At 71.8% G+C, this 82,384-nt stretch carries 70 protein-coding genes (1 of these 70 cut by a window edge); 43 read left to right on the top strand and 27 right to left on the bottom strand.

The annotated features are described in order from the left end of the window. Nucleotides 1-145: 145 nt before the first annotated feature. On the bottom strand, nt 146-394 hold the full coding sequence (locus AB0A90_RS18280) for a DUF2630 family protein (protein ID WP_357069883.1): 249 nt from the start codon (nt 392-394) through the stop codon (nt 146-148). Nucleotides 395-830: 436 nt separating this feature from the next. On the opposite strand from AB0A90_RS18280, the gene AB0A90_RS18275 reads away from it, so the two are divergent. The 9 genes from AB0A90_RS18275 to AB0A90_RS18235 all read left to right on the top strand — a co-directional run bounded on the left by AB0A90_RS18275 (nt 831) and on the right by AB0A90_RS18235 (nt 10,471). After that, a complete protein-coding gene (locus tag AB0A90_RS18275) occupies nt 831-2,144 on the top strand; it encodes a cytochrome P450 (RefSeq protein WP_357248762.1) in 1,314 nt (437 codons plus the stop codon). A gap of 18 nt (nt 2,145-2,162) precedes the next feature. Next, nucleotides 2,163-3,050: a terpene synthase gene (locus AB0A90_RS18270; RefSeq protein WP_357248759.1), complete on the top strand. Its 888-nt coding sequence runs from the start codon at nt 2,163-2,165 to the stop codon at nt 3,048-3,050. Then, nucleotides 3,047-4,678, top strand: coding sequence for a prenyltransferase/squalene oxidase repeat-containing protein (locus AB0A90_RS18265; RefSeq protein WP_357248756.1), 1,632 nt, complete (start codon nt 3,047-3,049; stop codon nt 4,676-4,678). Before AB0A90_RS18270 ends, AB0A90_RS18265 begins: the two co-directional genes overlap by 4 nt. 61 nt (nt 4,679-4,739) lie before the next feature. Next, nucleotides 4,740-7,301 carry a nitrate- and nitrite sensing domain-containing protein gene (locus AB0A90_RS18260; protein WP_357248753.1) on the top strand — a complete coding sequence of 854 codons (2,562 nt, stop codon included), beginning with the start codon at nt 4,740-4,742 and terminating at the stop codon, nt 7,299-7,301. An 81-nt stretch (nt 7,302-7,382) separates the two neighbouring features. Further along, nucleotides 7,383-7,802, top strand: a complete 420-nt coding sequence (locus AB0A90_RS18255; protein WP_357248750.1) for a roadblock/LC7 domain-containing protein — start codon at nt 7,383-7,385, stop codon at nt 7,800-7,802. 5 nt (nt 7,803-7,807) lie between these two features. Then, nucleotides 7,808-8,194 carry a DUF742 domain-containing protein gene (locus AB0A90_RS18250; RefSeq protein WP_357248747.1) on the top strand — a complete coding sequence of 129 codons (387 nt, stop codon included), beginning with the start codon at nt 7,808-7,810 and terminating at the stop codon, nt 8,192-8,194. After that, complete coding sequence (locus AB0A90_RS18245) at nt 8,175-8,786, top strand: ATP/GTP-binding protein (protein WP_357248744.1); 612 nt, start codon at nt 8,175-8,177, stop codon at nt 8,784-8,786. Before AB0A90_RS18250 ends, AB0A90_RS18245 begins: the two co-directional genes overlap by 20 nt. An 84-nt stretch (nt 8,787-8,870) precedes the next feature. Next, a complete protein-coding gene (locus tag AB0A90_RS18240) occupies nt 8,871-9,206 on the top strand; it encodes a YciI family protein (protein ID WP_357248742.1) in 336 nt (111 codons plus the stop codon). A gap of 29 nt (nt 9,207-9,235) precedes the next feature. Next, on the top strand, nt 9,236-10,471 hold the full coding sequence (locus tag AB0A90_RS18235; protein WP_357248738.1) for a sigma-70 family RNA polymerase sigma factor: 1,236 nt from the start codon (nt 9,236-9,238) through the stop codon (nt 10,469-10,471). Nucleotides 10,472-10,729: 258 nt separating this feature from the next. Here AB0A90_RS18235 and AB0A90_RS18230 read toward each other — a convergent pair whose 3' ends face one another. Together AB0A90_RS18230 and AB0A90_RS18225 are read right to left on the bottom strand one after the other, a co-directional pair. Beyond that, nucleotides 10,730-10,918, bottom strand: a complete 189-nt coding sequence (locus AB0A90_RS18230) for a DUF397 domain-containing protein (protein WP_357248735.1) — start codon at nt 10,916-10,918, stop codon at nt 10,730-10,732. After that, nucleotides 10,909-11,676: a DUF5753 domain-containing protein gene (locus AB0A90_RS18225; RefSeq protein WP_357248732.1), complete on the bottom strand. Its 768-nt coding sequence runs from the start codon at nt 11,674-11,676 to the stop codon at nt 10,909-10,911. The genes AB0A90_RS18230 and AB0A90_RS18225 overlap by 10 nt, the downstream gene beginning before the upstream one ends. Before the next feature lie 360 nt (nt 11,677-12,036). Between AB0A90_RS18225 and AB0A90_RS18220 the strand changes: the two genes are divergently transcribed. Together AB0A90_RS18220 and AB0A90_RS18215 are read left to right on the top strand one after the other, a co-directional pair. Next, nucleotides 12,037-12,234, top strand: coding sequence for a hypothetical protein (locus AB0A90_RS18220; protein WP_238688189.1), 198 nt, complete (start codon nt 12,037-12,039; stop codon nt 12,232-12,234). A 57-nt stretch (nt 12,235-12,291) separates the two neighbouring features. Then, the gene (locus tag AB0A90_RS18215) at nt 12,292-12,765 is read left to right on the top strand and encodes a hypothetical protein (protein ID WP_357248729.1); all 474 of its coding nucleotides are present in this window, start codon (nt 12,292-12,294) and stop codon (nt 12,763-12,765) included. A gap of 79 nt (nt 12,766-12,844) precedes the next feature. Here the strand turns inward: AB0A90_RS18215 and AB0A90_RS18210 are convergent, their stop codons facing one another. Next, nucleotides 12,845-15,697 (bottom strand): aconitate hydratase, encoded by a 2,853-nt coding sequence (locus tag AB0A90_RS18210; protein WP_357248726.1) that lies wholly within the window; start codon nt 15,695-15,697, stop codon nt 12,845-12,847. 251 nt (nt 15,698-15,948) lie between these two features. On the opposite strand from AB0A90_RS18210, the gene AB0A90_RS18205 reads away from it, so the two are divergent. Beyond that, nucleotides 15,949-16,683, top strand: coding sequence for a DedA family protein (locus AB0A90_RS18205; RefSeq protein WP_357248723.1), 735 nt, complete (start codon nt 15,949-15,951; stop codon nt 16,681-16,683). A 131-nt stretch (nt 16,684-16,814) separates the two neighbouring features. On the opposite strand, the gene AB0A90_RS18200 is transcribed toward AB0A90_RS18205, so the two are convergent. After that, on the bottom strand, nt 16,815-17,477 hold the full coding sequence (locus AB0A90_RS18200) for a C39 family peptidase (RefSeq protein WP_357248720.1): 663 nt from the start codon (nt 17,475-17,477) through the stop codon (nt 16,815-16,817). Nucleotides 17,478-18,255: 778 nt separating this feature from the next. Then, entirely contained in the window at nt 18,256-18,444 is a 189-nt protein-coding gene (locus AB0A90_RS18195) for a hypothetical protein (RefSeq protein ID WP_357248815.1), read from the bottom strand. Nucleotides 18,445-18,463: 19 nt separating this feature from the next. Here AB0A90_RS18195 and AB0A90_RS18190 point away from each other — a divergent pair, with 19 nt between their 5' ends. From AB0A90_RS18190 to pulA, 4 genes are all read left to right on the top strand, one after another. Then, on the top strand, nt 18,464-19,240 hold the full coding sequence (locus AB0A90_RS18190; RefSeq protein ID WP_357248717.1) for a hypothetical protein: 777 nt from the start codon (nt 18,464-18,466) through the stop codon (nt 19,238-19,240). A 225-nt stretch (nt 19,241-19,465) separates the two neighbouring features. Then, the gene (locus tag AB0A90_RS18185; RefSeq protein WP_357248714.1) at nt 19,466-20,101 is read left to right on the top strand and encodes a hypothetical protein; all 636 of its coding nucleotides are present in this window, start codon (nt 19,466-19,468) and stop codon (nt 20,099-20,101) included. A gap of 93 nt (nt 20,102-20,194) precedes the next feature. Next, nucleotides 20,195-20,887, top strand: a complete 693-nt coding sequence (locus tag AB0A90_RS18180) for a cellulose binding domain-containing protein (protein ID WP_357248712.1) — start codon at nt 20,195-20,197, stop codon at nt 20,885-20,887. A gap of 109 nt (nt 20,888-20,996) precedes the next feature. Then, nucleotides 20,997-26,492 (top strand): pullulanase-type alpha-1,6-glucosidase, encoded by a 5,496-nt coding sequence (pulA, locus tag AB0A90_RS18175; protein ID WP_357248709.1) that lies wholly within the window; start codon nt 20,997-20,999, stop codon nt 26,490-26,492. Nucleotides 26,493-26,564: 72 nt separating this feature from the next. Here pulA and AB0A90_RS18170 read toward each other — a convergent pair whose 3' ends face one another. The 3 genes from AB0A90_RS18170 to AB0A90_RS18160 all read right to left on the bottom strand — a co-directional run bounded on the left by AB0A90_RS18170 (nt 26,565) and on the right by AB0A90_RS18160 (nt 32,615). After that, nucleotides 26,565-28,217: a hypothetical protein gene (locus tag AB0A90_RS18170; RefSeq protein ID WP_357248706.1), complete on the bottom strand. Its 1,653-nt coding sequence runs from the start codon at nt 28,215-28,217 to the stop codon at nt 26,565-26,567. A gap of 302 nt (nt 28,218-28,519) precedes the next feature. After that, nucleotides 28,520-30,724 (bottom strand): hypothetical protein, encoded by a 2,205-nt coding sequence (locus AB0A90_RS18165; protein ID WP_357248703.1) that lies wholly within the window; start codon nt 30,722-30,724, stop codon nt 28,520-28,522. A 409-nt stretch (nt 30,725-31,133) separates the two neighbouring features. After that, the gene (locus AB0A90_RS18160; protein ID WP_357248700.1) at nt 31,134-32,615 is read right to left on the bottom strand and encodes an aminopeptidase P family protein; all 1,482 of its coding nucleotides are present in this window, start codon (nt 32,613-32,615) and stop codon (nt 31,134-31,136) included. A gap of 132 nt (nt 32,616-32,747) precedes the next feature. Here AB0A90_RS18160 and asnB point away from each other — a divergent pair, with 132 nt between their 5' ends. Continuing rightward, entirely contained in the window at nt 32,748-34,709 is a 1,962-nt protein-coding gene (gene asnB, locus AB0A90_RS18155) for an asparagine synthase (glutamine-hydrolyzing) (RefSeq protein ID WP_088951893.1), read from the top strand. Nucleotides 34,710-34,790: 81 nt separating this feature from the next. Here asnB and AB0A90_RS18150 read toward each other — a convergent pair whose 3' ends face one another. Beyond that, nucleotides 34,791-35,888: a lytic polysaccharide monooxygenase gene (locus AB0A90_RS18150; protein WP_357248812.1), complete on the bottom strand. Its 1,098-nt coding sequence runs from the start codon at nt 35,886-35,888 to the stop codon at nt 34,791-34,793. A gap of 394 nt (nt 35,889-36,282) precedes the next feature. Here AB0A90_RS18150 and AB0A90_RS18145 point away from each other — a divergent pair, with 394 nt between their 5' ends. Continuing rightward, entirely contained in the window at nt 36,283-37,434 is a 1,152-nt protein-coding gene (locus tag AB0A90_RS18145; protein WP_357248697.1) for an XdhC family protein, read from the top strand. Between the two features lie 109 nt (nt 37,435-37,543). Then, nucleotides 37,544-38,479 carry a PfkB family carbohydrate kinase gene (locus tag AB0A90_RS18140; RefSeq protein WP_357248694.1) on the top strand — a complete coding sequence of 312 codons (936 nt, stop codon included), beginning with the start codon at nt 37,544-37,546 and terminating at the stop codon, nt 38,477-38,479. Here AB0A90_RS18140 and AB0A90_RS18135 read toward each other — a convergent pair. Both AB0A90_RS18135 and AB0A90_RS18130 read right to left on the bottom strand, forming a co-directional pair. Beyond that, nucleotides 38,476-39,306 carry an MBL fold metallo-hydrolase gene (locus AB0A90_RS18135; protein ID WP_357248691.1) on the bottom strand — a complete coding sequence of 277 codons (831 nt, stop codon included), beginning with the start codon at nt 39,304-39,306 and terminating at the stop codon, nt 38,476-38,478. The two genes, AB0A90_RS18140 and AB0A90_RS18135, sit on opposite strands and share 4 nt — an antisense overlap. Further along, the gene (locus AB0A90_RS18130) at nt 39,303-39,707 is read right to left on the bottom strand and encodes a hotdog domain-containing protein (RefSeq protein WP_357248688.1); all 405 of its coding nucleotides are present in this window, start codon (nt 39,705-39,707) and stop codon (nt 39,303-39,305) included. Before AB0A90_RS18130 ends, AB0A90_RS18135 begins: the two co-directional genes overlap by 4 nt. Before the next feature lie 127 nt (nt 39,708-39,834). Here AB0A90_RS18130 and AB0A90_RS18125 point away from each other — a divergent pair, with 127 nt between their 5' ends. Beyond that, nucleotides 39,835-40,911 carry a phosphatase PAP2 family protein gene (locus AB0A90_RS18125; RefSeq protein ID WP_357248685.1) on the top strand — a complete coding sequence of 359 codons (1,077 nt, stop codon included), beginning with the start codon at nt 39,835-39,837 and terminating at the stop codon, nt 40,909-40,911. A gap of 42 nt (nt 40,912-40,953) precedes the next feature. Here the strand turns inward: AB0A90_RS18125 and AB0A90_RS18120 are convergent, their stop codons facing one another. The 3 genes from AB0A90_RS18120 to AB0A90_RS18110 all read right to left on the bottom strand — a co-directional run bounded on the left by AB0A90_RS18120 (nt 40,954) and on the right by AB0A90_RS18110 (nt 43,290). Beyond that, entirely contained in the window at nt 40,954-42,468 is a 1,515-nt protein-coding gene (locus AB0A90_RS18120) for a PH domain-containing protein (protein WP_357248682.1), read from the bottom strand. Nucleotides 42,469-42,511: 43 nt separating this feature from the next. Further along, on the bottom strand, nt 42,512-42,991 hold the full coding sequence (locus AB0A90_RS18115; RefSeq protein ID WP_357248809.1) for a PH domain-containing protein: 480 nt from the start codon (nt 42,989-42,991) through the stop codon (nt 42,512-42,514). A gap of 68 nt (nt 42,992-43,059) precedes the next feature. After that, nucleotides 43,060-43,290, bottom strand: coding sequence for a hypothetical protein (locus tag AB0A90_RS18110; RefSeq protein ID WP_357248680.1), 231 nt, complete (start codon nt 43,288-43,290; stop codon nt 43,060-43,062). 242 nt (nt 43,291-43,532) lie between these two features. Here AB0A90_RS18110 and AB0A90_RS18105 point away from each other — a divergent pair, with 242 nt between their 5' ends. From AB0A90_RS18105 to AB0A90_RS18095, 3 genes are read left to right on the top strand one after another with little or no spacing between them, the layout of a single operon-like run. Further along, on the top strand, nt 43,533-44,630 hold the full coding sequence (locus tag AB0A90_RS18105) for a MoxR family ATPase (protein WP_357248678.1): 1,098 nt from the start codon (nt 43,533-43,535) through the stop codon (nt 44,628-44,630). Beyond that, nucleotides 44,609-45,607 (top strand): DUF58 domain-containing protein, encoded by a 999-nt coding sequence (locus tag AB0A90_RS18100; protein ID WP_357248806.1) that lies wholly within the window; start codon nt 44,609-44,611, stop codon nt 45,605-45,607. The genes AB0A90_RS18105 and AB0A90_RS18100 overlap by 22 nt, the downstream gene beginning before the upstream one ends. Next, nucleotides 45,604-46,554, top strand: a complete 951-nt coding sequence (locus AB0A90_RS18095; protein WP_357248675.1) for a VWA domain-containing protein — start codon at nt 45,604-45,606, stop codon at nt 46,552-46,554. Before AB0A90_RS18100 ends, AB0A90_RS18095 begins: the two co-directional genes overlap by 4 nt. Nucleotides 46,555-46,878: 324 nt before the next feature. Here AB0A90_RS18095 and AB0A90_RS18090 read toward each other — a convergent pair whose 3' ends face one another. The 4 genes from AB0A90_RS18090 to AB0A90_RS18075 all read right to left on the bottom strand — a co-directional run bounded on the left by AB0A90_RS18090 (nt 46,879) and on the right by AB0A90_RS18075 (nt 51,001). After that, nucleotides 46,879-48,111 (bottom strand): acyltransferase, encoded by a 1,233-nt coding sequence (locus AB0A90_RS18090; RefSeq protein ID WP_357248672.1) that lies wholly within the window; start codon nt 48,109-48,111, stop codon nt 46,879-46,881. Then, a complete protein-coding gene (locus tag AB0A90_RS18085; RefSeq protein WP_357248670.1) occupies nt 48,108-49,013 on the bottom strand; it encodes an alpha/beta hydrolase in 906 nt (301 codons plus the stop codon). Before AB0A90_RS18085 ends, AB0A90_RS18090 begins: the two co-directional genes overlap by 4 nt. 99 nt (nt 49,014-49,112) lie before the next feature. Then, nucleotides 49,113-49,775, bottom strand: coding sequence for a response regulator transcription factor (locus AB0A90_RS18080; protein WP_357248668.1), 663 nt, complete (start codon nt 49,773-49,775; stop codon nt 49,113-49,115). Then, the gene (locus tag AB0A90_RS18075; RefSeq protein WP_357248665.1) at nt 49,772-51,001 is read right to left on the bottom strand and encodes a histidine kinase; all 1,230 of its coding nucleotides are present in this window, start codon (nt 50,999-51,001) and stop codon (nt 49,772-49,774) included. The genes AB0A90_RS18080 and AB0A90_RS18075 overlap by 4 nt, the downstream gene beginning before the upstream one ends. Nucleotides 51,002-51,155: 154 nt before the next feature. Here AB0A90_RS18075 and fabG point away from each other — a divergent pair, with 154 nt between their 5' ends. From fabG to AB0A90_RS18055, 4 genes are all read left to right on the top strand, one after another. After that, nucleotides 51,156-51,860: a 3-oxoacyl-ACP reductase FabG gene (gene fabG / locus AB0A90_RS18070; RefSeq protein ID WP_357248662.1), complete on the top strand. Its 705-nt coding sequence runs from the start codon at nt 51,156-51,158 to the stop codon at nt 51,858-51,860. A gap of 27 nt (nt 51,861-51,887) precedes the next feature. Continuing rightward, nucleotides 51,888-52,655: an enoyl-ACP reductase FabI gene (gene fabI / locus AB0A90_RS18065; protein WP_357248659.1), complete on the top strand. Its 768-nt coding sequence runs from the start codon at nt 51,888-51,890 to the stop codon at nt 52,653-52,655. Nucleotides 52,656-52,755: 100 nt separating this feature from the next. Further along, nucleotides 52,756-53,808 (top strand): ferrochelatase, encoded by a 1,053-nt coding sequence (locus tag AB0A90_RS18060; protein WP_357248657.1) that lies wholly within the window; start codon nt 52,756-52,758, stop codon nt 53,806-53,808. After that, nucleotides 53,801-54,580, top strand: coding sequence for an HAD-IIA family hydrolase (locus tag AB0A90_RS18055; protein WP_007462546.1), 780 nt, complete (start codon nt 53,801-53,803; stop codon nt 54,578-54,580). The genes AB0A90_RS18060 and AB0A90_RS18055 overlap by 8 nt, the downstream gene beginning before the upstream one ends. A 27-nt stretch (nt 54,581-54,607) precedes the next feature. Here the strand turns inward: AB0A90_RS18055 and AB0A90_RS18050 are convergent, their stop codons facing one another. Next, on the bottom strand, nt 54,608-55,402 hold the full coding sequence (locus tag AB0A90_RS18050; RefSeq protein ID WP_357248653.1) for a hypothetical protein: 795 nt from the start codon (nt 55,400-55,402) through the stop codon (nt 54,608-54,610). 184 nt (nt 55,403-55,586) lie between these two features. On the opposite strand from AB0A90_RS18050, the gene AB0A90_RS18045 reads away from it, so the two are divergent. Further along, nucleotides 55,587-56,399: a DUF3097 domain-containing protein gene (locus tag AB0A90_RS18045; protein WP_357248650.1), complete on the top strand. Its 813-nt coding sequence runs from the start codon at nt 55,587-55,589 to the stop codon at nt 56,397-56,399. A gap of 336 nt (nt 56,400-56,735) precedes the next feature. On the opposite strand, the gene AB0A90_RS18040 is transcribed toward AB0A90_RS18045, so the two are convergent. Further along, complete coding sequence (locus tag AB0A90_RS18040) at nt 56,736-58,049, bottom strand: serine hydrolase domain-containing protein (protein ID WP_357248647.1); 1,314 nt, start codon at nt 58,047-58,049, stop codon at nt 56,736-56,738. 107 nt (nt 58,050-58,156) lie between these two features. Here AB0A90_RS18040 and AB0A90_RS18035 point away from each other — a divergent pair, with 107 nt between their 5' ends. The 4 genes from AB0A90_RS18035 to AB0A90_RS18020 all read left to right on the top strand — a co-directional run bounded on the left by AB0A90_RS18035 (nt 58,157) and on the right by AB0A90_RS18020 (nt 63,093). Next, complete coding sequence (locus tag AB0A90_RS18035) at nt 58,157-58,630, top strand: NfeD family protein (RefSeq protein ID WP_357248644.1); 474 nt, start codon at nt 58,157-58,159, stop codon at nt 58,628-58,630. Nucleotides 58,631-58,635: 5 nt separating this feature from the next. Next, nucleotides 58,636-59,742, top strand: coding sequence for an SPFH domain-containing protein (locus tag AB0A90_RS18030; protein ID WP_357248641.1), 1,107 nt, complete (start codon nt 58,636-58,638; stop codon nt 59,740-59,742). 165 nt (nt 59,743-59,907) lie between these two features. After that, nucleotides 59,908-60,675, top strand: coding sequence for a hypothetical protein (locus AB0A90_RS18025; RefSeq protein WP_357248638.1), 768 nt, complete (start codon nt 59,908-59,910; stop codon nt 60,673-60,675). A gap of 216 nt (nt 60,676-60,891) precedes the next feature. Continuing rightward, the gene (locus AB0A90_RS18020) at nt 60,892-63,093 is read left to right on the top strand and encodes a transglycosylase domain-containing protein (RefSeq protein WP_357248635.1); all 2,202 of its coding nucleotides are present in this window, start codon (nt 60,892-60,894) and stop codon (nt 63,091-63,093) included. Between the two features lie 65 nt (nt 63,094-63,158). Here the strand turns inward: AB0A90_RS18020 and AB0A90_RS18015 are convergent, their stop codons facing one another. Together AB0A90_RS18015 and AB0A90_RS18010 are read right to left on the bottom strand one after the other, a co-directional pair. Beyond that, entirely contained in the window at nt 63,159-63,890 is a 732-nt protein-coding gene (locus AB0A90_RS18015; protein ID WP_357248632.1) for a hypothetical protein, read from the bottom strand. Nucleotides 63,891-64,004: 114 nt separating this feature from the next. After that, entirely contained in the window at nt 64,005-65,852 is a 1,848-nt protein-coding gene (locus tag AB0A90_RS18010; RefSeq protein WP_357248629.1) for a thiamine pyrophosphate-requiring protein, read from the bottom strand. Nucleotides 65,853-65,877: 25 nt separating this feature from the next. Here AB0A90_RS18010 and AB0A90_RS18005 point away from each other — a divergent pair, with 25 nt between their 5' ends. From AB0A90_RS18005 to AB0A90_RS17995, 3 genes are read left to right on the top strand one after another with little or no spacing between them, the layout of a single operon-like run. Then, on the top strand, nt 65,878-66,792 hold the full coding sequence (locus tag AB0A90_RS18005) for an RNA methyltransferase (RefSeq protein ID WP_357248803.1): 915 nt from the start codon (nt 65,878-65,880) through the stop codon (nt 66,790-66,792). Nucleotides 66,793-66,839: 47 nt separating this feature from the next. After that, nucleotides 66,840-68,291, top strand: a complete 1,452-nt coding sequence (gene argG / locus AB0A90_RS18000) for an argininosuccinate synthase (RefSeq protein ID WP_357248626.1) — start codon at nt 66,840-66,842, stop codon at nt 68,289-68,291. Between the two features lie 38 nt (nt 68,292-68,329). After that, complete coding sequence (locus AB0A90_RS17995) at nt 68,330-70,126, top strand: PucR family transcriptional regulator ligand-binding domain-containing protein (RefSeq protein WP_357248623.1); 1,797 nt, start codon at nt 68,330-68,332, stop codon at nt 70,124-70,126. Between the two features lie 136 nt (nt 70,127-70,262). Here AB0A90_RS17995 and AB0A90_RS17990 read toward each other — a convergent pair whose 3' ends face one another. After that, complete coding sequence (locus AB0A90_RS17990) at nt 70,263-71,612, bottom strand: hypothetical protein (RefSeq protein ID WP_357248620.1); 1,350 nt, start codon at nt 71,610-71,612, stop codon at nt 70,263-70,265. An 82-nt stretch (nt 71,613-71,694) separates the two neighbouring features. Between AB0A90_RS17990 and murD the strand changes: the two genes are divergently transcribed. Continuing rightward, nucleotides 71,695-73,041: a UDP-N-acetylmuramoyl-L-alanine--D-glutamate ligase gene (murD, locus tag AB0A90_RS17985; protein ID WP_357248617.1), complete on the top strand. Its 1,347-nt coding sequence runs from the start codon at nt 71,695-71,697 to the stop codon at nt 73,039-73,041. Between the two features lie 7 nt (nt 73,042-73,048). On the opposite strand, the gene AB0A90_RS17980 is transcribed toward murD, so the two are convergent. Then, nucleotides 73,049-74,005, bottom strand: coding sequence for a hypothetical protein (locus AB0A90_RS17980; RefSeq protein ID WP_357248614.1), 957 nt, complete (start codon nt 74,003-74,005; stop codon nt 73,049-73,051). 87 nt (nt 74,006-74,092) lie between these two features. On the opposite strand from AB0A90_RS17980, the gene AB0A90_RS17975 reads away from it, so the two are divergent. After that, complete coding sequence (locus tag AB0A90_RS17975) at nt 74,093-74,956, top strand: hypothetical protein (RefSeq protein WP_357248611.1); 864 nt, start codon at nt 74,093-74,095, stop codon at nt 74,954-74,956. Between the two features lie 33 nt (nt 74,957-74,989). Continuing rightward, nucleotides 74,990-75,817 (top strand): hypothetical protein, encoded by an 828-nt coding sequence (locus tag AB0A90_RS17970; protein ID WP_357248608.1) that lies wholly within the window; start codon nt 74,990-74,992, stop codon nt 75,815-75,817. Here the strand turns inward: AB0A90_RS17970 and AB0A90_RS17965 are convergent. Beyond that, nucleotides 75,770-76,696, bottom strand: coding sequence for a glutamate cyclase domain-containing protein (locus tag AB0A90_RS17965; protein ID WP_357248606.1), 927 nt, complete (start codon nt 76,694-76,696; stop codon nt 75,770-75,772). The two genes, AB0A90_RS17970 and AB0A90_RS17965, sit on opposite strands and share 48 nt — an antisense overlap. Nucleotides 76,697-76,800: 104 nt before the next feature. Further along, on the bottom strand, nt 76,801-77,787 hold the full coding sequence (locus AB0A90_RS17960; protein ID WP_357248603.1) for a BadF/BadG/BcrA/BcrD ATPase family protein: 987 nt from the start codon (nt 77,785-77,787) through the stop codon (nt 76,801-76,803). 207 nt (nt 77,788-77,994) lie between these two features. Between AB0A90_RS17960 and AB0A90_RS17955 the strand changes: the two genes are divergently transcribed. The 5 genes in view from AB0A90_RS17955 to AB0A90_RS17935 are tightly spaced (at most 26 nt apart) and all read left to right on the top strand, a layout consistent with a single transcriptional unit that may run on beyond the window. Then, entirely contained in the window at nt 77,995-78,948 is a 954-nt protein-coding gene (locus tag AB0A90_RS17955; RefSeq protein ID WP_357248600.1) for a MurR/RpiR family transcriptional regulator, read from the top strand. Continuing rightward, on the top strand, nt 78,945-79,694 hold the full coding sequence (locus AB0A90_RS17950; protein WP_357248597.1) for an SIS domain-containing protein: 750 nt from the start codon (nt 78,945-78,947) through the stop codon (nt 79,692-79,694). The genes AB0A90_RS17955 and AB0A90_RS17950 overlap by 4 nt, the downstream gene beginning before the upstream one ends. A 26-nt stretch (nt 79,695-79,720) precedes the next feature. Next, nucleotides 79,721-81,157: an N-acetylglucosamine/diacetylchitobiose ABC transporter substrate-binding protein gene (gene ngcE / locus AB0A90_RS17945; RefSeq protein ID WP_357248594.1), complete on the top strand. Its 1,437-nt coding sequence runs from the start codon at nt 79,721-79,723 to the stop codon at nt 81,155-81,157. Between the two features lie 16 nt (nt 81,158-81,173). After that, the gene (locus tag AB0A90_RS17940) at nt 81,174-82,082 is read left to right on the top strand and encodes a sugar ABC transporter permease (RefSeq protein WP_357248591.1); all 909 of its coding nucleotides are present in this window, start codon (nt 81,174-81,176) and stop codon (nt 82,080-82,082) included. Further along, on the top strand, nt 82,082-82,384 hold the beginning of the coding sequence (locus tag AB0A90_RS17935) for a carbohydrate ABC transporter permease (protein ID WP_357248588.1). Its footprint extends 630 nt past the window's final position; the window shows 303 of its 933 coding nt (coding positions 1-303); it begins with the start codon at nt 82,082-82,084; its stop codon lies beyond the right edge, outside the window. Before AB0A90_RS17940 ends, AB0A90_RS17935 begins: the two co-directional genes overlap by 1 nt.

The following is an 82,384-nucleotide window of genomic DNA, read 5'->3' as shown; positions in this document are numbered from 1 at the left end:
GGGGTGTGGACCGCGCGGGGGCGGGGGCGGGGGCCCCCCCCCCGTGGCGGCCCCCCCGGGGTTTTTTGCTGTGTCCCCTCCCCCGGGGGGGGCGCGGGGGGGGGGGGGGGGGGGGGGGGCGCCCCCCCCCCCCCCCCCGCCGGGGTCACTGGAGGTAGCGCTCCACCTCGGGCTTGGGTCGTTCACCCTGTGCGTCCGGGTCGCCGTGGGTGTCCCGGGCTGCCCGCCTGCGGCGCAGGAGGTCCCAACACTGGTCGAGGGACTCCTCCAGGGCGCGCAGCCGCTCGCTGGTCTCGCCCTCGGTGCCCGACTCGTGGGCCTGGGCGTCCGCCCGCAGCTTGTGTTCCTCGTCGACCAGCTCGGTGATCCGGTTCAGGATGGTCTTGTCGTCCATGCTCCTGAGCCTGGCACAGCGGCCCTGGAAGCGCCGGGATTCGTACCCCTGTCGCGCGGCGGTCGTCGGCTGGACCACACCGACAACGGCGCGTCAATGTGCCGTTTTTCACGCTCAGTTCGGATTGTTTCACGCCCTGCTCATCATGGGGCGTCACCTGCGGGATTCTCGCGGATGGGCCGCGCCCGTCCGGATCAAAGGCGCAAATCGCTCGACCAACGCGAAAGTCTTCCCGGTCGGCGTCCTGGTGAAGCGGATTCGTGAATGGGATGCTCTGCCTGATGGTCACGCGCCATCGTTCCGAGGCAGCACGAAGCGACCCGCAGTGCGGTGCCACCGGAGAGGACGGACCCCCTGCAGGTGAATGATGACTGAGCCGACCACCCCGAGACGGCGTGGTCCACACGTGGCCACCCTCCGCCGCACGTTACCCGGGTTGCTCCGTGATCCACTGGGCACGCTGGTCGGCCTGGCCGACGCGTCGCCCGGGCAGGTCGTCCAGCTGAACCTCGGCACGATCCGGCCGTACCTGGTCACCGAGCCCGCACACGTCCAGTACGTGCTCCGCGACAACGCCGCCAACTACACCCGGGCCGGCGACAGCATGTTGTGGCAGTCGGTCAAGAAGCTCGGCGGTGACGGCATCCTCTCCGAGGGCCCGAAGTGGGAGGCGAGCCGCCGGCGGCTCCAGGTCCACTTCACCCCGAAACGGCTGGACGCCGCGGTGGGCGACCTGAGCGGGGCGATCAGCGATGCGGTCGACGAGCTGAACGTTCCGGCGCGCGACGGCGAACCGGTCGACGCGGCCAGCGAGATCTCCAGGATCATCTGCCAGGCCGTCGTCAGGGTCTTCTTCGGCAACCGGATCAGCGTCGCCGACGCCGTGCGGGTCGTCGCGGAACAGGACACCGTTGCCAACGCACTGCGTTTCCGGCTGCTCACCCCGTTCATGCCGGACGCCGTGCCGATGCCCGGCGACCGCGCCTTCCGGCAGGCGGTCCGGAACATCGACGACATTCTGCTGCCGCTGGTCATTGCCGCGCAAAACCAGGACGACGGCGGCGACGACATGGTCGCGTCGCTGGCCCGGGCCCGGGACGCGCATGGTCGCAAGCTCGACGAACAGCGGGTACGCGACGACCTGGTGTCGACGTTCGCCACCACGACCGAGACCACGTACGTCGTACTCACCTGGCTCTTCCCGCTGCTAGAGCAACGGCCCGACGTGGCCGCGCGGCTCTACGAGGAGATCGATCGTGTGGTCGGCCCCGGCGACGTGATCGACAAGAAGCAGCTCGACGAACTGCGCTACACCCGGATGGTGCTCGACGAACTCCTCCGCGTCTACCCGTCCGGCTGGTTGGTGCCCCGCACCGCGGTCGCTGACGACGTCATCGACGGCACCCGGGTCAAGGCCGGCAGCACGATCATCCTCAGTCCGTACGTGACCCAGCGGTTGGCCCGCTTCTGGGACCGGCCGGAGGTCTTCGAACCGGAACGCTTCGCGCCCGACGCTCCCCGGCGCGCCCACCGGTACGCCTACTACCCGTTCGGTGGCGGCGCCCACCAGTGCATCGGCCAGTACCTCTTCCAGCTTGAGGCGCCACTGATCGTGGCGACCCTGCTCAGCCGATTCCGATACCGGCTCTGCACGCCCGGGATGCCGTCGGCGAAGCTGGCCGCGTCGCTGCGACCAAGGGAACGCGTGCCGCTGCTGCTCACCCCCCATCGACAGCCGGCGCTGGCCTGAATGGTGGCACGATCTCACGTGATCACAGACGAACTACGGCAGGCCGCCGAGCACGGGCGCGTCTGCGCCCTCGCCGCCCAGGGGCAACGCGACCTGCAACGGTGTCTGACGGCTCATCCGGACCTTTTCGCGGAAGGGCCCTTCGACGGCGCGCTGACCAGCACCATCGCGATGGTCACCGCGTTCAGCGCGCCCCGGTGTTCGACCGCCGAGCTGCGACTGACCAATCGGGCGGTGCTCTGGGTCTTCGCGCTGGACTGGCAGGTGGACCGGCTGGCCACGTCCGCCGCCGAGGTCGACCGGCTGGTGCAGGGGCAGCTTCGGGTGGCGGACGGCGCACCGCCGCTGGCCGACGATCCGCTGGGCCGGTTCCTCGCCGTTCTGCACGCCGATCTCGCTGCCGCGCCCGCCTTTGACAGGCTCGGCGGGGCATGGCGGGCGGTGGCGCGTCGAAGCCTGCTGGCCATGCGGCGGGAGTGGCAGTGGAAGACGGCGATGGGCGACGACCTCGCACCGCGGCCCACCCTCGCCGAGTATCTGGACAACGCGGACAACCTGGCCAGCACCCTCGTGAACGTCGTGCAGTGGATCCGGACCGGCGCGGCCGAGACCGAGGCTCAACTCGACCGGCTGGTCGTCGTGAGTGACGCGGTGCAACGCGCCCTCCGGCTGGTCAACGACCTGGGCACCTACGAGCGGGACCTCCGCTGGGGCGACCTGAACGCGATCATGCTGGTGGACGACCGGTCGGTTGTGGAACAGGAGCTGAAGCGCCTGGTCGTGGAGGCGACCGGGCTGCTGGAGGAGTTGCGGGACGACTGCCCCAGGGAGGCGGAGTACCTGACCCAGCAACTCGGCTACACCACCGGCTTCTACCGGAGCACCGACTTCTGGGGAGTGTCGTGAGCACTGGGGCCCTGGTCCAGGACACCGGCGCGGCGAAAGGTCCCGGGCCGGCGGGCGACGTCGACGAGGTGATCGCCGAGCTGAGCCGGCACCCGTCCGGCCGTACCTCCGCGTCGCCGTACGAGACCGCCCGGCTGGTCTCCCTGGCGCCCTGGTTGCCACGACACGCCGACCGGATCCAGTACCTGCTTGCCGGGCAGCGCCCCGACGGCGGCTGGGGCGGGCCGGACGGGTACGCCCTGGTGCCCACCCTGAGCGCGGTGGAGGGGCTGATCGCGGCGTTGCTGCGCGACGAGCCGGTGGGCTGGTCCTCCGTGGCGGTGCACGATGCCGTCGACCGTGGGTTGCGACTGCTGTTCGACCGGGCCGCCGGCCCGGCTACCTGCCCCGTGCCGGACCTGCCGGCCGTGGACCTGATCGTCCCGGCCCTCGTCGACCGGATCGCCGACCAACTCGACGACCCGCCGACGCAGTTGGCCCGCTGGCGCGGCGCCGGCGCGCCGCCGATGCCCGACGGGCTGGATCGGCAGCGGCTCGACCGGGTACGCCAGCTGGTCGGATCCGGTCGGCCGATTCCGCCCAAGCTGCTGCACGCGTTGGAGATCCTCGGACCGGCCGCCCGGAGAGCGGAAGGTGTCACCGCGACCGCCGCCGGCCCGGTCGGCGCCTCGCCGGCCGCCACCGCAGCCTGGCTCGGTGACCCCGACGGTACTCAATCCGCCCCGCTGGACTACCTGATTCGGGTGCTCGGTGAGCACGATGGAGCGGTTCCCTGTGCCACTCCGATCACCGTGTTCGAACGCGGGTGGGCGCTGAGTACCCTGGCGCGCGCCGGTGTGCTCCCGGCGGTGCCACCGGAGCTGACCGCGGCGCTGCGCGAGGCGCTGGGACCGGACGGGGCGGCCACCGGGCCGGGGCTGCCCACCGACGCCGACACGACGGCGGTGACGCTGTACACGCTGGCCCTCCTGGGCCACGCCACCGATCCGACGTGCCTGAGCCGCTTCGACACCGGGGAGCACTTCGGCACCTGGCAGGGCGAGGACGGCTCGTCGGTGACCACGAACGCGCACGTGTTGGAGGCGTTTGGTCGGTGCCTGGGCGGCGACGACGCCGCCGCGGCCCCGGTGCTGCGCCGGCTCACCGGCTGGCTGCTCGACCGGCAACAGCTCGACGGTCGATGGTCGGATCGGTGGCACGCCTCGTCGTACTACGCCACCTACTGCGTCGTGCTGGCGCTTCGGGAGTACGGCGGCCCGTCGGCCCACGCGGCGGTGCAGCGGGCCGTCACCTGGGTGCTCGACAGCCAGCGGGCCGACGGTTCCTGGGGGCGATGGCGTAGCACGCCGGAGGAGACCGCCTACGGACTACTCGTGTTGCTGGCAGCGCCGCCATCACCCACGATCCAGGCCGCAGGGGTCGTCGCAGCCCGCCGACTGTCCACAATGCAGGACGAGGCCACCGACACTCCACTGTGGCATGACAAGGATCTCTATCATCCAACGGTGATAGTCCGAGCGGCGGTGGCGGCCGCCCGAGCGTCGGCTGCGGCGCGGCTGAGCGGTTCCGCCTATATCCCAGATAGCCGTTGGTCTGCACCGCTTGAGGGAAATTCCGGACACTGCTAGCGTGCGCCGGGCCGGGGGCTGGGCTCATTCAGCCAATCGAAACGGTCGAGGGACGGGTGGGATGGCTTCCCGCAGTGCAAGTTTGCGCACCAAGATTGTGGCCCTGTTGGTCTCGCTCGCCGCGCTCTGGGCGTTCGCGGCCTGGGTGACCCTGCGCGACGGTTTCAACGTGCTCGGTGCGCAGACGCTCGACGCGCAGGTCGCGCAACCAAGTGAGTCGCTGCTCACCGAGCTTCAACGGGAGCGTCGGATGTCGGTGGTCTACCTTGGCCACCGCGACCAGGGCCTGGCACAGCAGTTGCAGGTGCAGCACGAGCGCAGCGAGGAGAGGGCGACCGCCTTCGCCGAGTCGGCCCGCAGCTGGCGGGCCCGGTTCGCGTCGAGTGACGAGCTGATCGGGCGGATCGACGAGATGGTCGCCCGACTGGACGGACTCGGCGAGATGCGGGTGGCCGTGGTCTCCGGCTCCGTGGACCGGTCCGGCGCGGCCGCGGCGTACACCGGGGTCCTCGACTCGCTGTTCCGGGTGTACGCGGCCATGGGTCAACTCGACGACGAGCAGATCGCCCAGGACACCGTCAACCTCACCCGGCTCGTCCGGGTGCGGGAGCTGATGTCGCAGGAGGACGCCCTCTTCGCCGGGATGGCCGCCGCCGGTCGGGTCAGCACCCCGGAGTACACCCAGTTCGCCCATCTGGTCGGCGCGCAGCGGTTCCTGGTCGCCGAGGCGTTGGCCGAGCTGCCGGACGCCGACCGTGGGCGCTACGTCCAGATGACCGAGGGGCAGGCCTTCACCCGCCTCCGAGCCCTCGAAGATCGGATGGTCACCGGCGGTCGCCCCAACGCGCCGCCGCCGGTCGAGGCCGACGCCTGGCAGGCCGCGATCGATCCCGCGCTGCAGGAGCAGGAAGCCGTCGTCCTGGCCGGTGGTGACGCTCTGGTGAAGCGCGCCACCCCGGTGGCGGTCTGGGTGGTCATCCGGCTGGTGCTCGCCGCCGGTCTCGGTCTGCTCGCCGTCATCGCCTCCATCGTCGTCTCGATCACCACGGCACGGACCCTGTTGCGTCAGTTGGGCCGACTGCGCGACGCCGCCTGGCAGCTCGCCGACGAGCGGCTGCCGCGGGTCGTGGAGCGGCTCGGGCGTGGCGAGGATGTCGACGTGGCCACCGAGGCGCCTCCGCTGGAATTCGGCACCGACGAGATCGGCCAGGTCGGCAAGGCGTTCAACGCGGTCCAGGAGACCGCCCTGCGTACCGCGGTCCAGCAGGCCGACCTGCGTCGCAACGTCCGCGAGGTCTTCCTCAGCCTGGCCCGCCGCACCCAGGCACTCGTGCACCGCCAGCTCACCCTGCTCGACGCGATGGAGCGCCGCGAACACGACGCGGACGAGTTGGAGGACCTCTTCCGGGTCGACCACCTGGCCACCCGGATGCGGCGCAACGCGGAAAACCTGATCGTGCTCTCCGGCTCCACCCCCGGTCGGGCCTGGCGGCGCAACGTCCCGATGGTCGATGTGGTGCGCGGCGCCGTGGCCGAGGTGGAGGACTACACCCGCGTCAACGTGCTGCCGCTCGGCCGGGTCTCGCTCGCCGGCCGCGCGGTCGGCGACATGATCCACCTGCTCGCCGAGTTGATCGAGAACGGCCTCTCGTTCTCCCCACCGCACACCACCGTGGAGGTTCGCGGCCAGGTGGTGGCCAACGGGTTCGCCATCGAGATCGAGGACCGGGGCCTCGGCATGAGCGAGGAGGATCTGGCCGCGGCGAACCACCGCATCGTCGACCAGTCCGAGTTGAACCTCGCCAACGCCACCCGCCTCGGGCTGTACGTGGTGAGCCGGCTGACCGAGCGGCACGGCGTACGGGTGCGGCTCAAGGAGTCCGCGTACGGCGGCACCACCGCGGTCGTGCTGATCCCACTGGAGCTCGTCACCGAGGACACTGTCGGCGTCGAGGACTCGGGCGAGATCCGCTCCGGCTCGGCCATCCCGCTGCCGTCGGGGCCGTCCGGCACCAGTGGCCGCCCCGCCATCCTCGCGCCGGTCGCGGTTGCCGCGTCGACGACCAGCACCCGCGAGACGCCGGAAGCGGTGACCCCGCCGGCACCGGTGTCGGACGAGACGGCCACCCCGGAGGTCGTGGCCGACGAGGGCGGCGGCCTGCCCACCCGGCAGCGGACCGTCCCGATCACCGACAGGTCCGAGCTTTCCACCCGAGCCCGGCGCGTCCCGGGCCTGCAAGCCCTGGAGGCCCCCACGGTGCCCACCGGCCTGCCCGCGGTCGACGGCAACCGATCGACCGGGAGCCGCGACGTGCCGGACGCGGCCAGCGACGGTGGTCCCCAGGCCACCGAGGCCGAGGCGGTCCGGACCGACTCGGGCCTACCCGTCCGCGTCCGACAGGCGAACATCGTCCCCGAGTTGCGGGACGACCCGGCCGCGACCGAGGACGACGACGACCTGGATGCGGTACGCGCCCCGGAGCAGGTGCGCCGAATGATGAGTTCGTACCAGACCGGCACCCGGCGTGGTCGGACCGACGCGGCGCGGCTGCTCGGCGGCACCTCCGGCACCTCGACGGCGTCAACCCCCGAGCAGACCGACGAGGACCCGAAAGCGACCTGACCAAGCGCTGGTTTTCCGCGCGGTGTGACGGTCAACCCGAGACGAGAACGGCGCACAGCCGGGCGAGAAGAGGACGACGAAGTGGTGCAGAAGACGGCTTCGAGTGCCGACCTGACGTGGTTGCTGGATGACCTGGTGGGCCGGGTGAAGCAGGCCGAGCACGCGGTCGCGCTCTCCACCGATGGCCTGTTGATGGCCTCCTCCCAGGGGTTGAGCCGGGACGACGGCGAGCACCTCGCTGCCATGGCGGCCGGCATCCAGAGCCTGGCCCGGGGCGCGGGTAAGCGCTTCGGTGGCGGGCAGGTGCAGCAGACCATCATCGAGATGCAGTCGTCGTTCCTGTTCGTCACCGCGGCCGGCCGTAACGCCTGCCTGGCGGTGCTGGCCAGCGAGGACGCCGACGTCGGGCTGATCGCCTACGAGATGGCGATGCTCGTCACCCGCGTCGGCAAGTACGTCGCGTCGCCGTCCCGCACCGAGCAGCCGGCCGGCGAGAGGTAGCGGTGATGACGGTCCAGGGGGAGTCCGCAGGCCAGCAGTGGGTGGATGACCATGCTGGTCCGGTCGTTCGGCCGTACGCGGTGACGCGCGGACGGGCCCGTCCGATCACCGGCACGTTCGACCTGATCTCCCTGGTCACCGCGACCCGAGCCGAGGTCACACCGGAGATCGGTCTCGGCCCGGAGCACCTGGCGATCGTCGGGCTGTGCCAACGCATACAGTCCGTCGCCGAGATCGCCGCCCATCTCGACCTGCCGGTGGGCACCATCCGGGTGCTCCTCGGTGACCTCGCGGCTCGCAGCCTGGTGCAGGTTCGCGAGCCGCACACCACGGCCGGCCTTCCCGACAACAGCATCTTCGAGGCGGTAATCAATGGACTACGGGCACTCTGACCGGCCGGCGGGAGCGACCCCACTGCCCACCGCGATCAAGATCCTTGTCGCCGGTGGCTTCGGCGTGGGCAAGACGACCATGGTCGGTGCGGTCAGCGAGACCCGGCCGCTGCGCACCGAGGAGGTGCTGACGGAGTCGGGGGTCGGCATCGACGACCTGTCCGGGGTGGAGGGTAAGACCACCACCACCGTGGCCATGGACTTCGGCCGGATCACCATCAGCGACGACCTGGTGCTGTACCTGTTCGGCACGCCCGGCCAGGACCGGTTCTGGTTCGTCTGGGACGAGCTGGCGTTGGGCGCGATCGGCGCGGTGGTGCTGGCCGACACTCGCCGGCTCGCCGACTGCTTCCCGTCGATCGACTACTTCGAGGGCCGGGGCACGCCCTTCGTGGTCGCGGTGAACTGCTTCGAGGGTTCCCGCAAGTACCGGCTCGACGAGGTGCAGGCCGCGCTGAACCTGGACCCGGGGGTGCCGGTGCTGCTCTGCGACGCCCGGCAGCGCGAGTCGAGCAAGGAGGTGCTCGTCACGCTGATGGAGCACGCCATGAAGACCCGCGAGGCTCGCCGCCGCGCCGCCAACGGGAACTGACCGGGTTTCTCGGGGAAGGGTGTCCGGAACGCGGTCGCCCGATCGTCATGCTGGCGACACCCCGAGAGACCAGGGAGCGACCAGATGAAGTACCTGATGTTCGTGTGCAGCGACACCGAGCCGGACACCGACCCCACCGAGTTGCCCGACATCCACAAGTGGGTGGCGGAGAACGACTCTCGTGGCCGCCGCCTGACCGGCAACGTGCTGGCGGCGACCAGCGCGGCCACCACCGTCCGTGTCCGTGACGGCGAGCTGCTCATCTCCGAGGGGCCGTTCGCGGAGACCACCGAGGTGATCGTGGGCTTCGACCTGCTCGACTGCGCCGACCTGGACGAGGCGATCGAGGTGGCGCGCACCCACCCGATGGCCCGCGAGGGGCGACTGGAGCTGCGCCCGTTCGCGGACCTGAGCGACTGACGACGTTGTCCACCTCGCAGCGCCGGCCGGTGCGGATCCAGGCGCCGGCCGGCGCGGCGGCGGCGGAGGCCGTCGCTGCCGCCGGCGTCGAGGCGTACCCCCGGATCGTCGCGACCCTGATCCGGGTGACCGGGGACTGGGCGTTGGCCGAGGACTGCGCCCAGGAGGCGCTGGCCGTCGCCCTGGAACGCTGGCCCGGCGACGGTGTGCCGACCAACCCCGGTGGCTGGCTGATGACCGTGGCCCGTAACCGGGCGCTCGACGTGCTGCGTCGGGCCAGCGTGGAGCGCCGCAAGCTGCACGACCTGGCATTGCTCACGCCGACCGATCCGCAGCCCGAGCCCGAGGTGGGGCAGGACGTGGTGGACGACCGACTGCGTCTGATCTTCACCTGCTGCCATCCGGCGCTGGCCCTCGACGCCCGGGTGGCGTTGACGTTGCGAACCGTGTGTGGTGTGCCGACGGCGGACATCGCCCGCCTCCTGCTGGTCAGCGAGTCGACGATGACCCGACGGCTGACCCGGGCGCGCACCCGCATCGCGCAGGCCGGCATCCCGTACCGGGTGCCAAGTGGGCCGGCGCTGACCGAGCGGCTGCCCGGCGTCCTCGCCGTGCTGTACCTGCTGTTCACCCGGGGCTACGTCGCCGACGGCGAGCCGGCCTTCGCCGACGAGGCGGTCCGACTGGCCCGGCTCCTCGACCGGCTCATGCCGGAGCAGTCCGAAGTGGCCGCGCTGCTGGCGCTGTTCCTGTTCCAGCACTCCCGCCGCGACGCCCGCCGGGACGCCGCCGGCGCCCTGCTCACCCTGGAGCGGCAGGACCGCGACCGGTGGGACCGCGCCGGCATCGCCGAGGGCCTGGCCGCGCTCGATCGGGTACGCCGCGACGGGCCGTACGCGTGGCAGGCGCGGATCGCCGCGTGCCACGCCACCGCCGTCTCGGCCGACGACACCGACTGGCCGGCGATTGCCCGGGCCTACGACGCGCTCGCCGACATCCGCCCCTCACCGGTGATCGCGCTCAACCGCGCTGTCGCGCACGGCTACGCGTACGGCCCGGCCGTCGGGTTGGACCTGCTCGACGCGACGCGCGCCGGGGGCGGGCTGGACGGCTATCCACTCACCGTGGCGGTGGAGGCCGACCTGGTGGCCCGGCAGGGTGACCGACTGCGTGCCGCCGGCCTGTTCCGGGAGGCGGCGGCAGCGGCCGGGTCGACCGCCGAGCGCCGAGCGCTGCTTGAGCGTGCCGACGACCTCGCCCGTTAGCGGAGCGGTCGCACGCCATCAGGAGCGGTACGTCGGTCATCTGGACCGGCTCCGCCTCGCCGATCATGGAGTTGTGGTGGGCACCAAAAGCCCCCGTGAACTGCCAAACCAGGCACCACAACTCCATGATCGACGGGCCCGCTCTGTCCCCGCTCCGCGATCTTGCATTTTCTGTCCCGACACAAGGGGCATCCCGCCCATGTCGACGACCGAAACTGCAAGATCGGCGCGATCTTCTCGCTCGACCGCTGGGAGGGGTCAGCCGCGCTTGGCCATTGCCATGAACCGGGCCCAGGCCGCCGGGTCGAAGGCGAGCGCCGGACCGGCCGGGTCCTTCGAGTCACGTACGCCGATGACGCCCGCGAGGTTGTCGGCAACCTCGACGCAGTCGCCGCCGTTGTTGCCACTCTTGCTGCTCTTGCGCCACCGAGCGCCGGTCAGGTCCATGATGCTGCCGCTTCCCTGATCAGATTGAGGGACTGCGCCCGCGACAGGGCGCCGTCGCGAATGCGTTCCCACCGTCGATCGAGCGTAGCAACGCCGGCAACCTTGTCGATGAGTTGCGCCTGCGCCTGACTGTCGACGTGCGCGACCCGCGCCCCGTCCGGCATCTCGGCCACTGTGAACGGCCCACCGAGGCCCGGATACATGCCGACGTCGGCAGGCACGACGAACAGCGACACGTTCGGCAGCGCGGCCTGCTCGGCCAGCCGCTCGCACTGCTCCCGCATCATGGCCCGGTCGCCGTCGAGGGTGCGCCGGAGGACTCCCTCGTCGAGGACCGCGACGAGCAGCGGCGGGCGTTCCCGACGCAGGATGGCCTGCCGGCTCAGCCGCGCCTCGGCGAGGTCGTCGGCCTCGGCCGGTGTCAGCGCCTCACCGACCAGCGTCGCCAGCGCGTACGCCTTGGTCTGAAGCAGGCCCGGTATCCACGCGAGCTGAAACGACCGCAGCGACAGTGCCTCGCGCTCGATTTCGGCCCAGGGCCGGAACCAGGCCGGCGTCCGGCGCTTCAGCGCGTCCGGCCACAGCTCGTCGACGTTCCGACCGAGCAACTCGGCGACCCGCGCACGATGACGTGTCTGCGGAATTCGTCCGGTGCTCGCCCACTTGCCGGCCGTCTTCGGATCGACACCGATCTGCGCAGCGAGACTGTCCGCTGTGTGGCCCCTCTCGGCCATCGCCGCCTGTACGGCTCGATTCATCTCCAGCCCCTCCAGAATGTTCCAGACGTCGGAAGGAAATACTTCTACGCGGTGTGATCGCTTGGCAACCCTCGGCAGGGTGCTGTGTGGACAGCATCGACGAGGGAGCACCGGATGCCCGAGAACAGGCCCTGTAACCGCCCACATCGGCCGGGCAATCGACCGGGCCAACCGGCCTCGCCCCGTGCGAACGTCGCCGGCCCAACCGGGCCACGGCACCCTCCGTACCGTGGTCCCGGTCGCGCGGGGAACGTCGTACCCGAATCACGCTGGCGGTCCCGGTGCGGCCCGCCGGTCGCGCACACCGCCGACGGCCCGCTGTGGACGTGCGACGCCTGCGGTAGCGACTGGCCCTGCCCGGTGCTGCGAGCGACCCCGACGGACGCCGCGCGCCGGGCGACCCTGATCCCCGAGTTCTCCCGGATCACCCGCCGGGCGATCCGAGACCTGCGCGGCCAGCCCGGCGGACCCGACCCGGTCGCCATCGTCCGCCGTTTCCTCTGGTTCCTGCCACTTACCGACGAGGAGGCCCGCGCGGTCGCGCTGCGGCTTCGCTGAGCGCTCACCCCTGTCCCGCACCCCTGCCGGCGCAGCGGCTATCGATATGGTGGCCACATGGCGTTGCCGTTCGTCGTTACCCTGCGCGGTTATGACATGGGTCAGGTCGAGAGTCTCTTCGCTGAGGTCGATGGGGCTCTGGCTGCTGACAGCGCTGTGTTGCGGGCTGCCGCGCGGGACGCGCTGCGGGCGACCACCCTGCGGCGGCGGATACGGGGCTACGCCCCCCGGGACGTGGATGCGGCGATAGCCCAACGGCTGGCCGCACTCGCGCTTCCGGGCACCCGGAGCCAACCGGCGCGACCAGTTGCCACCACGCCGTTGCCGTTCGTGGTTGCTCTGCGCGGTTATGACATGCGTCAGGTCGAGAGTCTCTTCGCCGAGGTCGATGGGGCTCTGGCCGCCGACAGCACCGTGTTGCGGGCTGCCGCGCGCGACGCGCTGCGGGCGGCCACCCTGCGGCGGCGGTTACGTGGCTACGAGGTCCAGCAGGTGGATGCGGCGATAGACGAGCGACTCCGGGCGCTCTGACCGCGAACCTTCCCCGGCTTGAACGGCGAAGGCCGCCCCCCGCCGGAGCGGGAAGCGGCCCTCGACCAGCCGTACGCGATCAGTTGGCGATCATGCGGCGCAGCACGTACTGCAGGATGCCGCCGTGCCGGTAGTAGTCCGCCTCACCGGGGGTGTCGATCCGCACCACCGCGTCGAACTCCACGCCGGTGTCGGTGCTGACCTGCACCGTGCGCGGGGTGTCCCCGTCGTTGAGGGCGGTCACCCCGGTGATGGTGAACGTCTCCGTGCCGGTGAGACCGAGCGACTCGGCGGTGACGTCGACCGGGAACTGCAACGGCAGCACGCCCATGCCGATCAGGTTGGAGCGGTGGATCCGCTCGTACGACTCGGCGATGACCGCCCGCACACCCAGCAGCATCGTGCCCTTGGCAGCCCAGTCTCGCGACGAACCCGAGCCGTACTCCTTGCCGGCCAGCACGACCAGCGGGATGCCGGCCTCCTGGTAGGCGACGGAGGCGTCGTAGATCGAGGTCTGCTCGCCGGTGAGGTGGTTGACGGTGAAGCCACCCTCCACGCCGGGGACCAGCTGGTTGCGCAGCCGGATGTTGGCGAAGGTGCCCCGGATCATCACCTCGTGGTTGCCCCGCCGGGAACCGTACGAGTTGAACTCGTGGCGCGGCACGCCGTGCTCGGCGAGGTACGTGCCGGCCGGAGAGTCGGCCTTGATCGCGCCGGCCGGCGAGATGTGATCGGTGGTCACCGAGTCACCCAGCTTCGCCAGCACCCGCGCGCCGGCGATGTCCACGACCGGGCTCGGCTCCTGCTGCATGCCCTCGAAGTACGGGGGCTTGCGCACGTAGGTGGAGTCGCTCTCCCAGGCGAAGGTGTCGCCGGTCGGGGTGGGCAGCGACTGCCACCGCTCGTCGCCGGCGAAGACATCGGCGTACGCGGCACTGAACCCGGTCGCGCCGATCGCCTGGGCGATGACGTCCTGGATCTCGGTGCTGTTCGGCCAGATCTCCCGCAGGTAGACCGGGTTGCCCTCGGTGTCCTCACCGATCGGCTCGTTGGCCAGGTCGATGTCCATGGTGCCGGCGAGCGCGTACGCGACCACCAGCGGCGGGGACGCCAGGTAGTTCATCTTGACGTCCGGGTTGATCCGGCCCTCGAAGTTCCGGTTGCCCGACAGCACCGAGACGACCGACAGGTCGTGCTCGTTGACCGCGGCGGACACCTCCTCGGGCAGCGGCCCCGAGTTGCCGATGCAGGTGGTGCAGCCGTAGCCGACCAGGTTGAAGCCGAGCTTGTCCAGGTACGGGGTGAGGCCGGCCCGCTCGTAGTAGTCCATGACGACCTTCGAGCCCGGTGCCAGGGTGGTCTTCACCCACGGCTTGCGGCTCAGGCCCTTGTCGACGGCGTTCCGCGCCAGCAGCGCGGCACCGATCATCACCTGCGGGTTGGACGTGTTGGTGCAGGAGGTGATCGCGGCGATCACCACGGCGCCGTGGTCCAACTCGTACTCGACACCGTCGGCGCCGGTGACCCGTACCGGCTTGCTGGCCCGACCGCCCGCGCCGACCGCCGCGGTCTCCAGGTCACGCGGCTCGTCGGCCGGGTCGCTGAACTCGTTGGCCGGCGGGTCGCTGGCCGGGAAGGACTCGGCGCTGGCCTCGTCGGCCGGGCCGTTGGCACCGCGCGGCAGCTCCTCGCGGGGAACGCCCGGCTTGAAGTCACGCTCGCCGACCGAGTCGTCGGAGACGTAGTCGGTCAGCGCCGAGCGGAACAGCGTCTTGGCGCTGCCCAGCGGCACCCGGTCCTGCGGGCGCTTCGGGCCGGCGAGCGACGGCTCGATGGTGCCGAGGTCCAGCTCCAGGCGCTCCGAGTAGTCCGGCTCGTGGTTCGGGTCGTGCCAGAGGCCCTGCTCCTTGGCGTACGCCTCGACGAGAGCGACCTGCGCGGCGTCGCGACCGGTCAGCTCCAGGTAGCGGACCGTCTCCGCGTCGATCGGGAAGATCGCCACGGTCGAGCCGTACTCCGGGGACATGTTGCCGATGGTGGCCCGGTTGGCCAGCGGTACGGCGCTCACGCCGGGGCCGTAGAACTCGACGAACTTGCCGACCACGCCGTGCTTGCGCAGCATCTCGGTGATGGTCAGCACCAGGTCGGTGGCGGTGGTGCCGGCCGGCATCTCACCGGAGAGCTTGAAGCCCACCACGCGGGGGATCAGCATGCTGACCGGCTGGCCGAGCATCGCGGCCTCGGCCTCGATACCGCCGACGCCCCAGCCCAGCACACCCAGGCCGTTGACCATCGTGGTGTGCGAGTCGGTGCCGACCACGGTGTCCGGGTACGCCTGGCCGCCGCGCTCCATGATGGTGCGGGCCAGGTACTCGATGTTGACCTGGTGCACGATGCCGGTGCCCGGCGGGACGACCTTGAACTCGTTGAACGCGGTCTGGCCCCAGCGCAGGAACTGGTAACGCTCCTTGTTGCGCTCGTACTCCAGCTCCACGTTGCGGGCGAACGCGTCCTCGCGGCCGAACAGGTCGGCGATCACCGAGTGGTCGATGACCAGCTCGGCCGGGGCGAGGGGGTTGACCTTGGTGGCGTCGCCGCCCAGGTCTCGCACGGCCTCGCGCATGGTGGCCAGGTCGACCACGCAGGGCACGCCGGTGAAGTCCTGCATGAGCACCCGCGCCGGGGTGAACTGGATCTCGACGCTCGGGGCGGCGCTGGAGTCCCACGCGCCGAGCTGCTCGATGTGGTCGGCGGTGATGTTCGCGCCGTCCTCGGTCCGCAGCAGGTTCTCCAGCAGGATCTTCAGGCTGTACGGCAGCCGCGCGTGGCCGTCCACCTTGTCAATCTTGAAAATCTCGTAGCTCGCGTCTCCGACGCGTAGCTGGGTCTTCGCACCGAAGGTGTCGAGGCTCGCCACGTCGTACTCCTTCACACCAGCGACCGTAAGTAGTCCTGAGCAGTCTGTCGCACCGGTCGGGGTACCGCCGAGGTTAGGTGACACTTACCGCCCGATCACGCTCTTAACAAAACCGTACGTCCGTCTTGCTATTTGCGCAACCCGAGTGTCGGCCTCCAGCCCACCCTCACCCCTAGCCTCCTAGGACGGCTTGCGGGAGGTGCGGAGGGCCACCGGGCCAGCCGGCCGCGGGTAGGGTTCGAGGCCGGTCGGAGAAGGGGTCAACCGTGTTCGACGTCCAGCACTGGCTCGTGTCGCTGCCACCGATCGCGGTATACCTGCTGGTCGGCGGCGTTATCGGCGTGGAGAGCATGGGCATCCCTCTGCCGGGTGAGATCGTCCTGGTCAGCAGCGCACTGCTCGCCGCCACGGGCGTGGTCGAACCGGAGTGGGTGGCCACCGCCGCGGCCACCGGTGCGATCGTCGGTGACTCCATCGGGTACGCGGTCGGCCGTCGCGGTGGTCGTCCACTGCTGGCCCGACTGGGCCGGCGGTTCCCCCGCCATCTCGGACCCGCCCAACTCGTCCGAGCCGAGCAGAGCTTCGCCCGTTACGGCGTCTGGGCTGTGTTCTTCGGCCGCTTCGTCGCGCTGCTGCGGATCCTGGCCGGCCCGCTCGCCGGGGCACTGCACGTGCCGTACCGGCGATTCCTGCTGGCCAACGCCGCCGGTGGGCTGGTCTGGGCGTTCGGTACCACCTACCTGTTGTTCAGCGTGGGCCGGGCGGCCGAGCACTGGCTCAAGGACATCTCCTGGGCCGGGCTGGTTCTCGCGGTGCTCGCCGGTCTGGCCAGCACCTGGTGGCTGCGCCGACGAGCGCACCGCATCGAGGCGACCGAGCCCGCAGTGGACGCCGAGCCCGCAGTGGACGCCGAGCCCGCAGTGGACGCCGAGCCAGCAGTGGACGCCGAGCGGGCGGGGGACGCCGAGCCAGCGCGGTCCGTCGGCCCGCCGGCTGGCTGAGCCGCTGGCGGCCGGGACGGCTCATCGTCTTCGGTGCTGCTGGTTGAGGACGCGCTGACGCACATGCCGAAGGGCCGGTCCCCCGTGGTGGGGTCCGGCCCTTCGGTGTAAGCGGTGGTGGTGTGTGTGGGTCAGCTGGTGGCGTAGCCGCGGGTGGCGATCCAGTCGGCGAGGTGCTCGACGGTGATCCAGTAGGAGGCGGTGTTGGGGTCGGCGGAGTCGGCGATCTTGACGGTGGTGCCGTTGTCGCGGTAGCCGACGACGCTGATGTAGTGCCCGCCCTCGTAGGAGTGGGTGACACCGTCGGTGTCGGTGCTGGTGCCGGCGATGTTCGCGACCACGGCCCGGCCGTCGTCGACGGTCGTGACGATGTCGGCGCGTAGCCGGTCGGTCTGCTTGGCGTCGGCGTCGGGGCTGCTGATCTCCACGCTGTGGTAGGCGTCGTTCTTGCCGGTTTCCTTGTTCAGGACCGGGGTGATGTCGTTGATGCTGTTGGTGCCGGCCTCGGTGGTGCCCATTTCCTTGGCCATGTCGTCGACGTTGATGTTCTTGCCCTGCACACTCAACGCGTTTCGGGTGGCGGCGGGGCCGCAGTAGTAGAAGTTCGGCTGCGCCTCGTAGCGCACGCCCAGTTCGCGCTCACCGTGACCCTTACGGTCGTTCTGGGTCTGGGTGGTGGGCTTGTCGGTGCTCGGCGCGGCGAACGCGGTGGTGACGGGTCCGGCGATGGCGCCGCCGGTGAAGGCGAGGCCGGCGGCGGTCAGGGCGGTCTTACGGATCAGATCGGTACGCATGATGGCGTGCTCCTCTGCATCGGGGGTGCCCACACCACACCCGGGGGTGGGTGATCGTGCGGGGAAGTGCGAGGGGGGGGTTCTTGCCCGGCGACCCGCAGGGGTCGGCGTCGGGACAGGGTGTAACCGTTCGCGGTGGCGGGTCATTCCGCCTCCCACCGGGGGTGGCGCATTCCGCCTGCCCGGGGGTTGGCCGGTGGTGCTACTCGGCCGTGCGGGGGATGTAACCGGGGCGGCCGGACGGATGTTCCCGGCCGGAGCCGCGCCTCGCGACCCTGACTGCTGCGGTGGGCCTGACTGCTGCGGTGGTCTGCCAGGTATAACGACCCCGCCCGGCCACCGATTCCGCCGCGAGGGTGACCCCAACCCCAGGACACGGGGGGGGGGGGCGAAACCGGACACCCACCTCACCCCGACACCCCCGGAACCGGACACCCCGCCCCGGGCACCCCAACCGGCGCACAGCACGATCCGCGCACGATCAGGGAAAGTGCTGCCTCAGGTCGCAGCGGGGCGGCAGTTCTCCCTGATGTTGCGCCGGTTGTGACCACGGTGGCGACACCGGACACCGCCTCCGACACACCCGGCGATGACACCCACCCCATGATCGTGCTCGATCCAGGAAACAGGCCCCTCACCGCGCGCAGGAGACCACTACAACCAGGATCCAGCACGATCAACCCGAGCACGATCAACCCGAGCCCGAGCCCGAGCCCGAGGACCCGGGCAGAGATGTCACCTCGCGGCGGACGTCCACCGGGAGGGGCGGGGTCGGTGGTCAGGCGCCGTCTGCGGACTTCGCGGCGTCGCCGGCCTGGGCGTGACGTTCCCGCAGGCGCTGCCGAATTTCCTCCGGGGTGTACGCGCGCCGACGCCGTTCGGCCCGCGCGATGACCACGCCGGAGGCCGCCACGCCAGCGAGGCCGGCCAGACCGAGGACCTTCCACCACCGCAATCCTTGCCGCATCGGCCTAGGCTAGTCCCTCATGAGCATCAGCCTGGATGAGGCCGTCGAGCTGACCCGTACCGGCGACGTGTGGGTGTTCCGGGGTCGCAGCGTGCCGGACCGGGCGATCCAGTCCATTACCAACAGCCCGGTCAACCACGTCGGGATGGCGGTCGTGCTGGACGACATGCCGCCGTTGATGTGGCACGCGGAGCTGGGCAGGTCGTTGCCGGATCTGTGGTCGGGCACCCACCAGCGCGGCGTCCAACTGCACGACCTGCGCGACGCGGTCTGCGTCTGGGCCAACCGGTACGGCCAACGGGCCTGGCTGCGGCAACTCGATCCGCCTGCCGACGGCGAGATGGAGCAGGCGGTGCTGCGGACGATCGCGCGGTTGGACGGCACGCCGTTCCCGTCGACGGCGCAGTTGGCGTGGCGCTGGGTGCGTGGTCGGGTGCCGTCGCTGCCGCGCCCCCGCCTGTCCGCGCTGGCGCTCCCCGGCCGGCCAGGATCTCGGCCAGCCCCGGCCACCGAGGGCAACCCGGGCAGCCCGGCTCCCCAGGGCAACTCGGCCACCCACGCCAACTCGGCCACCTCCGGCAACCCGACTGGCTCGGCCGGGGAGCGGGATCGGGCGCTGGAGACGGCGTACTGCGCCGAGGTGGTGGCGGTGACCTACGAGGCGATGGGGTTGCTGCCGGCGGGTCGGCGTCCGAACTGGTACGACCCGGGGCGGTTCTGGAGCGGTGACGACCTGGGGTTGGCCGCGGATGCCCGACTGGGTGCCGAAATCGAGGTGCGGGTGCCGCCGCGCTGACGTGTGACCTCGGGGGGCCTGGGCCGGGCGCGACCCACCGGGATCGTCGGTGGAGTCGAGCCGTTTTCCGTGGCCTGCCGGCCGGTTGGCGCGATCCGTACCCGCCGGGTTTCCGGTGGGTGCGGTGCTGGCTACGCTGTCGCGTCGGTGGGGACGAGGGGAGACCTGATGGCGGTGCGGCCGGACGGTGCGGCAGGGACACGAGCGGCGCGGGTGTTGGCATCGATGCCGTGGGTCGTGGTGCTGCTCGGTGTGTGTGCGCTGGTGGTGCTCCTGGTGATCGCGCTGCTGTCGTTCCGGACCAGGGAGCGGGACGTCGCGCCGCGGGCCGCACCCACGGTGTTCCTGCCGACCGTGCCGGCTGCCTCGTCGGCCACCGGTGGGCCAAGTTCGGCCGCGGTGGAGCGGCGCTCGGTGTCGCCGCGACCGTCGCGCAGTGGTCGGACGCCGTCGCCGCGGGCCACCACCGTGACCAGTTCGCCGACTCCGGCGCGGACGAGTGCGCCGGCGGCGCCGGTCGTGCCGGTCACGCCGACGAACGGCACGGTGGGTGCCCGGTACCAGGTCGGTGAGAACGGCTGGGACGGCGACGCCGCGGTGCTGTCGATCGTGAACGAGTCGGGTCGGTCGGTGGACTGGTCGGTGGAGTTGGCGTTCGACGACGACCTGTGGGCTCTGCGGGCCACTGACGACTCGGGTGTCTCGGTGCGGGGCCGGGGGAACGGCGAGTTCGTGGTGCGTGGCACGCGTTCGCTGGAGGCGGGTGACTCTCGGACGGTGCGGCTGCGGGTCGGCTGGGGTGAGTCGGCGCAGCGGCCGCTCCGGTGCACGATCAACGGGGTCGACTGCCGGCTCGGCTGAGCCGGGAGGGTGCCGCGGCGGGGCGTGTCGTTGGCGCTTCCGGCTCCGGCCGCCGATCGCTAGGCTGCCCGGACGGTGCGCTGAGGGAGGTACATGTCCGGAATGCGTCGTGCCCCGTGGCTGTCGCACGGTCGGGCCGCGATCGTGTCGTCGCCCTGGATCGTGGTGGGCGTTGGTGTCCTCGTGATGGTGGTCCTGCTCTTCATGGCCCTGGGCGCGTACCGGGGGCGTAGTCCCGCGCCGGACGGCGCGCCGGTGCCCCCGGTGGTGCCGCTGCCCACGGGGGTGGGGTTGCCGAGCGCTCCCGGCCCGGCGTCGTCGCCTCCGCCGGTGCGGCCGGGGTTGTCCGGGCGGGCGAGCGGGCTGCCGACGAGCGCGTCGGCGGGGTCGCCGTCGGTCGGCCCGTCTGTCGGCGCGACGGGGAGTGGGCCGGTGGTGACGCGGTCACCGAGTCGGGCTCCGCAGGGGCAGCCGGCGATGAGTGGGCGGTACCGGGTGGTGCAGAGCTTCGACGGGGGTTTCATCGGCGAGGTGTCGATGGTCAACCGGTCCTCGCAGAGTCGTGGGTGGACGGTCCGGTTGGAGTTCTCCGGTGGGCGGTTGGTGACCACCTGGGTGGAGGGCGTGCCACAGGGGACGCTTCGTCAGTCGGGCGACGGTTTCACCTACGTCAGTGGGGTGGACGTGCGGCCCGGCGGGTCGGTGTCGTTGCGGTTCCACCTGGAGCGGACCTCCAGCACCCCCCGTGAGTGCACTGTCGACGGGGTGCGCTGTAGCGGATTCTGAGCGGCGCTTCCGCAAGGATGCTGCTGTGTTACGACCATGTTTGCAAGGCATTGCAGAATGTTTCGGCAAGGGTTAGCGTGCGGCGCATCACGACCAGAGGAAGGCGTCGATGAGACCCACGCCGATACCGCGCACCGCCCTGCTGGCCCTCGTCCCCCTGCTCACCCTCACGCTCGTCGGCACTCCGGTCGCCGCGCATCCGGCCGCCGCCGCTGTCCGGTCGTCCGACGCCGCCGTGTTCGCCCCCACCGGCGCCGCGCAGTGGCGTGCCGAACCCACCGCCGAGGCGCTGCTCAAGGCGGGCGACAACCCGGCGCGCGCCGAGCAGTTCTACTTCGTCCTGCCGGACCGCTTCGCCAACGGTGACCCCCGCAACGACCCGGGCGGGCTGACCGGTGACCGGTTGCGGACCGGGCTCGACCCGACCGACAAGGGCTTCTACCACGGCGGTGACCTCAAGGGCGTCATCGACAGGTTGGACTACATCCAGGGGATGGGCACCACGGCCATCTGGCTCGCCCCGGTCTTCAAGAACCGGCCGGTGCAGGGTGCCGGCAACGACATCTCGGCCGGCTACCACGGCTACTGGATCACCGACTTCACCCAGGTGGACCCGCATTTCGGCACCAACGAGGAGATGAAGCGGCTGGTCACGCTCGCCCACCGGCGCGGCATCAAGATCTACCTCGATGTGATCGTCAACCACACCGCCGACGTGATCAAGTACGCCGAGGACACGTACGCGTACGTGGACAAGGCGACCTCGCCGTACACGGACGCGCAGGGGCGGGCGTTCGAGGATCGCCACTACGCGGACGGCAGCCGCGCGTTCCCGCCGGTCGACAAGGAGTCCTTCCCGTACACCCCGGTCCTTCCGGAGCCGGGTGACGCGAGCGTCAAGGTTCCGGCGTGGCTGAACGACGCGACCATGTACCACAACCGGGGGGACTCGACCTTCGCGGGCGAGAACAGCGAGTACGGCGACTTCTTCGGCCTCGACGACCTGTGGACCGAGCGGCCCGAGGTGGTCCGGGGGATGACCAAGGCGTACGGGGACTGGATTGGCGCGATCGGCGTCGACGGGTTCCGGCTGGACACCGTGAAGCACGTCAACATGGAGTTCTGGCCGCAGTTCAGCCAGGGCATCGAGCGGGCCGCCGAGAAGGCCGGCAAGAAGGACTTCTTCATGTTCGGTGAGGTGTACAGCGCCGACCCGGAGGTCAGTTCCCGCTACGTGCGGCAGGGTGGCCTGCCGGCGACTCTCGACTTCGCCTTCCAGGAGGCCGCGCGCGGCTACACCGCCGGCGCCGGCTCGGCGAAGGCGCTCGCCGACGTGTACGCCCGCGACGACCTCTACGCCGCCCGGGACACCGACGCGGGCCGGTCGCCCACCTTCCTCGGCAACCACGACATGGGCCGGATCGGGTCGTTCATCGCCGGCGGTGGCACCGACCCGGCCAGCCACCTGCGCCGCGACCAGCTCGCGCACCAGCTGATGTTCCTGACCCGGGGTCAACCGGTGATCTACTCCGGCGACGAGCAGGGCTTCACCGGACCCGGCGGGGACAAGGACGCCCGGCAGGACATGTTCGCGTCGAAGGTGCCCGACTACCTCGACGACGACCTGCTCGGCACCGACCGCACCCACGCCAGCGACCAGTTCGACACCGGCCACCCGCTGTACCGGACGATCGCCGAGCTGGGCCGGCTGCGCCAGGCGCACCCCGGGCTGCGCGACGGTGTGCAGGTCACCCGGTACGCCGCCGACGGCCCGGGCGTGTTCGCCGCGTCCCGGATCGCCCCCGCCGACCGGACCGAGTACGTGGTGGCGGTGAACAACGCCGACACCGCGCAGACTGTCACCGTGGACACCTGGTCGGCCGGCGCAACCTTCACCGGCATCTACGGCGGCAGCCAGACTGCCACGGCCGGCGCCGACGGCAAGCTGAGCCTGACCGTGCCGCCGCTGTCGGCGGTGGTGTACCGGGCCGGCACCCCCATCGCGCAGGCGGCCGGCAAGCCGACCGTCACCATCACCAGCCCGGCCCCGGACGCGCCGGTCGCCACCCGGGCCGCGGTCACCGCCCAGGTGACAGGTGACCCCCTCGCCACCGTCACCGTCGCCGCCCGGGTCGCGGGTGGGCGGTGGACGTTGCTGGGCAGCGCGGACCACGCGCCGTACACCGTGCAGCACGACCTGACCGGCCTGGCCGGCGGCACCCGGATCGAGTACAGGGCGGTGGTCCGCGACGGCCGGGGCCGCACCGCGACGGCCCGGTCCACCGCCACCGTGGGTACGCCCCCGCCCGGCGGTTCGCGGGACTGGGCGGTGGTGCACTACCAGCGCCCCGCGGGTGGGTACGACGACTGGGGGCTGTACGCCTGGGGTGACATCGACCCGGCGTACGTCACCGAGTGGCCCAGCGGGCAGCCGTTCGCGGGAGAGGACACCTACGGCCGGTTCGCGTGGGTGAAACTCAAGCCGGGCGCGACGTCGGTGAACTTCCTGGTCGTCGACAAGGCTGGTACGAAGGACGTCGCCCAGGACCGCAGCATCGACGTCACCTCCACCGGGGAGATCTGGCTCAAACAGGGCGACCCGACGATCTACCCGACCCGGCAGGCAGCCACCGGTGAGCCGGACCCGCCGGTCGAGGAGGGCACCGCGGTGATCCACTACCGGCGGGCCGACAACACCTACGACGGCTGGGGCCTGCACGTGTGGGACGGCGCGGCCAACCCGACCGAGTGGTCGACGCCGCTGAAGCCCGTCCGGACCGACGCGTTCGGGGCGGTGTTCCAGGTGCCGCTGGCGGCCGGCGCGAGCGCGCTGAACTACATCATCCACAACGGTGACACCAAGGACCTGCCCGACGATCAGCGGCTCGACCTGGCCGGCGCGGGCCGGGAGGTGTGGCTGCTCGCCGCCACGCCGGGCCGGTTGCTGCCGACGACGACGACCACCGCCAGCGGGGACACCGACATCGGCAAGCAGAAGGCACACTGGATCGACAGGTCCACCGTGGCGTGGCAGACGTCGCCGACCGACGGCAGGACGTACGCGCTCGTCGTCGCGCCCGAGGGCGGGGTCGGCGTGGCCGACGGGGAGCTGACCGGGACGTACACGACGTTGCCGTTGCGGGCGCAGCGCAACGGGCTCACCGAGGCCCAGCGCGCGAGGTTCCCGCACCTGTGGTCGTACCGCAGCTTCGCCCTGGACCGGGGCGACCTGGCCAAGGTCCCGGCGGCGTTGCGGGGGCAGGTGCTGGTGACCGAGCGCGACGCGGAGGGTGCCCTGCTCGCGGCGACCGGCGTGCAGATCCCCGGGGTGCTCGACGACGTGTACGCGCGGGCCGCCGACGCCACCCTCGGGCCGACGTTCGCGGGCCGGACGCCGAGCGTCGCGCTGTGGGCGCCGACCGCGCGGACGGTGGCGTTGCAGCTGTTCGACTCGCCCACCGCCGCGCCGAGGACCGTGCCGATGCGGCGCGACGACCGCACCGGTGTGTGGTCGGCGCGCGGCGACCAGAGCTGGGCCGGGAAGTACTACCGGTACCAGGTGCGGGCGTGGCAGCCCGCCGCGCAGAAGATGGTCACCGCGGCGGTGACCGACCCGTACTCGGTGGCCCTCGCCGCGGACTCCACGCACAGCCAGCTGGTCGACCTGAACGACCCGGCGCTGGCCCCGGCGGGCTGGCGGACGCTGCGCAAACCGGCTCCGGTGCCCCCGGCGAAGGCGCAGATCACCGAGCTGTCGGTGCGGGACTTCTCCATCGCCGACGAGACCGTGCCGGCCGAGCGGCGGGGGACGTTCCTCGCCTTCACCGACCCGAAGACCGCCGGCATGACCCACCTGAAGGCCCTCGGTGACGCCGGTGTCAGCCACCTGCACCTGCTGCCGGCGTTCGACTTCGCGACGATCCCGGAGCGGCGGGCCGACCAGCGTCAACCCGCCTGCGACCTGGCCGCGCTCCCGCCGGACTCCGCCGAACAGCAGAAGTGCGTGGCGGCGGTCGCCGACACCGACGGCTACAACTGGGGATACGACCCGCTGCACTACACCGTGCCCGAGGGCGGCTACGCCGTCGACCCGGCCGGGGCGGCGCGGACCACCGAGTTCCGGCGGATGGTCGCCGGGGCGAACGACGCCGGCCTGCGGGTCGTCATGGACGTGGTCTACAACCACACGGCCGCGGCCGGCACCGACCCGAAGTCGGTGCTCGACCAGATCGTGCCCGGCTACTACCACCGGTTGCTGGAGGACGGCACGGTCGCCAACTCCACCTGCTGCGCCAACACCGCTCCCGAGCACGCCATGATGGGCAAGCTGGTCGTGGACTCGCTCGTCACCTGGGCGCGGCAGTACAAGGTGGACGGCTTCCGGTTCGACCTGATGGGTCACCACCCGAAGGCGAACATCCTGGCCGTCCGCGCGGCGCTGGACCGGCTGACCGTCGCCCGCGACGGCGTGGACGGCCGGTCGATCCTGCTCTACGGCGAGGGCTGGAACTTCGGCGAGGTCGCCAACGACGCCCGGTTCGTCCAGGCCACCCAGGCCAACATGGCCGGCACCGGCATCGGCACCTTCAACGACCGGCTGCGCGACGCGGTGCGCGGCGGCGGGCCGTTCGACACCAACCCACGGGTGCAGGGCTTCGCGTCCGGGCTCTACACCGACCCGAACGGCGACACGGTCAACGGGTCACCGGCCGAGCAGAAGGCCCGCCTGCTGCACGCCCACGACCTGATCAAGGTGGGGCTGACCGGCAACCTGCGCGGCTACCGGTTCACCGACACCGCCGGGCGGCAGGTCACCGGGGAGCAGGTGGACTACAACGGCTCCCCGGCCGGCTACACCGCCGCGCCGGGGGAGGCCGTCACCTACGTCGACGCGCACGACAACGAGATCCTGTACGACGCGCTGGCGTACAAGCTGCCGCAGGCCACCTCGGCGGCGGACCGCTCCCGGATGCAGGTGCTGGCCCTGGGCAGCGTGGTGCTGGGGCAGGGCACCGGGTTCGTCACCGCCGGCACCGAGCGGCTGCGGTCGAAGTCGCTGGACCGCAACTCGTTCAACTCCGGTGACTGGTTCAACCAGATCCGCTGGGGTTGTGAACGGGGCAACGGGTTCGGCGCCGGTCTGCCGCCCGCGCCCGACAACGAGGACAAGTGGTCGTACGCGTTGCCGCTCTTGGCGGACCCGGCGCTGGTGCCGGACTGCGCGGCGATCAACACCACGAACGCCCGGTACGCCGAGTTGCTGCGCATCCGGGCGTCGTCGCCGGTGTTCGGGCTGGCCACCGCCGAGCAGGTGCAGCGGCGGGTGGCGTTCCCGCTGTCCGGGGAGCAGGAGACGCCGGGCGTGCTGACCATGACGCTGGACGCCCGGGGGCTGGGCGGGGCGTGGCAGTCGGTGACTGTCGTCTTCAACGGCACCCCGGAGACGGCGACGCAGACGGTGGCCGACCTGCGCGGTGCGGATGTGGCGCTGCACCCGGTGCTCGTCGACTCGGCCGATCCGGTGCTGCGTACCGCCTCGTTCGACCGGGCGGCCGGCACGTTCAGCGTCCCGGCGCGCAGCGTGGCGGTGTTCGTCCAGAGGTAGTGAACGTGAACCGGCCCCCTTCCGCGTGGCGCGGAAGGGGGCCGGTGCGTTGTGCTGGCGCTACCTCTTCGATCAGGCGAAGCAGTTCTCGATGCTGCCGCCCGGGATGGCCAGGCAGTTCGTCGGACGGTTCGCGGTGATGGCGGACTTGTCGTCCACGTTCACCTCTCCGAAGAAGCTGAAGACACCGCCCGGCTCGAAGGTGGAGAAGTTGTGGGCGACCTTCGTCTTCGACAGGTTGACCTCGCCGAAGATGTTGAAGATGCCGCCGCCGACCCCGATCGGACCCACGGCCCGGTTGCCGACGACCTCGCTGTCGCGCAGCGTGGTGACGCTGCCAGCGTTGAAGAGCCCGCCGCCGAAGAAGCCGGCGGTGTTGTCCTTGACGGCGCTCTTCTCGAACGTGACCGCGCTGTCGAAGGCGATGGCCACACCACCACCGACACCGGCGGTGCTGTTCTTCTCGATCACGACGTGGTGCAGGTTGAGCTGGCTGTCCGCCGCCGCGAGGCCGCCACCGGCGAGGACCGCGGTGTTCGAGGCGAACTTCGTCTCGTACGCCGTGGTGTTGCCCTCGATGTCGAGGTAGCCGCCGCCGAAGCCGAGCGTCTCGTTGTCGGTGATCTCGGCCTTCTTGAGCTCGACGGTCCCACCGTTGACGTCGTCGGTGAAGATCTCCGCGGCGCCGTTGGAGATACCGCCACCACCGATGACGGCGGTGTTGTCGGTGATCTTCGACTCCTCGACCTTGAGCAGGCCGGCGTTGAAGACACCGCCACCGAAGAAGAAGGCGGTGTTACGGGTGACGGTGCTGTGCCAGATCTTCGTGGTGCCGAAGTTGGCCACACCGCCGCCGTTGCCGCCGGACTGGTTCAGGACGACCTCGGACTCCAGGATCTCGGCGGTGCCGCCCGGCTGGACCAGGATGCCGGCGCCGTCGTTCTCCTCCGGCTCCTCGACGAGCGGCGTGACGACGCCCGGCGTGACCTTCTTGGTGACCTTCGGCGCGGCCTTCAGGCCTGCCTTCGGGTTGGCCTGTCGGGTGCTGAGCGCCTGGGCCAACGGGGTGCCCGCCTTCACCTGCGCGGCGAGCGCCTCGGAGTCCGAGTAGGCCGCCCAGACCGCGGCCGGCTCGACGCCGTTCTCCAGCTCGAGGGTCTGGCCACCCTTGATGGTCAGGCCCTTGATGGTGAGGTGACCACCGGCGCCGACGTTGAGGATGCGGAAGTAGTCGGCCGTGGCTTCCCGGGAGATCGTGGTGTGCTCACCCTTGAGGGTGATGTGCTCCGTGATCACCGGAAGGCCGTTGCCCTCGTAGTCGTTGCGGGTCAGGTTGTAGGTGCAGCCCTTGGCCAGCTCCAGCACACCGCCGTGCTTGTTGTTGGCGAACACGATGGCCTGAATCAGCTTGTCGGTGTCGCAGGGCACCTCCTTCCCGCGCTCGTGGTCCTTGTCCCGGTCCTTGTCCTTGTCCTTGTCCCGGTCCTTGTTCCGGTCCTCGTCCTTGTCCCAGTCGCGTGCCTCGTCACCCCGCTGGTCGCCGTCCTTGCTGACCTGCGCGGTGTTCCAGTTCAGGCCGACCGCTCCGGCGCTGCCCGCGACGCCAACCGCCGCGAGACTGATCACGCCCGTCAAACCGGCCACGCCACTGGCGAGCCAGAGCTTGCGGCGGCGCTTGGCCGTCGCCCGCCCGGAGGCTTCGTTGTTCGTTAGGTAGTTGGACATCGGAGCTCTCTGCCCTCTCCTCGTACCAGACAGGGTCGCCGCCGTCAGACGGGTGTCCCCTGCTACAAATCGGTTGTAGCTCCCAAAACCACCGTATGAGAAGGTTCCTCGCCTCGCGGGCTTATCCGAGAGAACCCCACATTCGGTTCATGTTGCGTCGGGAAGGGCCGGGACACCCCGCCGGACCCACTGCCGCCCAGGACGGCCGTAGAACCCTCTTGACCTGCCAAAACGGGTACGCCCCTCCGAGCCGGTGACGGCACGGAGGGGCGTACCTCTCTATGTGGTTCAGCCCCACCCGATCAGGCGAAGCAGTCCGAAACGTTGAAGCAGTTGGTCGGGCGGTTGGCGGTGACCGCGGACTCGTCATCAAGCGTCACGGTGCCGCCGAAGCTGTTGAAGATGCCCCCCGGCTCAAGGGTGGAGAAGTTGTGCGCCACAGTCGTCCGGTGGAGTCTGACCTCGCTCCCGTCGGCGTTGACGATGCCGCCGCCGCGGGCGATCGGACCGACGGCCCGGTTGCCCACCACTTCGCTGTCGCGCAGCGTGGTGACGCCGTCGTCGTTGTAGAGGCCGGCGCCCCACAAGATCGAGGTGTTGTCCTTGATCCTGCTGCTCTCGATCGTCGCGACGCTGTCGGAGCTCACGAACAGGCCGCCACCCTCGCGAGCGGTGCTGTTCCTGACCACCGTGGCGTCCTTGAGGGTGAGCTGGCTGTCCGCCACCGCGATGCCACCACCCTCGAGCGCCGCGGTGTTGTCACCGACCGTCGTCTGGTGCAGCGTCGTGGTGCCCTCGACATCCAGCACGCCGCCGCCGAAGCCGAGCGTCTCGTTGTCGGTGACCTCGCTCTTGTAGACCCAGACCGAACCGCCCACAACACCCTCGCTGCGGATCGCCGGCGCGCCGTTGGAGATGCCACCGCCACCGATGATCGCGGTGTTGTCCTTGATCTTCGACTCGTCGACCTGGAGTACGCCGGCGTTGAAGATGCCGCCGCCGGCGAAGAAGGCGGTGTTGTGCGCGACCGTCGTCTTGCTGAGCCTGGTGCTGCCGAAGTTGGCCAGCCCACCGCCGTTGCTACCGGACTGGTTGTAGAGCAACTCGCTGTCCAGGATCTCGGCCCGACCACCGGGTTGCACCAGCACCCCGGCACCGTCGGTGAACCCGGGCTCCTCGACCAGCGGCGTCACCGCCGACCCGGCCGGCGCCGGCTTCGCCAGCACGGGCATGGCCGGTGCGGCCTTGACGGCCGTTGTTGCCGCTGCCGTGGCCGGTCCGGCCTTGGTTGCTGATGCCGCCTTGGCCGCGGGTGCCTCGGCGGGTGCCGCCTTGGCCGCGGGTGCCTCGGCGGGTGCTGCCTTGGCGGCCGTTGTCGCGGCGGGCTTCGCTGCCGCCTTGGCCGCTGTTGTTGCGGCGGGCTTGGCTGGTGCCCCCTTGGCGGCTGGTGCCCCCTTGGCCGCTGGTGCGGCGGCCTTGGCGGCGGGTGCTGCCTTGGTCGCCGGTGCTGCCTTCGTCGCCGGTGCCGGTGCGGGCTTCGCTGCCGTGCCGGTGGCGGTGGAGCGGGCCAGAGCCGAGTACGGCGCCCAGACCGCCGCCGGGTCGGCGGTTATCGGGGACTGCAGGGTCTGGCCGCCCCTGATGCTCAGGCCCTTGAGGGTGAGGCGCCCGCCGGGGCCGACGTTGAGGATGCGGAATTCGTCGGCGGTGGCCTCCCGGCCGATGGTGGTGTGCTCGCCCTTCAGGGTGATGTTCTCGGTGATCACCGGAAGGCCGTTGCCGTCCTGGTTACGGGTCAGCGTGTAGGTGCAGCCCTTGGCCAGATCCAACACGCCGCCGTCCTCGTTGTTGGCGAAGGTGATCGCCTGGATCAGCTTGTCGGTGTCGCACGGGACCTGCCTGCCGCGGTCCTTCTCGTCGCGCTTGTCGTCCTGGCGCTTGTCGCCTTGGCGCTTGTCGTCGCCGGACCGGTCGTCGAAGCCGCTCCAGTCGTCGCCGCCCCACTCGTGGTCCTGAGCGTCGGTTTCCTTGGCGCCGTTCTCGTCCGCGCCGCCAGCGTCGCTGACGTTCTGCCGGTTGGTCGACGGCTGCGCGTCGGACACCTGGTCGGATTTGGGCTTGTCATCCCGGGCGGCCACACCGCCGAGGGCCGCCAGGCCGACCACGCCGGTCAACCCGGCAACGCCGGCGACCCACAGCGCCCGCCGTCGTCGTGTCGGCGGAGCTGTCGAGGCCCCGCCGTCGGTACTCGTTACGTCGTTGGACATCAGAGCCTTCCGCCCTCTCCTGCTACCAGACGGGATCGCACCGCCCGAGGCGCCACGACCAGCTACAAATGGGTTGCAGCCTCTGATCCCCACCGTATGAGAACCATCTTCGCGACGCGGACTTATCCGAGATAACCCCGCATTTGGCGCAGGCCGGATGAGGCCGGGCAGGCGGTCCGGGCCGGTGAAAAGGGCGTGAGCAGCGCAAAGGCGGCTCTGACGGGCGAATGTCACCGCCATCGCGGGACAGGCAACGCCCACCGATCCACGTGCCGCCCGCCGACCCACGTGCCGCCCGCCGACCACGCCGCAGGCGTGCCCACGGGCGTGATCCACTCGGGTTTCAGTACAGGGCGGTGTCCGTGCGGCCTGGATGGGGCGGTTTCCGTGAAGCCGAGTGGATCACGGGAGTGGTCGGCCGCCACGGGTGCGGGCTGCCGCTACCCGGGCGGCGCAGCACGGTGCTTGGCCGAGCCGGAGGTCTTGTCAACACCGGCGCACCGGCGCTGGGCCGGGCCGGAGGTCTTCAACACCGGCGCACCGGCGCTGGGCCGGAGCTCGTCGACAACAGCGCACCGGCGTCGCCGGGCCGGTGGTCGGCTGGCGGCGGCGCCGGTGCGGTGGTCGGGCGGCGGGGCTGGTGCGACGGTCAGCCGGGCAGGCGGGGGCCGGCCTCACGCTGCTCGGCCAGCCAGGTCTCCACCTCGTCGGAGGTGCGGGGCAGCCCGGCCGACAGGTTCACCGCGCCGGACGCGGTGACCAGTACGTCGTCCTCGATCCGGATGCCCACGCCGCGCAGCTCGGCGGGGACCAGCTCGTCCTCCGGCTGGAAGTACAGGCCGGGCTCGACGGTGAGCACGTAGCCCTCGCCCAGCGCGCCGTCGCGGTAGGTCTCCTTGCGGGCGTTGGAGCAGTCGTGCACGTCGATGCCGAGCATGTGGCCGAAGCCGTGCAGCGTCCACCGCCGGTAGACGGTCGACTTCTCGTCCATCGCCTCGTCCACGCTCACCGGCAGCAGGCCCAGTTCGGACAGGCCCTCGGCGAGCACCCGCATGCAGGTCAGGTGGACGTCCTTGAACGTCACTCCGGGACGGATGGCGTCGATGCCGGCCTGCTGCGAGGCGTACACGATGTCGTAGACCTGGCGTTGCAGCGCGGTGAACCGGCCGTTGACCGGCAGGACCCGGGTGACGTCGGCGGTGTAGAGGTTGCGGCCCTCGACGCCCATGTCCATCAGCAGCAGGTCACCCGGGCGGGTGGCGCCGTGGTTGTGCACCCAGTGCAGGATCGTGGCGTGCTCGCCGGCGCCGACGATCGAGCTGTACCCGACGTCGTTGCCGTCGTGCCGGGCCCGCAGCGCGAAGACACCCTCCAGGAGCCGCTCGGACACCGCGCGGTCGGCCGGGAGGATCCGGGCCACGTCCTCGAAGCCGCGGACGGTGGCGTCGATCGCGTCCTGGAGTTGGCCGATCTCCCACTCGTCCTTGACCAGCTTCATCTCCGAGATGGCGATCGCCAGCTCCCGGTCGCGGGCCGGCTGGCCCTCGGCGCGCGGGCCGTCGTAGGCGCGGACGGCCGCGTCCACCTGGGCGTCGAAACCGCGCAACACCCGGGTACGCCCCGGCGCCAGGTCGGCGAGGGTCGCCTCCAGGCCGGTCAGGTCGGCGGTGGGCAGGCCCAGCTCGGTCGACTTCTCGCTGAGCGTGTGCCGCCGGCCCACCCACAGCTCGCCGTTGCGGCTGCGGAAGAACTCGTCGGTCTCCCGGGACGATCGGGGCCGCATGTACAGCGTCGCGTCGTGCCCGGAGCCGTTGGGGCGCAGCACCAGCACGCTGTCGGCGTCGTGGTCGCCGGTCAGGTAGGCGAAGTCACTGCCCGGCCGGAACGGGTAGTCGGTGTCGTTGGCCCGGACCTTCTCGGTGCCGGTGGGGATGACGAGCGTCTCGCCGGGGAAGGCCGCCGAGAGCGCGGCGCGCCGCTTGGCGTAGTTCGGCGTCTCCGGCCGGGGCGACACGGGGAGCGCGGTGTCGCGCCAGCCCTGCCGCATGAAGGACAGGAACGCCTCCGGGAAGTCCGGATCGTGCGATTCCGTGCCGTCCGTCGGCGTACCGTCGGTTTGTCCCTCGGTCATTGCGCCGCTCCCTCCGCCTCGTTGCTGATCCCGACGGTACCGCGCGCCCCGGTTCGCGCTGACGCCCCCGGGAGTCGGGTGGATCGACGGACGGCTGCAAGGGCCGACAGCGCGCGTGGAAAGATGGCCACCATGTGCGGACTTCTGGCCTTCTTCAGCGCGAACGGCAACGCCGCAGCGCATCGCGACCACATCGCCGGAGCGTTGGAATGCCTGCACCACCGCGGCCCCGACGAGACCGGGGTCGAGGTGGTCGGCGACGCTTCCGGCCGGTACGCGGACGGCGTGTTCGCCCACAAGCGGTTGGCCATCATCGACGTCGCGTCGAGCCACGAGCCGCTGCCCTACGCGAACGGCCGTTACCTGCTCACCTTCAACGGTGAGATCTACAACTACATCGAGCTGCGCGAGGAGTTGATCAGGAACTTCGGCGCGCAGTTCGCCACCGCCGGTGATGGCGAGGTGATCGTCGCCGGCTACCACTTTTGGGGTGAGCAGGTGCTCACCCGGCTGCGGGGCATGTTCGCCTTCGTCATCTGGGACCGGCAGGAGCGGCGCGCGTTCGGTGCCCGCGACTACTTCGGCATCAAGCCGATGCACTACCTGGAGACCGCCGACGGCCTCTACCTGGCGTCGGAGAAGAAGGCGCTGCTGCCGTTCGCGCACAGCAACTACCAGGGTGACGCGGGCGTCGACACGGCCAACCTGAGCCACTACCTGACCCTTCAGTACGTCCCGGAGCCCGGCACCCTGCACAAGGGCATCAGCCGGATCGGCTCGGGGGAGTACCTGAACTGGACCCCGGGTGGGCGCATCGACGTACGGCGGTGGTATCGGCCGGTGTTCCGGCCGGCGCCGGTTGACGACGAGCAGAAGCTGTACCACGAGATCCGGGAGACGCTGCGGGAGAGCGTGCGCATGCACATGCGCTCCGACGTGCCGGTCGGCTCGTTCCTGTCCAGTGGCATCGACTCGACCGCGGTGGTGGCGCTGGCCCGGGAGTTCAACCCGAACATCCTCACCTTCACCGTCGGCTACGACGTCCCGGGTTACTCCGAGATCGACGTCGCCCAGGAGTCGGCGCGGCACCTGGACGTCACGACGATCCCCACCAAGATCGGTCCGCAGGACATGATCGACGCGCTGCCGAAGATCGTCTGGCACCTGGACGACCCGGTGGCCGACCCGGCGCTGGTGCCGCTCTACTTCGTGGCCAAGAAGGCCGCCGAGCACGTCACCGTGGTGCTCTCCGGCGAGGGCGCGGACGAGTTCTTCGGCGGCTACACGATCTACCGGGAGCCGCTGTCGCTGGGCACCGTCAACGGCCTGCCCGGCGGGGTGCAGAAGGGTCTGCGCGCGGTCTCCAAGGCGATCCCGCAGGGCGTCAAGGGCAAGAGCTTCCTGGAGCGGGGCACCACCCCGATCGAGGAGCGCTACTACGGCAACGCGCGGATGTTCACCGAGGAGGAGAAGCAGCACCTGATGCGCCGCTACGACCCCTCGGTGCGCTACACCGACGTCACCGCCCCGATCTACGCCGAGTGCACCGAGCTGGACGACGTCACCAAGATGCAGTACGTCGACCTCTACACCTGGCTGCGCGGCGACATCCTGGTCAAGGCCGACCGGATCTCGATGTCGCACTCGTTGGAGGTGCGGGTGCCGTTCCTCGACCGCGAGGTGTTCGACGTCGCGGCGAAGATCCCGGTGGACCTGAAGCTGCCGCCGCGCTCCGACGCCACCAAGTACGCCATGCGTCAGGCGTTGCAGGGTGTCGTGCCGCCGGCCATCGTCAACCGCAAGAAGCTGGGCTTCCCGACCCCCACCCGGGTCTGGCTGCGCGGCGAGATGTACGAGTGGGCCCGGCACGTGCTCAGCACCTCGGGCGCGGGTGACCTGCTCGACCTGTCGTACGCGCTGCGGCTGCTCGACGAGCACAAGCGGGAGGAGGCCGACCACTCCCGCAAGGTGTGGACGGTGCTGATCTTCTGCATCTGGCACGCGATCTTCGTGGCCAAGACCCTCGACCCGGGCATCCAGCGCAACCAGTCCGCCCTGCTCACGAAGCCGGTGGTCGGTTCCATGGTCCGCTGACACCCACAACGACCAAGAGGTTTGCGTCACCGGAACGACTCCGGATGACGCAAACCTCTTGATCGTTTCAGGGGGTGGCGGCTACTTGCGGGCGCAGGTGACCGTCGGGAGTCCGTTCGTTCCTGTGCTGCTGGCCAGGAAGCCGAACGTGGTGGTGCCCTCCGGTGCGACTGTGCCGTTGTAATTGACGTTCGTCGCCGTCACCGACGAGCCGGACGACGTCTGGGTGGCGCCCCAGATCTGACTGATCGCCTGCCCGTTCGGCCAGGTCCAACTCGCGGTCCAGCCATTGAACGGCGTACTGCCGTGGTTCATGATCGTGACCTCGCCCTGGAATCCGCCCTGCCAGGCGCTGCTCACCTTGTAGACCGCCATGCAGTCACCGCCCGGCGGTGGCGTGGTCGGGTTCGGCGGCGGGGTCGTCGGGTCCGGCGGCGGCGTGGTGGGGTTGGGCGGCGGGGTGGTCGGGTCCGGCGGCGGGGTCGTCGGGTCGGGCGACGGCGAACCGGTACCCGGACCCACCCCGGTCACCTGACCGTTGCCGCCGTCGAAGGTCACGTCGGAGCAACCGAAGAAGTTCTCCTGCGAGTCCGAGCGCACCCAGCGGGAGTAGATGATGTGCCGGCCACTCTTACCCGACGGCAGGTTGCCGCTGAAGTAGTAGTGCCCGTCGTTGGTGCCGACCGCGCCGCGCTGCGGCGGGTTGGTCACCGTGAGGAACGGCTGCTCCAGGTCGCTCCAGGCCAGGGCCCGGGTCGGGCTCCAGCTGTCCTTGGTCACGTAGAAGTAGAACGTGCCCGGGTGGTGCGCCCAGTTGCTGTACTTGAAGTCCAGCCGCGACCCGGCGGTCAGGTGGGTCAGGGGCCAGTCGGTGCGGGGCAGGTCGTAGCCGCGGAAACCGGTGGCGCCGCCGCTGCACAGCTGCCCGTCCGGGATGAAGCCGGTGGTGCGGCCGCCAGCGTCGGAACGCAGCACACTGAACCAGTTGTAGAGCGAGTTCGCCCCGCTCTGCGCCACCGCGGCGGAGCACGCGGGGTTGTTCGGCCGGATCTCACCGGTCTGGCTTTTGCCGTCCTGCCAGCACAGGTAGGTGCGGCTGCCCGGGGTCATCGCCGCGCCGTGGGCGGCGGCCGGCTGGGGACTGGACGCCAGGGCGACAGCGCCCAGCGCGAGGGTCATGGCCGCGGTGAGCAACGCGGCCGTACGGGAACGGTTCACGGGTTCTCCTGACTCGCGAGGCGCGCCGCCCGAGCCGCCCCGCCGCGAACGGACGGGACGTGGCCTGCTCGCCCCGCTGAAATGAGCGGTGCGACGATCACGGCGACGTGCCCCGGCGAAGCCCAGCCGGTGGACGCGTGCCATCAACGGTCCTGTCAGGGACCGGCGCCCTCGCGTGTGTCGAACCCGGCAACCGGTGGCGCGGCAGCCCTCGCACCGCCCGGTACACGTCATCCCATCACGCCACGCCACGCCAGCGCAATAGCTGTCCCTCGATGGATGAGTTGACCCACCGGCCGCCGTTCAACGCCATATCCTGCGGACGGGGACGACGGAGGCGGAGAGGTGACGGCCGGTGCCGGACGTGTTCGACGAGGTGCACCGCCGGTGCCGCGCCGGTGAGCCGGTCGCGCTGGCCACCGTCGTGGCCACCTGGCACTCCGCACCGCAACCGCCCGGCGCGGCGATGGCGGTGGCGACCGACGGCACGGTCACCGGCAGCGTCTCCGGCGGCTGCGTCGAGGCGGACCTCTACGAACGGTCCCGCCGGGTCTTGGACACCGGCGCCGCCGAGCTGATCCGGTACGGCGTCAGCGACGACGACGCGTTCTCCGTGGGTCTGACCTGCGGTGGCATCCTCGACGTGTTCGTGGAGCGCGTCGAGGCCAGCGCCCTGCCGGGGCTGGCGGCGGTCGCCGCCGCCCGCCGAGACGGCCAACCGGCGGCGGTGGTCATCTGCGTGGCCGCCGACGCCGGCGATCCACCGGGCGCGGCGCCGACCGATCCGGCTCGACGGTTGGGCCGGCGACTGGTGCTGACCGGCCAGCAGTCGATCGGGTCGCTGGGTGACGACCGGCTCGACGACGCCGCCCGCGTCGACGCCCTCGGGCTGCTCGCCGCCGGGCACAGCGGGGTGCTCCGGTACGGCTACCACGGGCAGCGGCGCGGCAGCGGCATCAGCCTCTTCGTGACCGCGTACGCCACCCCGCCTCGGATGATCGTCTTCGGGGCGATCGACTTCGCCGCCGCGGTGGCCCGGATCGGCGCGTTCCTCGGCTACCGGGTCACCGTCTGCGACGCCCGAGGAGTCTTCACCACCGCCCGGCGCTTCCCCGAGGCCGACGAGGTGGTGGTGCAGTGGCCGCACCGCTACCTGCGAACGGAATTGGACGCGGGCCGGACCGACGGGCGGACCGTGGTGTGTGTCCTCACCCACGATCCGAAGTTCGACGTGCCGGTGCTGGAACTGGCGTTGCGCCACCGGTTGGCGTACGTCGGCGCGATGGGTTCGCGGCGCACCCACGACGAGCGGCACAAACTGCTGCGCGAGGCGGGGCTCGGCGCGGAGCAGCTCGCCCGGCTCGCCTCGCCGATCGGGTTGGACCTCGGTGGTCGTACCCCGGAGGAGACCGCGGTGAGTGTGGCCGCGCAGATCGTCGCGGCCCGCTGGGGTGGCACCGGTCGCCCCCTCGCGGCGCTCGACGGGCCGGTCCACCGGCCCGGGTAGCCCGTGCACCGCTTCGGTGCCCGCCGAGCGGCGCGCTGTGCCAGCCTGGGGGCACGGCGATCGGCTCGGCGTGCGGCGGCCGGTGGTTGGTGACGACGAGAGGATCGGCATGGGGTACGCGGTGGTACTCGGCGAGGCACTCGTCGACCTGCTCGACACCGAGCGCGACGGGGAGCGGGTCTACCGGCAGGCGATCGGCGGCGGGCCGCTCAACGTCGCCGTCGGGGTGGCCCGCCTCGGCGGTGCGGCACAGTTCGTCGGGTCCCTCGGCGACGACGTGCTGGGCGGCCGGATCCGCGCCTTCCTCACCGCAGCCGACGTCGGGGTGGCCGGTGCGGTGACGGTGCCGGCGCCGACCACGCTCGCGGTGGTCACCTACGCCGGGCCGGAACCCGACTTCCGTTTCTACGGCGAACCGGCGTCCTACGGCCTGCTCGGCCCCGACGACCTGGATCTCGCGCTGGTGGAGGGCGCCGACGTGCTCTCCTGCGGCTCGATCGCGCTGCTCCAGCCCGGCCCGCTGGCCGCCGCCCGGCGCGCCTGGTCGCTTGCCACGGGTCTGCGGGTCTTCGACCCGAACGTGCGCCCCCGGGTGCTGACCGGGCCGGAGGCGCTGGACGGGCTCCGCCAGGTGGTGGCCGAATTCGCCCCCGGCGCGCACCTGGTCAAGCTGAGCTCCGCCGACGCTGGGCTGCTCTACCCCGGTGAACCGGTCGAGGGGGTGGCCGCGTACCTGCGCGAGCTGGGGGCCGCCACGGTGGTGGTGACGCTCGGCGCGGCCGGCGCGGTGCTGGCCGCCGCCGCCGCCGACCCGGTCCGGGTGCCGGCCCCGAAGGTCGACGCGGTCGACGCCACCGGCGCCGGCGACTCGGTGCTGGCCGCGCTGATCGCCGACCTGCTCAACGACGGCGAGCCGGACTCCCCGGCCGGGTGGGTCGAGCGGGTCGCGTTCGCGCTGCGGGTGGCGGGCCTGGTTTGCGAGCGCCCGGGTGGCGCCACCGCCATGCCCACCCGCGCCGACGTCGACCGCCGCTTCCCGGGTTAGGCCTCGCCGTCCAGTTCGCGGTAGCCGCGGCGGGCGGCGACCAGGGCGGCGCGGGCGCCGAAGGGAGCCTCCGCGGCCACCCTCTCGGTCGGCGCGCTGCCGGTGTGCGCGGCCCGGATCAGCCAGGCCAACCGCACCAGGTCGGCATGTTGGGCGCGGACGAACTCGACGTCCACCGGGTCGCCGTGACCCGGCACCACCACCGTGCGCGCGGTGGTCAGCCGCAGCAGGTCCGCGACCGCGTCCGGCCACCGCAGGGGGTACGCGTCCTCGAAGGCGGGCGGCCCGCTCTGCTCCACCAGGTCCCCGGCGACGAGCACGTCGGCGTCCGGCACGTGCACCACCAGATCCGCGTCGGTGTGCCCCCGCCCCGGGTGGCGCAGCAGCACCCGCCGGCCACCCAGATCGAGCGACGTCTCGGTGTGCACGGTGTGCGTGGGGGCGAGCAGCGGGGTGTCGGCCAGCTCGGCGGCGAGCTCGGGATGCTCCTCGCGCAGCTCCGCGTACGCCTCCCGGCGCAGCCCCTCCGGGTCCGTGCGCAGCGCCGTGGCGGCCAGCTCGTGCGCGTACACCGGGCGGGGCGGGTCGCCGGCCAGGATGGCGTTGCCGAAACAGTGGTCGTAGTGGTGGTGGGTGTTGACGAGCGTCAACGGGCGGTCGGTGATCGCCCGGACGGCCGCGGCCAGGTCGGTGGCCTGCGCGGCCGACGAGAGCGTGTCCACCAGCAGCGCCTCGTCGTCCCCGACGACGAGTGTGACGTTGACCCGCAGCAGTGGTTCGCGAAGCACGTGCACCCGGTCGGCGACCTCGACGAACCCGGTGGTCACGACGAACGCCCGGCGCGTTCGACGAAGCGTTGCCGGTCCACCAGGATCCGGTCCACCCGACCCCGGGCCACCGTCTGGTCACCGTCGCTGACCGTGACCTCGAACGACAGCCGGCGACCGTCGACGGTTGCCAGCAGCGCCTGCGCGCGGACCGTCCGGCCGACCACGGTCGGCGCCAGGTGCTCCAACTCGACCCGGGTGCCCACGGTCGTCGACCCGGGCGGCATCCCGGTCGTCGTCGCCGCGACGGTGGCCGCCTCGGCCAGCGCCAGCACCCGGGGAGTGCCCAGCACCGGTACGTCCCCGGAACCGACCGCCTGGGCGGTGTCCGCGTCGGTGACGGTCAACTCGACCTGGGCGGTCAGACCCGGCGTGAAGGCCGGCTCGGGCTGCTCCTGCATGGTCGTCAGCCTAGGTGTTCGCCGGACACGGTGAGCACGCGCCCGGCGATCCGGGCGCACCCACCCGCGACGAGCACCGGGTGGTCCCCGTCGGTCGATGCCGTACCCGTCGTTAACCTTGACGACGATGGCCGTCGTGACTGACCCCCAGCCCCCCGCCCGGACCGACCCGCCCGCGTCCCCGGACGGGGGTCGTCGGCGCGTCGTCGCGATGACCGTCTGGGCGGTCGCCTTCGTCGCCGCGTGGCTGGCCATCGGCCTGCCCACCGACCCGACGTACGCCTTCGTCTGGATCTGGCTCGCGACCATCGCCTGGAACAGCGACCGGCCCTGGCGCAGCCACCTGCGCTTCGCCCGGGACTGGGTGCCGGTGGTGCTGCTGTTCGTGATCTACAACCTCTCGCGCGGGTTCGCCGACAACGGGGCCACGCCGCACGCGATGGAGCTGATCGTCGCCGACCGGTTCATGTTCGGCTGGGCCACCGGCGGGGAGGTGCCCACCGTCTGGTTGCAGCAGCACCTCTACCACCCGCAGGTGCACTGGTGGGACGTCGCCGCGAGCTGGGTGTACTTCTCGCACTTCGTGGTGGCGCTGACCGCCGCCGCGGTGCTCTGGCTGCGCGACCGGCACCGCTGGGCGGCGTACATGCGGCGCTGGGGTTTCCTCTGCGCCGCCGGCCTGGTGACCTACTTCATCTACCCGGCCGCCCCGCCCTGGTGGGCGGCGCAGAACGGCCTGCTCACCGAGGTCGCCCGGATCTCGACCCGGGGTTGGAAGGCGTTCGGCATGCACGGCGCCGGCAACGTGCTCAACGCCGGCCAGATCGCCTCCAACCCGGTCGCCGCGATGCCGTCGCTGCACACCGCGTGGGCGTTGTTCGTGGTGCTGTTCTTCCTGACCGCCACCCGCCGTCGCTGGTGGCCGCTGCTGCTCGCGTACCCGCTGGCGATGACCTTCACCCTGGTCTACTCGGGTGAGCACTACGTCATCGACGTGCTGGTCGGCTGGGCGTACGTGGGGCTGACGTTCCTGGTGGTCGGTCTGGCGGAGCGTGGTTGGGCAGCGTGGCGCGTCCGCCACCCGCGCGCCAGGTCGGCCACGGAACCCCCACCGAATCCCGCCGACCCCCCGCCCGGCGAGGCCCCCACCCCCCGACAACCAGACACCACCACAACCCACCCCGCAATCCCCGCCGACCACTGACCCCCACCCCGGCCCCCCGCCACCGGGGGCGGCGCCGGCGGGTCAGGGTTGGGTGCGGGCTTGGTGGGCTCTTTCGGTCAGGTCCGCAGCCAGGGACCAGGCCTCTGCCAGGTCGCGGTCCTGGGCGGTGGCGCCGGAGCCGCCCGCGGTGTCCGCGTGCACGGTGGCCAACCCGAGACGGCGCTGGATGGGCCCCTGGACCACTCGCACGCTCTGGATCCGGGCGTACGGCACGATCACCAGCTGCCGGGTGAGCCGCCCGGACCGGGTGGCGAAGACCCGCTCGAACAGCCCCGCGCCGAAGGCGGCACGGCCCAGTGGGTGCAGCCAACGGGTCCGGCGCGGAGGTGGGCTCAGCGGGAGCGAGTCGAGGCGTACCCCGGGAAGCACCTCGGCGACGATCATCGTCGCCGTCGGCAGGTCGCCGACCGGCAGCAGCCGGTCGGGCCGGCTGCGGTCGTCGGCCTCCGCGACGGAGTAACCGGCCACCTCCAGCCGCAGCCGCAGCCAGCCCTTCATCCGCCAGAGCAGCGGCCAGGTGGCCCGCACGGTCTGCACCCGCTCCAATGGCACGGTCTGCGCCCGCGTCTCCAGCAGACCGTTGTGCACCCGCAGCGTGGCGCCGTCGCGGGCCAGCCGGAAGTTCCAGTCGTCGAGGACCCGGCGGATCGGTTGCAGCAGCACACCCGCCATCGCGGTCAGGGTGCTCGCCACCGCCACGAACGACCACGACCCGGCGGTGAGGAACTGCACCACGACGAAGGCCACACCGAACGGGAGCAGGAACGCCTGCGGGGTGAGCAGTTGGCTGACCAGCAGGTTCTGGTTGCGTACCGCGTGCAGTGGCCGGCCGGGCGCGGCCGCCGGTGGCGCCGTCGCACCCGGGGCCACCGGGGCGGTCGCGTCGCCGGGCGCGGGTAGCTGCGCCACCCGCCCGGCCAGCGCCAGCAGACGCTCGCGCAGCAGGGCCGCGTCGGCCACCCCGAGGTACGCCAGTGGCGCCTCGGTCTTGCCTCCGCCGACGACCTCCAGGCGCAGCTCGGCCAGGCCGGTGAGCTGGGCGAGCAGCGGCCGGACCACCTCCACGGCCTGCAACCGTTCCAACGGGATGGCCCGGGTACGCCGCCAGAGCAGCCCCTCGTACACCCGAAGTTCCCGGCCGACGACGTGGTAGCCGGTGTTGTACCAGCTGATCACCGACAGCACTGTCGCGCCGAGCGCCAGCACCGCCACCATCGCGGCGAACCAGCCGAAGCCGACCCGGGACAGCGTCGACCAGGACAGCCCGGCGATCACCACGACGAGGGACTTGGCGCCGTGCAGCACCGGGCTGAGCGGGTGCAGTCGCTGCCGGGGTTCGCCCTCGCCGCCGCCGGATGGTGCCGGCCACGGTTCGGGCGCGCCGAACGGGTCGGCGGGAGCCGCGTCGGTGCCTGGCACGCCAGTGGCTGCCGGGCCAGTGGGCAGCACCGGCCCAGGTGGCGTCGGGCCAGCGGGCAGCACCGGCCCGGGTGGCGTCGGGCCAGTGGGTGGCGAGGCGCTCGGCCCGTCGCTCATCGCAGCGGCCCTCGGCGGGGACGGTGGTTGCCCGCGCGGGTGCTCACAGCCCCTCCGCCCGGTCCTCGCCGAGCGCGGTGAGCCGATCGCGCAGCCGGGAAGCCTCCGCCGGCCGCAGCCCGGGAACCCGGGCGTCGCTCGCCGCCGCCGCGGTGTGCAACTGCACGGTGGCCAGGTCGAAGGCGCGCTCCAACGGCCCGGCGCTCACGTCGACGAACTGCATCCGCGAGTACGGCACGATGGAGAGCCGGCGGACCAGCAACCCGTGCCGGACCAGCAGGTCGTTCTCCCGCTCGGCGTACCCCCAGGCCCGGACCGCCCGGCCGATCGCGATGGCCCGCCACACGCCGAGCACCACCACGACGGCGACGGCGAGCCCGAACAGCCACTGGCCGCTGAGCGCCCAGCCGACGGCCGTCACCGCCAGCCCGATGGCGACGACGATCGCCAGCCGGATCAGCTCCACCCAGATCAGGTCGGTGGAGATCGGTTGCCAGTCGACCGTGTCCGGCCAGGGCTCCAGCGGCCCGCGGCCCGCCGGTGCGGCCGTCGAGGCGTCGGGTCCGGAAGGCGGTGGGGCGCCGGGGGTGCTCACGTGTCGAGCGTAGGCGATCCGGGCACCGCGGTGACGGCACGCAGGAAGCCGCGAGCGTCCAGGAAGTCACCGAGGCTGGTCCGATGGTCGGCGCAGGCCAGCCAGGTCTTGCGCCGATCGGCGTCGTGCAGCCGGGGATTGTTCCACTCCAGGGCCCAGACGGCGGCGGCCCGACAGCCGCGGGCCGAACAGACGAGGGCGTCGTCGGCGGTGGAGGGGATGCTCATCCGGGCCAGTCTAGGGGTGGCCGCACGGGAAGTTTGATCGCCGGGCGACCACGGGGGGAGCCGCCCGGCGACGGGGTGAATCGTACACGCGGCAGGCCGGTCCAGGCACACCCTCGACGGGCGATTCTGCTGCCGCGGACGGCGCGGCGAAAATCGGCTTCTCCCCACCTCGACACTCAGCAAGGCATGCGAGTCTTGATACCGCACGAGCCGCGACGACCGACAAACGCTGTGGAGGACCGGTGGCCCAGCCGACCATGCCCGACGCCCCGACGCCGAACGGAGCGGCACCTGCGCCGGTGACCACCCCCGCGCAGGACGCCACCCTGTTGGAGAAGGCGCTGTTCGAGATCAAACGTGTGATCGTCGGGCAGGACCGGATGGTGGAGCGGATGTTCGTCGCGCTGCTCGCTCGCGGTCACTGCCTGCTCGAAGGAGTGCCCGGGGTCGCCAAGACCCTGGCGGTGGAGACCCTCGCCAAGGTCGTCGGCGGGTCGTTCGCCCGGGTGCAGTTCACCCCGGACCTGGTGCCCGCCGACATCATGGGCACCCGCATCTACCGGCAGTCCAGCGAGAAGTTCGACGTCGAGCTGGGGCCGGTCTTCGTCAACTTCCTGCTCGCCGACGAGATCAACCGGGCTCCGGCGAAGGTGCAGTCCGCGCTGCTGGAGGTGATGAGCGAGCGACAGGTGTCCATCGGCGGCGAGAGCCACCGGGTGCCCGACCCGTTCCTGGTGATGGCCACCCAGAACCCGATCGAGCAGGAGGGTGTCTACCCGCTGCCGGAGGCGCAACGCGACAGGTTCCTCATGAAGATCGTGGTGGGTTACCCGACCGACGCGGAGGAACGCGAGATCGTCTACCGGATGGGTGTCTCCGCGCCCGAGCCGACCGCGGTGTTCGACACACCCGAACTGGTCGCCCTGCAACGCAAGGCGGATCAGGTCTTCGTGCACAACGCCCTGGTCGACTACGCGGTCCGGTTGGTGCTGGCGACGCGTACCCCCGCCGAGCACGGCATGCCCGACGTCGCGCAACTGATCCAGTACGGGGCCAGCCCACGCGCCTCGCTGGGCCTGGTCCGGGCGACGCGTGCGCTGGCGCTGCTGCGCGGGCGCGACTACGCGCTGCCGCAGGACGTGCAGGACATCGCGCCGGACATCCTGCGGCACCGGTTGGTGCTCAGCTACGACGCGCTCGCCGACGACGTGCCCGCCGACCACATCGTGCACCGGGTGATGTCGACGATTCCCCTGCCGGCGGTCGCGCCCCGGCAGCAGGCCACGCCGTCGACGATCGCGCCGCCGCCGGGCGCTGGCTGGCCCGGGCAGCGGCCGTGACCTCACCCACCCCTCGTCCCGCCCCCGACCGCAGCGAGGCCGTGCTGTCCCGGCTGCAACTGCTCGTCACCCGCAAACTCGACGGTCTGCTCCAGGGCGACTACGCCGGTCTGCTGCCCGGGCCGGGCAGCGAGGCGGGCGAATCCCGGGAGTACCGCCCGGGCGACGACGTGCGCCGGATGGACTGGCCGGTCACCGCACGGACCACCACACCGCACGTGCGGCGTACGGTCGCCGACCGGGAACTGGAGACCTGGCTGGCGGTGGACCTGTCCGCCAGCCTGGACTTCGGCACCGGGAAGTGGCTCAAACGCGAGGTGGTGGTGGCCGCCGCGGCAGCCGTCACCCACCTGACCGTGCGCGGCGGCAACCGGATCGGCGCGGTGATCGGCACCGGTGGCGGTGTGTCCGCACCGGCCCGCCGCTGGCGTGGCGGAGCCGCACCGCCGGCCGGCCCCGGCGTGCTCACCCGGCTGCCGGCCCGCTCCGGTCGCAAGGAGGCGCAGGGCCTGCTGCGTACCCTCGCCGGCACCGCCATCCAGCCCGGCCGTGGTGACCTGGGCGCCCTCATCGAGATGCTCAACCGTCCGCCCCGCCGGCGCGGGGTGGCGGTGGTGATCTCGGACTTCCTCGCGCCGGCCGAGCAGTGGGCGCGGCCGATGCGCAAGCTGCGGGTCCGCCACGACGTGCTCGCGATCGAGGTGATCGACCCGCGCGAGCTGGAGTTGCCCGACGTGGGGGTGTTGCCGGTGGTCGACCCGGAGAGCGGCGAGCTGCACGAGGTGCAGACCGCCGATCCACGGCTGCGGCAGCGCTACGCCGACGCCGCGACCGCCCAACGGGCCACCATCGCCGCCGCCCTGCGTGGCGCCGGCGCGGCCCACCTGCGTCTGCGTACGGACCGAGACTGGCTGCTGGACATGGTGCGATTCGTGGCCGCGCAGCGGCACGCGCGTACCCGGGGGACGACACGATGATCCGTTTCATGCAACCGTGGTGGCTGTTGGCGGTGCTGCCGGTGCTCGCCCTCGCGGCGTTCTACGTGTGGCGGCAGCTGCACCGGCGGGCGTTCGCGATGCGGTTCACCAATGTGGACCTGCTGCGTACGGTGGCCCCGAAGGGGCTCGGTTGGCGTCGGCACGTTCCGGCGACGGCGTTCCTGCTCTGCCTGCTGGTGCTGGCCACCGCGCTGGCCCGGCCGGCGGTGGACACCCGGGAGCCGCTGGAACGGGCAACCGTGATGCTCGCCATCGACGTGTCGCTGTCGATGCAGGCCGACGACGTGGCGCCGAACCGGTTGGAGGCGGCGCAGGAGGCGGCCAAGCAGTTCGTCGGTGAGCTGCCGGAGAGCTACAACCTGGGTCTCGTGTCGTTCGCCAAGGCGGCGAACGTGCTGGTGCCGCCGGGCAAGGACCGGGACGCGGTGACGAGCGCCATCGACGGTCTGGTGCTGGCCGAGGCGACCGCTACCGGTGAGGCGGTGTTCACCTGCCTGGAGGCGATCCGGTCGGTGCCGGCCGACGGCGCGGCGGGCATCCCGCCGGCACGGATCGTGCTGCTCTCCGACGGGTTCCGCACCTCCGGGCGGGCGGTGGAGGAGGCGGCGGCCGCCGCCCAGGCGGCGAACGTCCCGGTCTCCACCATCGCGTTCGGCACCGACACCGGCCAGGTCGACATCGGCGGGCAGTTGCAGCGGGTGCCGGTGGACCGGTTGGCCCTGGCCGAGCTTGCCGAGACCACCGAGGGCTACTTCTACGAGGCGGCCTCGGTGAGCGAGCTGAAGCAGGTCTATCAGGACATGGGCAGCTCGATCGGCTTCCGGACCGAGCCGCGGGAGGTGACCCAGTGGTACGCCGGGTTGGCGCTGCTGCTGGCGCTCTGCGCCGGGGCGCTCAGCCTGGTGTGGTCGTCGCGGATGCTCTGAGCGGTGCACCGGCGGCGGTCACCGACCGCCGCCGGTCAGCACCACCTCAGTGGCCGCCGCCGGCGAGTACGAAGACGATGGCCACCCAGACGGCGGCGAGGGTGAAGCCCAGCGGGGCGACGTAGCGGCTCATGGACGGCTCCGGGTGGCGGCTGGACGGTCCGCGTGCGGGGGCGGACCGCAGGGGGTGGGGACGCGCACACGAAGTCGTGACCGGGCGGCTCCCGGCGACCGTCGGCGAACCGGACGGCGCGGCACACTCCTCGGCGTGTGCCGAGGAGTGGGGGAGCGGAGCGGGGTCAGCTCACCAGACTGAGTCGTGGCTCAGCGGGGCTGACCATCGGCCCGGCCACGACTGGGAGGATCGCTATCTCGCACAGCGATCACCTCCTGCAAGTCGGGCCGGCCGGAACGTCGATGATCGTACACCTGCGCAGCCGACGAGACGCACTCGGCCGACCGGCCGGCGACCCCTCCACCGCCCGGTCGGCGCCCCGGCGGCGACTGGCCCGTCCGCACGATCGTGACCAGCACCGCGGCGAGCAACGGCAGCCAGCACAAGCGCGCCAGCACCCAGCCCGGGCCGTCCGGCACGGTGTGCAACCCGGGCAGCGCCAGCCCGCCGCGGGCGGTGAGCGCGGTCACCCCCACCAGTATCGGCTGGTGGCACAGATAGATCCGGAACGCGCAACGGTTCACCTCGGTCACCGCTCGGCCCGGCACCGGCCGGGCCAGCAGCCGTTCCAGCGCCGGCCGGGCGAGCAGCCCCAGCCCGACCTGGGTCACCGCCAGCGCCACGGCCAGCAGCGACGGCGGGTTCAGGTTGGACACCCCGGCCCCGGGCACGCCGACCGCGCTCACCGGGTAGCCCAGGGCCAGCACCGCGGTGAGCGCGGCCACGCCGCCGGCCGCGAGCATGCCCGCCGCCCGCCGGCCGGCCAACCGCCCGTCGGCGTGCGCCACGCCCAGCAGGTACGGCACGGACCAGGCCGCCACCACGCTGACCGGTGGCAGGTGGCCGCCGGCCGGCAGCAGACGCACCGCCACGTCCGCCGCGGCGACCACGACCACCGCCGGTACGACGCAACGGCCCAACCCCCACCGGCGGACGGCGGCGCGCAGCGGTCCGGTCATCGCGATGAGGAACACCAGCGGCACCAGGAACCACAACGGACTGATCGCGAGCCGCAGCGCGACGGCGAGCGTGTCGTCCGGGGTGCCGGCCACGGTGGCGGCGAGCAACACGGCGGCACCCACCCCGAGCAGCGCCACCGTCGGCAGCAGCAGCCGGCGCAGCCGACCGGCCAACCAGCCACCCGCACCGCCCCGGTGACCGGCCAACGACCGGGCCGAGCCGAAGCCGGCGGTGAAGAAGAACAGCCCGAGCGTCTGCAACACCCAGGTCACCGGGGCCAGAGCGGGCAACGCGGTGAGCGGGCTGGCCTGGTGCAGCCCCCCGTCGCCGGTCAGCACCAACCCGGTGACCAGCCAGTGCCCCAGCACCACCCCGCCGATGGCGTACGCCCGCAACGCGTCGACGGTACGGTCCCGGTTCACCGCGGGTCCCCGACCCGGTCGGCGTCGACAGCGCCCAGCACGACGGCCGCCACCGCGACGAGCGTGGCGCTGCCCGGGGCCAGGTAGCCGTCGTGCCCGGTCACCCCTCCCGCCGGCAGGGTGCGGGCGCCGAACGACGGGTCGCCGGGGCGGCGGCCGAAGCCGAGACCGGGCAGCCGTACCGGCGGAACCCGACGGATCCAGTCGGTGCTCGCCTCCGCCGCCCAGAATCGCCGCCCGCCGGGCAGGTCGTCGGCGCGCTGCACCCCGGCGCCGACGCCGCCGAGGCTCACCACGTCGGTGACCTGGGCCGGGGCGTCCGCGGCCGCTAGGGCCACCACCAGCGACCCGTAGCTGTGCCCGACCAGGGTGATCGTCGCCGCCGGACGACGCGCCGCCAGTTCCCGCAGCAGTCCGGCCAGCCCGGCCGCGCCGCGCCGGGCGCTGAGGCCACCGGCGGCCGTCAACACCCCGTCGGGCGGGTCGTAGCCGAGCCAGGCCAGCACCGCGACCCGCGCCGCCGGCTCGCTCGCCCGCAGTTCCCGGTAGAGCTGCCGGGCCTGCGTCGCCGGCGCCCGCCCGGCCACCCCGCCCAAACCCCTGTCGAAGTCGGTCAGGGTGCTGCCCACCCCCGGCACCAGCACCGCGATCCGGTCCGCGTCGGCCAGGTCGCCGAGCACCTCGACCGCGCGGCCGTCGCCGCGCCTGTCGAACGAGAGGAAACGACGCCCGTCGGCCGCCCAGTCCGCGTACGGCGGACCCGCCGCGCGCATCGCCGCCGCCGTGACCGGGTACGCCTCCACGAACCCGCTCGCCGCGACCGGCTCGGGTCGGGTCGGCAGGACCAGGTTCACGCCGAGCACCGCGGCCAGCGCCACTCGGCTGGCACCTCGTCGTCGCATCTCGTTCTCCCTCCGGAATGTCGTCCGGAGGCACAGTGCGCGGGAGGGCGGTGCGCGGTCGTCGTCCCGGGGAGCCGTCTGCGGGCTGGCTCCGGGGGACTACTCGCCAGCGGCCACCAGACCCGTCTCGTACGCCAGCACCACGGCCTGGGCCCGGTCGCGCAACCCCAGCTTGGCCAGGATCCGCCCGACGTGCGTCTTCACGGTCTGCTCGGCGACCACCAGGTCGCCCGCGATCTCCGCGTTGTTGCGACCCCGGGCGATCAACCGCAGCACCTCGGTCTCCCGGGGGGTGAGGCCGGCCAGGTCGGTGGGGCGGGGCCGGCGGCGGTCCGGGCGGGCCGCGAACTCGGCGATCAGCCGGCGGGTGACCGCCGGGGCGAGCAGCGCGTCCCCGGCCGCCACCACCCGCACCGCCTGCACCAGATCGGCCGCCGGGGCGTCCTTGAGCAGGAAGCCGCTCGCCCCGGCGCGCAGCGCCTCGTACACGTAGTCGTCGAGGTCGAAGGTGGTGAGGATGAGCACCCGGGGGCGCTGCGCCGACCGGTCGCCGAGCAGCTTGCGGGTGGCCTCCAGCCCGTCCATGACCGGCATCCGCACGTCCATCAGCACCACGTCCGGGTCGAGCCGGCGGGTGGCGGCGACGGCCTGCGCGCCGTCGGCGGCGTCACCCACCACCAGCAGGTCCGGTTGGGCGGCGAGCAGCGCTCCGAAGCCCTGCCGGACCATCGCCTGGTCGTCGGCGATCAGCACCTTGATCACGCGTCCCCGCCTTCCGCGTCGTACGGCAACTCGGCCGCCACCGCGTAACCCCCGTCGGGCAGTGGCCCGGCGGTGAACGTACCGCCCAGCGAGGTGGCCCGCTCCCGCATGCCGGTCAGCCCGTGCCCGGAGCCGCCGTCGGCGGTCGGTCGGACGTCGGCCGGGGAGTTTTCGACGCGTACCCCCAGCCCGGAGGGACCGGTGCGGACGGTGACCCGCACCGCGGCCCCGGCCGCGTGGCGGGCCGCGTTGGCCAGGCTCTCCTGCACGATGCGGTACGCGGCCAGCCCGACCGGGGCGGGCACCCGGTCGTCGGTGATCGGCTCGGCGTCCAGGGAGACCGGCAGCCCGGCCCGGCGCGCCGCGTCCACCATCGCACCCAGGTCGGTGAGGTCCGGCTGCGGTGCGGTCTGCGGACCGGTCGCCTCGCTGCGCAGCACCCCCAACAGCCGCCGCATGTCGGTGAGCGCGTCGCGGGCCGAGGCGGCGATCGCGACGAACTCCGCGGCGGCCGGCGCGGGCACGTCCGACAGCCGGTACGGTGCGGTCTCCGCCTGCACCGCGATCAGTGACATGTGGTGCGCCACCACATCGTGCATCTCCCGGGCGATCCGGGTGCGCTCCTCCAGCACGGCGCGCCGCTCCTGCTCCCGTTCGCTCAGCTCGGTCTGCGCGTCCAGCGCCCGCCGGGACAGCCGGTTGCGCCGGATCAGGTCGCCGACGATCGCCAGCGCGCCGAGCAGCAGCAGGACCGGAACCCGGTTGTTGGGGTGGACGAAGGTCAGCACCGGCACCGTGGTGATCGTCACCACCCAGGCCAGCACCGGCCGGTCGACCCGCGCGACGACCACCGCCACCACCGCGACCGACCCGAGCGCCAACGGCGGGGTCCAGGGCCAGGACCGGACGGCCGGCGCGTTGAATGTGCAGATCAACAGGGCCAGCACCGTCAGCCGCCAGGCCAGCAGCGGACGCCGGGGCAGCGCCAGCAGCGGCGCCACCGTCATCGCCGCGAACAGCAATGCGATCGGCATCGGCAGGCCCCAGCCGCTCTCCACCGTCAGCGTGATCAGGAAGAGGCCGAGGACGGCCAGCAGACCGACCGGGGCGGCGTAACGGGCTGGCCCGGGCCAACGGGCCAGCAGGGGCCGTTCGGGCCGGGTGTCCGGGCCTACCAGGGTCTGCCGTAGGGCCCGCAGGGCCACCGCGATCGGATGCCGGTTCACCACCCGGAGGCTACGGGCCGACCCCACCACGAGGCGTGCCACCAGGGGTTGATCCCCGTGTCGTACCCCGGTGTGACACGACTCCCGTTAGCGCTTACCTACTGGTAACGCCTAGGCTCGCCTGCGACTGAGATCAGCTGAGCAAGGGGGAACAGTGGCCCGTACCGTGCTGGTGACCGGGGGTAACCGGGGAATCGGCCTGGCCATCGCGCAGGCCTTCGCCAAGCAGGGCGACCGGGTGGCGGTCACCCACCGTAGCGGCGAGGCACCCGACGGGCTGTTCGGCGTCCGCGCCGACGTCACCGACGCGGCCTCCATCGACGCCGCGTTCACCGCCGTCGAAGCCGAGTTGGGGCCGGTCGAGGTGCTCGTCGCGAACGCCGGCATGACCGCCGACACGCTGCTGCTGCGGATGACCGAGGAACAGTTCACCGGGGTGGTGGACACCAACCTCACCGGTGCGTTCCGGGTCGCCAAGCGGGCCTCCGCGAAGATGCTCCGCGCCAGGTGGGGCCGCATGATCTTCATCTCCTCGGTGGTCGGCCTCGCCGGCGGCGCCGGGCAGGTCAACTACGCCGCCAGCAAGGCCGGTCTGGTCGGCGTCGCCCGCTCGATCACCCGGGAGCTGGGCGGCCGCAACATCACCGCCAACGTGGTGGCGCCCGGCTTCGTCGACACCGACATGACCGCCGGCCTCACCGACGACCGCAAGGCGGAGCTCCTCAAGTCCATCCCGGCCGGCCGGATGGCCAGCCCGGACGAGGTCGCCGCCGTGGTCACCTGGCTGGCCTCGGACAGCGCCGGGTACGTCTGCGGCGCCGTCATCCCGGTCGACGGCGGCCTCGGCATGGGCCACTAACCCTTTTGACTACGGAGGAAATCAGCGATGTCCGGACTGCTCGCCGGTAAGCGACTGCTCGTCACCGGTGTCATCACCGACGCCTCGATCGCCTTCTCGGTGGCGAAGCTCGCTCAGGAAAACGGTGCGCAGGTCGTGCTCACCGGCTACGGCCGGCTCTCCCTGGTCGAGCGGATCGCCAAGCGACTGCCCGAGCCGGCCCCGGTCATCGAGGTGGACGTCACCAACACCGAGCACCTGGCCGGCCTCGCCGACCGGGTACGCGAGCACGTCGACGGCCTCGACGGCGTCGTGCACTCGATCGGCTTCGCCCCGCAGAGCTGCCTGGGCGGCGGCTTCCTCGACGCCCCCTGGGAGGACGTGGCGACCGCGCTGCACGTCTCCACCTTCTCGTACAAGTCGCTGGCCATGGCGGCGCTGCCGCTGATGTCGCCCGGCGGCGCGGTGGTCGGCCTGACCTTCGACGCGACGAAGGCGTGGCCGGTCTACGACTGGATGGGCGTGGCCAAGGCCGGCCTGGAGTCCGCGTCCCGCTACCTCGCCATGCACCTGGGCAAGCAGGGCATCCGCAGCAACCTGGTCGCCGCCGGGCCGCTGCGCACCATCGCCGCGAAGTCGATCCCCGGCTTCGACCAGTTCGAGGAGGCCTGGTCCGAGCGGGCGCCGCTGGGCTGGAGCCTCACCGACCAGGAGCCCGCCGCGCGGGCCTGCCTGGCGCTGCTGTCCGACTGGTTCCCGGCCACCACCGGCGAGATCGTCCACGTCGACGGCGGCTACCACGCCATCGGCTCCTGACGCTCTACCGCGACGCTCCCTGGCCCCCGTCCGCGTGATCCACGCGTCCGGACCAGGGGGCGTCGCCGGGCCGTCGCGGTCGAGGGACAAGAATGACCCCATGTCGTACGACGCGGTGGTGCTGGTGTCCTTCGGTGGCCCGGAGCGGCCCGAGGACGTGATGCCGTTCCTGCAGAACGTGACCCGGGGTCGAGGCGTGCCGCCCGAGCGGCTGGCCGAGGTCGCCGAGCACTACCAGCACTTCGGCGGGGTGTCCCCGATCAACCAGCAGAACCGCGAGTTGCTGGCCGCGATCCGCGCCGACCTCGCCGCGCACGGCCTCGACCTGCCCGTCTACTGGGGTAACCGCAACTGGGATCCGATGCTCGCCGACACCGTGACCCAGATGCGCGACGACGGGGTCACCCGGGCGCTGGCCTTCGTCACCAGCGCGTACGGCGGCTACTCGTCCTGCCGGCAGTACCAGGAGGACATCGCCGCCGCGCGCGCCGCGGTCGGCCCGGACGCCCCGGTGATCGAGAAGCTGCGCCAGTTCTGGGACCACCCCGGCTTCGTCGAGCCGCACACCGACGCGGTCCGGGCAGCCCTGGGCCAACTCGACCCGGCGAAGCGGGACACCACCCGGCTGGTCTTCACCGCCCACTCCATCCCCAGTTCGATGGCGGCCAACGCCGGCCCGCACGGCGGCCGGTACGAGGCGCAACTGCACGAGACCGCCCGGCTCGTGGCCGCAGCCGCCGCCCCCGACCTCGCGTACGACCTGGTCTGGCAGAGCCGCTCCGGCCCCCCACAGATGCCGTGGCTGGAGCCGGACATCAACGACCACCTGACCGCCCTCGCGCAGGGCGGCACCACCTCGGTGGTGGTCAGCCCGATCGGTTTCGTCTCCGATCACCTGGAAGTCGTCTGGGACCTGGACACCGAGGCGCTGGAAACGGCCAAGCAGCTCGGCCTGGACTTCGTCCGGGCTGCCACCCCGGGCGTTGACCCGCGCTTCGTGACCATGGTGCGGGAGCTCATCACCGAGCGGACCGACCCGGACGGCGCGCAACTGCGCCGTCGCCTGGGCGAGCTGCCGATGTGGGACACCTGCCCGACCGTCTGCTGCGTACCGACCCGCCGTCCGACGCCTGCTGGGGGCACCGATGCATGACCGCAAGCCCGTGCAGAGTTGGCTGACCGACATGGACGGCGTGCTGGTGCACGAGGGCCAGCCGGTGCCCGGGGCACCGGAGTTCATCAACCGGATGCGCGCCTCCGGCAAGCCGTTCCTGGTGCTGACCAACAACTCGATCTACACCCCGCGTGACCTCACGGCCCGGCTGAGCCGGATGGGGCTGGACGTGCCGGAGGAGTCGATCTGGTCGTCCGCGCTGGCCACCGGCCAGTTCCTCGCCGACCAGCGGCCGGGCGGCACCGCGTACGTCATCGGTGAGGCCGGGCTGACCACGGCGCTGCACGCGGTCGGCTACGTGCTCACCGACTTCGCACCGGACTACGTGGTGCTCGGTGAGACCCGCACCTACAGCTTCGAGGCGATCACCAAGGCGGTCCGTCTGATCAACGACGGGGCGCGGTTCATCTGCACCAACCCCGACGTGACCGGCCCATCCGTGGAGGGTGCGCTGCCGGCCGCCGGCTCGGTCGCCGCGATGATCTCCAAGGCGACCGGGGTGGAGCCGTACTTCGTCGGCAAACCCAACCCGATGATGATGCGCTCGGCGCTCAACACGATCAACGCGCACTCGGAGACCACCGCGATGATCGGCGACCGGATGGACACCGACATCCTCTGCGGCCTGGAGGCCGGGCTGGAGACCATCCTGGTGCTCACCGGGATCAGCAGTCGTACCGAGGCGGAGCGCTACCCGTACCGCCCGTCCCGGATCATCAACTCGGTCGCGGACCTGCTCGACGAGATCTGATCGACCTGCCTCGCCGGGCCGCCTGGGTCAGGGGCGTAGGGGGGCGTTGCAGGCGGCCACCAGCGCCTGCCGGCAGGCCGTGGTGAGGGGGCGCAGAGCCGCGTCGCGCTGCTGGGCCTCGTAATTGTTGATCGCGCCGCCGGGCGCGGCGTGCCCGGCCAACGCGAGCACCCGGTCGAGCACCGCGGCGCGGGCGAAGAGCCGGCGGGCTCGCGGGTCGAAGCCTGGTGGCAGGTCGGTGGCGCCGTCCGGACGGCGCAGCGCGGCCAGCGCACCGGCCAACTCGGGTCGCCACTGGGCCACGTCGAGACGGGTCAGCGCGGCGGTCGTTTCGGCCAGCGCGGCGGCCAGCTCGGCCTCCGCCTCGGCGGCGCCGGGCAACGACAGTGACGCGGCGGGGGCGTTGGCCGGCAGCGGGTAGACCCGCCAGAGCACCGTCTCGAAGCAGTCCCCGGAGCCGGAGGTGTGCGAGCGGACCTCCGGGATCAACCCGAGCCCGCCGGCTACCACCGCCTCGCCCGTGACCAGCGCCGCGCCGGCGAAGTCACCGGGGCCGGGCAGCCCCCGGGGGTCGCCCGGCGCGGGGAGCACCAGGCGGATGTCGTCCGGGGAGAGCTTGGCCAGGGTGGGCAGCGCGGCGCCCAGCGGGACGTCGGTCCAGGTGCCGGGTGCGTCCGCGACGAGATGTTCCTCGTCGCCGGCGATGGCGTCGGCGACCTCGTCGTACGGCACCAACCCGGCGCGCCACGCGCGCACCCAGGCGACGAACCGGCTCGACCGGCGCGGCGTGAGTGTGGCCGCGCCCGTTGCGGGGGTGGACATGCCGAAAGGGTACGTGGTCCCGGCCGGCCCTGTCTCGACTGCCGCTCCGGTCGCCCGGCCTGCCACCAACTGCCCTGTTCGCCCCAATCCCCGGCCCCTGGCGTGCGTGTGTGGTCGGCGGTCCTGGGACGGGGCGGTGTGTCGAGGGCCGGGGTGGGCGCGGGCTGGGTTTAGCGTGATCGACATGGCGGGGCGATACGGCGAGGACGTGTTGGCGGGAGACTGGCGACGGCGGAAGGTCACCCCGGAGGTGGACGCCGAACCCGATCTCGTGGTCGAGGATGCCGACTCCGGGTTCTGCGGAGCGGTGGTGGGTTTCGAGGCCGGCGCGGTGGTGTTGGAGGACCGGCACGGTAAACGGCGCAACTTCCCGCTGCTGCCGGCGGCGTTCCTGCTCGACGGCCGCCCCGTGACGCTGCGCCGGCCGAGTCGCGCGTCGGTGCCGGCGGCCCGTCGACGGACGGCATCCGGTTCGGTGGCGGTGGACAACGTCCGCGCCCAGGTGGCGAAGGCCAGCCGGATCTGGGTGGAGGGCATCCACGACGCCGCGCTGGTCGAGCGGATCTGGGGCGACGACCTGCGGATCGAGGGTGTGGTCGTCGAACCGTTGGACGGCATCGACGCCCTCGACGCCGAGGTACGCGGCTTCGCCCCCGGTCCGACCCGACGCCTCGGCGTGCTCGTCGACCATCTCGTGCCGGGCAGCAAGGAGAGCCGGATCGTCGCCCGGGTGAACTCGCCGTACGTGCTGGTCACCGGCCACCCCTACGTGGACGTCTGGCAGGCGGTGAAGCCGGCCGCGCTGGGCATCGCGGCCTGGCCGGTGGTGCCACCGGGGCAGCCGTGGAAGGAAGGGGTCTGCGCGGCCCTCGGAGTGGCCGAGCCGGCCGCGATGTGGCGGCACATCCTCTCCCGGGTGAACAGCTTCGCCGACGTGGAGACACCCCTGATCAACGCGATGGAACGCCTGATCGACTTCGTCACCGAACCCATCTGACCCACCCGACCCCGCCCACGTACGCAGCCGCGTACGCGCCGACCAACCCGCGCGATGCCCGCGCCCGCCGCGATGTGTGCGCGCGCCGCGATGTGCGCGCCCGCTCGCGCAAATTCGCGCTCGACCCCGCAAGATCGCGCTCGAACCAGGATGTAGTGGCCTCGTCGGCCGTGGATGCCACTACATCTGGGATCGAGCACGATCTTCAGATCGGAAGGCGGGCGCGGCGCGGGGTGCGGCGCGCAGGGTGCGCGGGGTGCGCGGGGTGCGAAGGCGCGCGGGGTGCGAAGGCGCGCGGGTGGGCGGGGTGCGCAGGCGCGCGGGGTGTCGGGCGATTCAGGGTTCCTGGTCGGGGGTGCGGGTGTAGACGAAGGTGGCGATGTCCAGCGCGACCGCTCGGCCCTGCTCGTCGCGGCGCACGGTGAGGATCTCGCCGTCCTGGACGCCGGCCCGGCCCCGCCAGCGGTCCGGTCCCTCGGCGACGAAGCGGAGGTTCGGCGCACCGAGCGGGCCGGCGTGCAGGTCGCCGGCGGTGTCCGCGTACACCTCGATCGTGGTGCCCATCCACCACCAGCGGCCGGTCAGCTCGGCCAGTTCGGCGGGTGGCGGGGCGGCGGCCGGCCGCCACGGGGTGACCGGCGCGGGTTCGGCGTCCAGCACCTGGGTGAGCAACTGTCGTCCGAGTACGCCGAGGTGCACACCGCGCAGGGTGTACGCGTTGACCAGGCCGACCACGGCGGTACGGGTGGGTCGGTGTACGGCCAGGGATGCGCCGTAGCCGGGCATCGAGCCGCCGTGGCCGACGTACACCCGGTTGCCCTCCCGGAAGAGTTCCAGCCCGAGGCCGTGCCCGTGGGTCCAGGACTCCAGGTCGCTGACCACGACGGGGGAGCACATCTCGGTGAGCGTCTCGGCGGCGAGCACCGAGGGGTCGGGGTCGGCCAGGAACGCGGCCCACCGACCCAGGTCCTCGATCGTCGACCAGAGCTGCCCGGCGGGGGCCATGGCACCGGTGTCGGTCCGCGGTTCCTCGCGCAGCGTGTCGTGCCAGGGGTGGACGACGTAGCCGCGGGCGAACGGCTCGGTGGCCGCGTACGTGGTGCGGCGCAGGCCCAGCGGGGCGAGGATCCGTTCGCCGAGCAGGTCGACCCAGGGTGTCCCGGTGAGTCGTTCGAGGACGCCGCCGAGCAGCCCGTACGCGAGGTTGGAGTAGTGGTAGGTGGCGTGCGGCGGATAGGCGATCTTGTCGGGGGTGACCCCGGTGAGCAGGGTGGTCAGGTCGACCCCGGCGGTCCGCTCCCACCAGTCGCCCTCGGGCTCGCGCTGGATGCCGCTGGCGTGCCCGAGGAGTTGGCGCAGGGTGAGCGCGCCGACGCCGGTGCCGGGGAGGTGCTCCTCCAGCGGGTCGTCGACGGCGAGCCGGCCGGCGTCGCGCAGTTGCATGATCAGGGTCGCGGTCATCGTCTTGCTGATCGAGCCCAGCCGGTACTGCAAATCGGCGTCCGGGCGGGGGTACTCGCCGGCGCTGGCCAGGTGGACCAGCGCGCCGTCGTGGACCACGCCCAGCACCAGCGACGGGGCGTGCCCGTCGAGCTGCGCCTGGGCGACCTGGGCGTCGATCTGTCGGGCGGTCTCGGGCAGCAGGGTCAATGGGATCTCCTCGGGTCGGACCGCGAATAACTGTCGGAAAGGGATTCGCCGAGCCTACTGATCTTCCTGGGGAGGCCGCGCGTGCATATACGTGTCACGATCGTGGTGTGGACGCCGTGGTGTGGATCGTATTGGGTGTGCTGCTGGCCGTCGCGGAGATCTTCACGACGACGCTATTTCTGATCATGTTCGCGGCTGGTGCGTTCGCCGCTGGCGGTGCTGCCGCCCTGGGCGCGCCGGTAGCGGTGCAGGCGCTGGTCTTCGCGGTGGTGTCGGCGCTGAGTCTGTTGGTGGCCCGGCCGGCCCTCCGGCGGCACCAGCGCTCGTCGCTGGAGAGCGGCGAGCAGCCGTTCGGCGTGGAAGCGATCGAGGGTTCCACGGCGTTGGTGCTGGAGCGGGTGGACGCCGACCACGGCCTCGTCAAGATCGACGGTGAGCTGTGGAGTGCCCGCTCGTACGACACGACGCAGACGTTCGACCCTGGTCAACGGGTTCGGGTGATCAAAGTCCGGGGCGCGACAGCCCTGGTGTGGCAGGACGATATTTCTTCCGCCGGTGAGCTGCCGGAAGCGAGAGGGTGAACGGGATGACCTTAATCGGGGTGGTGGTGATCGCGGTGGCGTTGATCGCCGTGATAACGCTGGCCAAGGCGGTGCGGATCGTGCCGCAGCAGCGCCAGGACGTGGTGGAACGGCTCGGTAAGTACAAGCGCACCCTCAGCCCCGGCCTCAACCTGCTGGTGCCGTTCATCGACGCGGTCCGTACGAAGGTCGACATGCGGGAGCAGGTCGTCAGCTTCCCGCCGCAGCCGGTGATCACCTCGGACAACCTGGTGGTCTCGATCGACACGGTGCTCTACTTCAAGGTGGTCGACTCGGTCCGGGCGACCTACGAGATCTCCAGCTTCCTCCAGGCCATCGAGCAGTTGACCGTCACCACGTTGCGTAACGTGATCGGTTCGCTCGATCTGGAGCGCGCGCTGACCAGCCGGGACGAGATCAACCGGCACCTCTCCGGCGTGCTGGACGAGACCACCGGCCGGTGGGGCATCAAGGTGACCCGGGTCGAGATCAAGGCGATCGAGCCGCCGGCCAGCATCCGTGACTCGATGGAGAAGCAGATGCGCGCCGAGCGGGACCGTCGCGCGGCGATCCTGACCGCCGAGGGCCACAAGCAGTCGGTGATCCTCACCGCCGAGGGTGACAAGCAGTCGGCGGTGCTGCGGGCCGACGGTGACCGGCAGGCCCGGATCCTGCAGGCCGAGGGTCAGGCGAAGGCGATCCGGACGGTCTTCGACGCGATCCACCAGGCGAACCCGAGCCAGAAGGTGCTCGCCTACCAGTACCTGCAAGCCCTGCCGCAGATCGCCCAGGGCAGCGCCAACAAGGTCTGGATCGTCCCGGCCGAGCTGACCAAGGCCCTGGAGGGCATGGGTGGCGCGCTCGGCGGGCTGAGCCAGATGGTGGGGGACCTGCCCGCACCGGAGGCGGCCGAACACGCGAGCCAGGTCGAGCGTGAGGCCGCGGAGGCGGCGCAGGCCGCGGCGGACGCCGCCCAGCAGATCCACGACGAGGTACGCGTCGCCGAGGCGCAGGCCACCGGCGGCAACAAGCCGCAGGGGCTGCCCGCGCCGGAGCCGGTGTCTGCGGCCAGCCTGACCGAGGACCCGGCCGACCAGCGCGAGCGCGGCTGATCGCGTACGCCGGCCTGGCTGGGGGCTCTGACCCACAGCCTTAATGCGAGAAAGACTCATGGGGCGCTCCGAGGCCTGCCACGATCGGTCCTAGGACGGGTGGTGACCAGGCAATCGGGGCGCCCCGGCGCGTTCCGCACCACTCGCGGACGAGCGAGGTGACGCATGAAGGATCCGGCGAATCGGATGTGGTCCTCGGCCCCGGTGCCCGGCGCGCACGACCCGGTCGCCCCACTGGGGTCCCGCAGCACCGGTGGCGGGTTCGGCGTGCTGCCGTTCGTCGACGAGCCAACCGCGGGTGGCCCGGCCACGAACGCCAGTTGGGCCTGGTCGGTACGTCGGTTCGCGCGGGCGGCCGTGTGGCTGCTGCCCGCGTACGCCATCCTGTACGGCGCGGTGGCGATGGCCAGCGACGGCGGGGTGGGCAACGACCCCTATCCGGCCGACGGCCGTGCGGTGTACCTGATCGGTTGGGTGGCCGCGGTCTGGCTCGGGCTGCTCGCGCTGCTGGCCCTCACCGGGCTGCTGGCGGCGACCCGCAGCCGTCGGGTGGCCGCCGCCGGGCTGCTGGTCAGCATCGCCGGCACCGTGCTGATGCTGCCCTTCGCCGGGCTCGAAGAGCAGACGCCGGTCTTCGGGACCACCGCGCGGTCGTTGGTGCTGCTCGGCGCGACGTTCTACAGCGTCGGCTGGTTCCTCACCGGGTGGGCGGTCGCCCGCTCGGGCACCTTCAGCCTCGGCGACGGAGTCATGCTGATCATCGCCGCGCCCCTTCTCGGCCTGGGCGGTGCCGTGATCGGCTCGTTGCAGACGTTCGGCGCGATCTTCGTGTTGATCGCCGGCATCGGCATCGGCTACCGCTCCGGCCGCCTGATGCCCCGCGAAACCGCAAGAGACGCCGCCACAGCAAGCCTAAACACCCCAAACCCCTAACCCACCCACCCCGCCCGCCCCACCCCACCCCACCCCGGTGATCAAGAGGTTTGCGTCAAGCCAAGGCCGTTTTCTGACGCAAACCTCTTGATCACCGGGGCAGAGGGGGTGCCCGCCCGGCCCCGGGTGGGGGTGGTCGGGGTGGGGGCGTGAAGTTGCTGACAATTGCGGGGTGGGGGTGGTCGGTTGACGGCTTTCGTGGCAATCCTGGGGAGCATGGCCGCTTCCCGCTCGCCGCTGTCGCGGCTGTTCACCGTGCTGCTCGCCGGTGTGTTGGCCGGGCTTGTCCTGGCCGTCGCCGCGCTCCCGGGCAACCTGCTGCTCGGCCTCGGCGCCCGCGCCGCGCTCGGGTCGTACGCCGCGTTGCCGGCCTCGCTGAAGACCCCCGCGACTCCGCAGCGCTCGTACCTCTACGCCAACGACGGCAAGACGCTGATCACCACGTTCTACGACGTGAACCGCACCGACGTCCCGTTGTCCGAGATCGCCCCGGTGATGCGGCAGGCGATCGTGGCGGCCGAGGACCGGCGCTTCTACGACCACGGTGGCGCTGACCTGCGCGGTCTCGCCCGCGCAGTGGTCGCGAACGTCAAGGGCGGCGGCACCGAGCAGGGCGGCTCGACGCTGACCATGCAGTACGTCCGTAACGTCCTCAAGACCGACCCCACCCGCACCGCCGAGGAGCGCGCCGCCGCCACCGACCCCACCGTCGGGCGCAAGATCCAGGAGATCCGGTACGCGAGCGCGCTGGACAAGAGCCTCGGCAAGGACGAGATTCTCGACCGGTACCTGAACATCGCCTACTTCGGCTCCGGCGCGTACGGTGTCGCCGCGGCCAGCCAGCGCTACTTCGGCAAGCCGCCGGCGCAGCTGACCCTCGGTGAGTCGGCCCTGCTCGCCGGCCTGGTGCAGTCCCCGGACGCGTACAGCCCGATCAGTGGCGACAAGGACGACGCGTTGGCCCGCCGGTCGTACGTGCTGGACTCGATGGTCGCCACCGGTGCGATCACCGCCGAGCAGGCCGCCCAGGCCAAGGCGGAGCCGCTGAACCTGCGCCCCACCGCCCAGCCCAACGGCTGCACCGCCGTCTCCCAGGGCCACGACGACTGGGGCTACTTCTGCGACTACCTGCGCCAGTGGTGGCTGACCCAACCGGCCTTCGGGGCCACCGTGGCGGAGCGCGAGCAGGCGCTGCGGTCGGGCGGCTACACCGTGGTCACCTCGCTGGACCCGAAGATCCAGGCCACCGCGCAGAAGCAGGCCACCAAGGTCTACTCCTACGACAACAAGCGCGCCCTGCCGATCGCGGCGGTCCAGCCAGGCACCGGGCAGGTGTTGGCGATGGCGGTCAACCGCCACTACAGCCTCGGCGACAACCCGGCCGGGCAGGCGAACTACCCGAACACCGTCAACCCGTTGATCTCCGGCGGAGCCAGTGTCGACGGGTACCAGGCGGGTTCGACGTTCAAGCTGTTCACCATGCTCGCCGCGCTGGAGTCGGGCCGTACCCTCTCCACCGGTTTCGACGCGCCCGCCAAGCTGCCCACCCGGTACGCCGCCGAGGGGCCGGGCAGCTGCGACGGCCACTGGTGCCCGGCGAACGCCAACCCGGACTGGATGGACGGGTACCGGATGATGTGGGACGGCTTCGGCCGCTCGGTGAACACCTACTTCGTCTGGTTGGCCGAGCAGGTCGGCCAGGACAAGGTGGTCGAGATGGCACAGCGGCTCGGCATCACGTTCCGCGCCGACTCGGACGCCGCCTTCGCGAAGAACAACGCCGCGAACTGGGGTTCGTTCACCCTCGGCGTGGCCGCCACCACGCCGCTGGACCTGGCCAACGCGTACGCCACGGTGGCCGCCGAGGGCACCTACTGCACCCCGGTGCCGGTGGTCTCGGTGACCGCCGCGGACGGCACGAAGGTGCCGGTCGGGCAGCCCTCCTGCAAGCGGGTGCTCGACCCCGACGTCGCCCGTGCCGCGACCGACGCGGCGCGCTGCCCGGTGGGTCAGCAGTCGGCGTTCGGGCAGTGCAACGGCGGTACCGCCACCGGTGTGAACGACATCCTCGACGGTCGGCCGGTGGCCGGTAAGACGGGCAGCTCGGAGCAGAACTCCACCGAGACGTTCGTCGGTTTCACCCCGCAGGTCGCGGTGGCCGGGATCGCCGCCAACCCGGACGACCCGGCCGACTCGGTGGGCTCGGCGGTGCAGGGCAAGGTGATCGACGCGGTGGCCCGGGTCATCGCCACCGCCGTGCAGGGACAGCCGAAGAAGGCGTTCGCGGCACCCAGCCACGAGTTGGCCGGCGACGCGCACCGCCCGGTGCAGCGCCCCGCGGTCCCGGACCGTCCACAGCCGCCCACCACCGAGGAGCCACGCTCGCCCCTGCAACGCTGGCTCGACCGCCGAGGCTGACCCGGCAACGTGCCGGCGCCTCCGCACCGATGGTGCGGAGGCGCCGGCCGAGGCGTGTGGATGGGCTACTTGCGCTTCAGTTGGTCGAAGTCGACGATCTGGTCCGCAGGCGGCGCTTTCAGCTCATCGAAGGTCGCGCCGAAATCGCTGAACGTGATCTGGCTGCCCGCGTCCGCGCCGTTGCCCTCCACCCGGACCGGGTACGGCTCACCGGTGGTGGCGATGTAGAGCGTGCCGTCCTTGTCGCCGTCGACGAGGCCGATCGTCTTCATGCCGTTGATCTCCTTGGCCTCACCCTTGGTCATGGTGCCGTCGGGCTTGAGCAGCGCGTCGGCGTTAGTGACGTCGAACAGCTGGGTGAACTCGTCCTCCTTGGAGACCTTGGCCCACTTGTCACCCATCATCTTCACGATCTCACCGGACGCCTGGGCGCCGGCGCTCTTCGCCCAGAACTTCTCGTCCGGCCGGATGTACTGCTGGCCGCCCACCGCGAGCAGCTCCACGGTGCCCTCGGTCGTGGACACTTGACCGGCCAGGTCAGTGCCGGTCCTCTTCAAGTCGAGGGTCATCTTCTGGCCGTCGTCGACTATGTCCCCCGCCAGGCGGTAGGACTTCGCGTTCTGCACCGCCGTCGTGGCGCGCTGAAGCGCCTCGTTCGGTTCGAGCGCGGCGACACCGTTGTCCTTCGAGGCATTCGATGCCGGCTCTCCGCCGTCACCGTCGCCGCCGCCGCAGCCGGCCAGCAACGCCATCGCCACCACGGCGACCATGCCTCGTCTGATTGTCGTCGATCTCATCGTCGGCTCCCTCATGCCACCCCCCGTGGGTGAGCAGACAGCCAGGTACCCATGATCGATCGCGGGCAATCCCTCGATGTGTCGGAGATCCCGGATCAGTGCGGAGTCCTCCGGTCAGCCCTTGCGGCGGCGCGGGCGGTAGCTCGCGAGCGTCGACGGGATGCCCCGGCGGATGATGCCGGCCCAGTCGGTGTCGCCGCGCAGCACCGCCGCCGCGGTCTTGCGGGCCTGTTCGACGGTGAAGTGCGGCGGCAGCATCAGCTCGGCGGGGTCGACCAGGGCGTTGATGACCACCGGTCGATCGGCGGCGAGCGCCCGCTCCCAGACCGCCGGCACCTGCTCCGGAGAGTCGACCAGCTCACCGTGCAGCCCGAGCACCTGTGCCCACTGGTGGTAGGCGATGTCCGGCAACTGCTGGCTGTCCGGGAACATCGGCGTCCCCTCCGAGGAACGCTGTTCCCAGCTGACGAACGCCAGATCCCGGTTGTTCAGGACCAGCACCACGAATCGTGGGTCGGCCCACCCGCGCCAGTACTTCGCCACGGTGATCAGCTCGTTGACGCCGTTCATCTGCATGGCGCCGTCACCGATAAGTGCGACGAGCGGCCGGTCCGGGTGGGCGAACTTGGCGCTCAGCGCGTACGGCATGGCACCGCCCATGGACAGCAGGGTGCCGGACAGGCTGGCCAGCATCCCGGGGCGGACCTGGAGGTGGCGGGCGTACCAGGCGGTGGTGGTGCCGCAGTCGACGGCGAGCAGCACGTCGTCGGGCAGCCGCTCGTTGAGGGTGTGGAAGAGCAGTTGCGGGTTGACCGGGTCGGCGGTCTGCTCGGCCAGGTCGCGTTGCACGCGTCGCCACGCGGAGGTGGCCTCGGCGATCTCCGCCCGCCAGGCGGTCGGCCCGGGTCCGGGGCCCAGCTCGTTCAGCAGCGCCCGCAACGTGGGGCGGGCGTCGCCGGTCAGGTTCACCTCGGTCGGGTACCGCAAACCGAGCTGGGTGCCGTCCAGGTCGATCTGCACCGCGCGGGCCTGTCCGGGCGGTGGGTAGAACTCCGAGTACGGCATGTTGCTGCCCACGATCAGCAGTCGGTCGCAGCCGGTCATCAACTGCCAGCTCGGTCGGGTGCCGAGGAGTCCGATCGCCCCGGTGACCCAGGGTTCGCGATGGTCGACGACTGTGAAACCGAGCAGGGCGGTGGCCACCCCGGCGCCGAGCCGATGGGCGATCTCGCGGACCTCCTCCTGCGCGCCCAGCGCGCCCTGCCCGACCAGCATGGCCACCCGCTGCCCACCGCTGAGCACCTCGGCGGCTCGTCGCAGGTCGGCCTCCGGCGGCACGGTGGGCGTGCTGCTCGGCACGTTGCTGGTCTGGTAGTAGCCGTGCGCGTGGGGCGGGTCCGGGATGGCCGGCTCGTCCTGGATGTCCAGGGGGAGGATCAGGGCGGTGACGGTACGTCGGGCCAGCGCGGTGCGGCACGCCCGGTCGACCAGGTGGCGTACCTGCGCCGGGTGGTCGAGCTGGGCGAGGAATGCCGCTGCCACGTCCTTGTAGAGGGAGAGCAGGTCGACCTCCTGGTAGTAGCCGCCGCCCTCCGCGGTGGTCGCGGTGTGCCCCACCAGGGCGATCACCGGTTGGTGGTCGAGCTTGGCGTCATACAGGCCGTTGAGCAGGTGGATGGCGCCCGGGCCGCTGGTCACCAGGGCGCAGCCAAGCGGTCCGCCGCCGTACTTGACGTGTGCCGACGCGGCGAAGCCGGCGGTCTCCTCGTGGCGGACCTGGATGAACTGGGCGCGACCACCTGTGCGTTGCAGCGCGGACGTGAGGCCGTTGATGCCGTCGCCGGGGTAGCCGAAGTAGCGGTGCACGCCCCAGCTGGCCAGCCGGGACACGATGTGGTCCGCGACGGTCGGGTGCCGGGGCAGGGCCCCCGCCGCACCTGCGGTGGTGTGGTCTGCGCTCACCTGGCTGATCCTCCCGGCCGGCCCGATGCTGCGCCGGTCATTGCCCTTCTTCTCCGGACAAACCACTCCGGCGGGCGGGCGTCGGAGGGCGAGGCTCGCCGTCCGGCAGAATCGTCGGGTGCCCGTCCACGAGATCACCGATCCTGACGACGACCGGATCGCCGACTACCGCGCGCTCACCGACCTCGAACTGCGCACCCGCTGGGAGCCGCCGCACGGCCTGTTCATCGCCGAGGGGGAGCTGGTGCTGCGCCGGGCGTTGCGGGCCGGCTACCCGGCCCGGTCGTACCTGGTCGACGCCAAGCGGGTCGACCAGCTCGCCGACCTGGACACCGGCGACGCGCCGGTCTACGCCGCGACGCCTGACGTGCTGGAACGGGCCACCGGTTTCCACGTACACCGGGGGGTGCTGGCGTCGTTCCACCGCCGGCCGCTGCCGACGGCGGACGAGGTGCTGGCCGCCGCGCGCCGGGTGGTGATCCTCGAGGACATCAACAACCACACCAACCTGGGTGCCGTCTTCCGGGGCGCCGCCGCACTCGGCATCGACGGGGTGTTGTTGTCGCCGACCTGCGCCGATCCGCTCTACCGGCGCAGCGTCCGGGTCAGCATGGGCGAGGTCTTCGCGGTGCCGTACGCCAAGTTCAGCCGCTGGCCGGCGGGCCTGGACCAGGTGCGGGAGGCCGGCTTCACGGTGCTGGCGTTGACCCCGGCGGCGGAGGCGCTGCCGATGCAGCGGCTCTCTCCGGACCAGCGGGCGCGGGCGGCGTTGCTGTTCGGTGCCGAGGGGCCGGGGTTGACCGGCGCGGCGCAGAGCGCCAGTGACGTTCGGGTGCGGCTCCCGATGCGACGCGGGGTGGATTCGTTGAACGTCGCTGCCGCCGCGGCGGTCGCCTTCTGGGAGCTGGGTCGCGACGACCCGCTGGACGAGAACGATTAATTCACTCCGGCTTGCATGTCCATGCGCTCTGTTGCATAATTTTCCCCGTGTCCAAGGTTCTCAGCTCCCTGCCCTCCGGCGAACGTGTCGGCATCGCCTTCTCCGGCGGCCTCGACACCTCGGTCGCGGTCGCGTGGATGCGCGACAAGGGCGCCGTGCCCTGCGCCTACACCGCCGACATCGGCCAGTACGACGAGCTTGACATCGCCTCGGTGCCCGGCCGCGCGCTCAGCTACGGCGCCGAGGTCGCCCGACTCGTCGACTGCCGCGCCGCCCTCGTCGAGGAGGGCCTGGCAGCATTGACCTGCGGGGCCTTCCACATCCGCTCGGGCGGCCGGGCGTACTTCAACACCACCCCGCTCGGTCGGGCCGTGACCGGGACCCTGCTGGTCCGGGCGATGATCTCCGACGACGTCCAGATCTGGGGCGACGGCTCGACGTTCAAGGGCAACGACATCGAGCGCTTCTACAGGTACGGCCTGCTGGCCAACCCGATGCTGCGCATCTACAAGCCGTGGCTCGACACCGCCTTCGTCACCGAACTGGGTGGGCGCAAGGAGATGTCGGAGTGGCTGCTCGAACGCGGCCTGCCCTACCGGGACAGCACCGAGAAGGCGTACTCCACCGACGCCAACATCTGGGGCGCCACGCACGAGGCGAAGACCCTTGAGCACCTCGACACCGGCATCGAGACGGTCAACCCGATCATGGGCGTCCGGTTCTGGGACCCGGCGGTGGAGATCCCGACCGAGGACGTCACCATCGGCTTCGACCAGGGCCGCCCGGTGACGATCAACGGCAAGGAGTTCGGCAACGCCGTCGACCTGGTGCTGGAGGCCAACGCCATCGGCGGCCGGCACGGCCTGGGCATGTCGGACCAGATCGAGAACCGGATCATCGAGGCCAAGAGCCGCGGCATCTACGAGGCGCCCGGCATGGCGCTGCTGCACTACGCGTACGAACGGCTGGTCAACGCCATCCACAACGAGGACACCCTGGCGAACTACCACAACGAGGGCCGTCGCCTGGGCCGGCTGATGTACGAGGGCCGCTGGCTGGACCCGCAGGCGCTGATGCTGCGCGAGTCGTTGCAGCGCTGGGTCGGCACGGCGGTCACCGGCGAGGTGACCCTGCGGCTGCGCCGGGGCGAGGACTACTCGATCCTGGACACCACCGGCCCGGCCTTCAGCTACCACCCGGACAAACTGTCGATGGAGCGTACCGAGGATTCGGCGTTCGGCCCGTCGGACCGGATCGGCCAGCTCACCATGCGCAACCTGGACATCGCCGACTCGCGGGCGAAGCTGGAGCAGTACGCCAACCTCGGCATGGTCGGCGGGGGGACCCCGCAGCGGATGGTCGGCGCCGCGCAGGCGGCCTCGACCGGGCTGATCGGCGCGATGCCGGAGGGCGGCGCGGAAGCGATCGCCTCCCGGGGCGTCGCCTCCGCCGACGACGAGGCACTTGACCGGGCCGCCATGGAGTTCGGCGTCGACTGAGCGAAACCGCGCTGACCCTCCGTGACGTCGCCCGACGAATGTCGAGATCCGGCGTCACGGAGGGTAGCGTGTCGGCCGTGTTCCCTACCGTGCGTGAGGTCCTCGCCCTGGACCCGGTCCGCCACGGCGCACCGCGCGTGGTCGCCGGGGACGCCGGGCTGGACCGGCCGGTCCGCTGGGTGCACGTCGCCGAGGTGCCGGACATCGCCACCCTGCTCGGCGGCGGCGAGTTGGTGCTCACCACCGGCATCGGCCTGCCCGGCGACGACGCCGGGCTCCGCGCGTTCATCGGGGACCTGGCCGACGTCGGCGTCTCCGGGCTCGTCGTCGAGTTGGGCCGCCGCTACGTCAGCGGGGTGCCCCGGGTGATGGTCGCCGCCGCCGAGCGGCGCGGGCTGCCCCTGGTGGAGCTGCGCCGCGCCACCCCGTTCGTGCGGATCACCGAGGCGGTACACGCCCTGATCGTCGACGCGCAGCTCACCGAGCTGCGCGCCACCGAGGAGATCCACCAGCGCTTCAACGACCTGTCCGTCGAGGGCGCCGACGCCGCCGAGGTGATCCGGCAGGCCGCCGAGCTGTCCGGTTGCCCGGTGGTGTTGGAGAACCTGTCCCGCCAGGTGCTGGGTTACGACCCGGCGGGGGAGAGCGCCGAACTGCTGTTGGACGGCTGGGAGCAGCACTCGCGGCGGATCCGACCGGCCGGTCGGACCGCGTACGACCCGGACAGCGGCTGGCTGGTGACCGTCGTCGGCGCCCGGGGGCAGGACTGGGGGCGGCTGCTGCTGCGCTGGCCGGCCAGCGGCGACGTGCCCAGCGCCCAGTCCAGCGAGCCGATCGCCGGCCCGCCCACCCGGTTGACCATCCTGATCGAGCGGGCCGCGTCCACCCTCGCGCTGGGCCGGTTGATCCGCCGCGACGCCGAAGGGCTGGAACGGCAGATCCACCGCACCCTGCTCACCGCGCTCCTCGACCACTCCCGACCGGTGGACGAGATCGCGCTGCGGGCCAAGGCGCTCGGCGTGGTGCTCGACCGTCGGCACCTGGTGGGCGTGATGGTCCGACACCGGGCTGAGGACCCGGGCGGGGAGAGCGGCCCGGAGGCCGCGCAGGCCCGGCTGCGGGACCTGTCCGAGGCGGTCGGCCAGACGCTGCGCGAGGCGAAGCTGACCGGGCTCACCAGCGCGGTCGACGACAACTCGGTGGGTGTGCTGCTGGCCCTGACCGACCCGGCCGCCGAGGACCGCGCGCTGTCCGCGTTCGCCAGCGCACTGCGTCGGGTACGCCTCGACTCCGGCGCGGGGCGGGTGACCTCCGGTGGCGACGCGCCCCGGTCGGCGGCCACTGCCGAACCGCTCGCTGTCGATCCGCACCGGGTTGCTGGTCCGGGTGCCGTGATCGTGGCCGCCGGCTCCGGGGTGGGGAGCCTGCGCGAGGCCCGACGGTCGTTGGTCGAGGCGCGGCAGATCGCCGAGGCGGCCCGGCAGGACCGGCGGGACCTGCCGATCTTCCGGCTACCGCACGTCGGGCTGGCCGGGCTGCTGCACCTGCTGCGCGACGAGCCCCGGTTGCAGACCTTCGTGGAACGCGAACTCGGCGCTCTGCTGGAGTACGACGCCCGCCACCCCCGGGAGCAGTTGCTCGACACCCTGCGCGCGTACCTGGAGCAGGGGCGCAACAAGACCGCGGGCGCCGCTGCCGCCCACCTGTCCCGGCCGGCGTTCTACGAGCGCCTGGCCCGCATCGCCCGCATCCTCGACGTGGACCTCGACTCGGTAGAGGCCACCCTCTCCCTACACGTAGCCCTACTGGCCCTAAAAGCAGTCCGAACCCCCTGACCAGCCTCGGTGATCAAGAGGTTCGCGTCAGAAATCCCAGTCCTGCTGACGCAAACCTCTTGATCACCGGTGCGAGGCGGGGCGGGCTGGGGGCGGGGCGGTGGCGGGGGTGGGGTGGGTGGGTGGGTGGGTGGGGTTAGAGGAGGGGGGTTAGGGCTTTGGCGTAGGTGGGGGGGATGTGGTTGGGGCCGCCGGGGGTGAAGACGTCCGAGTGGGCCACCGCGGACCAGGCTGTCTCGGGGACGGCGTCGACCAGGGCTCGGATCACCGGGGCGTCGCGCCACTGGTCCTGTTCGGCGAGCAGGCCGAGGGCCACCACCGACTCCTCGACCTCGCCCACGCACTCGAACGGCTTGTGCCCGTCCACGCCCAGCAGTTCGCGGTAGCCGGGGATCTGCGACTCGTCGGCGAGCAGGTCGCCGCCGAAGATGTGGGTGATCCGCTCACGCGGCATGAACGGTGCCATGGCCAGGAAGACGAACCGGCACTTCGGGCAGTCCCGGCACCAGCGCTCGCTCGCGTTCCGCAGCTTGAACGCGGCGTTGCAGCTGGTCACCACGTCGTCGTACCTGGTGAAGTCGGCGAACAGCCGGGCGATGTGCAGCTCGGACAGCGAGCGCAGCAGCGAGAAGTACGGTTCGGTCAGGCCGGCGTGCTCGGCCAACGACGCCCGCAGGAGCCCCTCCGCCTCGACACCCTTGGACCACTGGTGGTTGATCTCGTGGCCGTCCCAGACCAGGTTCGGGTCGGACGCGGAGCGCTCGTTCGACATCACCACCGGTCCCAGCCCGTGCAGCACCGCGGTCGCCACCGCGATCAGCGAGTTGATCGCGGTCACCGGGATGTGCCCGTTCAGCGCGCCGGCCGCGTTCAGGTCGAACAGCACCGGGTCGATCCGCCGGCGGGCGGCCAGCGGGATCAGCCCGGACGCCTCGTTCACCGAGACGATCACGTGGTTCGGGTTGACCGAGAACGGCACAGGGTCGAACTCGGCCTGGCGCAGCGCCTCCAGGCTGACGATCGAGTCCTTGCCACCACCCACCGCCGAGAGCGGACGACGGTCGGAGTCGTCGTACACGCGCGGGGGCTCCGGCGAGCCGGCCGGCACCTCCGGGCGTAGCTGGAGCACGTGCGGCAGTTGGTTGCGGTACGCGTACTCGGCGAGGCCCTTGGTGTAGACGGCCGTGACGTAGTCGACGGTGGCCGCGCCCAGCGGCGCAGGCAGTACGAGCCGGGGCGGTGCGGCGGTCTTGTAGTAGCTGACCCCGGCGACGAGGTGCAGCACCTCCAGCACCCGGCCGAGGGTCGCCACCGTCTCGTCCGACGGCGGCTCGGCCGGTAGCGGGAGGGTGATCACCTCGGTGAACCGCTGCTCACCGGCCGGACCGGTCAGGGCGTAGTCGAACAACACCTCGCCAGTGGCGAAGTCGATCGAGTAGGACGGGAAGGTGAAGGCGTCCATCCGCCGGAGCTGCTCGTTGGGCACACGCCATACTAGGCCCTGGTTCGTCCGGCCGTGTCCGGACCGGCCCCGTCCTGCCGCCGCCGCGATCCCCGAGGAGAGCCCTGTGCGCCTGTCTGACCTGCGCGGACGTACCGTCGCCGTCTGGGGCACCGGCCGGGAGGGCCGGGCCGCTGTGACCGCCATCGCCGCGCACGGCCCGGCCGAGTTGGTCGCCGTCGACGACAGCGCGAACTTCCTGTCACTGCCCTGGGACGGCCCGCTGGCCGAGGCGGCGCCGCTGGTCACCGGCGAGGCGGGCTTCGAGCGGCTGGCCGCCGCCGACGTGGTGGTCCGCTCTCCGGGTGTGCCGCAGACCCACCCGTGGCTCGTCGAGCTGCGCCGACGCGGCGGCCTGGTCACCCAGGGCACCGCGCTGTGGATGGCCGACCACGCCGCGCGCACCGTCGGGGTCACCGGCAGCAAGGGCAAGAGCACCACCTCCAGCCTGATCAGCCACCTGCTCACCGCGACGGGCCGGCCGAACGTCTTCGGCGGCAACATCGGGGTGCCGACCCTGGACCTGCCGGAGGCGGAGCTGTACGTGCTGGAGCTGTCCAGCTACCAGTGCAGCGATCTCACCGACTCGCCCCGCGTGGCGGTCGTCACCGCGCTCTTCCCCGAGCACCTGGACGCGCACGGTGGGGAGCGGGAGTACTACCGGGACAAGCTCAACCTGCTCGCCCACGACCCGCAGACGATCGTCGTCAACGGCGGGGACCCGCGACTCGCCGCCGAGCTGGGGGACCTGCCGGCCATCCGCGCCGGCCGTCCCGACAGCGTCCACGTCGCCGCCGGCGGTGACGGTACGCCGTGGTTCCACCTCGGCGACCAGCCGCTGTTCCCGCGTGCCGTGCTGCCGCTGGTGGGTCGGCACAACGAGGGCAACCTGTGCGTCGCGCTCGCCGTGCTCGACGCGCTCGGCATGGACGTGGTGACCGAGAAGGATCACCTCGCCGTCGCGGTCGCCGAGTTCCAGGGGCTGGCCCACCGGCTCACCGAGATCACCGACCCGTCCGGGTTGACGTTCGTCGACGACACCCTGGCCACCAGCCCGTACGCGGCGATGCACGCCATCGACGCGTACGACGGGCGGCCGTTGACGGTGATCGTCGGGGGCAACGACCGGGGTCTGGACTACACCCCGTTGGCCGAGCACCTGGCCGAACGGGAGTTGACGGTCATCGGGATCCCGGACAGCGGCACCCGCATCGTCGAGGTGCTCGCCGGCCTGCCGAAGGTGCGTACCGAACTGGTCGACGACCTGGTCGACGCGGTCCGGCTGTCCCGCGAGGTGACCCCGGCCGGCGGGGTGGTGCTGCTGTCGCCGGCCGCGCCCAGCTACGGCCGGTTCCGCAACTTCGAGCACCGTTCCGAGGTCTTCGCGCAGGCGGTCGCCGACACCGCCGGCTGAGCGAGACTCAGGCGGTGCGCAGGGCGCGCATCGAGCGGATCGCCGAGCGGATCTCCTGGAGGTAGCGGCCGGGCGTGAGCGTCTGCTCGGGCAGCACCGCCAGGTCGGCGAGCGTCGGGTCCACCCCCACCGTCTCGATGCCGCATCCGTAGGGCAGGGCCAGGGTGCGCAGCGCGTCGGAGTGCTGGAACGGCACGTAGATCGGCGCGGTGACCATCAGCACCTCATCACCCGGGGCGAGCCGGACGTGGCCGGCCCAGAACCGCTGGGTGTCGGCGGTGTGTGCCCGCCGCCGGTCCGGCTCGCTGGACGGCGCCGCCAGCACCCGGATCGGCGGCAGCCCGTCCGGCCGGTAGGTCCGCGACGACCAGGAGTGGTGTGGGTGGCCGGCGTCGACGCCGGCCTGCTCCGCCGGGTCGGCCACCCCGAACACCCGCCGGACGGCGGTGTCCAGCACGTCCACCTCGGTGTCGTCGGGCGGGAGGCCCGCGTCGGCGAGCGTCCGGCGTTCCCACTCCGACAACGGCCGGAAGCTGCCCAGGACGGCGACCTCGCCAGTCACCGGAAGGCCGGCGCGGAGCAGGTGCGCGGCGTACCCGACGCGTCGTACGCAGGCGTGCGCCAGGCCACCGAGCACCACCAGGTGGGCGTACGCCGGCCGGGTCGGCGGCATCGGGTGGATCAACCCGAGCGCGGCAGCCGCGTCCAGGACCAGCGCCGCGGTGGTCGGGTCGAGGTCGGGTTCCCGGGCGTCGGGTCGCTCCCGCCCGCCCCGGAAGTCCCAGTGTCGGGCGGAGAAGTCGTCCAGGAACCGCAGCACCTCGTCGAGGTCACCGGCCGGCCAGTCGCCGCCGAACCGGCGGACCAGGTCGCGGAGCGGGGCGGAGCACACCCAGGCCCGGATCTCCGCCGCGATCCGTTCGGCGTCCGCTCCGGTCGACCGGGCCGCGTCGGCTCTCTGCACCCGCCGGATGCTACCGGCCCGCTGCGGCGGGGCCGCTGGTTGTGGCTGCTGTCTACGCTGTCGGGAGCGGCTGATTGGGGGATCTCGATGACCCGTGACGTGGCCCGTCAGCGGTTACGGGACCAGGGCGGCGGCTTCCTTCGCCTGGTGGCGCACACCGACCCGGTGGCACTTGTCGGCATCACGCTGTCGATCACTCTCAGCGTCGCGCTCGACCTCAGCGACGCCGCCTCCGGGGTGGAGTCGCTGCTGGCCGGCCTGATGGGCATCACCATCTCGCTGTTGGTCGACTCACTGGCCCGCGCGGAGCGCCGCTTTCACCTGCGCACCCTGCTGGACGGCCCGCCCTGGCTGGTCCGCTCCACCACGGAGCTGGCCGGGGCCATGCGGGCAGCGGCCGAGCAGCACGCCGGCACCCGGGTCGCGGTGGAGGCGGAGCGGCGGTACGAGCAGTTCCGGCTGGAGGCCGAGCAGCTCGCGGACGGTCGGATCATCCGGCGCGGCGACGAGGACGAGGACCTGGTCGGCGCGACCCGCACCTGCGTGCGACGACTGGACGCCCTGACCAACGTGATGCCCCGGGTGAGCGGGGAGCTCAGCTGGTGGCGCAGCGAGATCGGCCGGCGCTACTGGGCGGCCAACCTGGAGGCGCTGGAGCGGGGTGTCCAGATCACCAGGGTCTTCGTCTACGCCACGCTGAGCGACGAGCTGACCGCACTCGTGCGGCAGCAGCGCGCCGCCGGTGCGCGGGTGGGTCTGCTGCCCCTCGGTGTGGTCAGTCCACACCTGCACGTCAATTTGGCACTGTGGGACGGGTCGAGCTGTTGGGAGGCCCACATGACCGCGCACGGCGAGATCGGCGAGAACCAGTTCTCGGTCAACCGTACGGACGTCGCCCGGCTCACCCGCGTGTTCGACCTCTGCGCGAACGCCGCGACCTTCCAGGACTGAACGGCCCCATCCCGGGGCGGAGACGGGTGAGCCATGACGCTGAGCGGGGTCCTGCTGGTGACGGCGGTGGTCTGGGCCGTCAGCGTGATCCGCTCGGTCCGGCTCCGGGCGCTGGTCTACAGCCTGCCGTTGCCGATGACGCTCGCCCTGGTCAGCACCGACCACCGGGTCGACGGCGCGCAGTTGCTCGGTGTGCTCGGGCTCAACCTCTTCTTCGTCACGGTGGCGGTGACCCATCACCGGTTGCGTTGGCCGATCCTGCTCGCCGACGGCGCGGGGATCGCCGTCTACGTGGCGCTCAGTGCCGGGCTGTTGGCCGTCCGTGTCCCGTTCGAGGCGGCCCTCGCCGGCACGCTCGCACTGTGGCTGGCGGCCATGCTGCTGCTACGCCGCCGTGCCGCCCGCCCGCGCGCCGACGCCGCCACGGACGCCGACGCGGATCCGGTCGCCGGTGCCGAGGCGCGTTCGGACGGGCTGCCGGTGCTGCTCAAGTTGGTAGTGATCTTCGTCGGGGCGATCCTCACCACGCTGCTCGGCGCCGTGTTGCGCGGCATGGTGGTGACGTTCCCGTACTCGGGGGTGCTGGTCGCCGTCGAGGCTCGTCGTCAGCTGCCGGAGTTCAGCTGGCACTTTGCCCGCAACAGCCTCGGGCTCGTCGGCTTCCTCACCGCGTACCACTACGTTCAGGACATCTCGCCGACCGTGGCACTCGGCGCCGGCTGGGCGGCCTTCGCGGTGGTCGCGGTCGCCCTGCACCTGCCGTCGCGCGCCCGCGGTGCCGCGCAGGCCCGCCCGGCGAGCCGTCCGCCGAGGTCACTGCGGCCGGCGGCCGAGCCACCCACACCTACCGGCCTGCCCTGACCAGTTCGGCGACGCGGGCGAGGGGTTCGGCGTACGCGGGCCAGTCGAGACCGTCCACGCTGAGCGTGGCGCGGCGGCGGACCCGTCCACCGCGCCCGCGCGCACGATCGCGGTCAGCAGGTCGTACGACCAGGTGGGCTCCAGCAGCGTACGAAGCGCGGGCACCTCGGGCCGGAGCAGCGACAACGCGCCGACGAGGGCGGCGGCGGCCCAGTTCGAGGTGCCGCCGACGAGCAGCGCGTCCGCGCCCACCACACACCGGATCCGCTCGCCCGAGGCGACCACCCGTCCGACCAGTTCCGCCGGCAGTCGGCCCATGCCCAGTTCGTTGCCGCCGTCGCCGATGCCGATCCGGAAGGCCGACCCGGAGGCGTAGAGCCGGTCCAGGGGTGCGGTGTGCGCGCTGATGTCCTCGCCACGCATGTTGCGGGGCCGACCGTCCACCCCGGGGCCGACGCGCTCACAGGCGATGAGGTGCGTCAGTCGGGAGTACCGGGGGAGCAGGGCGGCGGCCCACTCCTCGTACCCCCGCAGTGGCGCGACGTCCACCGGCAGACCCGGCGCGGCCGCGGCGACGGCCGCCTCGACCACCGGGGCGCACGGCTCGTCGGTGACGAGCCGGCACCGGCCGCCGAGAAGGCGTACCGCGGCGGCGATCTGGACCGCGCCGAGCGGGCCGTCGGTCTCCGCGGCGGGCGGTTCGGCGCCGGGGATGAAGAACCCGGTGAACACCGCGGCGTCCGGCGCGGCAGCGCAGGCGAGCGACCGGGCGGCGGCCAGCAGTCCGCCGGCGACGGGCGCGGCCAGCGCCTCGCTGCCCCGGCCCACCTCGCGCGCGGCGACGCGTTCCAGCTCGGCGATCGTCTGTTCGATGTGCACCGTGGGCCTCCTCGGCGCCAGGGGACCGACCCAGGGTAGCCGTGCCCGGCCAGGGCGCGGCCCACCCCGACCCGGCCGCAGGGCGTCGACGCGACCGAGATTGATCAGGGGGTGGGGAAGAGGCGCGCGTGCAGGGCGGCCGGGTCGGTCACCTCGGGCAGGTCGCGGGCGGCGAGCCAGGCCGCCGCGGCGGCCCCGTCTCCGGCGGTACGCAGCGGCGCGTCCGGCCAGTGTCGAGTGATCTCGACCCGGACGGCGGCGGCGAGCGGGGTGTCCGCCGTGAGCAGCCCGCCGCCGAGCACGAGTGGGGTCACCGCGCCGGCGGGGCGGATGCGGCTCACGCTCTCGGCCAGGTGCGCGGCGGCTTCGGTGATCAGCGCGGTCGCGACCGGGTCGCCGTGGTGGGCGGCGTCGACGACGAGGGGCGCGAGCTGGGCCAGCTCGATGGGGGGTCGACGGGTCACCGCCTGGATGGTGGCGTCGACGGTGTCCCGGGGGCGGGCGGCGATCTCGGGGCTGCCCACCAGCTTGGTGAGCACCGTGGTGGCCAGCGCGCCGGGTGCACGCCCTGCGTCGAGGTCGGCGAGCAGCCGGCGTACCGACTCGCGGCCGAGCCAGAAGCCGGAGCCGGTGTCGCCGAGGAGCCAGCCGTGACCGTCGGCGATCCGGTCGAGCCGCAGGTCGTGGACCTGCGCGGTGATCGCGCCGGTGCCGGCGATGAGCACGGTTCCATCCGCTGCGGCGCTGCCGGAGGCGTAGGCGACCAGGGCGTCGCCGTACACCGCGTACGGGCAGCGTAGGCCGGCGTCGTGCCAGGCCCGGTCGAAGGCGGCCCGGCCGGCGGGGTCGGCGAGCAACCGGGCCGCCCCGGCCAGCCCGATGGTGCCGGCGACCACCCGTGCCGGGTCGAGGTCGGCGAGCGCCTCGCGGAGCGCGGTCAACAACTCGGCGGCGGCCCGTTCGGCGCCGTGACTGGTGGGGTTGCCACCACCGGCGCGGCCGGTGCCGACGCGGTCCCCGGTGAGGGTCAGGGCGGTCGCCCGGGTGGACGTGCCGCCGACATCGAGACCGATCACGAGGGCGTCGGACATCGGCACGGGACTCCTTGGTCGGTGCGGCGAATCGGGCCTGTTCATGCTGGTCGGCGACGTCTTGCGGGGCAAGTTCCGGCGGCTGCGGCGGGCTGTGCGCCAGGTAACAGTTTGAAAACTTCGCCCACAGTCTTGACACGGAGGGGCGGTTAGTAAGAACTTTTACCACTAACAGTTAACAAGCTTTTCGGAAAGGTGAGGCGACCCATGGTTGATCACGAGGTGGACACCGCCGCGGGGACCGCGGTGGTCGACGCCGACGCGATCGATCGAAGGAGCTCAGCCTCCGGCGGGGTGCTGGCCCGCGTCCGCAACGGGCTCGACGAGCTGACCGACGCGCTGCGCCGCGTCGCCGAACACGTGCTCAGCGACCCGGAGGCCGCTGCCCGATCCACGATCGTCGAGCTGGCCGAGCGCAGCGGCACCTCACCGGCGACCATCACCCGCTTCTGTCGGGCGATGGGCTTCGAGGGGTACGCCGACCTGCGGCTGGGCATCGCCTCCGAGACCGGTCGGGCCCGCTCGGCCGGCTGGACCGTCGACATCGGACGCGAGATCCAGCCGAGCGACCCGCTCGCCCGGGTGCTCGACCAGATCATGGCCGCCGACACCCGGGCCATGCACGACACCGCCACCCTGCTCGATCTGAGCGAGGTGGAACGGGCCGCCGTGGCGATCGCCGGGGCCAACCGGGTGAACATCTTCGGTGCCAGCGGCAGCGCGCTCGTCGGCGAGGAGATGCAGTTCAGCCTGCACCGCATCGGTGTGGCCGCGTGGGCGTGGAACGACGTGCACGAGGGACTGGCCAGCGCCGCGTTGCTGCGCGGTGGAGACGTGGCGCTCGGCATCTCGCACACCGGGCAGACCCGGGAGACGATCGAGATGCTCGCCGAGGCGGGCAGCCGGGGCGCCACCACGATCGCGCTCACCGGCTTCCCCCGCTCGCCGTTGGCCGAACTGGCCGACATCGTGCTGCTCACCGCCAGCCAGGCCACCACCTTCCGGCCGGACGCCCTCTCCGCCCGGCACCCGCAACTGGTGGTGCTCGACCTGCTCTACATCGCCGTCGCCCAACGCACGCACGACCGCGCCCACGTGGCCTTCCGGCGGACCGCGCAGGCCGTCGACGGCCACAAGGCAGCGAAAGGTGTCGTCTCATGATCAGTGCCCAGGGGTACGCGGACGCCGTCCGCCCGGTGCTCGACCGACTGCTCGACTCGGAGGCCGACGGGATCACCCGGGCAGCCGATCTCATCGCCGACAGCCTGCGCGACGGCGGGGTGCTCCAGGCGTTCGGCGCCGGGCACTCCGAGGCGTTCGCCGCCGAACTGGTGGCCCGGGCCGGCGGGCTGGTCCCCACCAACCGGCTCTCGGTACGGGACCTGGTGATGCACGGTGACGCCCCGCGTGACGTGCTCGCCGACCCCAAGCTGGAACGCGATCCCTCCATCGCCCACCAGATCTACGCGCTCGCGGCGCCCCAGCCGCGCGACGTGTTCGTGGTGGCATCCCAATCCGGCATCAACGGCTCGGTGGTAGAGCTGGCGGCGCTGGTCACCGAGCGCGGTCACCCGTTGATCGCGGTCACCTCGGTCGAGCACACGGCACGGGTCGCTCCACGGCATCCGTCCGGCCAGCGGCTCGCCGACCTCGCCGACGTCGTGCTGGACAACGGCGCGCCGTACGGCGATGCACTGCTGCCGCTCGAGGGCGGCGGCGCGGTCTGTGCGGTCTCCTCGGTCACCACGGCGCTGCTGGCGCAGCTGCTGACCGCGGAGGTCGTACGACGGTTCCACCAGGCCGGAGAGGTGCCCCCTATCTACCTCTCCGCCAACGTCCCCGGAGGGGACGAGCACAACATCGCCCTCGAGTCGCGGTACGCCGGGCGTCTCCGGCGTACCGCCTGACCCGAATTCCACAAGGAGAGACGACGATGTCGATTACCCCCGAACACCCGGCCGCGCTCGACCGTCGCACGGTGCTGCGTCGCGCCGCCGCCGTGGGCATGCTCGCCACTCCGGCCATCGGCCTGCTCAGCGCCTGCGCGACGAGCGGCGGCGACAAGGAGAACGAGCAGGTCGCCGGTGGCACCAAGAGCGAGAAGAACCCGCTGGGCGTCAAGGACGACGCCGCGATCGAGGTGGTCATCTTCAACGGCGGTTACGGCGAGAAGTACGCCACCGACGTGCACGAGCCGCTCTACAAGACGGCGTTCCCCAAGGCGGAGATCAAGCACCAGGCCACTCAGGCCGTCTCCACCGTGCTCCAGCCGCGGTTCGCGTCCGGCAACCCGCCGGAGTTCGTGAACAACTCGGGCGAGAAGCTGATGGACTTCGGCGCGTTGGTGGCCGACGGCCAGCTCCAGGACCTCACCGAGCTGTGGGACGCCCCGTCGGTCGACGACCCGGCGAAGAAGGTCCGCGACACGGTCGTGCCGGGCACCGTCGAGGCGGGTTCGTTCAACGGCAAGCCGTACGTCCTGTACTACGTCTCCACCGTCTTCGGCATCTGGTACTCGGCCAAGCTGTTCAAGGACAACGGCTGGGCGCCCGCGAAGACCTGGGACGACTTCATCGCCCTGCTCACCAAGATCAAGGCCAAGGGCATCACCCCGTACGGCTACGCCGGGGCGAACGCGGCCTACTACCAGTGGAACGTGATCCTCACCCAGGCCGCCAAGATCGGCGGCACCGACGTTCTCAAGAACATCGACAACCTCGAGGACGGCGCCTGGAAGCAGGACGCGATCAAGCAGGCGGCCACGGCGTGGGCCGAGGTCGGGGCGAAGTTCAGCGACAAGAGCTTCGAGGGGCTCAAGCACACCGACGTGCAGCTGCGGCAGAACCAGTACAAGGTGGCCCTGTACCCCAGCGGTGACTGGCTGGAGGGTGAGCAGAAGCAGGACACCCCGGCCGGCTTCGACTACCAGCTCATGCCGGTGCCGAGCCTGACCGCGTCGGACAAGCTGCCGGCCACGGCGCTGCGCGCCACCGCGGGCGAGGGCTACTTCGTCTCGGCGAAGAGCAAGAACCCCAAGGGTGGCCTGGAGTACATGCGCCAGATGCTGTCCAAGGCGGGCGCGAAGGGCTTCACCGAGGTGGTCAAGGCCCCGACCGTGGTCACCGCCGGCTCGGAGGGCTTCTCCTTCCCGCCCGGTGTGGCCAGCTCGCAGGCCGCGCTCAAGGCGGCCGGCCAGGACGTGTTCAACCTGTACTTCGACGGCTGGTACAAGGAGCTCGACACGGAGGCGCGGACCGCCACCAACGAGCTGATGTTCGGCCGGATCAACGCGGACGCCTTCGTGGAGCGGATCCAGAAGCGTGCCGACGCGATCAAGAAGGATTCCTCCGTCACCAAGTTCAAGCGCTGATCGGAGCGTAGGGGTCATGCGGCACGGCAAGTATCCATTCGTGATCGGGTTCCTGATCGTCCCGGTCGCGCTGTACGTGACCTTCGTGATCGCGCCGTACGCGCAGGCGTTCCAGATCTCGATGACCAACTGGCGGGGCCTGTCGGCTCCGCGGTGGGTGGGCTTCGACAACTACCGGAGGTTGCTCGACGACGGCGCCTTCTGGAAGGCGGTCCAGCACCACGGCGTACTGCTGCTTGCCCTGCCGCTGATCACCATTGCCATCGCGCTGTTCTTCGCCTTCCTGCTCAACGTGGGCGGCAAGAGCAGCGGCGGCCAACGCCGGGGGGTCTGGGGGTCGAAGTTCTACCGGGTGGTGTTCTTCTTCCCCCAGATCCTGGCGGTGGCCATCATCGCGGTGCTGTTCCAGACGGTCTACCGGCCGGACGAGTCCGGCCTGATCAACGGCGTGCTGATGAAGTTCGGCCTGGACCCGGTGCTGTTCCTGATCCGCCCGAACCTGGCGCTCTGGTCGATCATCGGGGTGCTGGTCTGGCAGGCCGTCGGCTTCTACGTGGTGTTGTTCTCGGCCGGGATGGCCTCCATTCCGGGCGAGATCTACGAGGCCGCCGAGATGGACGGGGCGACCAGGGTCACCCTGTTCTTCCGGGTCACCCTGCCGCTGCTCTGGGACACCCTCCAGGTGGCCTGGGTGTACCTCGGCATCGCGGCGTTCGACGCGTTCGCCGTCGTGGCGGTGCTCTCCATCGACCAGGGCGGCCCGGACGGCGCCACCACCGTGCTGGCCGTGGAGATCTACCGCAACGCGTTCACGTACCAGAAGTACGGCTACGCCTCGGCGATGGGTGTGGCGCTCTTCTTCCTCACCATCACATTCGCGGCGCTGACGCTGCGGCTCACCAAGCGGGAAAGCGTGGAGTACTGATGAACCCGCAGACGACGCTGCCGCCGACGGCGGCCACACCGCCCCCGCCGACCAAGGGTCCGAAGGCCGCCGGCGGCCGTCCGGGGAAGGGACCCCGGTCCGAGGTACGCCTCTTCGCCGGCCTCGGTCACCTGGCCCTCGTCTGCTGGGCCGTGATCGTCATCGTGCCGATCCTGTGGACCTTCCTGGCCGCGTTCAAGAACACCACCGAGATCTTCAGCAGCCCGTGGACCCTGCCGGCCGAGCTGCGCTGGGAGAACTTCGGTCGGGCCTGGACCAAGGCGCACGTCGGCCGGTACTTC

Origin of the sequence: Micromonospora sp. NPDC049204, from assembly GCF_040647935.1 — a bacterium.
In the GTDB taxonomy this organism is placed as follows: domain Bacteria; phylum Actinomycetota; class Actinomycetes; order Mycobacteriales; family Micromonosporaceae; genus Micromonospora.
The sequence above is the reverse complement of the archived record's forward strand: the minus strand, read 5'-3'. Positions and strand labels throughout refer to the sequence as shown.

Bases quoted from the DNA above. Each gene is read 5' to 3' on its own strand.
- AB0A90_RS18280 (WP_357069883.1), bottom strand. From the start codon at position 394: ATGGACGACAAGACCATCCTGAACCGGATCACCGAGCTGGTCGACGAG.
- AB0A90_RS18260 (WP_357248753.1), top strand. From the start codon at position 4,740: ATGGCTTCCCGCAGTGCAAGTTTGCGCACCAAGATTGTGGCCCTGTTG.
- AB0A90_RS18250 (WP_357248747.1), top strand. From the start codon at position 7,808: ATGACGGTCCAGGGGGAGTCCGCAGGCCAGCAGTGGGTGGATGACCAT.
- AB0A90_RS18245 (WP_357248744.1), top strand. From the start codon at position 8,175: ATGGACTACGGGCACTCTGACCGGCCGGCGGGAGCGACCCCACTGCCC.
- AB0A90_RS18240 (WP_357248742.1), top strand. From the start codon at position 8,871: ATGAAGTACCTGATGTTCGTGTGCAGCGACACCGAGCCGGACACCGAC.
- AB0A90_RS18230 (WP_357248735.1), bottom strand. From the start codon at position 10,918: ATGGACCTGACCGGCGCTCGGTGGCGCAAGAGCAGCAAGAGTGGCAAC.
- AB0A90_RS18225 (WP_357248732.1), bottom strand. From the start codon at position 11,676: ATGAATCGAGCCGTACAGGCGGCGATGGCCGAGAGGGGCCACACAGCG.
- AB0A90_RS18215 (WP_357248729.1), top strand. From the start codon at position 12,292: ATGGCGTTGCCGTTCGTCGTTACCCTGCGCGGTTATGACATGGGTCAG.
- AB0A90_RS18200 (WP_357248720.1), bottom strand. From the start codon at position 17,477: ATGCGTACCGATCTGATCCGTAAGACCGCCCTGACCGCCGCCGGCCTC.
- AB0A90_RS18195 (WP_357248815.1), bottom strand. From the start codon at position 18,444: ATGCGGCAAGGATTGCGGTGGTGGAAGGTCCTCGGTCTGGCCGGCCTC.
- AB0A90_RS18190 (WP_357248717.1), top strand. From the start codon at position 18,464: ATGAGCATCAGCCTGGATGAGGCCGTCGAGCTGACCCGTACCGGCGAC.
- AB0A90_RS18185 (WP_357248714.1), top strand. From the start codon at position 19,466: ATGCCGTGGGTCGTGGTGCTGCTCGGTGTGTGTGCGCTGGTGGTGCTC.
- AB0A90_RS18180 (WP_357248712.1), top strand. From the start codon at position 20,195: ATGTCCGGAATGCGTCGTGCCCCGTGGCTGTCGCACGGTCGGGCCGCG.
- pulA (WP_357248709.1), top strand. From the start codon at position 20,997: ATGAGACCCACGCCGATACCGCGCACCGCCCTGCTGGCCCTCGTCCCC.
- AB0A90_RS18170 (WP_357248706.1), bottom strand. From the start codon at position 28,217: ATGTCCAACTACCTAACGAACAACGAAGCCTCCGGGCGGGCGACGGCC.
- AB0A90_RS18165 (WP_357248703.1), bottom strand. From the start codon at position 30,724: ATGGCGGTGACATTCGCCCGTCAGAGCCGCCTTTGCGCTGCTCACGCC.
- AB0A90_RS18160 (WP_357248700.1), bottom strand. From the start codon at position 32,615: ATGACCGAGGGACAAACCGACGGTACGCCGACGGACGGCACGGAATCG.
- asnB (WP_088951893.1), top strand. From the start codon at position 32,748: ATGTGCGGACTTCTGGCCTTCTTCAGCGCGAACGGCAACGCCGCAGCG.
- AB0A90_RS18150 (WP_357248812.1), bottom strand. From the start codon at position 35,888: ATGACCCTCGCGCTGGGCGCTGTCGCCCTGGCGTCCAGTCCCCAGCCG.
- AB0A90_RS18140 (WP_357248694.1), top strand. From the start codon at position 37,544: ATGGGGTACGCGGTGGTACTCGGCGAGGCACTCGTCGACCTGCTCGAC.
- AB0A90_RS18130 (WP_357248688.1), bottom strand. From the start codon at position 39,707: ATGCAGGAGCAGCCCGAGCCGGCCTTCACGCCGGGTCTGACCGCCCAG.
- AB0A90_RS18125 (WP_357248685.1), top strand. From the start codon at position 39,835: ATGGCCGTCGTGACTGACCCCCAGCCCCCCGCCCGGACCGACCCGCCC.
- AB0A90_RS18120 (WP_357248682.1), bottom strand. From the start codon at position 42,468: ATGAGCGACGGGCCGAGCGCCTCGCCACCCACTGGCCCGACGCCACCC.
- AB0A90_RS18110 (WP_357248680.1), bottom strand. From the start codon at position 43,290: ATGAGCATCCCCTCCACCGCCGACGACGCCCTCGTCTGTTCGGCCCGC.
- AB0A90_RS18095 (WP_357248675.1), top strand. From the start codon at position 45,604: ATGATCCGTTTCATGCAACCGTGGTGGCTGTTGGCGGTGCTGCCGGTG.
- AB0A90_RS18085 (WP_357248670.1), bottom strand. From the start codon at position 49,013: ATGCGACGACGAGGTGCCAGCCGAGTGGCGCTGGCCGCGGTGCTCGGC.
- fabI (WP_357248659.1), top strand. From the start codon at position 51,888: ATGTCCGGACTGCTCGCCGGTAAGCGACTGCTCGTCACCGGTGTCATC.
- AB0A90_RS18060 (WP_357248657.1), top strand. From the start codon at position 52,756: ATGTCGTACGACGCGGTGGTGCTGGTGTCCTTCGGTGGCCCGGAGCGG.
- AB0A90_RS18055 (WP_007462546.1), top strand. From the start codon at position 53,801: ATGCATGACCGCAAGCCCGTGCAGAGTTGGCTGACCGACATGGACGGC.
- AB0A90_RS18050 (WP_357248653.1), bottom strand. From the start codon at position 55,402: ATGTCCACCCCCGCAACGGGCGCGGCCACACTCACGCCGCGCCGGTCG.
- AB0A90_RS18045 (WP_357248650.1), top strand. From the start codon at position 55,587: ATGGCGGGGCGATACGGCGAGGACGTGTTGGCGGGAGACTGGCGACGG.
- AB0A90_RS18030 (WP_357248641.1), top strand. From the start codon at position 58,636: ATGACCTTAATCGGGGTGGTGGTGATCGCGGTGGCGTTGATCGCCGTG.
- AB0A90_RS18025 (WP_357248638.1), top strand. From the start codon at position 59,908: ATGAAGGATCCGGCGAATCGGATGTGGTCCTCGGCCCCGGTGCCCGGC.
- AB0A90_RS18020 (WP_357248635.1), top strand. From the start codon at position 60,892: ATGGCCGCTTCCCGCTCGCCGCTGTCGCGGCTGTTCACCGTGCTGCTC.
- AB0A90_RS18015 (WP_357248632.1), bottom strand. From the start codon at position 63,890: ATGAGATCGACGACAATCAGACGAGGCATGGTCGCCGTGGTGGCGATG.
- AB0A90_RS18005 (WP_357248803.1), top strand. From the start codon at position 65,878: ATGCTGCGCCGGTCATTGCCCTTCTTCTCCGGACAAACCACTCCGGCG.
- AB0A90_RS17995 (WP_357248623.1), top strand. From the start codon at position 68,330: ATGTCGAGATCCGGCGTCACGGAGGGTAGCGTGTCGGCCGTGTTCCCT.
- AB0A90_RS17975 (WP_357248611.1), top strand. From the start codon at position 74,093: ATGACCCGTGACGTGGCCCGTCAGCGGTTACGGGACCAGGGCGGCGGC.
- AB0A90_RS17970 (WP_357248608.1), top strand. From the start codon at position 74,990: ATGACGCTGAGCGGGGTCCTGCTGGTGACGGCGGTGGTCTGGGCCGTC.
- AB0A90_RS17960 (WP_357248603.1), bottom strand. From the start codon at position 77,787: ATGTCCGACGCCCTCGTGATCGGTCTCGATGTCGGCGGCACGTCCACC.
- AB0A90_RS17955 (WP_357248600.1), top strand. From the start codon at position 77,995: ATGGTTGATCACGAGGTGGACACCGCCGCGGGGACCGCGGTGGTCGAC.
- AB0A90_RS17950 (WP_357248597.1), top strand. From the start codon at position 78,945: ATGATCAGTGCCCAGGGGTACGCGGACGCCGTCCGCCCGGTGCTCGAC.
- ngcE (WP_357248594.1), top strand. From the start codon at position 79,721: ATGTCGATTACCCCCGAACACCCGGCCGCGCTCGACCGTCGCACGGTG.
- AB0A90_RS17940 (WP_357248591.1), top strand. From the start codon at position 81,174: ATGCGGCACGGCAAGTATCCATTCGTGATCGGGTTCCTGATCGTCCCG.